General features: G+C 60.6%; 110 protein-coding genes, 1 pseudogene, 2 CRISPR repeat arrays and 2 riboswitches (2 of these 115 running past the window's edge). Of the genes and pseudogenes, 96 read left to right on the forward strand and 15 right to left on the reverse strand.

The window, feature by feature from the left end; all coding sequences use genetic code 11:
- From MITSMUL_RS09910 to thiC, 5 genes are all read left to right on the forward strand, one after another.
- On the forward strand, positions 1-656 hold the 3' portion of the coding sequence (locus MITSMUL_RS09910; RefSeq protein WP_005842301.1) for a radical SAM family protein. 595 nt of this gene lie to the left of the window's left edge; only the last 656 of its 1,251 coding nucleotides appear in the window; its start codon lies off the left edge, out of view; its stop codon occupies positions 654-656.
- A gap of 164 nt (positions 657-820) precedes the next feature.
- The gene (locus MITSMUL_RS09915; RefSeq protein WP_040636211.1) at positions 821-2,284 is read left to right on the forward strand and encodes a DUF438 domain-containing protein; all 1,464 of its coding nucleotides are present in this window, start codon (positions 821-823) and stop codon (positions 2,282-2,284) included.
- A gap of 142 nt (positions 2,285-2,426) precedes the next feature.
- Entirely contained in the window at positions 2,427-2,873 is a 447-nt protein-coding gene (locus tag MITSMUL_RS09920; protein WP_040636212.1) for an Hsp20 family protein, read from the forward strand.
- 30 nt (positions 2,874-2,903) lie between these two features.
- Positions 2,904-3,884 (forward strand): phenylacetate--CoA ligase family protein, encoded by a 981-nt coding sequence (locus tag MITSMUL_RS09925; RefSeq protein WP_040636213.1) that lies wholly within the window; start codon positions 2,904-2,906, stop codon positions 3,882-3,884.
- A 102-nt stretch (positions 3,885-3,986) separates the two neighbouring features.
- Positions 3,987-4,081: riboswitch (TPP riboswitch) on the forward strand.
- Between the two features lie 48 nt (positions 4,082-4,129).
- Positions 4,130-5,437, forward strand: a complete 1,308-nt coding sequence (gene thiC / locus MITSMUL_RS09930; protein WP_005842309.1) for a phosphomethylpyrimidine synthase ThiC — start codon at positions 4,130-4,132, stop codon at positions 5,435-5,437.
- A gap of 70 nt (positions 5,438-5,507) precedes the next feature.
- Here the strand turns inward: thiC and MITSMUL_RS09935 are convergent, their stop codons facing one another.
- Positions 5,508-6,590 (reverse strand): M48 family metallopeptidase, encoded by a 1,083-nt coding sequence (locus tag MITSMUL_RS09935; RefSeq protein WP_147653004.1) that lies wholly within the window; start codon positions 6,588-6,590, stop codon positions 5,508-5,510.
- A gap of 209 nt (positions 6,591-6,799) precedes the next feature.
- On the opposite strand from MITSMUL_RS09935, the gene MITSMUL_RS09940 reads away from it, so the two are divergent.
- On the forward strand, positions 6,800-7,249 hold the full coding sequence (locus MITSMUL_RS09940; RefSeq protein ID WP_005842313.1) for a CBS domain-containing protein: 450 nt from the start codon (positions 6,800-6,802) through the stop codon (positions 7,247-7,249).
- 118 nt (positions 7,250-7,367) lie between these two features.
- Here MITSMUL_RS09940 and MITSMUL_RS09945 read toward each other — a convergent pair whose 3' ends face one another.
- Positions 7,368-7,694, reverse strand: a complete 327-nt coding sequence (locus tag MITSMUL_RS09945) for a hypothetical protein (RefSeq protein WP_005842315.1) — start codon at positions 7,692-7,694, stop codon at positions 7,368-7,370.
- Positions 7,695-7,911: 217 nt separating this feature from the next.
- Here MITSMUL_RS09945 and rny point away from each other — a divergent pair, with 217 nt between their 5' ends.
- From rny to MITSMUL_RS10095, 30 genes are all read left to right on the forward strand, one after another.
- Positions 7,912-9,456, forward strand: a complete 1,545-nt coding sequence (rny, locus tag MITSMUL_RS09950) for a ribonuclease Y (RefSeq protein WP_005842317.1) — start codon at positions 7,912-7,914, stop codon at positions 9,454-9,456.
- Between the two features lie 66 nt (positions 9,457-9,522).
- The gene (locus tag MITSMUL_RS09955) at positions 9,523-10,068 is read left to right on the forward strand and encodes a hypothetical protein (protein WP_005842318.1); all 546 of its coding nucleotides are present in this window, start codon (positions 9,523-9,525) and stop codon (positions 10,066-10,068) included.
- Between the two features lie 33 nt (positions 10,069-10,101).
- A complete protein-coding gene (locus tag MITSMUL_RS09960) occupies positions 10,102-10,887 on the forward strand; it encodes a TIGR00282 family metallophosphoesterase (protein WP_187115564.1) in 786 nt (261 codons plus the stop codon).
- 157 nt (positions 10,888-11,044) lie between these two features.
- Positions 11,045-11,305: a stage V sporulation protein S gene (locus MITSMUL_RS09965; protein WP_036377856.1), complete on the forward strand. Its 261-nt coding sequence runs from the start codon at positions 11,045-11,047 to the stop codon at positions 11,303-11,305.
- A gap of 57 nt (positions 11,306-11,362) precedes the next feature.
- A complete protein-coding gene (locus MITSMUL_RS09970) occupies positions 11,363-12,193 on the forward strand; it encodes a PHP domain-containing protein (protein ID WP_040636214.1) in 831 nt (276 codons plus the stop codon).
- Positions 12,194-12,229: 36 nt separating this feature from the next.
- Positions 12,230-13,063 carry an Asp23/Gls24 family envelope stress response protein gene (locus MITSMUL_RS09975; protein ID WP_005842324.1) on the forward strand — a complete coding sequence of 278 codons (834 nt, stop codon included), beginning with the start codon at positions 12,230-12,232 and terminating at the stop codon, positions 13,061-13,063.
- A gap of 54 nt (positions 13,064-13,117) precedes the next feature.
- The gene (ftsH, locus tag MITSMUL_RS09980; protein ID WP_005842325.1) at positions 13,118-15,172 is read left to right on the forward strand and encodes an ATP-dependent zinc metalloprotease FtsH; all 2,055 of its coding nucleotides are present in this window, start codon (positions 13,118-13,120) and stop codon (positions 15,170-15,172) included.
- Positions 15,173-15,449: 277 nt separating this feature from the next.
- The gene (gene pheS, locus MITSMUL_RS09985; protein ID WP_005842326.1) at positions 15,450-16,478 is read left to right on the forward strand and encodes a phenylalanine--tRNA ligase subunit alpha; all 1,029 of its coding nucleotides are present in this window, start codon (positions 15,450-15,452) and stop codon (positions 16,476-16,478) included.
- Between the two features lie 15 nt (positions 16,479-16,493).
- Positions 16,494-18,929, forward strand: a complete 2,436-nt coding sequence (gene pheT / locus MITSMUL_RS09990; RefSeq protein WP_005842328.1) for a phenylalanine--tRNA ligase subunit beta — start codon at positions 16,494-16,496, stop codon at positions 18,927-18,929.
- 45 nt (positions 18,930-18,974) lie between these two features.
- The gene (locus MITSMUL_RS09995) at positions 18,975-19,235 is read left to right on the forward strand and encodes a cell division protein ZapA (RefSeq protein WP_005842329.1); all 261 of its coding nucleotides are present in this window, start codon (positions 18,975-18,977) and stop codon (positions 19,233-19,235) included.
- A gap of 178 nt (positions 19,236-19,413) precedes the next feature.
- Complete coding sequence (locus tag MITSMUL_RS10000; protein WP_040636216.1) at positions 19,414-20,058, forward strand: TetR/AcrR family transcriptional regulator; 645 nt, start codon at positions 19,414-19,416, stop codon at positions 20,056-20,058.
- 115 nt (positions 20,059-20,173) lie between these two features.
- Positions 20,174-21,208, forward strand: a complete 1,035-nt coding sequence (locus tag MITSMUL_RS10005; RefSeq protein WP_244944596.1) for an HlyD family secretion protein — start codon at positions 20,174-20,176, stop codon at positions 21,206-21,208.
- Complete coding sequence (locus MITSMUL_RS10010) at positions 21,205-22,386, forward strand: ABC transporter permease (RefSeq protein ID WP_005842334.1); 1,182 nt, start codon at positions 21,205-21,207, stop codon at positions 22,384-22,386. The genes MITSMUL_RS10005 and MITSMUL_RS10010 overlap by 4 nt, the downstream gene beginning before the upstream one ends.
- Entirely contained in the window at positions 22,383-23,552 is a 1,170-nt protein-coding gene (locus MITSMUL_RS10015; protein ID WP_005842335.1) for an ABC transporter permease, read from the forward strand. Before MITSMUL_RS10010 ends, MITSMUL_RS10015 begins: the two co-directional genes overlap by 4 nt.
- Before the next feature lie 148 nt (positions 23,553-23,700).
- Positions 23,701-24,534, forward strand: coding sequence for an acyloxyacyl hydrolase (locus MITSMUL_RS10020; RefSeq protein ID WP_005842337.1), 834 nt, complete (start codon positions 23,701-23,703; stop codon positions 24,532-24,534).
- A gap of 239 nt (positions 24,535-24,773) precedes the next feature.
- Positions 24,774-25,202 (forward strand): competence type IV pilus major pilin ComGC, encoded by a 429-nt coding sequence (locus MITSMUL_RS10025; RefSeq protein WP_050751675.1) that lies wholly within the window; start codon positions 24,774-24,776, stop codon positions 25,200-25,202.
- A gap of 3 nt (positions 25,203-25,205) precedes the next feature.
- Positions 25,206-25,754 carry a prepilin peptidase gene (locus MITSMUL_RS10030; protein ID WP_005842340.1) on the forward strand — a complete coding sequence of 183 codons (549 nt, stop codon included), beginning with the start codon at positions 25,206-25,208 and terminating at the stop codon, positions 25,752-25,754.
- Positions 25,751-26,245 carry a hypothetical protein gene (locus MITSMUL_RS12175; RefSeq protein ID WP_005842342.1) on the forward strand — a complete coding sequence of 165 codons (495 nt, stop codon included), beginning with the start codon at positions 25,751-25,753 and terminating at the stop codon, positions 26,243-26,245. The genes MITSMUL_RS10030 and MITSMUL_RS12175 overlap by 4 nt, the downstream gene beginning before the upstream one ends.
- Positions 26,246-26,260: 15 nt before the next feature.
- Positions 26,261-26,671, forward strand: a complete 411-nt coding sequence (locus MITSMUL_RS10040; RefSeq protein WP_040636217.1) for a type II secretion system protein — start codon at positions 26,261-26,263, stop codon at positions 26,669-26,671.
- Entirely contained in the window at positions 26,658-27,176 is a 519-nt protein-coding gene (locus MITSMUL_RS10045) for a hypothetical protein (protein ID WP_005842346.1), read from the forward strand. The genes MITSMUL_RS10040 and MITSMUL_RS10045 overlap by 14 nt, the downstream gene beginning before the upstream one ends.
- A 50-nt stretch (positions 27,177-27,226) precedes the next feature.
- Entirely contained in the window at positions 27,227-27,643 is a 417-nt protein-coding gene (locus tag MITSMUL_RS10050) for a pilus assembly PilX N-terminal domain-containing protein (RefSeq protein WP_005842347.1), read from the forward strand.
- Positions 27,644-27,656: 13 nt separating this feature from the next.
- Positions 27,657-28,859 carry a PilN domain-containing protein gene (locus MITSMUL_RS10055; protein WP_156779541.1) on the forward strand — a complete coding sequence of 401 codons (1,203 nt, stop codon included), beginning with the start codon at positions 27,657-27,659 and terminating at the stop codon, positions 28,857-28,859.
- A gap of 34 nt (positions 28,860-28,893) precedes the next feature.
- Positions 28,894-29,529 (forward strand): type IV pilus inner membrane component PilO, encoded by a 636-nt coding sequence (locus MITSMUL_RS10060; protein WP_005842352.1) that lies wholly within the window; start codon positions 28,894-28,896, stop codon positions 29,527-29,529.
- 95 nt (positions 29,530-29,624) lie between these two features.
- Complete coding sequence (gene aroC / locus MITSMUL_RS10065) at positions 29,625-30,782, forward strand: chorismate synthase (protein ID WP_005842353.1); 1,158 nt, start codon at positions 29,625-29,627, stop codon at positions 30,780-30,782.
- A 4-nt stretch (positions 30,783-30,786) separates the two neighbouring features.
- Positions 30,787-31,317: a shikimate kinase gene (locus MITSMUL_RS10070; protein WP_005842355.1), complete on the forward strand. Its 531-nt coding sequence runs from the start codon at positions 30,787-30,789 to the stop codon at positions 31,315-31,317.
- Positions 31,310-32,398: a 3-dehydroquinate synthase gene (gene aroB / locus MITSMUL_RS10075; RefSeq protein ID WP_005842356.1), complete on the forward strand. Its 1,089-nt coding sequence runs from the start codon at positions 31,310-31,312 to the stop codon at positions 32,396-32,398. Before MITSMUL_RS10070 ends, aroB begins: the two co-directional genes overlap by 8 nt.
- A 135-nt stretch (positions 32,399-32,533) precedes the next feature.
- The gene (gene rplS / locus MITSMUL_RS10080; RefSeq protein WP_005842358.1) at positions 32,534-32,875 is read left to right on the forward strand and encodes a 50S ribosomal protein L19; all 342 of its coding nucleotides are present in this window, start codon (positions 32,534-32,536) and stop codon (positions 32,873-32,875) included.
- A gap of 71 nt (positions 32,876-32,946) precedes the next feature.
- The gene (gene lepB / locus MITSMUL_RS10085; RefSeq protein WP_005842360.1) at positions 32,947-33,468 is read left to right on the forward strand and encodes a signal peptidase I; all 522 of its coding nucleotides are present in this window, start codon (positions 32,947-32,949) and stop codon (positions 33,466-33,468) included.
- A gap of 15 nt (positions 33,469-33,483) precedes the next feature.
- A complete protein-coding gene (locus tag MITSMUL_RS10090; RefSeq protein ID WP_040636221.1) occupies positions 33,484-34,239 on the forward strand; it encodes an exodeoxyribonuclease III in 756 nt (251 codons plus the stop codon).
- Positions 34,236-34,742, forward strand: a complete 507-nt coding sequence (locus MITSMUL_RS10095) for an NUDIX hydrolase (protein ID WP_005842364.1) — start codon at positions 34,236-34,238, stop codon at positions 34,740-34,742. Before MITSMUL_RS10090 ends, MITSMUL_RS10095 begins: the two co-directional genes overlap by 4 nt.
- A 536-nt stretch (positions 34,743-35,278) precedes the next feature.
- On the opposite strand, the gene MITSMUL_RS10105 is transcribed toward MITSMUL_RS10095, so the two are convergent.
- Entirely contained in the window at positions 35,279-37,291 is a 2,013-nt protein-coding gene (locus tag MITSMUL_RS10105) for a molybdopterin-dependent oxidoreductase (protein WP_040636223.1), read from the reverse strand.
- Positions 37,292-37,456: 165 nt separating this feature from the next.
- On the opposite strand from MITSMUL_RS10105, the gene MITSMUL_RS10110 reads away from it, so the two are divergent.
- From MITSMUL_RS10110 to MITSMUL_RS10125, 4 genes are all read left to right on the forward strand, one after another.
- A complete protein-coding gene (locus tag MITSMUL_RS10110) occupies positions 37,457-38,620 on the forward strand; it encodes an ABC transporter permease (RefSeq protein ID WP_050751676.1) in 1,164 nt (387 codons plus the stop codon).
- Positions 38,617-39,765 (forward strand): ABC transporter permease, encoded by a 1,149-nt coding sequence (locus tag MITSMUL_RS10115; RefSeq protein WP_005842372.1) that lies wholly within the window; start codon positions 38,617-38,619, stop codon positions 39,763-39,765. The genes MITSMUL_RS10110 and MITSMUL_RS10115 overlap by 4 nt, the downstream gene beginning before the upstream one ends.
- Positions 39,766-39,792: 27 nt before the next feature.
- Positions 39,793-40,479, forward strand: coding sequence for a TetR/AcrR family transcriptional regulator (locus tag MITSMUL_RS12180; protein WP_005842373.1), 687 nt, complete (start codon positions 39,793-39,795; stop codon positions 40,477-40,479).
- A 112-nt stretch (positions 40,480-40,591) separates the two neighbouring features.
- Entirely contained in the window at positions 40,592-42,217 is a 1,626-nt protein-coding gene (locus MITSMUL_RS10125; RefSeq protein WP_005842374.1) for a peptide chain release factor 3, read from the forward strand.
- Between the two features lie 75 nt (positions 42,218-42,292).
- Here MITSMUL_RS10125 and MITSMUL_RS10130 read toward each other — a convergent pair whose 3' ends face one another.
- From MITSMUL_RS10130 to MITSMUL_RS10140, 3 genes are all read right to left on the reverse strand, one after another.
- Positions 42,293-42,736, reverse strand: coding sequence for a MarR family winged helix-turn-helix transcriptional regulator (locus tag MITSMUL_RS10130; protein ID WP_005842375.1), 444 nt, complete (start codon positions 42,734-42,736; stop codon positions 42,293-42,295).
- 3 nt (positions 42,737-42,739) lie between these two features.
- Positions 42,740-43,927: an MFS transporter gene (locus MITSMUL_RS10135; protein WP_005842376.1), complete on the reverse strand. Its 1,188-nt coding sequence runs from the start codon at positions 43,925-43,927 to the stop codon at positions 42,740-42,742.
- 162 nt (positions 43,928-44,089) lie between these two features.
- Positions 44,090-44,857 (reverse strand): DUF4931 domain-containing protein, encoded by a 768-nt coding sequence (locus MITSMUL_RS10140; protein ID WP_005842377.1) that lies wholly within the window; start codon positions 44,855-44,857, stop codon positions 44,090-44,092.
- Between the two features lie 228 nt (positions 44,858-45,085).
- Between MITSMUL_RS10140 and MITSMUL_RS10145 the strand changes: the two genes are divergently transcribed.
- A complete protein-coding gene (locus tag MITSMUL_RS10145; RefSeq protein ID WP_050751677.1) occupies positions 45,086-46,768 on the forward strand; it encodes a putative polysaccharide biosynthesis protein in 1,683 nt (560 codons plus the stop codon).
- A 34-nt stretch (positions 46,769-46,802) separates the two neighbouring features.
- Positions 46,803-47,681 (forward strand): diacylglycerol/lipid kinase family protein, encoded by an 879-nt coding sequence (locus MITSMUL_RS10150; RefSeq protein WP_005842381.1) that lies wholly within the window; start codon positions 46,803-46,805, stop codon positions 47,679-47,681.
- Positions 47,682-48,312: 631 nt separating this feature from the next.
- Here MITSMUL_RS10150 and MITSMUL_RS10155 read toward each other — a convergent pair.
- Together MITSMUL_RS10155 and MITSMUL_RS10160 are read right to left on the reverse strand one after the other, a co-directional pair.
- Positions 48,313-49,560, reverse strand: coding sequence for an ATP-binding protein (locus tag MITSMUL_RS10155; RefSeq protein WP_005842383.1), 1,248 nt, complete (start codon positions 49,558-49,560; stop codon positions 48,313-48,315).
- Between the two features lie 108 nt (positions 49,561-49,668).
- A complete protein-coding gene (locus MITSMUL_RS10160) occupies positions 49,669-50,928 on the reverse strand; it encodes a tRNA(Met) cytidine acetate ligase (RefSeq protein WP_005842384.1) in 1,260 nt (419 codons plus the stop codon).
- Positions 50,929-51,708: 780 nt separating this feature from the next.
- Here MITSMUL_RS10160 and mnmA point away from each other — a divergent pair.
- The 18 genes from mnmA to MITSMUL_RS10245 all read left to right on the forward strand — a co-directional run bounded on the left by mnmA (position 51,709) and on the right by MITSMUL_RS10245 (position 74,030).
- Positions 51,709-52,809 (forward strand): tRNA 2-thiouridine(34) synthase MnmA, encoded by a 1,101-nt coding sequence (mnmA, locus tag MITSMUL_RS10165; RefSeq protein ID WP_005842386.1) that lies wholly within the window; start codon positions 51,709-51,711, stop codon positions 52,807-52,809.
- Positions 52,806-53,816: an NYN domain-containing protein gene (locus MITSMUL_RS10170; RefSeq protein WP_005842387.1), complete on the forward strand. Its 1,011-nt coding sequence runs from the start codon at positions 52,806-52,808 to the stop codon at positions 53,814-53,816. Before mnmA ends, MITSMUL_RS10170 begins: the two co-directional genes overlap by 4 nt.
- 48 nt (positions 53,817-53,864) lie before the next feature.
- Entirely contained in the window at positions 53,865-54,311 is a 447-nt protein-coding gene (locus MITSMUL_RS10175; RefSeq protein ID WP_005842388.1) for a DUF3783 domain-containing protein, read from the forward strand.
- The gene (locus tag MITSMUL_RS10180) at positions 54,304-55,266 is read left to right on the forward strand and encodes a hypothetical protein (protein ID WP_005842389.1); all 963 of its coding nucleotides are present in this window, start codon (positions 54,304-54,306) and stop codon (positions 55,264-55,266) included. The genes MITSMUL_RS10175 and MITSMUL_RS10180 overlap by 8 nt, the downstream gene beginning before the upstream one ends.
- Positions 55,267-55,331: 65 nt before the next feature.
- A complete protein-coding gene (locus MITSMUL_RS10185) occupies positions 55,332-56,288 on the forward strand; it encodes an ABC transporter substrate-binding protein (RefSeq protein ID WP_005842391.1) in 957 nt (318 codons plus the stop codon).
- Between the two features lie 19 nt (positions 56,289-56,307).
- Positions 56,308-57,117, forward strand: coding sequence for an ABC transporter ATP-binding protein (locus MITSMUL_RS10190; protein WP_244944597.1), 810 nt, complete (start codon positions 56,308-56,310; stop codon positions 57,115-57,117).
- Positions 57,114-57,863: an ABC transporter permease gene (locus MITSMUL_RS10195; RefSeq protein ID WP_005842395.1), complete on the forward strand. Its 750-nt coding sequence runs from the start codon at positions 57,114-57,116 to the stop codon at positions 57,861-57,863. The genes MITSMUL_RS10190 and MITSMUL_RS10195 overlap by 4 nt, the downstream gene beginning before the upstream one ends.
- Before the next feature lie 10 nt (positions 57,864-57,873).
- Positions 57,874-59,547, forward strand: a complete 1,674-nt coding sequence (locus tag MITSMUL_RS10200) for a hypothetical protein (protein WP_147653008.1) — start codon at positions 57,874-57,876, stop codon at positions 59,545-59,547.
- 182 nt (positions 59,548-59,729) lie between these two features.
- Complete coding sequence (locus tag MITSMUL_RS10205) at positions 59,730-61,616, forward strand: glutamine synthetase (RefSeq protein WP_005842399.1); 1,887 nt, start codon at positions 59,730-59,732, stop codon at positions 61,614-61,616.
- A gap of 157 nt (positions 61,617-61,773) precedes the next feature.
- Positions 61,774-62,775 carry a type I-F CRISPR-associated endonuclease Cas1f gene (gene cas1f / locus MITSMUL_RS10210; protein WP_005842403.1) on the forward strand — a complete coding sequence of 334 codons (1,002 nt, stop codon included), beginning with the start codon at positions 61,774-61,776 and terminating at the stop codon, positions 62,773-62,775.
- Positions 62,747-63,223 (forward strand): hypothetical protein, encoded by a 477-nt coding sequence (locus MITSMUL_RS12565; RefSeq protein WP_005842405.1) that lies wholly within the window; start codon positions 62,747-62,749, stop codon positions 63,221-63,223. The genes cas1f and MITSMUL_RS12565 overlap by 29 nt, the downstream gene beginning before the upstream one ends.
- Positions 63,166-66,102, forward strand: coding sequence for a type I-F CRISPR-associated helicase Cas3f (cas3f, locus tag MITSMUL_RS10215; RefSeq protein WP_084778611.1), 2,937 nt, complete (start codon positions 63,166-63,168; stop codon positions 66,100-66,102). The genes MITSMUL_RS12565 and cas3f overlap by 58 nt, the downstream gene beginning before the upstream one ends.
- 205 nt (positions 66,103-66,307) lie before the next feature.
- On the forward strand, positions 66,308-67,513 hold the full coding sequence (locus MITSMUL_RS10220) for a type I-F CRISPR-associated protein Csy1 (RefSeq protein WP_005842408.1): 1,206 nt from the start codon (positions 66,308-66,310) through the stop codon (positions 67,511-67,513).
- A complete protein-coding gene (gene csy2, locus MITSMUL_RS10225) occupies positions 67,510-68,466 on the forward strand; it encodes a type I-F CRISPR-associated protein Csy2 (protein WP_005842409.1) in 957 nt (318 codons plus the stop codon). Before MITSMUL_RS10220 ends, csy2 begins: the two co-directional genes overlap by 4 nt.
- 2 nt (positions 68,467-68,468) lie before the next feature.
- Entirely contained in the window at positions 68,469-69,491 is a 1,023-nt protein-coding gene (csy3, locus tag MITSMUL_RS10230) for a type I-F CRISPR-associated protein Csy3 (protein ID WP_005842410.1), read from the forward strand.
- On the forward strand, positions 69,488-70,087 hold the full coding sequence (gene cas6f / locus MITSMUL_RS12190) for a type I-F CRISPR-associated endoribonuclease Cas6/Csy4 (RefSeq protein WP_005842411.1): 600 nt from the start codon (positions 69,488-69,490) through the stop codon (positions 70,085-70,087). The genes csy3 and cas6f overlap by 4 nt, the downstream gene beginning before the upstream one ends.
- A gap of 129 nt (positions 70,088-70,216) precedes the next feature.
- Positions 70,217-72,771: a CRISPR direct-repeat array (repeat unit 28 nt; unit sequence CTTATCTGCCGCATAGGCAGCTTAGAAA).
- Positions 72,772-72,886: 115 nt separating this feature from the next.
- The gene (locus tag MITSMUL_RS12985) at positions 72,887-73,429 is read left to right on the forward strand and encodes a helix-turn-helix domain-containing protein (RefSeq protein ID WP_005842421.1); all 543 of its coding nucleotides are present in this window, start codon (positions 72,887-72,889) and stop codon (positions 73,427-73,429) included.
- Positions 73,350-74,030 (forward strand): IS630 family transposase, encoded by a 681-nt coding sequence (locus MITSMUL_RS10245; RefSeq protein ID WP_169627174.1) that lies wholly within the window; start codon positions 73,350-73,352, stop codon positions 74,028-74,030. The genes MITSMUL_RS12985 and MITSMUL_RS10245 overlap by 80 nt, the downstream gene beginning before the upstream one ends.
- A gap of 43 nt (positions 74,031-74,073) precedes the next feature.
- Positions 74,074-74,581: direct repeats of the CRISPR family, unit length 28 nt; unit sequence GTTATCTGCCGTATAGGCAGCTTAGAAA.
- Between the two features lie 183 nt (positions 74,582-74,764).
- On the opposite strand, the pseudogene MITSMUL_RS12420 reads toward MITSMUL_RS10245, so the two are convergent.
- The 3 genes and pseudogenes from MITSMUL_RS12420 to MITSMUL_RS10255 all read right to left on the reverse strand — a co-directional run.
- Positions 74,765-74,857: pseudogene (locus MITSMUL_RS12420) on the reverse strand (transposase domain-containing protein); the annotation flags it as partial.
- A gap of 209 nt (positions 74,858-75,066) precedes the next feature.
- Positions 75,067-75,960 carry a fructosamine kinase family protein gene (locus tag MITSMUL_RS10250; RefSeq protein ID WP_005842428.1) on the reverse strand — a complete coding sequence of 298 codons (894 nt, stop codon included), beginning with the start codon at positions 75,958-75,960 and terminating at the stop codon, positions 75,067-75,069.
- Between the two features lie 84 nt (positions 75,961-76,044).
- A complete protein-coding gene (locus MITSMUL_RS10255) occupies positions 76,045-76,290 on the reverse strand; it encodes a hypothetical protein (RefSeq protein ID WP_147653012.1) in 246 nt (81 codons plus the stop codon).
- A gap of 188 nt (positions 76,291-76,478) precedes the next feature.
- Here MITSMUL_RS10255 and MITSMUL_RS10260 point away from each other — a divergent pair, with 188 nt between their 5' ends.
- The 9 genes from MITSMUL_RS10260 to MITSMUL_RS10300 all read left to right on the forward strand — a co-directional run bounded on the left by MITSMUL_RS10260 (position 76,479) and on the right by MITSMUL_RS10300 (position 84,814).
- Positions 76,479-76,979 carry a hypothetical protein gene (locus MITSMUL_RS10260; protein WP_040636228.1) on the forward strand — a complete coding sequence of 167 codons (501 nt, stop codon included), beginning with the start codon at positions 76,479-76,481 and terminating at the stop codon, positions 76,977-76,979.
- A 186-nt stretch (positions 76,980-77,165) separates the two neighbouring features.
- A complete protein-coding gene (locus MITSMUL_RS10265) occupies positions 77,166-77,681 on the forward strand; it encodes a biotin transporter BioY (protein ID WP_244944598.1) in 516 nt (171 codons plus the stop codon).
- Positions 77,678-78,823, forward strand: a complete 1,146-nt coding sequence (locus MITSMUL_RS10270) for a thiolase family protein (RefSeq protein ID WP_005842438.1) — start codon at positions 77,678-77,680, stop codon at positions 78,821-78,823. Before MITSMUL_RS10265 ends, MITSMUL_RS10270 begins: the two co-directional genes overlap by 4 nt.
- A gap of 39 nt (positions 78,824-78,862) precedes the next feature.
- Positions 78,863-80,374: an AMP-binding protein gene (locus MITSMUL_RS12195; RefSeq protein WP_050751678.1), complete on the forward strand. Its 1,512-nt coding sequence runs from the start codon at positions 78,863-78,865 to the stop codon at positions 80,372-80,374.
- A gap of 211 nt (positions 80,375-80,585) precedes the next feature.
- Complete coding sequence (gene thrS / locus MITSMUL_RS10280; RefSeq protein WP_005842442.1) at positions 80,586-82,505, forward strand: threonine--tRNA ligase; 1,920 nt, start codon at positions 80,586-80,588, stop codon at positions 82,503-82,505.
- Between the two features lie 227 nt (positions 82,506-82,732).
- The gene (gene infC / locus MITSMUL_RS10285) at positions 82,733-83,311 is read left to right on the forward strand and encodes a translation initiation factor IF-3 (RefSeq protein ID WP_040636232.1); all 579 of its coding nucleotides are present in this window, start codon (positions 82,733-82,735) and stop codon (positions 83,309-83,311) included.
- Positions 83,298-83,495 carry a 50S ribosomal protein L35 gene (gene rpmI / locus MITSMUL_RS10290; RefSeq protein ID WP_005842446.1) on the forward strand — a complete coding sequence of 66 codons (198 nt, stop codon included), beginning with the start codon at positions 83,298-83,300 and terminating at the stop codon, positions 83,493-83,495. The genes infC and rpmI overlap by 14 nt, the downstream gene beginning before the upstream one ends.
- Before the next feature lie 41 nt (positions 83,496-83,536).
- Entirely contained in the window at positions 83,537-83,890 is a 354-nt protein-coding gene (gene rplT, locus MITSMUL_RS10295; RefSeq protein ID WP_005842448.1) for a 50S ribosomal protein L20, read from the forward strand.
- Between the two features lie 108 nt (positions 83,891-83,998).
- Positions 83,999-84,814, forward strand: a complete 816-nt coding sequence (locus tag MITSMUL_RS10300) for a TrmH family RNA methyltransferase (protein WP_005842450.1) — start codon at positions 83,999-84,001, stop codon at positions 84,812-84,814.
- Between the two features lie 13 nt (positions 84,815-84,827).
- Here the strand turns inward: MITSMUL_RS10300 and MITSMUL_RS10305 are convergent, their stop codons facing one another.
- Positions 84,828-85,571 (reverse strand): thiamine diphosphokinase, encoded by a 744-nt coding sequence (locus tag MITSMUL_RS10305; RefSeq protein ID WP_005842454.1) that lies wholly within the window; start codon positions 85,569-85,571, stop codon positions 84,828-84,830.
- Between the two features lie 157 nt (positions 85,572-85,728).
- Here MITSMUL_RS10305 and MITSMUL_RS10310 point away from each other — a divergent pair, with 157 nt between their 5' ends.
- The 21 genes from MITSMUL_RS10310 (at position 85,729) to metK (ending at position 104,589) form a co-directional block, all read left to right on the forward strand.
- Complete coding sequence (locus tag MITSMUL_RS10310) at positions 85,729-86,403, forward strand: metal-dependent hydrolase (RefSeq protein WP_005842455.1); 675 nt, start codon at positions 85,729-85,731, stop codon at positions 86,401-86,403.
- Positions 86,403-87,389 carry a tRNA (adenosine(37)-N6)-dimethylallyltransferase MiaA gene (gene miaA, locus MITSMUL_RS10315; protein WP_005842457.1) on the forward strand — a complete coding sequence of 329 codons (987 nt, stop codon included), beginning with the start codon at positions 86,403-86,405 and terminating at the stop codon, positions 87,387-87,389. The genes MITSMUL_RS10310 and miaA overlap by 1 nt, the downstream gene beginning before the upstream one ends.
- A gap of 122 nt (positions 87,390-87,511) precedes the next feature.
- Positions 87,512-87,772: an RNA chaperone Hfq gene (gene hfq / locus MITSMUL_RS10320; RefSeq protein ID WP_005842459.1), complete on the forward strand. Its 261-nt coding sequence runs from the start codon at positions 87,512-87,514 to the stop codon at positions 87,770-87,772.
- 111 nt (positions 87,773-87,883) lie between these two features.
- Positions 87,884-88,336: a dUTP diphosphatase gene (dut, locus tag MITSMUL_RS10325; RefSeq protein WP_040636234.1), complete on the forward strand. Its 453-nt coding sequence runs from the start codon at positions 87,884-87,886 to the stop codon at positions 88,334-88,336.
- A gap of 6 nt (positions 88,337-88,342) precedes the next feature.
- Positions 88,343-89,731 carry a replication-associated recombination protein A gene (locus MITSMUL_RS10330; RefSeq protein ID WP_005842463.1) on the forward strand — a complete coding sequence of 463 codons (1,389 nt, stop codon included), beginning with the start codon at positions 88,343-88,345 and terminating at the stop codon, positions 89,729-89,731.
- Between the two features lie 87 nt (positions 89,732-89,818).
- Positions 89,819-90,271, forward strand: coding sequence for an RrF2 family transcriptional regulator (locus MITSMUL_RS10335; protein ID WP_040636235.1), 453 nt, complete (start codon positions 89,819-89,821; stop codon positions 90,269-90,271).
- On the forward strand, positions 90,268-91,413 hold the full coding sequence (locus tag MITSMUL_RS10340) for a cysteine desulfurase family protein (RefSeq protein ID WP_005842467.1): 1,146 nt from the start codon (positions 90,268-90,270) through the stop codon (positions 91,411-91,413). The genes MITSMUL_RS10335 and MITSMUL_RS10340 overlap by 4 nt, the downstream gene beginning before the upstream one ends.
- A gap of 102 nt (positions 91,414-91,515) precedes the next feature.
- Positions 91,516-92,451 carry a helix-turn-helix domain-containing protein gene (locus MITSMUL_RS12900; RefSeq protein ID WP_005842469.1) on the forward strand — a complete coding sequence of 312 codons (936 nt, stop codon included), beginning with the start codon at positions 91,516-91,518 and terminating at the stop codon, positions 92,449-92,451.
- Positions 92,451-94,274 (forward strand): YgiQ family radical SAM protein, encoded by a 1,824-nt coding sequence (locus MITSMUL_RS10355; protein ID WP_005842471.1) that lies wholly within the window; start codon positions 92,451-92,453, stop codon positions 94,272-94,274. Before MITSMUL_RS12900 ends, MITSMUL_RS10355 begins: the two co-directional genes overlap by 1 nt.
- Before the next feature lie 2 nt (positions 94,275-94,276).
- Positions 94,277-94,789: a transcriptional regulator NrdR gene (gene nrdR / locus MITSMUL_RS10360; protein WP_050751680.1), complete on the forward strand. Its 513-nt coding sequence runs from the start codon at positions 94,277-94,279 to the stop codon at positions 94,787-94,789.
- Positions 94,790-94,805: 16 nt separating this feature from the next.
- On the forward strand, positions 94,806-96,530 hold the full coding sequence (locus MITSMUL_RS10365) for a TIGR03960 family B12-binding radical SAM protein (protein ID WP_005842475.1): 1,725 nt from the start codon (positions 94,806-94,808) through the stop codon (positions 96,528-96,530).
- 33 nt (positions 96,531-96,563) lie between these two features.
- The gene (pgeF, locus tag MITSMUL_RS10370; RefSeq protein WP_005842476.1) at positions 96,564-97,397 is read left to right on the forward strand and encodes a peptidoglycan editing factor PgeF; all 834 of its coding nucleotides are present in this window, start codon (positions 96,564-96,566) and stop codon (positions 97,395-97,397) included.
- A 67-nt stretch (positions 97,398-97,464) separates the two neighbouring features.
- Positions 97,465-98,157, forward strand: coding sequence for a YggS family pyridoxal phosphate-dependent enzyme (locus tag MITSMUL_RS10375; RefSeq protein ID WP_005842477.1), 693 nt, complete (start codon positions 97,465-97,467; stop codon positions 98,155-98,157).
- A 33-nt stretch (positions 98,158-98,190) separates the two neighbouring features.
- A complete protein-coding gene (locus MITSMUL_RS10380) occupies positions 98,191-98,706 on the forward strand; it encodes a cell division protein SepF (protein ID WP_005842478.1) in 516 nt (171 codons plus the stop codon).
- 36 nt (positions 98,707-98,742) lie between these two features.
- Positions 98,743-99,552, forward strand: coding sequence for a pyrroline-5-carboxylate reductase (proC, locus tag MITSMUL_RS10385; RefSeq protein WP_005842479.1), 810 nt, complete (start codon positions 98,743-98,745; stop codon positions 99,550-99,552).
- A gap of 11 nt (positions 99,553-99,563) precedes the next feature.
- Positions 99,564-100,358: a YlmH family RNA-binding protein gene (locus MITSMUL_RS10390; protein WP_005842480.1), complete on the forward strand. Its 795-nt coding sequence runs from the start codon at positions 99,564-99,566 to the stop codon at positions 100,356-100,358.
- A gap of 95 nt (positions 100,359-100,453) precedes the next feature.
- A complete protein-coding gene (locus tag MITSMUL_RS10395; RefSeq protein ID WP_040636240.1) occupies positions 100,454-101,050 on the forward strand; it encodes a DivIVA domain-containing protein in 597 nt (198 codons plus the stop codon).
- An 8-nt stretch (positions 101,051-101,058) separates the two neighbouring features.
- A complete protein-coding gene (gene lspA / locus MITSMUL_RS10400) occupies positions 101,059-101,499 on the forward strand; it encodes a signal peptidase II (RefSeq protein ID WP_005842482.1) in 441 nt (146 codons plus the stop codon).
- Positions 101,500-101,532: 33 nt separating this feature from the next.
- Positions 101,533-102,459 (forward strand): RluA family pseudouridine synthase, encoded by a 927-nt coding sequence (locus MITSMUL_RS10405; RefSeq protein ID WP_005842483.1) that lies wholly within the window; start codon positions 101,533-101,535, stop codon positions 102,457-102,459.
- 60 nt (positions 102,460-102,519) lie between these two features.
- Complete coding sequence (pyrR, locus tag MITSMUL_RS10410) at positions 102,520-103,083, forward strand: bifunctional pyr operon transcriptional regulator/uracil phosphoribosyltransferase PyrR (protein ID WP_005842484.1); 564 nt, start codon at positions 102,520-102,522, stop codon at positions 103,081-103,083.
- 72 nt (positions 103,084-103,155) lie between these two features.
- Positions 103,156-103,259, forward strand: a riboswitch (SAM riboswitch).
- Between the two features lie 154 nt (positions 103,260-103,413).
- The gene (gene metK, locus MITSMUL_RS10415; protein WP_005842485.1) at positions 103,414-104,589 is read left to right on the forward strand and encodes a methionine adenosyltransferase; all 1,176 of its coding nucleotides are present in this window, start codon (positions 103,414-103,416) and stop codon (positions 104,587-104,589) included.
- An 89-nt stretch (positions 104,590-104,678) separates the two neighbouring features.
- Here the strand turns inward: metK and MITSMUL_RS10420 are convergent, their stop codons facing one another.
- Positions 104,679-105,857 (reverse strand): MFS transporter, encoded by a 1,179-nt coding sequence (locus MITSMUL_RS10420; protein WP_040636242.1) that lies wholly within the window; start codon positions 105,855-105,857, stop codon positions 104,679-104,681.
- A 153-nt stretch (positions 105,858-106,010) separates the two neighbouring features.
- Between MITSMUL_RS10420 and MITSMUL_RS10425 the strand changes: the two genes are divergently transcribed.
- Positions 106,011-106,667, forward strand: coding sequence for a response regulator transcription factor (locus tag MITSMUL_RS10425; protein ID WP_050751681.1), 657 nt, complete (start codon positions 106,011-106,013; stop codon positions 106,665-106,667).
- Positions 106,668-106,712: 45 nt separating this feature from the next.
- Here MITSMUL_RS10425 and MITSMUL_RS10430 read toward each other — a convergent pair whose 3' ends face one another.
- Positions 106,713-107,912 carry a hypothetical protein gene (locus MITSMUL_RS10430; RefSeq protein WP_005842490.1) on the reverse strand — a complete coding sequence of 400 codons (1,200 nt, stop codon included), beginning with the start codon at positions 107,910-107,912 and terminating at the stop codon, positions 106,713-106,715.
- An 82-nt stretch (positions 107,913-107,994) separates the two neighbouring features.
- Positions 107,995-108,765: a hypothetical protein gene (locus MITSMUL_RS10435; RefSeq protein ID WP_005842492.1), complete on the reverse strand. Its 771-nt coding sequence runs from the start codon at positions 108,763-108,765 to the stop codon at positions 107,995-107,997.
- A gap of 43 nt (positions 108,766-108,808) precedes the next feature.
- On the opposite strand from MITSMUL_RS10435, the gene MITSMUL_RS10440 reads away from it, so the two are divergent.
- The 5 genes from MITSMUL_RS10440 to MITSMUL_RS10460 form a co-directional block, all read left to right on the forward strand.
- Entirely contained in the window at positions 108,809-109,597 is a 789-nt protein-coding gene (locus tag MITSMUL_RS10440) for a hypothetical protein (RefSeq protein ID WP_005842494.1), read from the forward strand.
- Positions 109,597-110,988, forward strand: a complete 1,392-nt coding sequence (locus MITSMUL_RS12205; protein ID WP_050751682.1) for a sensor histidine kinase — start codon at positions 109,597-109,599, stop codon at positions 110,986-110,988. The genes MITSMUL_RS10440 and MITSMUL_RS12205 overlap by 1 nt, the downstream gene beginning before the upstream one ends.
- 137 nt (positions 110,989-111,125) lie before the next feature.
- Positions 111,126-111,929 (forward strand): TPM domain-containing protein, encoded by an 804-nt coding sequence (locus MITSMUL_RS10450; RefSeq protein ID WP_248614839.1) that lies wholly within the window; start codon positions 111,126-111,128, stop codon positions 111,927-111,929.
- A 93-nt stretch (positions 111,930-112,022) separates the two neighbouring features.
- Entirely contained in the window at positions 112,023-112,574 is a 552-nt protein-coding gene (locus MITSMUL_RS10455; protein WP_005842500.1) for a LemA family protein, read from the forward strand.
- 46 nt (positions 112,575-112,620) lie between these two features.
- Positions 112,621-113,932: the 5' portion of an SPFH domain-containing protein gene (locus MITSMUL_RS10460; RefSeq protein ID WP_005842502.1), read on the forward strand. The gene runs 50 nt beyond the window's last position; 1,312 of the gene's 1,362 nt are visible here — the first part of the coding sequence; the start codon lies at positions 112,621-112,623; the stop codon falls past the right edge of the window.

Genomic DNA, 113,932 nt, shown 5'->3' on the forward strand with positions numbered 1-113,932 from the left:
CGCTGCAGCCGGCCGAGTGCTGCCCCTCGCCGCAGGAGCGCATCAAGTTCCGCCCGACGCCTCAGGAAATCGCTGAGGTCGGCATCTACCACCTCTCGGTCGCACCGGACGGCATCGTGAGCTTCGGCCAGGGCTGCGAGGGCGAGCCATCGCTCGCGGCCGACAACATCGCCGCGGGCATCCAGCTCATCCGCGCGAAGACGAAGAAGGGCCAGATCAACATGAACTCCAACGCGGGCTGGACTGAGGGCATCAAGAAAATCGTCGATGCCGGCCTCGACTCGCTGCGCGTCTCCATCATCAGCGCGCGCGATGAGGCCTACGATGCCTACTACCGCGCGAGCTACCACCTCGATGACGTCAAGGCGTCCATCCGCTACGCGCTCGACCACGGCGTCTACGTCTCGCTGAACCTGCTCTACTTCCCGGGCTTCAACGACCGCGAGGAAGAGCTCGCGGCATGGCAGGCGTTCTTCCGCGATCTGCCCGTGCAGATGATCCAGGTGCGCAACCTCAACATCGACCCCGACGCCTTCCTCGACATCATGCCGGAGCCGCAGGGCAAGATTCTCGGCACGCGCCACTTCATCGCCGCACTGCACGAGGAGTTCCCGCAGCTCGTCATCGGCAGCTTCAGCCACTACGTCGAATCATGAGCATCACAGCTGTGTGACAAATCTATGTAACAAATGGTACGACAAAGATGGGCCCGCTGTACTATACTAGTCTCATCGAAAGACGAAAAAGATAAACGATAAGAGATAGAAGGCAAGTGCCGGCCATTCAGGGTCTGCTGTATGCCATACAAGGAGCAATGACGATGAAAAAACTGGACCTCAAGAAAAGCGTGGCGGAGCTCGTCCGCGAATACCCGGAACTCAAGGAGATACTGGCAGAACTCGGCTTCAAGGACATCATGAAGCCGGCGGCCCTGCAGCTCATGGGCCGCATCATGACGCTGCCGCGCGGTGCCGTCGTCAAGGGCATCCCGATGGAGAAAATCCGCGCGACGCTCGAGGCGAAGGGCTTCACGCTGACGGGCGCAGAGCAGCAGGCGCGCCAGGCCATGCTGCGCGAGTACATCGCGCGCCTCAACGGCGGCGAATCGCTCGAGACGGTGCGTGCCGACTTTGTGCGCCACTTCGAGGACGTCAAGGCTGAGGAGATCGCCGAGGCGGAGCAGGACCTCATCAAGGGTGGCGTGCCGCTCAAGGATGTCCAGCGCCTCTGCGACGTCCATTCTGCTTTGTTCCACGACTGCTCGGAGAGCGAGAGCAAGGAGCAGGAAGCGCTGCGCAAGACGGCAGAGAAGACGCACGCCGCCGCTGCCGCAGCCGCCCTGCTGACGACCGATGACCTGCCCGAGGGCCATCCGCTTAGCCTGCTGCGCCTCGAGAACGACGCGCTCGTCCGCCATCTCGACGCCATCCACCACGAGATGGTCGGCGCGGGCGATGTCGCGAAGCTCACGGGCCTCATCGCGGGCCTCAATGCCGTGCGCTCGCACTACGCCAAGAAAGAGGAGCTCCTGATGCCGATGCTCTACGACTACGGCGTCACGGGTCCCTCGCAGGTCATGTGGGGCGTCGACGATGAGATCAAGCGCGAGCTCGGCGTCATCACGAAGGCGCTCAAGGAGGACAGCGAGAGCTACCCGCTCTACAAGGGCCGCATCGAGCCGCTCTGCACGCGCATCCGCGAGATGGTCTTCAAGGAAGACCGCATCCTCTTCCCGCTCTCCCTGCGCTACCTGACGCAGGAGCAGTGGTTCATGGTCTACCGCGACCTCTTCGAGATGGGCATGGCCTTCGTCGATGCTGAGACGATGCCGCGCTGGCCCGAGGGCGAGGCCTGGATGAAGGAACAGTCGGCCAAAGACCTCAAGCCGGAGCTCCTCGAGGGCAAGGTCAAGCTGCCGACGGGCGAGCTCACGCTGAAGGAGCTACAGGGCATCTTGAAGCTCCTCGACGTCGACATCACCTTCATCGACAAGGATGACATCCTGCGCTACTTCCTCAACGAGGGCAAGATCTTCTCGCGCCCGCTCTCCGCGCTCGGCCGCGAGGTCTACAACTGCCACCCGCCCGAGATCATCCCGGTCGTGCGCCAGCTCTTGCTCGACTTCAAGGCGAAGAAGCGCACGCACATGGAAATCTACCGCCGCATCATGGGCCGCCCCGTCGGCGTGCGCTACGCGGCCGTCTACGATGCGGATGGCGAGTACATGGGCGCCGTCGAATTCGTCCAGGACTACCAGAAGGCGCTCGACAAGTTCCAGAAGTGATCGCAGCCGCATAAACGCATAAAACATAAAAGAAAGTCAGCTTCTCGCGATGGAGAAGCTGACTTTTCTTGTAATTTTCACACATTTCCATTATAATAAGAGTAAATCCACTTGTTGGTAAATGTATCTGGAGGCGATTATGATGATCAGACCGATTCCCTTCAATATCCGTGAGAATGCTGAGCGGGGCCGCGAGGTCCTCGAGAAGGCACTCGACTTTGTCGCAGACCAGCCCTGCAATCCGCTCGGACGCGTCAGCGGCGCGTTCTCGTCGTTCCGCGTCGATGTCATCGACACGCCGGACCGCTACGAGATCTTCGCCGAGCTGCCGGGCTTCCACAAGGAGCAGATCACGGTCTCGTACGACGATGCGACGGGCTACCTGACGATCAAGGCGGAGCGCCCGGACCCGGACATGGACGTCAAGTTCATCTGCCGCGAGCGCCGCACAGGCACCTTTGAGCGCACATTCGAGATCGACGGCATCGTCAAGGACGAGGTCACCGTCTCGTTTGACGAGGGAGTGCTCCACATCGTCCTGCCGAAAGAGCCGGCGGAGACGAACAAGACCGTCTTCGATATCCAGTGAGATTCCTGATATTTCCGAGGAGAGATATTTTTGTTTGCCAATCCATCGATGGAACAGATTGCGCCGGCAAGGCTCCGGGGAGTCCAGCAGGAGCGCCTGCCGAAGGCCCTGCGCTGGGCAGCCGAGAAGTGCGCGCACTACCGCGAGTCGTTCGCGGCGCGCGGCCTGACCGGCAATGCGCTCAAGGAGCTGAAAGCGGCCGAAGACCTGCAGGCGCTGCCGCTCTTGCGGCCGGAGGAAATGGCTGGCCAGCGCGCCTTTGACTTCCTGACGATGCCGCTCTCGAGCCTGCTGCGCATCTCGTGCATGAAGGCAGTGGGCGGCGAGGGGGAATTCGTCCACTTCGCGACGAACGGCGACATCGCCCACAACATCGAGCAGGTGACGCGGAGCCTCGTGGCCTGCGGCCTGCACAATGCGACGCTCGCAGCCGTGCTCGGCGACGGCGCCGACAGCCGCCTCATGGATGTCCACTACGCGCTCGAGTTCATCGGCGCAGCCACCATGATGCTAGGCTCCGAGGCCAAAAGCTGGCCTGAGCAGCTCGCCGTCGTGACGCCGGAGACGCTCATCGGCACGCCGGAGCGTATCCTCGCGCTCGATGACGCTCTGTTAGAGCACGGCAGCGGCCTCAGCAAACTGCCGCTCGCGCGCATCCTCTGCCTGCACACGGCCGTGCCGGCGGCAAGTACCGTCGCCTCGCTCAACGCGATGACCTCGGCCAAGGTCTACCACATGCTGGCCTTGCCGGAACTCGGCACGGCCGCGCCGTTCTTGCCCTGCGAGCCGGGGGAGCTCACATTCCACCTGCAAGAGGATTACGTCTTAGGTGAGCTTGTCGACCCTGTCACGCTGGAGCCGACGGAGTCTGCAGGCAAGCTCGTCTTGACGACGCTTGCAGCAGAGGCCATGCCACTCGTGCGGCTGCGCACGGGGCTCCTCGTCGAACCCATTCCCGCGCCCTGCGCCTGCGGCCGCACGCTGCGCCGCTTCCGCGTCGTGCTCGAGTAAGGCACCACAGTTTGTGATGCTCTGGCAATTCTTGGCAATATTTTGCCATGTTGGTTGCAAGATATGGCACAATCTGCTAGAATAAGAAAGAACTGAATAAAAACGATTCACTAGGGGAGCCGTTGGCTGAGAGGAGTATTCCGACCCTTGGAACCTGTTGGGTTAAGACCTGCGTAGGGAAGTGACAGAGCATATCTTGCCGTCCGGTACGCCGGACGGCTTTTGTTTTTCAGGAGGTATATTTCATGGCGACACAAATGCAGCAGGCCCGTGAGGGCCGCATCACCGATGCGATGAAGATCGTAGCAGAGGAGGAGCGTATCCCCGTTGAGACCATCCGCGAGCGCGTGGCAAACGGCACGATTGCCATCTGCGCCAACATCAACCACAAGAACCTGCGCCCGCGCGGCGTCGGCGAGGGCCTGCGCGTCAAGGTCAATGCAAACATCGGCACGTCGAGCACGTTCCCGGACATCGAGCCGGAGCTCGAGAAGCTCGACGAGGCCGTGCGCTGCGGTGCCGATGCCGTCATGGACCTCTCGACGGGCAACAACATCGACGTCTCGCGCCAGCGCATCATCGAGCATTCGCCGATCATGGTCGGCACGGTGCCGCTCTATCAGGCGACGGTGCGCTCCATCCGCGAGCATGGCGCCGTCGTCGAGATGACGGATGACGACATCCTCGAGACGATCGAGCAGCAGGCAAAAGACGGCGCGGACTTCATGACGCTGCACTGTGGCGTCACGCGCAGTGCCATCGAGCGCATGCGCCGCCAGGGCCGCGTCATGGACATCGTGAGCCGTGGCGGCTCCTTCATCGCGGGCTGGATGCTGCACAACGAGATGGAGAACCCGCTCTACGAGCACTATGACGACATCCTCGACATCTGCGAGAAGTACGATGTGACCATCAGCCTCGGCGACGGCATGCGCCCCGGCTGCACGGCCGACGCGACGGACCGCGGCCAGCTCACGGAGCTCATCACGCTCGGCGAGCTCGTGGACCGCGCCTGGAAGCGCGGCGTCCAGGTCATGGTCGAGGGACCGGGCCACGTGCCGTACGACCAGATCGAGGCGAACATGAAGCTCGAGAAGCGCCTCTGCCGCCACGCGCCGTTCTACGTGCTCGGACCGCTCGTCACGGATATCGCGCCGGGCTACGACCACATCACGGCAGCCATCGGCGGCACGCTCGCCGCCGTCTCCGGCGCGGACTTCCTCTGCTACGTCACGCCGGCCGAGCATCTGGCCCTGCCGACGATCGAGGATGTCCATACGGGCGTCATCACGAGCCGCATCGCCGCCCATGCCGCCGACCTCGTGCGCGGCGTACCGGGCGCACGCGAGTGGGACCTCGAGATGGCCAAGGCGCGCAAAGTCCTCGACTGGAACCGCCAGATGGAACTCGCCATCGACCCGGACCTCGCCAAGAAAAAGCGCGGCGCCCGCAACCCAGCCGACGAAGGCGCCTGCTCCATGTGCGGCGACTACTGCGCCGTCGAGATCATCAACAAGTACTTCCATAAAGAGAATTGCCCGTGCCAGGACTGATATGTCTGCCGCACGCGCGTAAAAAAGCTACTGTCCGCATCGACGGGCAGCAGCTTTTTGGTTGCGCATGTTATTTGATTTTGTTGAGGCGGTCGGCGAGCTTCTGGGCCGACTCGTCGTCGTAGGTGCAGGTCATGATGGGCTGGGCGCCGAGCATGACCGTCTTGCCGTCGACATAAGCTGCCTCTTTGTTATGGCCGTTGTGGTAGGCCGCCGCGAGGTTGCCGACGACGAAGTAGGAGCGCTCTGCCGCCGACATGTCGCCAGCCGCTGCCGGCGTGACGAAGTTCTTGCCGTTGACCGAGACCGTGCCGTCCTTGACCGTCACGTGCTTGTTGCTGTACTCATAGAGCTTCTTGACGTACGTGTCGCGGCGGTCGCCGTCCGACGGATGGTCGGAGAAGAACTGCTGCATCGAGTTTTCCTGGCCCTTGGACTTGTCCATGACGCGCTGCCAGACCGCGGCACAAGCGCCCGGGTTGTAATTGGAATGCGTGATGTACTCAAACGCCAGCGCATCCGCCTCGCGCTCCATCGGCTTCGTGATGTTGCGGTTGTTGATGATCCCCGCCACGATCGCACCGAGGTCTGTGCCCGTCGCCGCGCCGAGAATCGACATATTGAGGCTGCGCCGCGCCCCCTTGGCCGGATGGTCTTTCTGGCCGTGGGCCATCTCATGCCCGAGCACGACGGCGATTTCATCGTCGTTTGTCAGGATGCTGAAGAGGCCCGTGTTGATGCTCATATTATGGCCAATCGTGCAGAAGGCGTTGAAGCTCTGGTCCTGATTGATGAAGTAGTTGTAGGGCTTGTCGTAGATCGTCGGGTCGACCGCACCAATCGCCGCCGTCAGGTTCGCCATGATGGTGTCGATCTTCCTGTTGTAGTAGGCGTCATTGTTGACGCCGTACTGCTTCTTCATCTCTTCGAAGAACTCCTGACGGCCCTCTTCGGAGTCGTTGTACTTCTTGAGGAATGCCGTGAGCTGTGCGTGCGCAGCTACACCCTGGATGCCCGCACCGATGATGCTGCCCCAGCCAAACTCCGCATGTGCGACCGGAGCCGGTGCGAGCCCGTATGCTCCGGGAATCATGATCATGCCCGCTGCGAGGACGGTGACGATTCGTTTCTGCAAGGATTTCTTGATTTCCATGATGCTCATCCTTCCACTTTGTCGTATTCAGACTATCCTGCTTCCATTATAGGAATAACAGCAGCAAAAAACAAGATGACAGCAGCAGGAGGAGCCTTTCGTTGGCAGAAAATTTTGCGCTAGGCAGGGGAATCGTCGAAAGATAGCGAATCCTTTAGCAAAGGGGTGTTCCCCGCAATCTGCAAGGAATCAGAAATGAGGTGTTTCATATGCTGGTGAAGGATATCATGACGAAGGATGTTGTTACGGTCAAGAAGGATGCGTCCATCCGCGAGATCGCGCAGACGATCGTGGACCGCGATGTCTCGGGGCTGCCGGTCGTCGACGATGACGGCACGGTCTGCGGCATCGTCAGCGAGGGCGATCTCGTGCGCAAGGAGTTCGCGCCGGAGCTGCCGGACGAGCTCTGCATCCTCGGCGCGGTCATCTACTACTCGGGCCTGCGCGAGTATCAGGATGCCTTTCGCAAGATTGCGGCCATCTCGGCGGAGCAGCTCATGACGAAGAAGCTCATCTCCGTCAAGCCGGACGACGACGTCAGCAAGGTGGCGAAGATCCTCTACGAGAAGCACATCAAGCGCGTGCCCGTGCTCGACGATGAGAAGCACCTGCTCGGCATCGTCAGCCGCCGCGACATCGTCAAGATGATGCTCGCGTGATGCGCGGTGAGAGGCATGACGGACATTGTAGCTGTGGTTTGCCTATGATAGGGCAGGCTGCCGCCATGTGTCCGAGATACGAAGGAGAGCCGTTTCTCTTGCGGGAGACGGCTCTCTTTCATTTCTGGTTCGTTTCTTTTTCCTTCGTCTTCGGCTTGCCCGTGCGGCTGGAGAAGAGGTAGACGAGGATGGTCAGCACGATGCCGAGCAAGCCGTAGGGCCAGCCCTTCTCGATGAATGCATAGACGGTGGCGCCGAGGCAGAAGAGCACGGCGAAGAACGTCTGTTTTGCATTCTCGCGGCGGTAGCGGAAGGTCTCGTAGTCGATGCCGACTTCCTTCTCGAAGCAGGCCGAGCAGATGATCTCCTTCTTGCCGTCCTTGCCCTGATGCACAAGGGCCTCCTTCTCGCTGAGCGCGCGCCCGCAGATTGAGCAGTGGAACATGATATCCCTCTTTTCGTGGATTTGTCGCCTGATTTCTCAGAACCGTTGACATAGTCTATTATAAGGCCACTGTGCCAATTTTGCCACAGGGAAATCTTCCTTCTGGAACCTCTAGGATTCCTTGACACTAAAGGAAAAAATCAGTAGAATAGTAAGGTATAGTTTATGTCAAGACTACCGATATAAATATGCATGAAAGCAAAAAACGAAAAGGGGGGTGAATATTATCGTTACAATAATATTAGCGGTAATAGTAGCGGCATTCGTCGGTGCTGGCATCGGCTACGTCATGCGCAAGCGCACGGCGGAGTCGCAGATCGGCTCGGCGGAAGCGGAAGCAAAACGAATTGTAGATGATGCAGCCCAGCGTGGCGAGACGAAGAAGAAAGAAGCCCTGCTCGAGGCGAAGGAAGACATCCATCGCCTGCGCCAGGAACTCGACCGTGAGACGAAGGAGCGCCGTTCGGAGCTCCAGCGCCAGGAGCGGCGCGTCGTGCAGAAAGAGGAGAACCTCGACCGCAAGCTCGATTCCATCGAGAAGCGTGAGGAATCCCTCTCGCGCAAGGAAGCGCGTCTCGACAAGAGCCAGGCTGCGGTCAATGAGATGCACGAGCAGCAGAAGGCTGAGCTCGAGCGCATCTCGGGCCTGACCGCAGAAGAGGCCCGCACGACACTCATGGCTGAGGCGGAGGAAGAACTCAAGCACGAGAAGGCCATGAAGATCAAGGAGTACGAGCAGCAGACGAAGGACGAGGCGGACAAGAAGGCCCGCGAGATTCTCTCGACGGCCATCCAGCGCTGCGCGGCTGACCATGTCGCGGAGACGACGGTCTCGGTCGTCGCACTGCCGAACGACGAGATGAAGGGCCGTATCATCGGCCGTGAGGGCCGCAACATCCGCACGCTCGAGACGCTGACGGGCATCGACCTCATCATCGACGACACGCCGGAGGCCGTCATCCTGTCGGGCTTCGACCCGGTGCGCCGCGAGATCGCGCGCATCGCACTCGAGAAGCTCATCCAGGATGGCCGCATCCATCCGGCGCGCATCGAGGAGATGGTCGAGAAGGCGAAGCGCGAAGTCGACCAGCGCATCAAGGAAGCTGGCGAACAGGCGACGTTCGAGACGGGTGTCCACGGACTCCATCCGGAGCTCATCCGACTGCTCGGCCGCCTGCGCTACCGCACGAGCTACGGCCAGAACGTGCTCAATCATTCCATCGAGGTCGCGCACCTCGCCGGTGTCATGGCAGCCGAGCTCGGCTGTGATGTCATGCTCGCGAAGCGCGGCGGCCTGCTCCACGATATCGGCAAGGCCATCGACCACGAGGTCGAGGGGTCGCATACGACCATCGGCGCCGATATCGCCCGCAAGTATCGTGAGTCGAAAGACGTCATCAACGCGATCCTCTCGCATCACGGTGATGTCGAAGCGACGAGCGTCGAGTCGGTCCTCGTCTCGGCAGCAGATGCTGTCTCGGCGGCACGGCCGGGCGCGCGCCGCGAGAGTCTTGAGTCGTATCTCAAGCGCCTGAAGAGCCTCGAAGAGATTGCCGAATCCTTCGACGGCGTTGAGCGCTGCTTTGCCATCCAGGCAGGCCGCGAGATCCGCGTCATGGTCAAGCCCGACAAGGTTGACGATGCGGAGGCCGCAGCACTCGCCCATAACATTGTCAAGAAAATCGAAGACGAGCTCGAGTACCCGGGTCAGATCAAGGCCACGGTCATCCGCGAGACGCGCGTCGTCGATTATGCAAAATAAACGGTTCTGCTGTACTGAGGGTGCGGGCTTTGTCCCGGACCCTCAGTCTGTTAAGAGGGTACTATCATGTTTGGTTTCCAGTCAAAGCGCAGCAAAGAGGAGGAGAAGGCGGGCATCCAGTTCCTGGCTTCGATGCTCGTCTGCTACCCCGAGATCAGCTCTCTGTCGTACGACCCGCGCCGCTCGACGCTGACGTTCGAGTTCATTGTGCGCGGCGATTACCCCGCGGCTAAGCTCGACGCGTTCGCGCGCCTGCTCTCGGAGAGCATCGAGACGTACCACGTGGTGGTCGCCGACGAAGAGGTCGGCGCCAACATCTGGGTCGAGGAAGTCTCCGTCGAGAAGAAGACGGTCATGTTCCACGTCGAGCGCGATGTCATGACGCTTGAGCGCGACGAGCTCACATTGATCGCGCGGCTCTTCACGGAGCACTTCGGCAAGGCGCTGCTCGTCGACGAGCACTCGCTGCAGAAGCTCGAGGAGGATTTCGCGACGGTGCAGAGCGACCTGCTCGACCAGATGCTCGACCAGGTCCAGCGCCAGGAATTCCGCTTCCGCATGCACATGGTCGGCCTGCGCGAGAACGACCGCGTCGTCGTCTACAACCGCTGATGCGCTGATAAAGAGATAGAAAGAAGGATAAACTTGAAAGTCATGCTGGTAGGGGATGTCATCGGCCGCTCGGGCCGACGGGCATTCTGCAAGATTACGCCAAGACTCCGCAAGGAGAAGGATATCGATGTCGTCATCGTCAACGGGGAGAACTCCGCGGGCGGCAAGGGCTTCACGCGCAAGTCGCTCGACGAGCTCTACCGTGGCGGCGCGGACATCGTCACCTCGGGCAACCACGTCTGGGATAAGCGCGATGTGCTCGAGTTCATCGATCAGGAGCCGTTCCTGATCCGCCCGGCGAACTACCCGGAGGGCACGCCGGGCAAGGGCTGGTGCAGCTATCCATTCAAGGCGAAGAACATCGGCGTCATGAACCTCTCGGGCCGCGCCTTCATGCCGCCGCTCGACTGCCCGTTCCAGAAGGTCGAGGAGCTCCTGCACGAGATGCGGGATGAGTGCGACATCGTCTTCCTCGACTTCCATGCCGAGACGACGTCGGAGAAGACGGCGATGGGCTATTACCTCGACGGTCGCGTCAACGGCGTCGTCGGCACGCACACGCACGTGCAGACGGCTGACGAGCGCCTGCTGCCGCACGGCACGGCCTACATCACGGACCTCGGCATGGTCGGCCCGCGCGACTCCGTGCTCGGCGTCAAGACGGACCTCATCCTCGAGCGCTTCACGACGGCCATGCCCGTGCGCTTCGACGTCGCCGACGGTCCCTGCGTCTACTCGGCCGTCGTCGTCACAATCGACGATGCGACGAACGAGACGCGCGCCATCGAGCGCCTGCTGCTGCAGGAAGACGAGCTCTGAGCGAGCAAACATGCTTTTGAGAAAATGAAGCCGAAAAGCAGGAATTCCATGCAGGGCGACGAATAGTAACACTAGTGATAATTTAGATAGCTCAGATAGCAGCATGAATAGCGCTTACGTATTCCAGCATTAGGTGGACAAGGAGGTCGTGCTCATCATGGAAGTCTTGAAAGTTTCTGCGAAATCGAATCCGAATTCTGTCGCCGGCGCTCTGGCCGGCGTGATCCGCGAGAATGGCAGTGCGGAGATGCAGGCCATCGGGGCCGGCGCGCTCAATCAGGCCGTCAAGGCCGTCGCGATTGCCCGCGGCTTCGTCGCGCCGCACGGCGTCGATCTCATCTGCATCCCTGCCTTTACCGACATCAAGATCGATGGGGAAGAGCGCACGGCAATCAAGCTCATTGTGGAGCCGCGCTGAGCCCATCGTTCAGGCGATATTCAGGCGATTCAGGTACGATTTAGGAGTGAAATCAGGATGCCAAGTGATCTGCATATGCACACGACGTACTCAGACGGCAAGCTGACGCCCGAGGAACTCGTGGCAAAGGCGAAGGAGGCCGGCCTCTCGTACATGGCCATCACGGACCATGATACGGTGGAGGGGATCAGCCATCTCTACGAGAATGGCCTGTATCCGGCCAGGGGGATCCACATCATCCCGGGCATTGAGTTCAGTGCGCACCACCCGACGCGGGAAATCCACATCTTGGGGTACAACATCGATATCTACTACGGCGAGCTCGTCGACAAGCTCAACGATGTCACGGAGGCGCGCTGGACGCGCTTCAGCGAGATGGTCGAGAAGCTCCAGAATCTCGGCTACGAGATCAGCGAGACGGAGGTGCTGACGATCGCGGGCGCGAGCCGCTCCATCAGCCGCTCGCACATCGGCCGCGTGCTCGTCAAGAAGGGCTACTTCCCGACGGTCCGCGATGCGTTCGAGGCGATGCTCATGAAGGGCAAGCCCGCCTATGTGCCGCACTACCATCTCGAGGTCGAGGACATCATCGCCCTGATCAAGGCGGCCGGCGGCACGCCCGTGCTCGCGCACCCGAAGCTCATCGGCGACGATCGGATCGTCGAGGACCTCTGCTGCCGCGGCATCGAGGGCCTCGAGGTCTTCTACCCGCAGCACGATGCCGAGGATACAGCGCGCTATCTCGAGATGGCGAAGCGCTACAACCTGCTCGTGACGGGCGGGTCCGACTTCCACGGCTTCGCGACGCGCTACCCACAGGCACTTGGCGTTTTCACCATCGACGACTGCTGGGCGGAGAAGCTCTACCGTCCAACACAGAAACTCTGAAAGCACGAGAGCACGCTGAAAGCAAGGAGAGAATAGATGGATGTCATTGCCTTAGTCGGTCCGAGCGGGACCGGGAAAAGCCACCGCGCGCTGATTGTCGCGCACAAGAACGGTGCCGATGCCATCATCGACGATGGCATCCTCATCAAGGATGGCAAAATCTTGGCGGGTCATTCGGCCAAGAAGGAGCAGAGCAAGATCATGGCCGTCCGGCGGGCCATCTTCATCCTGCCGGGCCATGCTGAGGAGGTGCGCAAGGCAATCGAGAAATCGCAGCCGCACCGCATCCTGATCCTCGGCACGTCGGAGAACATGGTCCAGAAGATCACGAGGGCGCTGCACCTGCCGCCCATCGCGAAGATCATCCGCATCGAGGACATCGCGACGCGGTCGGAGATGGAGAAGGCGCGTTTCTACCGCGTCAAGCAGGGCAAGCACATCATCCCTGTGCCGACGATCGAGCTCAAGCCGCATTTCTCCGGCTACCTCATCGACCCGCTGCAGTCGTTCTTCAAGCGCTCGTCGACAAGGCGCCGCCGCCTCGGCGAGAAGTCCATCGTGCGGCCGGTCTTCAGCTATTACGGCAAGCTCGTCATCGACGACTCGGCCATCAAGGGCATCGTGCGCCACGTCATCCTCAATGAGGGCCCGTTCAGCAAGGTCAGCGACATCGAGGTCAAGCACCTCTTCGCCGGTGACGAGGACCAGGGCCTGCGCATCTCCTGCAATGTGGTGCTGACGTATGGCAACCACATCCCGACGCTTCTGAAGCAGGCACAGGAGAAAGTCACGAGCCATGTCGAGTTCATGACGGGCATGATCGTCCACGAGGTGGACATCGTCGTCAAGACACTTTATGTACGAGCATGATTGTGCCCCCGCGCGAGGCTGCGGGGGCTTTTTCGCTATCCGGAGGTGAACCCTATGAAAGAAGTCAAATCGCCAAAGAAGCCGATGGCCTTTTACTATATCGTCGTGCTGGCGCTCATCCTGCTGTTCAATGAGATGGCAAGGCCTTACATGGAGCAGGCACAGATCGTGCCGGTCGACTACAGCACGTTCATGCAGTCCATCGACGACAAGACGGTCGACCACGTGGAGATCCAGTCGAACCAGATCCTCTACACGGTCAAGGACGACCACAAGAAGTACAAGACGGGCATCATGAATGACCCGACGCTCGCGCAGCGCTTGATGGAGTCGGGCGCGACCTTCACGCAGGACATCAAGGAGGAGACCTCGCCGCTCATGAGCTTCTTCCTCGCCTGGATCCTGCCGCTCTTGATCTTCTTCGCCATCGGCCAGTACATGAGCCGCAAGATTATGGACCGGGCGGGCGGCAACTCGATGATGTTCGGCGGCTCGGGCAATCAGGCGAAGATCTACGTGCCGTCGTCGGAGGGCATCCACTTCAGCGATGTGGCCGGCGAGGATGAGGCCAAGGAGAACCTCTCTGAGATTGTCGACTATCTGCACAATCCCTCAAAGTACACGAGCATCGGCGCCTCGATGCCGAAGGGCGTGCTGCTCGTCGGCCCGCCGGGCACCGGCAAGACGATGCTCGCGAAGGCCGTCGCCGGTGAGGCCAATGTGCCGTTCTTCTCGATTGCCGGCTCGGAATTCGTCGAGATGTTCGTCGGCATGGGTGCCTCGAAGGTCCGCGACCTCTTCAAGCAGGCGAAAGAGAAGGCGCCGTGCATCGTCTTCATCGATGAGATCGATGCGATCGGCCAGAAGCGCACGGGCGCGGCCATGGGCAACGACGAGCGCGAACAGACGCTCAACCAGCTGCTGACCGAGATGGACGGCTTCGAGGGCAATACGGGCGTCATCATCCTCGCGGCGACGAACCGCCCGGATTCTCTCGACCCGGCGCTCCTGCGCCCGGGCCGCTTTGACCGCCGCGTGCCGGTCGAGCTGCCGGACCTCAAGGGCCGCGAGGACATCCTCAAGGTCCACGCCAAGAAGGTCCGCCTCGCGGACGACGTCAACTTCCACACGATCGCGCGCATGGCGGCCGGCGCCTCGGGCGCTGAGCTCGCCAACATCATCAACGAGGGCGCGCTGCGCGCCGTGCGCTCGGGCCGCAGCGAGGTGACGGAGGCCGACCTCGAGGAGAGCATCGAAGTCGTCATCGCCGGCTACCAGAAGAAGAACGCCATCCTCTCGGATGCCGAGAAGCGCACGGTCGCCTACCACGAGATCGGCCATGCGCTCGTCGCGGCGCTGCAGTCGCACTCCGCGCCGGTCCAGAAGATCACGATCATCCCGCGCACGTCGGGCGCGCTCGGCTACACGATGCAGGTCGAGCAGCAGGATAAGTACATCCTCTCGCGCGAAGAGCTCGAGAACAAGATCGCGACGTTCACGGCCGGCCGTGCCGCCGAGGAGGTCAAGTTCGGCCTCGTCAGCACGGGCGCCTCGAACGATATCGAGCAGGCGACGAAGCTCGCGCGCGCGATGATCACGCGCTACGGCATGAGTGACGAGTTCGACATGGTCGCGATGGAGACGGTCAACAACCGCTACCTCGGCGGCGACACGAGCCTGACCTGCTCGGCGGCCACGCAGCAGCAAATCGACAAGAAGGTCGTCGAGCTCGTGCGCAAGCAGCACGAGAAGGCCATCGCCCTCTTGAAGGCCCATATGGACAAGCTCGACGCGCTCGCCTCCTACCTCTACGAGAAGGAGACCATCACGGGCGACGAGTTCATGAAGATCCTCGAGGGCGACAAGAGCGAGACGCAGGAAGTCGAGTCGGCCGAGCAGAAACTGCTCGCCGACGAGGAGAAGGACGCCAAAGCCGATGCCGAGAAGGCAAAGGAGCTCGCGTTCCTCTCGGAGCCTTCCGCGTCTTCAAAGCCTGCAGCGTCTTCGGAAGCCAAGGAAGCCAAGACTGAAACTGCAGCACCCGTGGCAGCGGATGTTCAGGGAAAGGGCGAGAGCTCCTCAGAACAGCCGCAGCCGCCGCAGAGCTGACCCTGTCATTTGCTTTTTCGTTGTCGTTGTGTTATATTTAGATATCATGACGATGATGAAGAAGAGTAGCCTGAGGCTGCATCGGCAGGGAGTCCCGCCTGGACTGGGAGCGGGATGGTGCAAGCAGGTGAATGTTCGCTTCGGAGTCTCCGCAGGAAATGGCGGACGCAGGGCTGCGTTAGAGCCAAACGAAGCTACAAATCAGGGTGGTACCGCGAATCCTACCTTCGCCCCTCGTTTTCGGGGGCGGAGGTTTTTTATTTTCTAGGAGGTCAGTATGGAGGACAAGATTGAACAGCTGAAGGCACAGGCTGCCGAGGCAATCAAGAACGCTGCAGGGAATCTCTCGGAGCTCGACGATATCCGCGTCAAGTTCCTCGGCAAGAAGGGCGAGTTCACGACCATCTTGCGCGGCATGGGAGCGCTGGCAAAGGAAGACCGGCCGAAGGTCGGCAAGATCGTCAACGAGGCGAAGGCGGAGATCGCTGCTCTCATCCAGCAGAAGAATGAGGAGCTCAAGGCGCGCGAGATGCAGGCACGCCTCGAGCGCGAGAAGATCGACGTCACGCTGCCGGGCCGCCAGCAGCCGCTCGGCCATCTGCACCCGCTGACGCTGACGCTCGAGCGCATCAAGGACATCTTCTTCCGCATGGGCTTCTCCGTCGAGGAAGGCCCGGAGATCGAGAAGGACTACTACAACTTCGAGGCACTCAATCTGCCGAAGGACCATCCGGCCCGCGACATGCAGGACTCGTTCTACATCACGGAGGACATCCTCATGCGCTCGCAGACCTCGCCGGTACAGGCGCGCACGATGCAGAAGAATGAGCCGAACGCGCCAATCCGCATGATCGCGCCGGGCCGCGTCTATCGCCGCGATGAGTACGATGCGACGCACTCGCCGATGTTCACGCAGGTCGAGGGCCTCGTCATCGACGAGGGCATCACGTTTGCCGACCTCAAGGGCACGCTCGAGCTCTTCCTGCGCCAGATCTTCAGCGAGGACGTCAAGGTCCGCCTGCGCCCGAGCTTCTTCCCGTTCACGGAGCCGTCGACGGAGGTCGATATCTCCTGCGTCATGTGCCACGGCAAGGGCTGCAAGGTCTGCAAGGGCACGGGCTGGCTCGAGATCCTCGGCGCTGGCATGGTCCATCCGCATGTGCTGGAGATGAGCGGCTACGACCCGAAGAAGGTCTCGGGCTTCGCCTTCGGCATGGGCGTGGAGCGCATCGCGATGCTCTCGTACGGCGTCGACGATCTGCGCCTGTTCTACGACAACGACATGCGCTTCCTGCGCCAGTTCTGAGAGAGGAGATTGACAATGCAAGTTTCCATTAAGTGGTTGAAGGACTATATTGATTTTGACTGGTCGGCAGAGGAGCTGGCTGACCGCTTCACGATGGCTGGCGTGCCGGTCGAGAACGTCATCCGCGCGGACGAGGGCCTCGACAAGGTCGTCACGGGCCGCATCGAGAGGCTCGAGAAACACCCGGACTCGGATCACCTCCAGATCTGCCAGATGAACGTCGGCGAGAAGGAGCTCATCCAGATCATCACGGGCGCACAGAATGTGGCTGAGGGCCAGGTCGTGCCGGTCGCGATGGTCGGCGCGCATCTGCCGAACGGCCTCCACATCAAGAAGGGCAAGCTGCGCGGCCTGCCGTCGAACGGCATGCTCTGCTCGGCCGGTGAGCTCCACCTCGACCTCACGAAGCTGACGGAGGAGGAGAAGGACGGCATCTACATCCTGCCGGCGGACACGCCGGTCGGCGTGCCGGCCAAGGACGTGCTCGGCCTCGACGACGTCGTGCTCGAGTTCGAGCTCACGGCGAACCGCGGCGACTGCTTCAGCGTCCTCGGCCTCGTGCGCGAGATCGCGGTGCTGACGGGCAACAAGCCGAAGTGGCCGGCCATCGCCTGCAACGAGGACGATGCGGCCAAGGCTGCCGACATGATCTCCATCGGCATCGAGGCGCGCGACCTCTGCGACCGCTTCAGCACGCGCGTCATCAAGAACGTCAAGATTGGCCCGTCGCCTGAGTGGATGCAGCAGCGCCTCGAGGGTGCCGGCATCCGCGCCATCAACAACGTCGTCGACGTGACGAACTTCGTCATGATCGAGCTCGGCCAGCCGATGCACGCCTACGACTACGATGAGATCACGGGCCACACGCTGACGGCCCGCCTCGCTAAAGAGGGCGAGAACCTCCACACGCTCGACGACAGCTCGCGCCTCGCGAAGGGCACGGAGCTCGTCATCGCCGATGCCGAGCATCCGGCCGGCCTCGCGGGTATCATGGGCGGCCTCGAGACCGAGGTCACGGAGAAGACGACGACGGTCGTGCTCGAAGCCGCTTCGTTCAACGGCCCGAGCATCCGCCGCACGGCGCGCGCCTGCGGCCTGCACTCGGAGGCCTCGGGCCGCTTCGAGCGCGGCGTCGACGTGACGAACACGCCGCGCGCGCTCGATCGCGCCTGCCAACTGCTGCAGGACATGGGCGCCTGCACGGTCACGCAGGGCATCGTCGACTGCTATCCGGAGCCGAAGCAGCCGGTGACGATCGACTACACGACGGACGAGATCAACCGCCGCCTCGGCACGGAGATCCCGGGCGAGGAGATGGTCAAGATCCTCACGGAGCTCGGCTTCACGGTCGAGGCGAAGGGCGAGGAAACCTACCATGTCACCGTGCCGTCGTGGCGCAATGACTGCACCTACATGGAGGACCTCTCGGAGGAAGTCGCGCGCATCTACGGCTTCGACAAGATCGCGAGCACGACGCCGTTTGGCCGCATGGTCCAGGGTAAGCAGAGCGCGAAGCAGAACTTTGTCGATAAGATCAAGCACACGCTCGCAAGCCTCGGCATGACGGAGGAGCTCTCGTTCGCCTTCACGAGCACGGACCTCTTCGACAAGCTGCTCGTGCCGGCTGACTCGCCGCTCCGCCAGGCCATCCCCATCCTCAATCCGCTGACGGATGAGGCGCCGCTCGTCCGCACGTGCCTCTTGACCTCCATCATGGAGAACGCCGTGCGCAACTTCTCGCGCAAGAACAACGACATCAAGCTCTTCGACGTCGCGCCGGTATTCCTGCCGCACGCGCTGCCGCTGACGGAGCTGCCGGAGGAGCGCCTGATGGTCGCCGGTCTCATCACGGGTCGCCGCGAGGAAGTCGGCTGGAACCAGGGAAATGAGATGGTCGACTTCTTCGACATGAAGGGCATCGTCGAGGAGCTCTTCCGCGTGCTCGGCATCTCGAAGTACACGGTCGAGGCCGGCGAGCACTTCGCCATGCACCCGGGCAAGACGGCGCTCTTCAAGAAGGGCCGCGAGGTCATCGCCGCCGTCGGCGAGCTTCACCCGCAGGCTGCCGTGAACTTCGGCATCAAGCAGAAGGTCTACCTCTTCGAGATGGACCTCGAGGTGCTCATGAAGTACACGGGCAAGAGCTTCCACTTCGAGTCGCTGCCGAAGTACCCGGCGACGGCGCGCGACCTCGCCATCGTCGTCGATGAGAGCGTCGCCTCGGCTGACATCGAGCGCGTCATCGCGAAGAACGGCGGCAAGCACTTCAAGGGTGTCACGCTGTTCGACGTCTACACGGGCGAGCACGTCGCGAAGGGCAAGAAGAGCCTGGCCTTCAACCTGCAGTTCCAGTCGAAGGACAAGACGCTGACGGATGATGAGGCCGATGCAGCCTTTAAGAACATCCTCCAGGCTGTCGAGAAGCACTTTGATGCCGAGCTTCGCGCCTGAGTCATTTTGAGGCATTGTTGAGAGAGTAGGACGGAGGTGCATCAGATGGCTGATGTGGACCCAAAGGCGCCTCAGCGCGTCGTCGTCGAGATTTTCGGCGAGAGCTATCCGCTGCGGACGGATGACCCCGCGCGCCTCAAGAAGCTGGCGGCCGGCGTGGATCACCTGATGAAGAAGATGGCGGGCAGCGTCAAGAGCTTTGACGGCACGAAGATTGCCGTGCTCACAGCGTTGCAGCTCGCCGATGAATACGACAAGCTCAAGCAGGACTACGACGAGCTCGTCGAGCTGCTGGACGAGAAATAACATCGAGCATAACGGCTCTGCCAAGAGGCCGCCCCACGAGAGGGCGGCCTTTTTGTGTGCGCATCTTGGACATCAGAGTGATTTTCTCTTGACGTTAGAAAGCCTTTTCCGTATAATTAAATTGTAAATAAAAGAGTTGAACATGTTCAACTTAAAAAGAATCAGGGGGAAATATGAGATGAAACAACACACACAGGAAATCCGGCAGCGCGTGCTGGAAAGTGCCAAGGAACTGCTGATCGAGCAGGGATACAAGAAGACGACGATCCGCGGCATCGTGGAGCGGTCGGGCGTATTGACGGGCAGCATCTACTACTTCTTCAAGAACAAGGAAGCCATCTTCGCGGAGATGCTCGAGTCCATCATCCACCAGTGCATCGAGAAGATTGACACGTGCTGTGAGGGGGAGACAGCCGCGTTCAAGTTCGCCGTGCTCTGCGAGGTGGAGCTCAAGAAGATGCAGGACGACCCGCGCATCCGCGAGATCTACTTCGAGTGCTACCGCTCGCCGGTCATCTTCGAGAAGTTCGTCGACCTGTTCGCCTCGTTTGCCAAGCGGCTGTTCGGCACGCGCTTCACGGATGAGGAGTACCGCCAGAAGAACCTGCTGATCAAGGGCGCGATGGGCGCGAGCATCACGGCGCTCTACTTCGAGCACGAGATGGACGACGAGCGGACGCGCGCGGAGGTCATCCGCGGCACGCTGCGCCTTATGAGCGTCCCAGAAGAAGAGATCCGGGCGACGATGGACCGCATGCGCGGCCGTGAGGAGCTCTGGCAGCACATCGCACAGGAACTCGTCGAGATGCCGCTGGCCATCTGAGCCGGCGCAGCAAGAAAGCGCGGCGCCATGCGCATGCGCCCAAATCATGGGCTGACGCATGCCATTATTTGAACATGTTCAAATAATAAGGGATAAACAAATTGAGGTGAGGAACATGAGAAACGAGAAGATGATGAGGATAGGGAAATGGGAGCGCATCTTGGCGCTCTGCCTGGCCGTGCTGATGACGCTGCTCATCTGCACGGGATGCGGCAGGACGGCCGATGCCGACAAGACGACATGGGGCCGCGCGGATGCGAAGGAGATCGACGTCAACTCAAAGATCGCGGGGCGCGTCGTCGCGCTCTACGTCAAGGAGGGCGATACGGTCAAGGAAGGGCAGGTCATCGCGCGCATCGACAAGCGCAGCCTCGAGGCCCAGAAGGCTGAGGCTGAGGCCAGCATCCGCGCCCTGCGCGCCCAGCAGGCACAGGCGTTCGTGACGACGAACATGGAGTCGGGCACGACTTCGTCGGCCGTCTCGCAGGCGCAGGCCACGGCGGACAAGGCGCGGGCTGACCTCGCGCTCTCGCAGGCCGACCACGACCGCTATGCGGAACTCCTCGCGCAGGGCGCCGTCTCGCGTCAGACGTTCGACCAGTACGACACGAAGTACCAGACGGCGCAGGCCACCTACGCGCAGGCGCAGGCGGCGGTCAACCAGGCACAGGCCGGCACGCTGCAGACGGACGCTTCGCGGGCCAATGAGCAGGCGATGGCGATGAAGCTGGAGCAGGCGGAGGCCACGCTGCAGAACATCGAGGTATCACTCGACGAGACGGAGATCCGCGCGCCGTTCGACGGCGTCATCACGGAGAAGTACATCGAGGAAGGCTCGATGATCTCGAACGGCACGCCGCTCGTCGCGGTGCAGGACCCGACGGACAACTGGGTCGACATCAAGGTGCCGGAGACGGAGCTCTCGAAGTACGCCGTCGGCCAGCAGGTGAAGCTCATCGGCCGCGATGACAAGACGGAGGTCACGGGCACCATCACGGATATCAGCAAGAAAGCGGAATTCGCGACCCAGCGCGCGACGAGCGAGCGCGGCGATGAGACGGATATCGTCAGCTTCAATGTCAAGGTACAGGTCGACTCCGAAGTCCTGCGCCCGGGCATGCGCTTCCGCCTGGCCGGTAATGCGTCATGACACGGCTGCTCGCGGCGCTGCGCACGATCTATGAAGTCGCGGCCGATGAGTTCTGGTACCTCGTGAAGGGCAGGCCGCCCGTGGCGCTCGTGCCCTTCATCGTGCCGCTCGGCTTTGCCGTGCTCTTCGGCTTCGTCTATCAGGAGAACGTCGTCAACCACATCCCGATGGTCGTCTGGGACGAGGACCAGTCGGCGACGAGCCGCTCGCTCATTCAGGCCTACACGGATGCGGACCGCTTCGACTTCGTCGCGCAGGTCGACACAGAGGAGGAGATGCTCGATGCCATCCATGCGGGCGAGGCGCGCGTGGCTCTGTCCATCCCGAAGGATTTCGACAAGGAGCTCAAGTCGGGGCAGGGCACGGACTTCATGCTGATGGTCGACTCGTCGAACAACATGTTCGGCAATGCGGCCATCAGCGCCTCGCAGGAAGTCAGCCGCTCGTTCTCCGTGGCGGCGGGCCAGCAGCTGCTCGAAAGCCAGGGCCTGCTGCCGGATGACGCCATCGTATCCGTCTATCCCGTGCGCATGGGCGTGCGCATCCTAGGCAACCCGGCCAACGGCTACGCGTCCTTTATGCTCTCGGGCCTCATGATGAACGGCCTGCAGATCGGCATCATGCTCTCGCTCGCGCCTGCGCTCGTCACGGAGCTCTTCCGCCGCCGCTTCGCCGATCGGAATGCCTTCCTGATCCTGCTCGGCAAGAGTCTGCCGTACTGGTGCTTTGCGCTCACAGCCTATGTGCTCGCGCTCCTCGTCGTCATCTACGGCTTTGCCGTGCCGATGCGCGGCAACTGGGCGGAGGCCGTGCTTTTAGGCGCTGCCTTCATCTTCTTCGTCAGCAGCGTCCTGCACGTCTTCTCGGCCTGCTGCCCGACGCGCGTGCTCTCACTGCAGGCCCCGATGGTCTACATCATGCCGGGGCTGCTCTACAGCGGTCTCTCGTGGCCGAACTTCGACATGAGTGACATCGCTTCAATGCTCGGCATGCTGATGCCGATGACGTACGGCGGCGACACGCTGCGCGACATCCTGCTGAGCGGCACGGCGCCCGCGCTCTACAAGAACTGCCTGGTCATGCTCTTGGGCGGCCTCGGCCGCCAGCTCGTGGCCTCGCTGCTCTTCTACCTGCGGCGCAAGCATCACTTCTGGACCGGAGAGGAGGGGTCCGCATGAAGGATCTGCTCTTGGCCATCCGGCGTGAATTCCTCATGGCCCTGCACGACCCGCGCCGCCTCGTCTTCCTGTTCGGCGCGGCCGTGGCCTACCTCATCGTCTTCGGCCTGCTCTACGTGCCGAACATCGTCAAGGACGTGCCGTGCGTCGTCTACGATGCGGAGGACTCGCATTTCTCGCGCGAGCTCGTCCGCGACATCGAGAGCAGCGACAGCATGCGCGCCGTCCTCTTCGTCGACAGCGAGGAGGATATGCGCGAGGCACTGCGCCAGAAGCAGGCGTATGCGGCCATCGAGATCCCGGCGGACTTCTCGCGCAAGGTCAAGACGGGGCAGAGCGCCGAGGTGCTCTACATGGCCAACGGCGCAAACATCATCCTGACGAACATCACGAGTTCGGCCATGCAGGACATCCTCGCGGACTTCTCGGACCGCTTCGCCGCAGAGCGCACGGCCCTGCGCACGGGCGGCGATGAGGAGCTCCTGCAGAACATGATCTCGCCGGTCCACGCGCATCTGCGCGTGCTCTACAACACGACGCAGGGCTACATGTTCTTCTTCCTGCTCGGCCTCGCGATGGTCGCGTTCCAGCAGGGCATCCTCTTCGCCGTCGGCGCGGCGATCTGCGGCGAGTACGAGCAGTTGCGCGCGGGCGCGGGCGACTGGCAGGGGGCCTCCTGGCTGCTGCTCGTCGCCAAGCTCGTGCTCTACTTCGCGCTCGCCATGCTCTCGTACCTGCTCGTCACCGTGCTCGTGCAGTACGTCTTCGCGATACCGCTGAAGGCGCCTCTTGGCACACTGCTCGGTTTGGCCGCTGCCTTTATCGTCGCGGCGATGAGCTTTGGCATCTTCGCCTCGGCCATCTTCCCGTGTGAGATGGAGTTCGTGCGGGCCATCATCATGTACCCGGTGCCGGCGTTCATCCTGTCAGGCTACACCTGGCCGCAGGAGTCGATGCCGGCCTGGCTGCAGAGAGTCGCCGAGGCGTTCCCGCTCTCGTGGTTCTCGAACACCGTGCGCGAGCTCTTCCTCGCGGGCCATTCGCCGCGCCTTGCCGGCGACTATCAGGCGTTCGCTGTGCTCACGGCCGTCTTCCTGAGCCTCGGCGCCATGCTCTTCTGCTGGCGCATGCGGCGCTACCGGCGCGCGGCCGACGCTGAGCGCTGAAGAGCCGAAGAATCGAGAGAAGAATTGAGAGGTGGTCGCATCTGTGATAGAATAAGGAAAGATTCAAGATCCACAGAACGTAGTGAGACGCAAGGACTGCGGACCGCTCGAAGGTAGCAGGGATTTCAGAAAAGGATGGCGCATCATCATGGCTAAGAAACACGATACACACGATACAGTACATGCCGCACAGAAGCAACAGAAGCAATCGGACGCGTCGAAGTGGAGCCGGACGCTGCTCGCTCTGCCGATAGCGGCACTCGGCCTGCTCACCTGGCAGACGACGGCTATGGCCGCTGCGCCTGTGGCTGCCGCGGCAAGCCAGACGGCAGAGAGCGCAGGGCAGGCGACGCAGCAGGAGGCAGGCAAGGCAGAGGCACAGCAGCCGCAGGGACTCCATGTCGAGCCGGTCAAGGCAGCTGAGACAGAGACCGCCAAGGCGCCGTCCGCAAAGACTGTGCCGACGGCGGCGGAGCCCGCGGCCAAGAAAGCAGAGAAGCGCAAGAACATCGAGGTGCAGCTCGAGTACCTCGAGGGCCGCTTCTTCGCGAAGCGCGATGTCGATCTCTACAACGTGCATGTCTACCGCCAGTACAAGGAGCTCGGCGCGCTCTCGCTGCATTACGGCCTGACGTTCGAGCGCGCGACGGGCAGCACGACGGAGGACGACATCTGGCGTGATGCCGAGGCCGTCGGCTTCGGCCCGTCCTACATGATGCGCTGGACGAAGCACATCTCGGGCAAGCTCGACGGCTCCATTGACGGCTCAGGCAGCCTGCTCGCCTACAACCACGCCCATCCGGGCAACGGCCGCGCCTACGGCTTCCTCTGGCGCATCGGCCCGCGTCTCACGTATCATTACACCGACCGCGACGCGCTGAGCCTCGCCTACCTCTTCCACCATTCGTCGAATGGCATGAGCACCCACAACCCGGGCTACAACGGCGTTGGCTTCTCACTGGGCTTCACGCATTGGTATTGATGGACGCAAGAGCGCCCTCTCATGGAATTATCCTTCCAGAGAGGGCGCTCTTTTTTAAGAATTCTTATTTAGAATAATAAAAATATTTTAAAGATTGGCAGGATTTAAGAGGGTGCACGGAGAAACTAATAAACATCCGCTGGATGTGGACAGATTGGATTGAGATACGGAAGACATGTAAACCGTATCGGCTCCGGAACGCGGGGCCAAGTTCTTTGATTCGAGAGGAGGATTCTTTCATGCAGACTCGACAGAATGAAGCAGGTTTCACCTTGATTGGCATGCTGATTGCCGTGGGCATCGTGGCAATCCTCGCATTGATTGCCGTACCGAAATTCACTTCTGCCATCGCCTCGGCCAATACGGCCAGGATACAATCCGACTTGTCTACACTGAATACAGCGATTGCCGTCTATGAGATCGATAATGGAAAAGCGCCGGAGAAGATTGCGGATCTGAAGGATTATCTGCAGTCCACGGATATCAAGCCGCCGACGGGGCAATGTTATGTGAATGGCGAATCCGTGAAGCTCGAAGCGGCTGCGTATACGATCGATAAGGATAACAGGCGGGCACTCTGCAATGGCAATGCCATCGGTGCGTTCACCAAAGAGAAGAAGACTGCAGAGGAAACACCCCCAAAACCGGAATCGGGTAATGGTGGCTGAGCCATGGTTGGCTATCTGCCCTTGCGGGCGCGCATCATCATCGTGCTGCTGCTCGTCCTGATGCTTTTTGGCCTGTCAATGGCTGACCTGGACCATCTCGAACTCGTCCGGGGTGGCCTGTTTTGCGTGCTCCTGCTCGTCATGGCGGTCATCGACTTCCGGACGGGGCTGCTGCCGGACAAGGGCAATCTCTACCTGGCAGGACTCGGCCTCATGATGGCCGGGCTCACGGGGGAGGCACAGGACGCACTTCTCGGCGCGCTGCTCGGCGCGGCCTTGCTCTTTGCCCTGCGCACGCTGTCGCGCGGCGGCATCGGGCTCGGCGACGTCAAGTATGCGGCGGCCTTCGGCATCTGGCTCGGCTGGCAGGGGACACTTTTGGCGCTCGCGCTGTCCTTTGCGCTCGGCGCGTGTCTGGCGCTCGTGCTGCTCGGCACGGGGCGGCTGGGCCGCCGGGACCGGCTGGCCTTCGGGCCGTTCCTGTCGGCGGGAGCGTACCTCAGTTACATCAGCGGTGCGGCTTTCTGGTCGGCCTATGAGGTGCTGCTATGAAAGAGCAAGGTTCGCTGCTCTTGGAGGTCATCGTCGCCTGCGCTGTCCTCGCAGTCCTTTCTATGGCGGCTCTGCCATGTGCGCTGGCAATCTACCGTGAGGCGGCTCTGGAGTACGAGATGCAGTGCCTCTTGAGTGACATCCGCTATGTGCGCGAGATCTCGCGCACGACGCAGGTCTGGCCCAAGAGCATGAAGGGCAAGGCAGAGCAGCAGCTGCCGTCGTGGCGTCAGGCGCAGATGCGCTTCCGCCGCACGGGCTACACGATGCTGGCGGGCTCGGCCCGGCAGGGGAGCCACGATTTTCTGCCGGGCATCGAGCTCAAGGGGCGCTTCGTGACGGGGGACATGGATGGCCCTGCGTTGGCGTTTGGCGACGAGGGCATCTTGATGACACCGTGCACGATGGTGCTCTTCTGGACGGAGGCGCCACAGTCGTTGCGCAGGATCATCCTGAGTGCGGGCGGCCGTGCGCGTGTGGAGAGGCGGTGATAGGAGGGAATGGCGATGAAAGACGGTGAGAAGGGGTTCCTGCTGCTCGAGACGCTCGTGCTCGCGGCGGTGCTCGTCCTGATGGCGAGCGCCCTGCTGCTCTACCGCCAAGGGCTGCGCATGGAGGCGCAGACCCGCTTCGAGGCGGCGGCCACGTTTCTTGCGGAGTCGGAGTTCGCGTATCTTGAGTACCGGGCTGCTTCGGGGACACTGGCAGAAGGGGCATCCGTGCGGCAGGAGCACGTGGCTTTCTCACCGGAAGCATCGGATGTTTCCGGAGGTGGCGACTTCCTGCTCCGCACGGACATCCAGCGGATGGAGCAGGCAGGCGCTTACCGAGCGGCTGTGACCGTCGCGTGGCAGCACGGCGGGCGGCAGCATCAGCAAGTGTATCAGAGGAGGGTAGGGGTATATGAAGGGCAGTAGAGAAGCGGGCACCGTCCTGCTCGACATGCTCGTCTCCCTGCCCGTTCTCGTCTTCCTTCTGGCAGCGATGGGGGCCATGGTGGTCATGGTCTTCCGCGCTGCCTTTTTCCTCATCGCGGACAGCGAGCTGCATCAGGAGGTCCAGATGGCCATGCGCCAGGTGGCCGACGAGGCGCGGATCTCGTACCGGGTGCGCAGCCAGCGCCACAATGGCAGGCCGAGCATCATCTTCTATCAGTACTGCTCGCCGGATGAGTCGCTTACTGGCACGTTCCAAGTGCAGTACTGGGTTCATCGTGTGAACAAGGTGGACAAGCTCGTCTGGCGCGATGCGACGTGGCCGCTGACGGGCAACAATTCGCTAGCGGGCGTCGATATCACGGAATTCTCGTGTACAGAGCTCGCGCCGCGGCTGCAAGAGATACGGCTGACGGGCAGGAGCAAGGTGACGGGGCACAGCTACACGCTCGCGGTCGCGGTCTACGGCCCGGAGCGCAGTGACTGATGTGGCGGAAGCGATAGAAGCGATGGAAGCGACTGAGGGGAGGTCTGGGAATGGAGCGGGAACGAGGCTCGGCCGCTGTCTGGGCCATGCTCTTGACGGTGGTCGTCATGATGCTCGGCACGGCGGTCTGCTACACGGCTTATAGCAGCCGGAAGATGACGGCTTCGTACGAGCACGAGGTGAACCTGCGCCTCGCGGCGGAAGAGACGTTGCAGGAGGCGGTGAGGCGCGCTGTGGCGGATCCTGCGCTGCTGGCGGACGGCGCGACCCTCGTGGCGCCGCACGAGGTCCAGAGCGAGAAAGGCGTGCTCATCGTGCAGGCCGTTGTGGCAGAGAAGCGGGGCTCGTACTGGGTCGTCGCTGTGGCACGCGAACAGGAGCGCGATGATTGGCAGCGCCACAAGATCGCGCGGGGACTCTTGGAACGGAAAGGGGATGCTTATGTCTGGAAGGGAAGGAGCCGCTGAAGCGCAAGGCCGGTTGCTGGAAAGCCTCAGCAAGCTGCGCCAGAGATTTGAGCAGAGATGGAGTGGCGGACTCATGGGCGGCAGCTGGCTCTGGGAGGAGCGCAGGCGCGTCATCGGTATAGTCCATATCCCATCGGAGAGGGGAGACGGGAAGGTCCTCTTCGCCGAGCTGCTCGCGGAGCATGGCACGCTGGTGCTCGTGCGCACGGCGGTGGAGCGGTTGGACGGCGGCCTGACGCTTGCAGAGGCGGCCGCGATGCGCGCGCAGCGCGAGGGCTGGTACGAGCTCGACTTTGCCGTCTGCCTGCCCGCGGAGCAGGTCTGCTTCTACGAGACGGAGCTGCCGCCCCATATGGAGGCGGCAGAGTGGCGCGAAGCGGCGCATTGGGAGCTCGACGCGCGGCTGACGGATGAGGGGCTTGAGGCTGATGCGTATGCGATGGCCTGCCAGCGCGAGGGTGCGGGCCGCGTCGTGCTCGCCGCAGCGGAGCGGGATTTGCTTGCAAGGCTGGCCGAGGATTTCCGCGAGCAGGGGCTCTCGCTGCGCGGCATCACGGCCCTGCCGCCGGGGACAGCGGCGGCGATGACAGCTTCATGGGACGGGCAGGGCCTGGTGCTCACGGAGGCGCAGCGCGCGTTCATGCCGGCCATCGCGGCAGCGAAGTCCGTCCTTCAAGAAGATGGCTTGCGGCTCTGGGGCAGTGCAGTGCAGGGGCGCCGGCTGCGCTGCCGCCGGCTGGCCGCGCTCTGCTGCACCGTGACGTTTTTCGTGCTGTTTGCCACGGCGTTCTTTGACATGCGCGCCTATCTCGAGGCGAAGCGCGATTACCAGCAGGAAGAGCAGGCATTCCTCGTGCTGCAGCGCGAGGAGAAGGTCATGCAGCTGACGGGGCGGCTCCAGCAGAAGATCCGCGCGCGCGATGCCAAGGCCGCCGCCGTCATGGGAGCGGCCGTGCCGTGGTACAGCGTGATGGTCCACCTCGGGCGGCCGGAGCTCCAGACGGAAGGCGTCTGGCTCAGGTCCATCCTGCTGCGCTCCGACAAGAAGGTGGAGCTCTGCGGCGCGGCGCTCAGTTACGCCGCGCTCTCCGCTTTCCTGCAGTCCTTCGAGGCGGACCGCGCCTTCTTCCCACAGGGGCCCGTGCTTGAGGCGTCGGAGGAAGGGAAGGATGCGGAAAAGAACAGCATTGCCTTCCGCATCAGCGTCGGCATCTAGTCTGTGATGGATTGACGGAGAGGAGGATGAGCGGATGAAAGGGATCCGGGCGAGATTGGAGCGGATGGGGCTAGGCAGTGGGGATACGCGCTTCCTCGCGGCCAGCATCGCCGTTTGCCTCATCGCGCTGCTAGCGTACGGCGCGCTCGTGCACCTGCCGCTGCGCGCGGAGCAGGCGGCGTACGAGAAAAAGGCGGTTGAGCTGCGTACTCGCCTGGCCGCCGTCATGAATTTCAAGAATGTGCACGGCGACCTCGCCGCCTACGAGAAGGAGCTCTCGGACCGCGAGGGGCGCGCCGAGCGCATGCTGCCGCGGGAGCTCGGGCAGGGAGCCTTCCTGCAGGATTTGCAGCACAAGGCGCTGCAGAGCCAGGTGAAGCTCCAGAAGGTCGCGCCGGCTGAGGCGCGCTCGGTGGACGGCGTACAGGAGATGCCCGTCGCCATCGCCTGCAGCGGCTCGTATTTTTCGGTGCTCGACTTCCTGCGCCGCCTGCAGCAGTCGGAGCGGCTGCTCGCCATCCATGAGACGCGCATCGAGCAACAAGTGCAGGGCAAGGACGGCATGCTGCAGTGCCAGCTCGTCGTCACGGCTTACGCCTGGTCACAGGATGAAGCAAAGGGCAGGGCGGACGGCGAGGCAGCAGAAGAGACGGTTGCTTCTCTTGAATGAGGACAGGTATCCATTGAAATAAGACCTTGATTTATAGGCGCGTATCCTTTACACTGTAATCAATATTGTTTTTGAAATACGTGAGGTGTTTGGATATGAGTGAATTGCGTTTTATGACTGCGGGCGAGTCCCATGGCCCGTGCCTGACGGCTATCCTCGAGGGACTGCCGGCCGGCCTCAAACTGGACCTCGAGTCCATCAATAAAGACCTGGCGCGCCGTCAGCAGGGCTACGGCCGCGGCGGCCGCATGAAGATCGAGAAGGACAAGGTCAATGTCCTCTCGGGCGTGCGCTTCAATGAGACGATCGGCGGGCCCATCACGCTGCAGGTCGTCAACCGCGACTTCCAGAACTGGGGCGAGCGCATGGCGGCCTTCGGCGAGCCCGCGGGCGAGAAGGTCACGGCGGCGCGCCCGGGCCATGCGGACTTCACGGGCATCCGCAAGTACGACCGCACGGACGTCCGCGACATCCTCGAGCGCTCGAGTGCGCGCGAGACGACGATGCGCGTGGCCGTCGGCGCCGTCTGCAAGGAATTCCTCAAGGCGCTCGGCATCACGGTCGTCTCGCAGGTCACCTGCATCGGTGGCGTCAAGGTCGACCCGGCGAAGGTCGACCGCGCGAAGCTTGGCACGGACATCTCGGATCTCAACTGCTACGACGCAGAGGCCGAGGCGCAGATGAAGGAAAAGATCAAGGCGGCGCGCAAAGAGGGTGATACTCTTGGCGGCATCTTCGAGGTCACGGTGCGAGGCCTGCCGGCAGGCCTCGGCAGCCACATCCAGTGGGACCGCCGCCTCGACGGCAAGCTCGCCGGCGCCTTGATGTCCATCCAGGCCATCAAGGGCGTGGAAATCGGCGCGGGTTTCGATTGCGCCATCCTGCCGGGCAGCCAGATCCACGACGAGATGTTCCTCGACGAGGCGGGCAAGGTCTACCGCAGGACGAATCGCGCAGGTGGCCTCGAGGGCGGCATGACGAATGGTGAGGAGCTCGTCGTCAAGGCGGCGATGAAGCCGATCCCGACGCTGATGCAGCCACTGCACTCCGTCGACATCGCGAGCCATGAGGAAGTGCTGGCCTGTAAGGAACGCAGCGACACGTGTGCCGTCTCGGCGGCCTCCGTCGTCGGCGAGGCCATGACGGCCTTCGTCATCGCGCAGGCCATCTGCGACAAGTTTGGCTCGGATGCGATGGTCGACCTCAAGGCCGCACTTGCTGCCTACAAGGCACGCATCGGGAAGGAATGGTGATCCGATGAAGAACATCGTGCTGATCGGCTTCATGGGCACGGGCAAGACGAGCACGGGCCGCGTGCTCGCGCAGAAGCTCGGCGCGGCCTTCCTCGACCTCGACCAGGAGATCGAGGCAGAAGAGGGCATGGCCATTCCCGCCATCTTCGCGCAGAAGGGCGAGCCGTACTTCCGCGCTGCGGAGCACCGCATGGTCGAGCGCGTCGCCGCGCGGCAGAATGCCGTCATCTCGACGGGCGGCGGCACGGTCAAGGACCCTGCCAATGTCGCTCTCCTGAGGCAGAGCGGCGTCATCGTCTGCCTGACGGCTGACGTCGATACCATCCTCATGCGCACGGCCAGTAAGGGCGAGCGCCCCGTCCTCGACAAAGAAGATAAGGGCGACCGCCGCCGCGCCGTCGAGACGCTCATCGAGGAGCGCCGCCCGCTCTACCGCCAGGCGGACTTCTCGGTCGATACGAGCAGGCTCTCGCCGCTGCAGGTCGTCGAGGAAATCCTTCATTATCTGAAAACAAGAGGTGTCGTTCATGCGTAAGGTACGCGTCGCTCTCGGAGAAGAGAGTTATGATATTCTGATTGGCTACGGTCTTGAGAAAGAGCTCCAGTCGTTTGTGCAGGGGGCGGGCTTCTCGAAGCAGGCCATGCTCGTGACGGACAGCAATGTCGGGCCGCTCTACGGCGAGAAGGTCCGTGCCATCCTCGAGGCGGGCGGCCTCCACGTGACCGTCGTGACAATCCCGGCAGGCGAGAGCTCCAAGTGCCTCTCTGTCGCCGAGAAGCTCTACACGCGGGCCATCGAGCTCGGCCTCGACCGCAAGTCGCCAATCTTCGCGCTCGGCGGCGGTGTCGTCGGCGACCTCGCGGGCTTCATCGCGGCGACGTACATGCGCGGCGTGCCGTTCGTGCAGCTGCCAACGAGCCTACTCGCTCAGGTCGACTCGAGCGTCGGCGGCAAGGTGGCCGTCAACCACGCGCTCGGCAAGAACCTCATCGGCGCGTTCTACCAGCCCAAGGGCGTCTTCATGGACCTCTCCATGATGGAATCGCTGCCGAAGCGCGAGATCGCGACGGGGCTCGGCGAGATCATCAAGTACGGCATCATCTACGATGCGGACTTCTTCGCCTACCTCGAGCAGCATGCGGACGCGGTGCTCGCACTCGAACGCGAGGCTGCTGTCCACATGATCGCGCGCTCGTGCGAGATCAAGGCGGCCGTCGTCAGTAAGGACGAGAAGGAGAGCGGCCTGCGCCGCATCCTGAACTTCGGCCACACGATGGCGCATGCCATCGAGAAGGAGACGGGCTACATCCGCTACAACCACGGCGAGGCCGTCGCCATCGGCATGATCGGCGCGGCTGACATCAGCGCGCGCCTCGGCATGGTCTCGGCGGACGATGTTGCGCGCGTCGAGGCGCTTGTCGCGCGCATGCAGCTGCCGACCAAGGCCGAGGGCTGCACGGTCGATGCGATGTACCGCGACATCTTCCACGACAAGAAGACCATCAACGGCAAGGTCAACTGGGTGCTCATGCAGGGCATCGGCAAGGTGACCTGCCGCAACGACGTGCCTGAGGACATCGTGCGCGAGGCGATGGCCGCGCGCATCGGCAAGTGAGACGGCGATTCAAGAAAAATTTTGCAGGGGCGGTTGAAACCGCCCTTTTTTTATGGTATGCTATCTAGGTATATGGACGGTCCTCTGAGTGAGCATCGGGCTTGCCATGAACGTCTGCCATCAAGGAGGAAAAAAATGAATATCATCGAAACGTTGGAAAAAGAACAGCTCCGCTCGGATATCCCGGAGTTCGCACCTGGTGACACGGTCCGCGTCCATGCAAAGATCGTCGAGGGTTCCCGCGAGCGTATCCAGATGTTCGAAGGCGTCGTCATCGGCCGTCAGGGCACGGGCGTCCGCGAGACGTTCACGGTTCGCCGCATCTCGTACGGCATCGGCGTCGAGCGCATGTTCCCGGTACATTCCCCGCGCATCGAGAAGATCGACGTTCTCCGCAAGGGTATTGTCCGTCGTGCAAAACTCTATTATCTGCGCAACCTTACGGGTAAAGCTGCTCGTATCAAAGAGAAACGCTAATCGGCGTACGGTAGGGACTGCTTTTGGCAGTCCCTATTTTGTTTGTAGAAAGGATTACAGGAGGAACCTTCATGAGTTCATTAGGAGAAGAGGCAAAAGACTGGGTCATATCGATTGTCATTGCAATCGTGCTGGCCTTCATCATCCGTCAGTTCGTCGTCGAGCTCTACATCGTCGACGGCCCGTCGATGCGCCCAACCTTGCAGTCGCAGGAGCGCCTCGTCGTCAATAAGTTCATTTACGACTTCCGCGCGCCGGAGAAGGGCGAGATCCTCGTCTTCCAGTATCCGCGCGATACGAGCCGCGACTTCATCAAGCGCGTCATCGCGACGCCGGGCGACACGATCGAGATCAAGGGCGGCCGCGTCTTCGTCAACGACCAGATGCTCACGGAGGACTACATCCTCGAGCCGACGCGCAGTGAGTACCCGAAGGCGACGGTGCCTGAGGGCACGGTCTTCGTCATGGGCGATAACCGCAACAACTCGGAGGACAGCCGCTTCGCCGATGTCGGCTTCGTGCCGTACAAGCTCATCAAGGGCAAGGCTGTGCTCGTCTTCTGGCCGTTCAGCGCCTTCAAGACGCTGCCGTGATGAGGAGGGATGGCGATGAAGTGCATTTCCTGGAATGTCAACGGCCTTCGGGCCTGCCTCAAGAAGGGCTTCATGGAGTCGTTCGTGAAGCTCGATGCGGATGTCTTCGCGCTGCAGGAGACGAAGATGCAGCCGGAGCAGGCCATCCTTGACCTGCCGGGCTACCGCCAGTACTGGAACAGCGCGGAGCGCAAGGGCTACTCGGGCACGGCGGTCTTCTCGCGCATCGAGCCGCTTGCGGTCACGTACGGGCTCGGCATCGAGGAGCACGACCACGAGGGCCGCGTGATCACCTTGGAGTTTCCCGACTGCTACTTCGTGACGGTCTACACGCCGAACTCGAAGCGCGGCCTCGAGCGCCTCGCTTACCGCATGGAGTGGGAGGATGCGTTCCGCGCGTACCTCGTGGCTTTGGACGCGAAGAAGCCGGTCATCGTCTGCGGCGACCTCAATGTCGCGCACACGGAGATCGACCTCAAGAATCCGAAGACGAATCACCACAATGCGGGCTTCACGGATGAGGAGCGCGGCAAGTTCACGGAGCTCCTTGATGCGGGCTTCATCGATACGTTCCGCGCGCTCTATCCGGACCGCACGGGCATCTACACGTGGTGGTCGTACCTGCGCAAGGCGCGCGATACGAATGCGGGCTGGCGCATCGACTACTTCGTGACGTCGGCGCGGCTGCGCGAGAAGATCGCGGATGCGACGATTCACAATGAGGTCTTTGGCAGTGACCACTGCCCGGTCGGACTGGAGCTCAGGCTATGACGGCGGCGCAGGTGAAAGGCCACAAGAAGACGAATCTGACGACGCTCTGCTACATCGAGCAGGACGGCAAGTACCTGATGATGCATCGGGTCAAGAAGGCGCACGACATCAACCACGACAAGTGGATCGGGGTCGGCGGCCACTTTGAGCCGGATGAGACGCCGGAGGAATGTCTCCTGCGCGAGGTGCGGGAGGAGACGGGCCTCGTGCTCGACTCGTTCCGGCTGCGCGGCATCATCACGTTTATGTCGGACAAGTGGCAGACGGAGTACATGTTCCTCTACACGGCGGATGCGTTTCACGGGGAGCTCGTCGGGCGCGACGGGTGCCGCGAGGGCACGCTCGAGTGGGTGGCGAAGGATGCGGTCTACGAGCTGCCCATCTGGGAAGGGGATAAGATCTTCTTCCGGCTGATGGAGAAGCAAGAGGCGGTGTTTTCACTGAAGCTCCGGTATGTCGGGGATACGCTCGTCGAGAAGGCGCTGGATGGGAAGGCGTTCTGAGCTGGCGGAAGTACGATGGATTCGTGCGATAAAATGAGATAGGAAAACCCGGTACGAGGTGGGCTCGTGCCGGGTTTTTGTTTACATCGTATGGGGAAAGCGCAGATTGCGGGGAGCGCACATCGTGGATGGGGCGGGGGCACCTGTTCCGGCTTCGCCGCTCCGCTGAATGAGCCCTATGGCTGGTTTGGTGATGGAGGCGGGTTCGCCGCCTGCCGCGGCGTTCTGACATTGTGGTGCTATGCTGGGGAGCGGGAGGGCTCAGCCCTGCGGGCGGTCGCTGCGCGGCTCCAGGCGGAACAGGTGCCCCCGCCCAGAGTTACGTTTGTGGATGTGAAGGCGGCGGAGGCGGCTGCGCCTGTCCGCCGGAGATTTGCGGGATGGGCGGAGGCGGCTGCGCCTGTCCGCCGTTGGGGCGTGCAGCTCGGCGGGGGGTGGCAATGTGAGCTTGGGTAGACGCGGCGGAGGCGGCTTTGCCTGTCTGTCCGCCGGGAGTTTGCGGGATGGGCGAAATCGGCTGCGCCTCTTCGCCGGGGTCAGGCTTTCTCGATGTCGATGCTGACGTCGTAGAAGGTGCTGCCGCCGTCTTTGTCGGTGAGGCGCATGGAGGTCAGGCGGTTGGTGTTGCCGTCTTTGGTGTAGGCCTGCCACCAGACGCCTTCGGTGACAAGGGTGCCGCGGTTGACGCGATCGGAGAGCTTCAGGGTGAAGTGGGCGTGGCCGCGCTGGTTGCGGGCGCGGACGGGGTCGCCGTCGTGGAGGCCGCGCGCGGCGGCGTCTTCGGGATGGATGAGCAGGGTCATGATGTTGCTGTTGGTAAGCTCGTCGCGCTCGTTGAAGGAGCTGTCGAGAATGCGCATGTCGGGGGCGTTGATGAGGTGGAAGGGCTCGCTATCTTTGTGGGGCGGCAGGTAGTCGGGCAGGGGAGGCTGGCAGCGGGGATTTTTGATCTCGATCTTGCCGGAATGGGGGGCGAAGTGGAGCTTGTAGTCTTCGGGCAGGGGCAGGTCGACGGGGAGGCAGTCTCTTAGCTTTTGGAGTGCTTCGCTACTGAGGGGGAAGGGCCAGGCTTTCTTGGTACTGGCGATGAGGGCTTCGACGAGGTCTTCTTCGGTCTGATCGAAGATGGGGTCTGTGAGGTGCATGGCTTTGGCGAGCAGCCGGGCGGTCTGCCAGTTGCTCTTGCTTTCGCCGACGGGCGGGATGACGGCTCTGGCGCGCTGGATGGTGTAGTGGCCGTAGGAGTAGTAGAGGTCTTCGCTCTCGAGGGAGGTGGTGGCGGGCAGGACGATGTCGGCGTAGCGGGTGGTGTCTGTGAGGAAGCGTTCGTGGACGACGGTGAAGAGGTCTTCGCGCTGGAGGCCGCGCAGGACCTGGTTCTGGTCGGGGGCGGTGCAGGCGGGATTGGAGGAGTAGATGTAGAGCGCCTTGACGGGAGGTGTCAGATTGGTGTCGTTGAGCGCGCGGCCGAGCTCGCACATGTTGATGTGGCGAACGCCTCTCTGCTCGAGGTCGGGGCGGCGGATGATGTTCTTGTCGAAGGCGTGGCTGCCGGAGGCGGAGGTCAGGAGGCCGCCGCCTTTCTTGGCGTAGGCGCCGACGAAGGCGGGCAGGCAGGTGATGAGGCGCGAGGTCATGGCGCCGTTGACGTAGCGGGACTGGCCGCTGCCGAGGCGGATGAAGGGGGCGCGGGCGCTGCCGTAGGCATGGGCGAAGGCGCGGATATCCGCGGCGGGGACGCCGGTGATGGCTGCGGCGGCCTCGGGGGTGTAATGCGGCAGGACCTTTTGCTCGAGTTCGTCAGCTCCCTGTACGTACTCCTTGAGGAAGGCGCGGTCGGCGAGGCCGTCGCGCACAAGCACGTGGAGGATGGCGAGCGCAAGCGCACCGTCGGTGCCGGGGCGCGGGCAGAGGAAGGCGTCGGCGTAGTCGGCGGTCTTCGTGCGGTAGGTGTCGATGCAGTAGACCTTGGCGCCCCTCTTGCGAGCCATCTCGATGTCGTGGCGGAAGTGGATGTCGGTCGCGAGCATGCTGATGCTCCAGAGGACGATCATATCGCTATGCTGGGCTTCCTGCGGGGCGGTCGGCAGCGTCGCGCCCATGACGTCGCGATAGCCACGGCTCTTGGCAGGCGCGCAGATGGTGCGGTCGAGGCTCGTGGCGCCGAGCGCGTAGAAGAGGGCGTGGCCGGCGCTGTAGCCAATCGTGCCCATCGTGCCGGCGTAGGAGTAGGGCAGGATGGCCTCGGCGCCGTAGTCACGGATGATGGACTGCCAGCGCCCCGCAATCTCTTCGATGGCTTCATCCCAGCCGATGGGGATAAAGCGCCCTTCACCCTTCTGGCCGATGCGCCTTAGCGGCGTCATGATGCGCTTTGGCGAGTGGACCGTGCGCTCATAGTGGGCCATCTTCGGGCAGAGCGTGCCGCGCGTGAAGGCGTGTTCGGGGTCGCCCGCGACACAGACGGCCTTGCCGTCCTCGACGGTGATGAGCAGCCCGCAGCAGTCGGGGCAGTCGTAGGGACAGACGGATCGTTTGATGGATTTCATGATAGTACCTCGATGGATTTCAGTTCGTTCTCCATTCATTATAATATGCGGTGGCCGCGTTTCCAAGATGCGCGGCCTCTTTTTGTTTTTCTTGACAGGTGCGCGCTTTATGCTAGAATGTATTTTAGAATACATTCTAAAATACATTCTAGGAGGGTGATCCCTGTGCTGCAAGAAATACGGGCCGTCCTGCACGGCCGCGTCCTCGCGCATGTGCCGCTCATCGTGGTGGTCTTTTTCGTGCCGGTCTTCTACACGCTGCTGTTCGGTGCGGTCTACGTCCAGAACAGTGTCACGCACATCCCACTCGTCATCCTTGACGAGGATCAGACGAATATGTCGAGGACGCTCGTGCGCCTCTACAGTGATTCGCAGAAATTCACCATCGTGAAGCAGACGCAGACATCTGAGGAGATGGAGGCGGTCCTGCACGAGGGCCGCGCCGTGGCTGCTCTGGCCATCCCGCGGGACTTCCAGAAGGACATCCGCATGGGCGATCAGCCCTCAGTCGGCTTCATGGTCCGCTCGGCGAACAACGTCTTCGGCAATGTGGCCATGCTGGAATCCTGGGAGATCAACCGCAACTTCTCCGTCGCGGTCGGGAAGAAGCTGATCGAGGGGCTCAACATGCTTCCCGATGCGGCACTCGCGGGCGTCTACCCCGTGCAGATCGGCGTGCGCGTGCTCGGCAACCCGACGGGCGGCTTCCCGGATTTCATCCTGACGGGGCTCAGCGCGAACGGGACGCAGATTGCCCTGATGATCACGCTGACGCCATTGCTGCACCTGCTGATGAAGCGGCGGCGCTGGGAGGCGGGGCAGGGCCTCCGGGTGTTCCTAGCCTTTGTCCTCGCCTTCCTGATCATGGCCCTCGGCGCGCTGCTGCTCTCGCTCTTCCTGGCTGAGTGCGTCTACGCGGTGCCCATGCGCGGCAGCTGGCTGGCGCTGACGGCGCTCTCCGCGTCGTTCCTGGTCTTCGTCATCGGCGTGCTCTGCCTGTTCTCCGTGCTGAGCCCGGACCCCGTGATGGCGGCGCAGCTGCCGCTCTTCTACATCATGCCGAGCATCCTCTACAGCGGCATCACCTGGCCGCAGCAGTCGATGAGCGCCGGGGCGGCTTTCTATGCGGACCTCATGCCGATGCGCTACTTCGCCGGACCGCTGCGCTCGCTGATGCTCTACGGTGAGACGCCGGCACTCGGCAGCACTTGCGGGCAGATGCTCTTCTACGGCATCATCTGCCTGCTCATCGCCGGGGCATTCTTCATCTGGCGCTGGCGCCGCTACTGGCGGCAGCAGCCTGCAATGGAAGCGGGGCGGGCATCATGAGACTGTTTCGCTTGCTTCTCCATGAGGCGCATTACTGCCTGCGCGACCCGCGCCGCTTCATCTTACTGTTCCTGGCCTCGATGATCTACATGTTCATCTTCGGCGTGCTCTACGACCCCGGCATGGTCAAGTCCATCCCGACGGTCAGCTTTAACGAAGATGGATCGCGCCTCGGCCGCCACTACCTGCAGCAGCTCGAGGACAATGATTCGTATGGGACCATCGAAGATGTGGCGTCCTTAGAGGATTTGCAGCAGTCGCTGTTGAATCATAGAGCATATATCGGTGTGATGATTCCCCGCCGCTTTGCAGAGGACGCGAAGCAGGGCCGGCAGACGTCGGTGCTGTTCCTCATCGATGGTCAGAATCTCGTGACGACGAGCATCGCGGCGCGTGACGGCGAGACCGTCACCGAGAAGTTCTCCAACCGCCTGGCTGCGCAGCAGCTTGCCTTGCGGCTCGGCGTGGACGAGACGTACCTCCTGCACAAGATCGAGCCGATGCACACGACGCTGCGCGTCCTGGGCAATCCGACACAGGACTACAGCTGGTTCTTCCTGATCGGTCTCGCGACGGCCGCGTTCCAGCAGGGCCTGTTCTTCGCGGCAGCGGCCACGCTGTTCCAGAAGGAGACGCCTGCCATCGAGTTGCTGCCGCTCGGCGTGCGCATCGCGGCGAAAGTGCTCTTCGTCTACCTGATGGCGCTCGTCTCGTTTGGCCTGATGCTGACGGTCATGCACGAGGTGCTGGAACTGCCGCTGAAGGCGGGCACGTTCGAGCTCTTCGGCATCGGCGCGGCCTTCTCGCTGGCCGTCGTCGGCCTCGGCTTCTTAGCGGCAGGCCTCTTCCCGACGGAGCTCTCCTTCGTCTGCGTCTCCCTGATCTACCCGGTCATGGGCTTCGTGCTGTCGGGCTACACGTGGCCTTCGCTGGCCATGCCGCGCGCCATCCAGCTCTTTGCCGACATCTTCCCGCAGACCTGGTTCATGAACACGTTCCGGGACCTCTTGCTCATCGGCGGCACCTATCAGCTGCAAGAGCATCTACTCGTGCTGCTGCTCATGGGCGCCGTCCTGCTGCCGGCTGCCTGCTGGTCGGCCCGCCGGCGCCTGCGCAAGATCCGCAGGGAATCATCGCTCGCATGACCATGAAATCATGAGGGGGCTTTCACTTTGCTCAAGAATCATTCGGAAGAGGTCCGCCAGCGCATCCTGGAGACAGCCAAGGACCTGTTCCTGAGCGACGGCTACAAGAAGACGACCATCGCCAAGATCGTGTCGGTGTCCGGCGTCAGCTCGGGCAGCATCTACCACTGGTACAAGAATAAGCAGGAGATCTTCGAGGAAATCGTGCAGGAGCTCATGCAGGAGGCGCAGCGGCTCATCGAGCGGGACATGGCGGGCCGCCCGCCGGCCTGCCGCTATGCGGCGCTCCTGGAGATGGAGCTGCAGGCCATCGAGCACAATCCCATCATCCGTGAGATCTTCTGCGTGGCACTCGGGTCGGGCGAGATGTTCCTGCCGCTCGTCCGGCGCCACACGGAGTACGTGGCCCGCCTGTTCGGCGACCGGCTCACGGTGGAGGAGTGCCGCGCGCGCATCCTTTTCATCCATGCGGCCATGAACGGCTACCTCTTTGCGTTCCAGCAGGAGCGCGAGGCACAGCGCACGGCGCTGCGCCAGTTCTTCCTGAGCACGAGCCTCATGATCCTGGGGCTATCGAAGGCGGAGCAACGTGCCTGCGTGCGCGAGATCGAGGCGGCGCGTGAAAAATGGCAGGCGAAGGGCCGCCAGCTGCTCGCACAGCTGACATTCCTTGCTGAAGATGCGGATGACGAGAAGGGGCCGGACGAACCGTGAAGAATCCGCCGCTTTCCGTCTTGGGGATTGCGGGAAGCGGAGCTCCTATGATAGAATGGTAAGCAGTGTAACTTGACATGCATCATTCACATATACTGGGAGGAAAAGGATTTTGTCAGCTTTAAGCGAAGAACTCGATAAGGAAATCAAGAAGCGCCGCACGTTTGCGATCATCTCGCACCCGGATGCCGGTAAGACGACGCTGACGGAGAAGCTGCTGCTCTACGGCGGTGCCATCCATCTCGCGGGCTCCATCAAGTCGCGCAAGACGCAGCGCCATGCGGTGTCGGACTGGATGGAGATCGAGAAGCAGCGCGGTATCTCGGTCACGTCGTCGGTGCTGCAGTTCGACTATGATGGCTGCCGCATCAACATCCTCGACACGCCGGGCCATCAGGACTTCTCGGAGGACACCTACCGCACGCTCATGGCCGTCGACAGCGCCGTCATGGTCATCGACGTCGCGAAGGGCGTCGAGGCGCAGACGAAGAAGCTCTTCAAGGTCTGCAAGCAGCGCGGCATCCCCATCTTCACGTTCGTTAACAAGCTCGACCACTACGGCAAGCTGCCAATCGACCTCATGGACGAGATCGAGAACGTGCTCGGCATCCGCTCGTACCCGATGAACTGGCCAATCGGCCAGGATGGCCAGTACATGGGCGTCTACGACCGCCGCAACGACAAGGTGCTGCTCTTCGCGGCCGACACGACGCACGGCCAGCAGGCGCGCATCGCGGACGTCTACGAGCCGGACGACCCGGCCGTCATCGAGCGCGTGGGCGAGGAGACGTGGCAGGCGCTCAAGGACGACATCGAGCTCCTCGACGAGGCCGGTGAGGAATTCGACATGGAGAAGGTCAACTCCGGTGAGCTCACGCCGATGTTCTTCGGCTCGGCCATGACGAACTTCGGCGTGCAGGACTTCCTCGAGGGCTACATCCGCATGGCGCCGACGCCGCAGCCGCGCATGTCGAGCGACGGCCTCATCGCGCCGGACGACGAGAAGTTCTCGGGCTTCGTCTTCAAGATCCAGGCCAACATGAACCCGGCGCACCGCGACCGCCTGGCCTTCATCCGCATCTGCTCGGGCAAGTTCGAGCGCAACATGAGCGTCTGGCACGAGCGCTCCGGCAAGATCATCAAGCTCGCGCAGCCGCAGCAGTTCCTCGCTCAGGATCGCCAGATCATCGACACGGCGTACCCCGGCGACATCGTCGGCCTCTTTGACCCGGGCATCTTCGGCATCGGCGACACGATCTGCGACGAGAGCCACAAGTTCAAGTACGCCGACTTCCCGGTCTTCCCGCCTGAGAAGTTCGCGCGCGTGCAGGCGAAGGACACGATGAAGCGCAAGCAGTTCGTCAAGGGCATCGAGCAGCTCACGCAGGAGGGCGCCATCCAGCTCTTCCAGCAGGCAGGCGCTGGCATGGAATCCTACATCGTCGGCACGGTCGGCACGCTGCAGTTCGAGGTGCTCGAGTACCGCCTCAAGAACGAGTACAACGTTGACATCACGATGAACATGCAGCCGTACGAAGTCGCGCGCTGGCTCGCCTTCAAGGACGGCAGCGAGGTCACGCCGGCCTCCCTCAGGGGCGCGGACCGCGGCATGTTCGTCTACGACCGCAAGGGCAACCCCGTGCTGCTCGTCAGCAACGAGTGGGCGCTCGGCTGGATCATGGACAACAACCCGGACCTCATCCTCAACCACGTGCCGTTTGACCGCAAAGAAGCTTGAGCCGCAGCTCTTCTTGCAATAGAAAACCCCAGACAGGGCGACAGCCTTGTCTGGGGTTTCTTTTATCTGGGTAGGTCAATCTGAGGACAGGTTTTCCTGGATCTGCAGCATCACATTCTGGAGGTCCTGCAGCGCTTCTGGTGGAAGGTCCTGCAGTGCCTTGCGGCGATGCTCAGCCACGGCGGCGGATAAGTCGCGGTGGGCTTGGGCGCCCTTTTCCGTGAGCTCGATGAATTTGCCGCGTGCATTGGGATGGGAGACGCGCGTGATCAGGCCTTTCTTCTCCATCTTCGTCAAGGTCTTGGAGATGGCCGCGGGCTCTACGCCGAGATACTGGCTCAGTGCGGTCTGCGCGCAGTCCTGACGATGATGGATCAGGTTCAGGATGGTCCATTCGGAGCCGTAGATGCCGGTGGCAGCGATCTTCTGGTTCAGGGTCTTGGAGAACAGGCGCATCGTCTGGTAGAGCTGATGGATCAGGCGGTCGCTGTCGCTCTCCTGCCAGTTTGTCTTGTCCATGATTTACTCCTCTGCTTCTTCTGGCTGGCGCACCTGGCGGGACAGGCGATGTGCCAGCAGGCCGAATAACACGAAGGCGGCCATGATGACGAGGACGTAGCGGTACATGGCGATGTAGCCGACCGTGCCAGCCAGGCTGCCGAGGGCGACGATGCCGGTGCTCGTGCCGATGTCGAGCATGTTGTAGAAGGTGGCGCTGGCGGCGCTGCGGCGGTCGGCCCGGACGACATTGAGCATCCAGGTCATGAGGGCTGGCAGCAGGAGGCCAGCACCGAGGCCGTAGAAGACGGAGGCGGTGAGCAGCACGGGCAGGCTGCCGGCTGCGAGAATCAGGGCAAGGGCCATGCAATAGAGCAGGGCGCCGGGAATCACGACGGCAAAGGCGCCGTAGCGGTCGAGGAGGCGACCGCCGAACGGGCGGGAGAGGAAGATGAAGAAGGTTCCCACAATGAAGAACAGGCCAGCGCTGCTGATGCCGGCCTCTGAGGCCATCATCGCGATGAACGTGTTGACACTGCCGTAAGCGGCGCCGAAGAGGATGGTCAGGATGGCGGGGATGCCAGTCCCTGCCTCATAGAGGCGGTTGCGGAAGGAGAGGTGCACGGCCGGCACGGGGAGTGCCGGCTCTCTCTCGGCTGTGCGGTCCTGGCGGGCGGCAAAAAACGCTGCGAGCGTCGCGATGCCAGAGGTGATGAACAGGGCCCAGGGGCTGATGTCGGAGAGGAGCATCAGCCCAAATGCCGGGGCCAGGGCCATCGCGATCGTGCTGCCCAGGCCGAAGTAGCCGATGCCCTCACCGCGGCGCGAGGCGGGGATGACGTCAGCGACCAGGGCTGCGGCGAAGGTCGTGCTGAGCCCGAAGCCAAAGCCGTGGATGACGCGGGCTACGACGATGGCACCGATGGAATCCAGCAGTGCGTATCCCGCCGTTGCCAGCAACGAGAGGAGAAGGCCGGCGTAGAGGCAGGTCTTCTTGCCGAAGGCACGCACGCCGGTGTCGGTGAACAGGCGGATGAAGATGGCAGAATACCCAAAGATGCCGGCGATCAAGCCAATCTCTGAGCCAGATGCGCCCAAGCTTGCCACGTAGATGGGCAGCGTCGGGAGCAGGATATGGAATCCGACAAACAGCAGGCCATTTGCTGTCGTCAGTGCAAGGAAATCTCGGGACCAAAGTGTTTCTTTTGTCATGAAAACGACCACTCCTTTTGATATGAATATTAACTAGTTAATTTTGAGTTGCGTCTGCTATTATAACGCACCGCAATCACTTTTGTCAAAAGGTGGTCGCCCTAAGTCGCAGTCGGACAGTCCGATCATCAGGAACTCGGCAGTTCGGAAGGGTTCCGCCATTCAGAAGTAGCGCTCCTGTATGGCGTGGATGGCTTCATCGAGGCTGCTCGGGCGGAAGTGGATGCCGTAGCCGACGAAGATCGGCGGCGTGGCGAAGCGCGGCAGCAGCTTGACGGCGATGCGGCCGCCGAGGTCGTAGAAGAAGATGTTGTAGCTCTGCGTCTGGCTGCCGAAGTGGTGCGTGAGGAAGTCGACGATGATCTGGATGAAGTCAGCCGTTGTATCGATGGCGGCCGGCGTCAGGTCCTCAGGCGGCAGGATATTGAACTCCCAGAAGCCGATGCGCGGCACGTCGGAGACGTTGAGCGTGACGCCGTCTTGCTCGTGGATGACGGGGCCCTCGAACTCCTCGGGGCGGCAGAGCAGCTCCTTCTTGACGTGCGGCAGGCCGATGAGCTGCATGTGCGGATGGCGGATGGTGCCGCCGGAGAGCGGGCCGTAGTTCTTGAAGAAGAGCACGGCCTCGTAGCGGCCGCTCTCCTTGAGCCGCTGCCACATGCGCAGGCCGAAGCGGATGAGTGCGTGCATGTGCTCCTTCGTATAGGAGGGCATGTCGCTGTGACATTCGCGCCCCTCGATGAGCACGAACTGGTCGGCGCCTTCGATGACGTTGTACTTGTTGCGCAGGAAGACCATGTCTCCCTCGGTCTCGATGACGCCAGTCAGGTGCTCGCGGTCGCAGAACGGGCACGACTCTTCTTTGTGGCGGATGGTTTCGGGTTTCTGGCGGGCTGCGCTGACGTCGAAGCCCATGAGATTGATGTCCATGCTGACTTCCTTCCTGTCTTCGTATATTTGTCAAGAAATTACTGGATTGATTCGCCCAATAATGATATAATCTCAATGTTGAGTACCATTATAGCGGTATACTGGTATTTTTGCAATTTGCGAGAGGCGGGGGAACCTGCCTTTCTTCTTTCCCGAAATTCCTGATTCCAGCAAATTCTATGCACGTAGGCGGTGTTTTCCATTAGCAAGCAAGATGTAGAGGCAAATGTGCAGGCGGCACAGCAGCCTCAAGAAGCCCAAGGCTCCAACAAGTCCTCGGACGAGGGCAAGAAGTCAAGCAAGGGAGAGTCCTTCCTCAAGGGCACGTTCATCCTGACGATTGCCGGCTTTGTCGTCAAGGTCATCGGCTCCCTCAACTGGATCTTCGTGTCGCGTATCCTCGGCGGTGAAGGTATCGGCCTCTACCAGATGGCCTTCCCAATCTATTTCTTCGCGATGACGGTCTCACAGGCCGGTGTGCCGGTGGCCATCTCCATCATCACGGCGGAGCGCGTGGCGCTCAAGGACATCTACGGCGCGAAGCGCGTCTTCCGCATCTCGATGGGGCTCATGCTCGTCACGGGCCTTCTGTTCTCGGTGCTGACGTACTTCGCGGCGGACTGGCTCATCGAGTGGCACTTCATCCGCGATGCGCGCGCGTACCTCTCGATGGTCGTGCTCGCGCCGACGGTCTTCTTTGTCACGCTGCTCGCGGCCTCGCGCGGCTACCTGCAGGGCTGGCAGCGCATGACGCCGACAGCGGTCTCGCAGATCGTGGAGCAGATTTTCCGCGTCATCACGATGATTCTCTTGGCGCAGCTCTTCCTGCCCTGGGGCCTCGAGTACGCGTCGGCCGGTGCCTCGCTCGGCGCCTTTGCCGGTGCGGTCACGGGCCTCATCGTGCTCGTCTACTACCACTGGAAGCTCGACCGCGACATCGAGCGCGACTACGGCCATGACATCAAGCCACTGCCGGGCACGGAGCATGAACCGGTGCTCAAGATCATGCGCCGTATCTTCATGCTGTCGCTGCCGGTCTCGGCGGCGAGCATCATGCTGCCGGTCGTCTCGAACCTCGACCTCATGATCGTGCCGCAACGCCTCGAAGTCGCGGGCTACAGCGTCAATGAGGCGACGGAGCTCTTCGGCTACCTGACGGGCATGGCGGTGCCGCTCGTCAACCTCTCGTGCATCATCACGGCCTCGATGGCCATGAGCATCGTGCCGGCCATCTCGGAGGCGCGGGCGCTGCGCGACATGAAGCGCGTCTACAACCAGACGGCGGCCTCGGTGCGCATCTCGAACTTCGTCTGCTTCCCAGCCTTCGTCATCGTCTTCGTGCTCGCGACGCCGATCTCGTCACTCATTTACAATGCGCCGGGCGCTGGCCCAGCGGTCATGATCTCGGCCTTCAGCATCGTGCTGCTCGGCCTGCATCAGGTCTCGACGGGCATCCTGCAGGGCCTCGGTCATCCGACCATCCCGATGGTCAACATGATCCTCGCGGCGGCGGCCAAGGTCATCCTGAACTGGGAACTCACGGCACTGCCGTGGCTCGGCATCATGGGTGCGGCCTGGGCGACGGCGGCGGACATGGGTGTCGCGGCCATCATCAACCTGTTCTTCATCTACAAGTTCATCGGTTACCGCATGGAGATTCCGCAGCTCCTCAAAACGCTGTTTGCTGCGGCGGTCATGGCGGTCGCGGTCTACTTCTTCTATGACTGGACGATGGCCTGGTGGAACATCGGCGCCATCTCGACGTTCGGCGCAGTCTTCTTCGGCTGCTTCGTCTACATCGCGACCATGTTGCTCGTCGGCGGCCTGCTCGAGGACGACCTCGCACGGATGCCGATGATCGGCCGCATCGGCATCCGCATCCTGCGCCGCATCGGCGTGTTCAAATCGTGATATGTGATATGGTATAAAATAGGGGGAACATACTTTGAAGAAGCTCGTGCTCTTCTACAATCCTGTTTCGGGGCATGCTGCCTTCAAGAACAAGCTCGACTGGATCGTCGAGGCGTTCCAGCGCCGCGGCATCCTCGTCGTCTTCTACCGCACGCGCCGGGAGGGCAATGAGGCCTTTATCCCATTCGTGCGCGAGGTGAATCCCGACGGCCTGCTTGTCGCGGGCGGCGACGGCACGGTCCACGAGATCGTCAATCTCATGATGAAGGGCAATCTCGACCTGCCGCTCGGCATCATCGGCAGCGGCACGTCGAACGACTTCGCGACGTACCTCGGCGTCAACACGGACCTTGAGGCGTATCTCGACACGATCGCCTCGGGCCGCACGCGCCGCGTGGACCTCGGCCTCATGGACGGCACGTATTTCATCAATGTTGCGAGTGGTGGCGCGATGGCCTGCATCGCGCACGAGGTCAATGCGCGCATCAAGAATTCGCTCGGCAAGATGGCCTACTACCTCAAGGGAATCGGGGACCTGCCGAAGTTCCGCTACTTCCCGCTCAAGATCGAGGCGGATGGCGCGCATTACGAGCTCGAGACGTTCCTGTTCGTCATCATCAACAGCCCGGTCGTGGGCAGCATGAAGAACGTGGCGAATGGGGTGGCGGTCGACGACGGCAAGCTCGACCTGCTGTCAATCGGCAAGTGCAGCATCCCGAAGCTCATGAGCATCACGGCGGACCTCATCGCGGGCAAGCCCGTGTCGGAGCGCGAGGACGTGCTGCACGTGCAGGCGAAGCACTTCCACATTGAGTCGGGGATACCCGTCGAGAGCGACATCGACGGAGAGTGCGGGCCGATGCTGCCGCTGACGATCGAGACCGTGCCGAGGGCAGTGGCGATTTACTGCTGAAAATTACACAAAGAGAAAGAGATAGAAAAGGGCTGCGCATCAGTTGCAATAGATGTGCAGTCTTTTTTCAATGTGCAGGGGAGGAGGGATCCCCTTCGGCTTCGGCGTTCGGCTAAATGGGGCCTATGCTTGCTTGCTGGAATCTAGCGGATTCGCCGCTTGCCGCGGCGTTCTTACATTGGATGGTCTAGGTAGGTCTTACTTGGGCCCCAGCCCTGCGGGCAATCGCTTCGCTTCTGCAGGCGAAGGATATCCCCACGCCCTGAGGTACAGAGTGTAAAGGAGAGCGCAGCAAGTGTGTGTGCGGGGCGGGGAAATGCCCTAAGGTACAAATTGGCAGTGAGTGCGCAGCGTTCTCTTCTGAGGTATGAAGTGAGGGGGATGCCTCCAAGTAGGTATGAACTAGGCTGGGGACATGTATTTCGCCTGCAGGGCTGGAGCGATCGCCCGAAGGGCTGAGCTCTCGCTCAGTATAGGCATAGAAAAAGGATGTCAGAACGCCGCGGCAGGCGGCGAGGTGACATCCTTGCTGATCGTATCATAGGGCTCATTCAGCGGAAGACCGAAGCCGAAATACATGTCCCCGGCCCTTCCGCGATGTAAACCCACTCATCGTGCGAATCATAAATCATCATTCGTCGTGATCGTCGAGCTGGCCGAGGTAGTGGGCGACGAATTGCTGGGCGGTGCGGCCGCTGCGGCCGCTGTGGGTCATTTCCCAGCGCACGCCGGCGATGCGCAGTTCTTCTGGCGTGAGCTGGATGCCTTCTTTGCGCAGCATGTGGTCGATGATGGCGAGGTATTCTTTCTGGTCGGGGGCGTAGTACTGGATGATCAGGCCGAAGCGGTCGGAGAGGGAGATGGTCTCGTTCATGCTGTCGTCGCGGTAGACGTCGTCCTGGCTCTCGCTGCGGTCGCGCCAACTCTCGCGGATGAGATGGCGGCGGTTGGAGGTGGCGTAGATGAGGACGTTCTCGGGGCGCGATTCGACGCCGCCTTCGATGGCGGACTTGAGGTACTTGTACTCGGCGTCGGACTCCTCGAAGGAGAGGTCGTCGAGGAAGATGATGAAGCGCTTGCTGGCGAAGTAGCGCAGGGCGTCCATGATGTCGGGCAGGTGGCTGAGCTGCGGTTTGGTGAGCTGCAGGATGCGCAGGCCGCGGCTGTAGTAGACGTTGGCGAGGGCCTTGACGGCGGAGGACTTGCCAGTGCCGCGGGCGCCGACGAGCAGGACGTTGTTGGCGGGCTTGCGCTGGACGAAGGCCTCGGTGTTGTCGATCAGCTGCTCTTTCTGGTGAGCATAGCCGATGATGTCATCCATCTCCATGGCCTCGAAGTGGCGGATGCCGATGAGGCGCTGGAGCTTGGCATCCCAGCGGAAGGCCTTGAAGGAGGCGATGTCACCGTAGCCGAAGCTCTGGTAGTAGCGCAGCAGGGCCGCGGCGAAGTCTTCGGCGGTGCTGGTGCCCTTGAGCAGGTTCTCGAGCGCGTCGGATGCTTCGGTCTGGAGCGGCATGGTCGGCTTGTAATCGTCGAGCAGCGGCAGGTCGAGGTAGAGGCTCGCGGGCTCGGTCAGGAAGGGCAGGAGCAGCGTGAGGTCGTGCAGGAAAGCCTGCTTGAGGCTCGCGCCGACGGGGCTGTCGTGCATCTCGATGGTCTGGGCAGCGAGGTTGGGGTTGTGGACGAGCCGGTAGATGAGGTAGCTGCGCAGCAGGCTGCCGTGCAGGCCGACGTCCTCGGCCGTCTCGATGATCTTCGCGGCGCACGGGCCAATCTGGCACTTGTCGCCATCGAGCACGGCCATCAGCGACTGGACGGCCGGGTCATCGAGAAGGCTGCGGCAGATCAGCAGCTTGTGCAGGTTCGGGTATTCAGACATGAAATCATCCTCCTATGGAATAGACATGTGAGAAAACATGTTGACTTTGCGAGATAATCATTATATTATACTCTACATTCGAATACTTGTAAACCTGTAAAGAAGAAATCAGGTATCGGGGATATTCCTGATGAAATGCGGGGACGTGATGAAGTCGGTCTGATGCAAGGCTGCAGGTGGTGCACTGTCCGGCAGTGAGAGGGCGCGCAGCTCAGTGGCGCGCGTGTCGAGGGCGAGCATCGCCTGCAGCGGTGTCAGGTCGCCTTCGAGCCGCTCGCGGGAGTTCAGTGCGGTGCTGACCTTGGTGATGAGGGGCAAGGTGCTGCGCTCCTTGACTGTGTGCAGCAATTCGCGGCCCACTTCGTCAAAGGCGAGCACGCGCGCATAGAGGGGGCCCGTCTCTGCGGCCTCGCGGGCGGCGCGCTCGCCCGTGCCGAGCAGCAGGTGCGGGACGATGCGGCTGATGCGGCTCGCGGGGTAGCGGCTCGTGACCATCCCCGCGATGAGCTCCTGCAGCGTCTGGCTCTGCCGGCTCTTGACGAGCAGCCGGTTCGCAAGGCCTTCCTGCAGGCCGAAGATGGCTTCAAGCTCGCGGCCCTGCATCGTCAGCATCCGCGCGAGCAGCGGGCGGAAGAGGCGCTCGGTCGAGGCAATCTCTGCGGGAAAAGCCGCGCGAATGGCAGCGTACGTCGCCTCGGGCAGGGAGTTCCTGAGCGAGGCAAAGTCGGGCTGCGCTTTCGCGAGCTCTCCGCGGATGGCCGAGGCGCTCGCCAAGGGGCCGAGCGAGGCTTCGTGATAGCCCGCACCGCGCCGCTCAATGAGCAGCGGCTCGATGCCCTGCGCATAGCCGCGAATCGCGCGCAGGTACTCGATGGCGAGAATGTTGTTGGGCTGGTGCAGGAGGTCTGATGCAAGGCCGCTCGCCTCCAGCAGGATGGCGGTCAGTGCCTTGGCGTACGAAGCGCCCGCACGCAGCGCCTCGTGGAGCGCCGCCTGCGTCTTTGGCGCGTCGATGGCGCGTGCGGCCTCCATGAGCGGCGCGAGGTCCGGACTCTCCGCGCCGAAAGCGAGCGTGTCGACGCAGCCGAGCCCCTGCAGCAGGCGCACGCCGCCGCGCGCGAAGTCCTGCGCACTGCGGCAGGCAAAGAGGAAGGGCAGTTCCAAGACAAGCTGACAGCCGCCGCGCACCGCAAGATCCGCGCGCCGCCACTTGTCGAGAACGGCCGCCTCCCCGCGCTGCGTGAAGCTGCCACTCATCACCGCGACGATGGCCACATCGTCATGAAAGCGCTCGCGGATGGCCCGGAGCTGGTAGGCGTGGCCCTGATGAAACGGATTGTATTCGGCGATGACGCCAACGACATGCATGAGGGAGGACTCCTTTCGGGTTGAGATAGACTAGATACAGTGTGCAGGGGCAGGGAGGGGGCCTTTCCGGTTTCGTCACTCCGTTAAATGGGACGCATGTGTTGTTCGCCTCCCCAATGCTCATTCGCCGCCTGCCGCGGCGTTCTGACATCTCGATGCAAGATGATATGCGACGCGTCCCATCCCGTTGGGCAATCACTCCGTTCCTGCAAGCGGAAGGGCCCCTCCTTGCCTAGCAGCGCTGGCAAAACGAGCGCTTTGAAGCTCGGGGCGTGCGGCGCATGGACTCAGGGCGGGGGAATGTGTTTCGCCTGCAGGAGCGGAGCGACCGCCCGCAGGGCTGGCCCCCGCGGAATCGTGGCGAGAAAGGTGGATGTGAGAACGACGCGGCAGGCGGCGAGGTGCCTTGGCCCATTTTTCTGCCATGGGGGCCATTTTAGCGGAGCGACGAAGCCGAAACATGTTCCCCCGGCCATTGCATATTGCATCGAGCATCCACGAATCTGATGATGCAAACTTAGCGGAGTGACGAAGCCGGAACATATCCCCCCGCTCCCCTTGTTGATGTATCGAGTCTCCACGAATCGATGGTGCGAATCCCCTCTCTTTCAGTCTAGCAGAACACTCGTCCCGCGTCCAATTGTTTGGGCTTTTCTCGCGGATATGGTATACTAAGAGATACGGGCAGTCATCGGGCTGTCTTTTTCATAGAATGAAATCAACGGAAATCGGCCTGGCCGATATATAGATACGTGAAACAAGAAAGGATACGATAACGGAATGACAAAAAAGAAAGTAGTCGTCGCGATGAGCGGCGGCGTGGACAGCTCTCTTACGGCGGCACTGCTCAAGGAGCAGGGCTATGAGGCCATCGGTGTGACGATGCGCCTGTCGGAGGAGAGCCGTGATTTTGACGAGAACGACCGCGGCTGCTGCAGCCTCAGCAGTGTCGACGATGCGCGCCGCGTGGCGGAGATCATCGGCATCCCGCATTACACCATGAACTTCAAGGAGATGTTCCAGGAAAAAGTCATCGACTACTTCCTCGCGGACTACGCGAAAGGCTGGACGCCGAATCCCTGCATCGCCTGCAACCGCTACGTCAAGTTCGAGGGGCTCCTGCAGAAGGCCATGGAACTCGGCGCGGATTACGTCGCGACGGGCCACTATGCGCGCATCGCGCAGGACGAGTCGGGCCGCTATGTGCTCAAGAAGGGCATCGACACCCACAAGGACCAGTCGTATGCGCTCTACCACCTCAACCAGCAGTCGCTCGCGCACTTCCTGATGCCGCTCGGCGACTACACGAAGGTGGAGACGCGCGAGATGGCGGAGCGCTACAAGCTGCCCGTCGCCCACAAGCCGGACAGCCAGGAGATCTGCTTCGTGCCGCACGATGACTACAAGGCCTACCTGCGCGCGAAGAATCCCTCCTGCCTGCATCCAGGCGATATCGTCGACAAGGAGGGCCATGTGCTCGGCCATCACGAGGGCGTGCCGCTCTACACGATCGGCCAGCGCAAAGGCCTCGGCATCGCGCATCCGGAGCCGCTCTACGTCGTGGACCTCGACATGGCACATAACCGCGTCGTCGTCGGCGGGGCCGGAGATGTCTTCTCGGACGGCCTTATCGCGGGCGACCTCAACTGGATTGCCATCGATGCACTCGAGGCGCCCATCGAGGTCACGGCAAAGGTTCGCTACGGCCGCCGTGAGGGCCGCGCGCATGTCGAGCCGCTCGCGGGCGGCAAGGTCCGCGTGCATTTTGCGGAGCCGCAGCGCGCGGTGACGCCGGGCCAGTCGGTCGTCTTCTACGCGGGCGACACGGTCGTCGGCGGCGGCATCATCGAGAAAGCGATTCGGAAGGAGGCGGCGGAATGACACTCGAATCCAGCAATACGACAGTCGGCATCCTCTACGACATCGAGAACGCGCCGTTTGAGATGCTCAACTACACGCTCGGCAAGGCACGGCGCTTCCAGCCGTGCCGCACGATCGTGATCTCGGACTGGGAGGAGCGCCCGGAGCAGAAGCGCTGGGAGAAGCTCCTGCGCCGCCCGGGCTTCACGTTCCGCCAGATCAGCAGGACCTTCCTCGGCAAGAACTCCCTGGACTCGGCCCTCTACGATTCGGCGAAACTGCTCTACGAGGAGGGCGTGCGCCGCTACTTCATCATCACGACGGATTCGGACTTCGTGCGCATCGCGCAGATGCTCAACTCGAAGGAGAAGTCCTATATCATCGGCGTCGGCACGAAGCAGGCGAGTGAGACCCTGCGCAATGCCTACGATGAATTCATCGTTTACCCAGCGGAGGAGAAAGAGACCGTGAGAAAGAAACACACGCGCAAGAATGCAGAGACGGCCGAGAAGGCCGAAGAAGCGCTCGAGAAGGCCGAGCCGAAAGCGAATAAGAAAGCCGAGCCGAAGAAAGACGTGAAGTCCAAGAAGGCCAAGGCAAATAAAGCCGAAAAGAATGAGAAGGAGAAGCCGGTGAAGGCCGAGAAGCAGGAAAAGGCGGCCAAAGCCACGAAAGCTGCGAAGACCGCGAAAGCCGCGAAGACGGTAAAGGCGGCCAAGACAGCGAACGACGAGCAGGCTGCGGCAAACGCGGCGGCCAAGAATGCCAAGAGCAAAGCTGCACCGCAGGCTGCTGCGGCAGAGAAGCCCGAGCAGGCATCCCATGTCAATCCTGCAGCTGCGGCACCGTCGGCAGCTCCTGCCGCCAAGTCGGAGCACAAGGCAAAGGCGGCCGCGCTGCCAGAGGGCACGTTTGCCGTGCGCCTGCCGAAGACCTTGCGCAAGCAGCTCGAGGCGCGCATGCAGGAAGAAGAAGTCACGATGGATGAGCTGATCACGTATCTCCTGATGCGCGGTCTCTCCCACTGACCGATGATGCTTGACTGATTGGATGATTGATGGAAAGGATATATACAAATGAAACGAGAAGAACTAGTCCTGTTCTACCAATTCCGCGATGACGAGAAGCTCGCCCTGGCGCAGAAGACGCTGCACCGCCTCGGCATCCACACGAAGGTGCTGCCAGAGGAGGCATGGCGCGAGAAAATCGGCTACCTGCTGGGCCTCAAGGGCTTCCGCGCGGCGAATCCCGAGGACTATGAGGACGACCCGTTCGTCTTCCCGCACGAGGTCATGGTCCTGCAGCACATCCGCAACAAGCGCCTCGACGCCGTGCTCAAGGCGCTCAAGGACGCGGGCGTGCCGCCTGTCCACTACAAGTCGGTCGTCACGCCGTTCAACACGCTCTGGACGCTGCGCCGCCTCTGCGAGACGATGCAGAAGGAGCACGCCGCGATGATCGAGATGGAAGAGGCAAAAGAGAAGAAGGACAAGAAGAACGAGGCTTCAGAAGGCAATGAGTGACGAAACGCGCACAGAAGCAACAGAAGCAATTCCAGCACAGGCAGATGCCGCAAAAGAGGCAAAAGTTGCAGATGCTGCAAGCGATGCGAAGGCGATAAAAGGCAAAACGGACGCGCAGGCTGCTCTCGATGAGACGGCGCGCCTCGACAACACGCAGGAGCTGCCGCCGCTGCCGGACGACCTGCAGGGAAAGCCTGAGGCGCCGATAAAGCAGCCCTTCCCGCAGGCAGGAGATGAGGCGCCCATAAGCGATGTGCGCGAGCTGACGCCGGACAAGGCCCTGCAACAGCGGGCCAAGCAGCAGGCAGAGGCGCGCAAGAAGCAGCAGAGCTGGTTCCTGCGCCACAAGAAGGCCTTGCTCCTAGGTGCCGGCTTCCTTATCGCCGTCTTCATCGGCTTTGCGCTGGCGGGCTACCGCCAGGACCAGGCGGACCTGCAGAACAACGAGCGCCAGCATCAGGAACAGCAGATGCAGGAGCGCGCTCAGAAGCTTGACGCACAGGAGAGCGACCTGCAGAAGCAGCGCCGGGACCTCGAGGCCAAGAAGAAGGCACTCGAGGAGCAGCAGCGCGACCTCGAGCGCCAGCAGGGCCGCATCGAGGGGCGCAGCCAGGCCATGCAGGAGAGCGTCGATGGTGAGTCGGGCTTCCAGAAGATCCTCGACAAGGTGACGGGCCAGGCGGAGAAGAAGCAGCAGGCCGCCGAGGCGAATCGCCAGCAGGGCGCTGACGCCGCCGCATCGGCCGCCAGCGTGCAGCAGTCCATCAACGATGCCCAGTCGATGCTCGACGATGTCCAGCAGAAGCTCGACGATGTGCAGGCCATGAAGAATGAGGCCGGCAAGGTCAAGGACAAGGCGGCGAGTACGTACGAAGAGAACAAAGACACGATCGACACCGTGCTCTCCTATGCCAAGGAGGGCGCCACGATGCTCGGCAACCTGCTGTTCCAATGACAGGCGACAGGCTGACCGACATGCGATGCAGTGCTATAGATATAAGGGGAAAGGTGAAGTAGAAGATGAAGTTCTGGAAACAATTGTGCTGCCTCGGTCTGGCAGCCGTCGCCATGCTCTCGGTCGCGGGCTGCGGAGGCAGCTCCCCGGAGAGCTCGAGCTCGGGCAAGATGCAGAAACTCTCCATCGGCCTGATGCCGGATACCGACTCCCTGCCGTTCCTGATTGCAGAGGAGAAGGGCTATTTCGCGGATGAAGGGCTCGAGGTCGACCTCAAGCAGTTCAAGAGCGCGATGGATCGCGACTCGGCGCTGCAGAGCGGCAACCTCGACGGTGCGGTCTCCGATATGCTCGCCGCAGCTTTTGCGAAGGATGGCGGCTTTGATGTCAAGGTCACCTCGGCGACAGACGGCAGTTACAAGCTTGTCGCGGGCAAGACGGAAGGTGCTGTGGACGTCAAGGGCCTGCAGGGCAAGGACGTCAGCGTCTCGCGCAACACGATCATCGAGTACGTGACGGATGAGATCCTTGCGAAGGACGGCCTCAAGGGTGAGGACATCAACAAGGTCATCATCCCGCAGATCCCGACGCGCCTCGAGATGCTGCAGAACGGCAAGCTCGCTGCGGCGACGCTGCCGGAGCCGATGGCCAGCATCGCCATCCACAACGGTGCGCACCTCGTCAAGAGTTCCGATGACCTCGGCATCAATCCGGGCATCATCCTCTTCACGGACAAGGCCGCCAAGGACAAGCAGAAAGAGATCCAGGCGATGTACCGCGCCTACAACCGTGCCGTCGACTACCTCAACACGGCACCGCGCGAGGACTACATCGACTTTGTTATCGAGAAGGCCGGCTTCCCCGCAGCAGCCAAGGAGGCTCTGAAGCTGCCGACCTACCACAAGGCAGCCCTGCCGAAGGAGCAGGATGTGACGGATTGCATCAAGTGGCTCAATGCCAAAGATCTGGTAAAGGAGACGTACGGGTATGATGACCTCGTCATCAATCTGCTCGGCGAATGAATTGAAGATGGATACTGACATGATGGACACGATAGCCTTCCAGCACCTGACGGTCCGCTATAGGGCCGCAGGCCGCGCCGATGCAGCTGCCGTCGCCGATGTCAGCCTGACCGTTCCGCGAGGAACGGTTTGTGCTATCATCGGCCCTTCCGGCTGCGGCAAGTCGACGCTCTTAAAAGCGGTGGCAGGCCTCGTGCAGCCAACCAGCGGCTGCGTGACGATCGCGGGGGAGAAGGCTGACCCGAAGAAATCGTGCATCGGCTTCATGCCGCAGAACTACGGCTTGCTGCCGTGGCAGACGGTGCGCGAGAACATCGTACTCGGCTGCCGCATCCGCCACACCTGGCATAAGGGCAGGGCCGAGGATGAGGCAAGGCTGCTGCACTTCATGGAGGCCCTGCACATCCGAGGCCTCGCAGACCGCTACCCGCATGAATTAAGCGGCGGCCAGCAGCAGCGCGTGAGCCTCGCGCGCGCCTTCCTGCTGCAGCCGGACATCCTGCTGATGGACGAGCCGTTCTCGGCGCTCGACGCCATCACGCGCGAGGAGATGCAGGACGTCTTCCTCGGGCTCTGGCACGAGCAGCACACGACGACGCTGCTCGTCACGCACTACGTCGAGGAGGCGCTCTATCTCGGCCAGAAGATCGTGCTGATGGCCGCTAATCCTGGCCGCATCGCGCGCGTCTTCGACAACCCGCTCAGCGGCTCCCGCGAGCAGCGCAGCAGCCAGGCGTTCTTCGAGATGAGCCGTACACTGCGCGAGGAGATACGGACCTTGCGCATGCAAGATGAAACCGATGAGCAAAGAGAGGAGGAGAGGCGATGAAGGGCATCCAACACACGCTGCTCTCTTACGCAGCCGCCGCCGTCTTCCTGCTCGCGCTCTGGTGGGCCATCGCGCTGCTGCTCGCGCTGCCCATCGTGCCGACGCCCGACAAGGTGCTCGTGCGGCTCGCACACATCTTCTCGCGCGACATCTTCGCACATGCAGCATGGAGCCTCTGGCGCATCGCGGCGGGACTCGGCCTGGCCGTCTGCGTCGGCTATCCGCTTGGCGTCCTCATGGGCTACTTCCGGCGGGCCGATCGCTATCTCTCGCCTGTCGTCTACCTGACGTACCCCATCCCGAAGATCGCACTCCTGCCGATCCTCATGCTGCTCGCCGGCGTCGGCGAGCTCTCGAAGATCCTCATGATCTTCCTGATCATCGTCTTCCAGGTCATCGTGGCCGTGCGCGACGCCATCCGCACGCTGCCGGAGGAGCGGTATGCGCCGCTCTATTCGCTCGGCGCGTCGTTTGCGCAGGTCTTCCGCTTTGTCATCCTGCCCGCATCCTTGCCGAAATTCATCACAGCCGTGCGCGTCGCGATGGCGACGGCCGTATCCGTGCTGTTCTTCACTGAGACGTTCGGCACGCAGTACGGCATGGGCTACTACATCATGGACGCCTGGCTGCGCGTCAACTACCTCGAGATGTATGCGGGCATCCTCGTCCTCAGCGCCATGGGCCTCCTGCTCTTCGGCCTCATCGACGTCTTTGAGCGCGCGGCCTGTCGCTGGCAGCGGAAGTGAGGCGACGACCGTGAAGAAACTCTTTGCCCTCGTGCTTCTTGCCCTGCTTTTGGGCGCGGGCTGGGCGGGCTACCATGCGCCAGACCTTCTGCCGCAGGCCCAGCGGCTCGCCGACGACCTCCTGAGCCATTTCGAGCACGACGACGGCGCCATCCACGTCGAGGGCAGTGGTGCGGCGCTCGCCGATGTCCAGAAGGCCGCCGCGGCTTTCGATGGCCTGACGCAGGAAAAGCTCGGCGTCACACGCCGCCACTCCGTCCGCGTCTACGTGGCCGCCTCCGATGCGGACTACCGCCGCATCCTGCGGGAGGAATTCTCGCTCTCCGACGAGGAGGCCGGGCAGGTGGCCGCCATCTCGGGCGGCTGGTCGGGCGGCAGCCTGCACGTCACGGCTGTCAACGCGAAGGCCGGCGTCATGGACAGCCACAGCGACCGCTATGCGACGACGGCGCACGAGCTCTTCCACCAGCTCCAGTACGAGATGAGCCACGGGCGCGATACCGACAAGACGGCGCTGTTCTGGCTCGAGGAAGGCTCTGCCGACTACGTCGGCGCCATGATGGCCGAGAAGCTCGGCGCCCGCACGCTCGCGCGCTGGCAGCAGGGCGTGCTCGACGATCTCTTGGGCGCGCCGCATCCGGCAAGGCCCGACCAGCTCATCCACCTCGAGTTCGAGGAGCGCAAGGCCATCATGGCCAAAGAGTACCACGCCTACGCCATGGCCGACATGATGACCGTGCAGCTGCTCGAGCGTTTCCCCAAGGCGCAGCGCGGCCAGAAGCTCGCCGCTTACTTTGAGGCGCTCGGCGAAGGGATGACAGGGGAGGAGGCCTTTGCGCAAACCTTTGGCCTGACGCTCGACGACTTCCTGCAGGAGTTCGCCTCGTGGTGGCAGAAGCAGAAGAGTCAGCCAGCCAGCATCCAGATCGATGCGCGCGAGGGCATCACCGAGGGGCAGGCCGACTTCTACGCCGCGCAGGCCAGCGCCGTCCAGCAGCTGCTCGCGCGCCGCTTCGGCCAGACCTTGCACGGCAGCTACACGCTCGTGCTCGCGAATGGCAAGGACGACCTCGCGCGGGCCGTCAGCGACTACTCCGACATGACGCCCGCCGAGGCGAAGAAGACGGTCGGCGAGAGCCTCTGGCTCGAGAACGGCAGCACGCTCTTCCTCGACACGGCGGCACTCGACTCCGAGCGCCAGCAGATCTTCAGCATGGGCGTCATGCTCACGCGCGTCATGGAAGCGCAGGCCATGGGCGGCACCGAGAAGGAAGTCGCCTGGCTCGCGCGCGGTGCAGCCTACCTTATCGGCACCCTGCGCCTCGAAGAAGAGGGCCTCGGCAGCCTCGCCGACTACCGCCGCACCTGGTACAGCGTGCTGCAGGAGAAGGGCAGCTTCCCCGATGCCGCCAGCCTGACCACGCCGCAGGCCTACGAGCAGGCCTGCGCTTCCTTCGGCGATGAATCGTGCTCGATCGTCGCCGAGCTCGCCGCCGACGACCTCTTCGCGCGCCGCGGCTGGGGCAGTTTCACCAAGTGGATGCGCGCCGCAAACCTCGCCGACGGCGATGGCGAGAAGGCCTTCCAGAGCGTCTACGGGACGAGCCCCAACGCCTATGCTTCCTCAGCGTCCGCGCGCCTGCTGCGTGAGATGAACAGCGAAAGCAGCATGTATACACGATGAGCCCCTTTACAAATGAAAAAGACTATGATAACATAAGAGTCGTTCAAGCGAGTGCGCTTGTACGAGACGAATAGTCATATGGCAATGGCGCCATGCAGAGGTGATACTTCCGATTCGTATGATCCGGATGTTTTTTCTGCGTGGCTTTTTTGTTGCTCAATTTTTAAAAGGGTGGTATAAACATGGACGAGTTACTTTATGTGATTCCTGCAAACTCCGAAAAAGAAGAAATCCTGAACACGCTCAAAGCACATCCCGAGATCAAGTTCGTTTCGCTGGTCGGCATCGACATGGCCGGTAACGATACGGATGAGAAGATCCCGATGCGCATCTTCCTCAAGGATATCGATGAGTTCTATGCTGGCACGGCTGTCCAGACAGATGGTTCCTCCGTCGTGCTGACGGGCATTGCCACCCTGAACAACGCAAAAGTCGATATGCCGGTCGATCCTTCCGTCAACTGGTTCGTCGACTACAATATGGAGAACTACGATGAGGAGACGGGCAAGCCGATTGGCACGCTGCGCATCCCGTCCTTCCTGATCCACGAGGGCAAGCGCGTCGATTCGCGTGCCGTCCTCGCTGACACGCTCGCTTACGTCAAGAAAGAGCTGCTGGCTCTCTTCAAGGCACATCCGCAGATCTCCGGCATCGAGAGCGTCAACGGCACGGACGTCACGGACATCCAGTTCACCTCCGCTACGGAGCTCGAGTTCTGGGTCAAGACGCCGCTTGAAGATGCTGCCATCGAAGAGATGTCCGCTTCGCAGGTCCTGCAGGAGCAGTACTGGGAGCGCACGCACGGCATCGTCCGCACGGCCATGGAGCAGTGCCTGCTCGTGCTCGACAAATACGGCTTCAAGGTCGAGATGGGCCACAAGGAAGTCGGCGGTCTCAAAGCACAGATCGATGAGAGTGGCCGCATGACGCACGTCTGCGAGCAGCTCGAGATCGACTGGCGCTTCGCCGATGCCCTGCAAGCTGCCGACAACGAGCTCTTCGTCCGCACGATCGTCCGCGAAGTCTTCCGCGGCATGGGCCTCGAAGTCAACTTCAAGGCAAAACCGATGATTGGCCTGGCTGGCAACGGCGAGCACACGCACATCGGCATGGCTGCCATCACGAAAGACGGCAAGCTCCACAACCTCTTCACGGCTGACGACCAGAAGAAAGACTTCATGAGCGCCATCGGCTACGGCTCCCTCATGGGCCTGCTCAAGAACTACGAGGTCATCAACCCGTTCGTCTCCGCTACGAACGATTCCCTCAACCGCCTCAAGCCGGGCTTCGAGGCTCCGGTCTGCGTCGTCACGTCCCTCGGCCATACGCCGGAGATCCCGTCGCGTAACCGCACGATCCTCGCCGGCCTGATCCGCGACCTCAGCAACCCGTACGCAACGCGCTTCGAGTTGCGCGCCTGCAACCCGTACACGAACACGTACCTCGTCCTCGCAGCCATCTACTCGGCTTGCCTCGACGGCGTCAAGGCCTGCGCCACGCACACGACGGCAGAGTGCCTCGCCGAGATCTCTAAGGATGCCGGCGAAGAGGGCTTCTACCTTGAGAAAGACCGCGCATACCGCAGCGAAGACGATGTCTTCGAAGACTACACGGAAGAAGAGCGCACGCGCCTCTTCGGTGCTCCACCGGCTACGGTCTGGGAGAACATGCAGAACTTCGAGAACTACCCGGCTAAGCTCGCCGTCATCACGGCTGGCGGCGCCCTGCGCGACCAGATCATCGAGGCCTTCCGTGCCGGTGCCCTGACCCGTTGGAAGACGGAGCTCATCGCCCGCATCATCCCGGAGAACCGCGACATCGTCCGCGCCGCCAAGGAAGCCAAGGCCGACTTCGTCACCGACCTCGATTCCTACAACTGGAACAAGATCAACGGCATCCGCAGCTACCTCGCCAAGGACAGCATCGACGAGAAGTCCCTCTTCACGCTCCTCATCAACGCCCTCAACGAAGGCGACTACGCAACCGCATCCGGCCTGCAGGTCGAGATGTACGACAAAGTCGAAGAGCTCAAGAGCCTCTACGACTCCTATGTCAAGAACATGATCTGATTGCCCAAAGCAATCTAACAATAAAAAGGCACCGCTTCGGCGATGCCTTTTTTTGTATAGGAAGGAATCCAATGATAACTTGTCGAATTAATATATAGATTCTGTAAGATATTGTGATTGACGGACTGTATGCTATCGTGAAGGTGGTATTGTGACGATGACGAAATCAGAGATTGAAGCATCAAACCTGAAAGTCATTCTGCATTCCAAGAGAGCAAACATCTACTATCTGGAAAAGTGTCGGGTCATGCAGAAGGACGGGCGTGTTCTTTATCTGACAGAGGGCAAGCGAGAGAATCAGTATTGGAATATCCCGATTGCCAATACGACGGTGCTGCTATTAGGGACGGGCACCTCCATCACACAGGCTGCCATGCGCATGCTGGCTATGGCTGGTGTCATGGTCGGTTTCTGTGGCAATGGTGGGACGCCGTTGCTTTCCGGCGTGGAAATCGAATGGCTCAACCCTCAGAGCGAATACCGGCCAACGGAATACGTGCAGGGGTGGCTCTCGTTCTGGTTTCAGGCAGACAAACGCTTAGCGGCGGCGAAGGAGTTCCAGTTGAAGCGTTGCCAGTTTATCGAGCAAGTCTGGCAGAAGGACCGGGATTTGCAGAGCTGGGGCTTCTATGCAGACGATGATGATATCGAGTCTGCCATGCATCGCTTCCGCCAAGTTATCCAGCAGGCTGTGGATATCAAACAGTTGCTGGCAGGTGAGGCAATCTTCACAAAGGCGCTTTACAAGTATGCGAGTGGCCATGTCAATATGCCGGATTTTGTTCGCCTTCATGATGCTCCCGCAGGTGATAAGGCCAATATCTTCTTGAATCACGGCAATTATCTCGCCTATGGCTTAGCTGCCGTCACACTGTGGGTGCTGGGAATACCGCATGGTTTCGCCGTCATGCACGGGAAGACACGGCGCGGTGCTCTGGTCTTTGATGTTGCGGACCTTGTGAAAGATGCGATTGTCTTGCCAGGCGCATTTATTTGTGCAGAAGATGATTTACGCGATCAGGAATTCCGTTCGTACTGCCTGCAGAAATTCACAGAGCACAAAGTGCTGGATTTCTTGTTTGAAGAGGTAAAGCGTGTGAGCCAACTATGGGGGAAGGAGGGCCCTTATCATGATGGTACTGTTTACCAGTCGCAGTGAGAAAAAAGCCCTATTGACGGTTCGCCGCATTCTGGACCAATTTGCAGATCGCATCGGCAATGACACATGGCAGACCATCATGACGCAGGAGGGGGTACAAGAGGTCAAGACCCTCCTGCGCAGGAATGCGACGAAAAGCACGGCAGTGTCCTGCCGCTGGATCCGCTCGCGCAATCGCAGCGAGCTTCTCTGGGTGGTGGGGAACCGCGACAAATTCAATGAGGACGGCATGGTGCCAGTCAATACAACGAGGAAGAACATCCTGCATAAAGAATGGGAAGGGGGTTGGCCATATCTTACCTTGATCAAGGCATTGGTAGCAGTAGCAGCCCTTTTCCATGACTGGGGCAAATCATCGGACCACTTTCAAAAAAGTTACGGTCGTCGTCGATGGAAAAAGACCCCTATCGCCACGAATGGGTTTCCTGCCAGATGCTGGCAGCTATAGCGAAAATCAGTGGTGACACAGAGGATGATGACGCGTGGATACGTCTTTTTATGGATGGCAAGCTGAAGAAGACAGCTTTGAAAAAGGAAATGAAAGACAGAGGCAGTCAGGCAGATGCATTACCGGATATGCCACCCATCATGCGCCTGATTGCTTGGCTTATCCTATCGCACCATCGCCTGCCTGTAACGCGGAATGAGATGGAGTACAAGCTCTGTGCAATGGAACCACTGCTGTCTTTGGAGGCACTCTTCCCGATGGTTAAAAGCGACTGGGGCTATGAAGGTGTTATCCCTGCCGCGAAGAATCCCTGCTTTGCGTTTTCGAGAGGATTCCTGCTGGATGATGACGACTGGAGTAAGTCTGTCAAAAAATGGCTGGCGCGCCTGCTTCGGGAAAAAGCGCAGTTACAGCAGCTCTGTGCGGAGTCTAGTCAGGCCATGAGGCCGCTTCTTCTGTATGCGCGGGAAGCACTGATGCTGGCTGACCATTTCGTATCTTCGCAGAAGTGTCAGACGGATATACCGACAGAGGAGCAGAAGAAAGTTTTATATGCGAATACAGAGGGGGATAATCTCTGCGATACACTGTCTTCCCACCTGACCAAGGTAGCGGCTCAAGCCGTCAATATCGCACACCAGCTCCCGCTCTTTACAAATGCGATGGATGTAACGGACACAGTACGCTTCAAACCGGCAAAAGCGCCCTATCAGTGGCAGGATAAAGCAGTCCGTGAAGTCCAGGCAGCAAAGCAAGAGGGGGAGGAGCAGGCTTGGTTCGTCATGAACATGGCAAGCACAGGCTGCGGCAAGACGACAGCCAATGCTAAATTGATGCAGTCATTGTCGCCAGATGGCAAGTCTATGCGCTACACATTGGCCTTAGGACTCCGTTCTCTGACTCTCCAGACTGGCAGTGAATATCAAGAGCGCATGCATCTGACGAAGGATGAATTAGCTATCGTCATCGGTTCCTCAGCTGTTGAAGAACTGTATCGTCAGGAGAAACAGTCCGACTCGGCAGATTTAGAAGAGAAGGGTTCTCCTTGCGAGATAGGCGGTTCAGGAGAAGAGGAACTCTTGGAAGATATGCTTTCCTTTGAGGATAATTTCACGCATGAGCAGTTGAAGTATCTGGATATTTATCTCGATGGGCGCAGAAACCCGCAGGCAAAGAAAAATGGCGCATTTCTGTTCAAGCCGGTTTTGGTTGCGACTATCGATCAGATTATCCGTGCGACAGAGGTGACACGTGGAGGCAAGGGCCTGCTGCCGTTCCTGCGGATGATGTCAGCGGATCTCGTCATCGATGAAGTAGATGATTTCTCGCCGGAGGATTTGACAGCAGTTGCCCGACTGGTCCACTTAGCTGGCCTGCTTGGACGCAACGTAGTCTTATCTTCTGCCACGATTCCGCCAGACTTGGCCTACGGTTTTTATCAAGCTTATCAGGACGGCCTGTGCTGCTATAATGCATTCTCAGACCGGACGAAAACGCTAACGGCTGTCTGGGTAGATGAATTCCGTTCTGAATCTGCAACCATACCGCTGCAGCAGCCGAATCAGTACAGGCTTGCCCATGAGAGTTTTGTCGAGAAGCGCGTCAAGAAATTACAGGCGCAGGTCGTGAAGCGGAAAGCGGTCTTGATTCCGTGCCAGCCTCAGACGACGAAAGAACAGTCATGGCAGTCGTATGTTGCAGCGATAAAGCAAGCCGCCCTGCAGCTGCATGGGAATCACCATGTCGTTGATGAGAAAACAAACAAGGAAGTTTCATTTGGACTCGTGCGATTTGCCAACATTGACCCGTGTGTCAATATGGCTCTTGCCCTGCTGTCTGCTGAATGGCCAGAGGATACGGCAGTCTTCGTCATGTGCTATCACAGCCGTCAAGTTCTGCTGCTGCGTCATGAACAAGAAGCGTATCTCGACCATGTCCTGCGCCGCAAGCAGGAACTCGGCGCACAGGTAGCCTTCCAAGATGCCATCCTTCGCCGCCATTTAGACTATAGTCAGGCGAAACGGTGCATTTTCTTGGTCGTGGCTACTCCGGTGGAGGAGATCGGCCGTGACCATGACTTTGATTGGGCAATCATCGAGCCATCCTCGTATCGCTCAATCATACAGCTGGCCGGTCGCGTTTATCGCCATCGTCCATGCTTGCAGGATATAGAGGCTCCGAATATCGGCGTCATGCAGTTTAACTGGCGAGGAATGGTAAATCCCGGACAGAGGGCTGTCTTTTGCAGGCCGGGGTTCGAGAAAGCTTCGCGATATCTACTGCAGAGCCATGATATGAAGGACTTGGTGCCTGATGATAACTGGGCGCATATCGATGCGATTCCTCGCGTGAAGGTCCCGAGGCCACTTCGGCCGCAGTCGAGATTGATTGATTTAGAGCACAAGAGATTGGCGGATTGGCGCAATCTCGATGATAAATCTCCGGATGAAGTGGGCGGCTGGCAGCAGACTTGCTGGTGGATGACGGGTTTGCCGCAGTACCTGCGTCCATTCCGCGCAGGCATTCAAGATCAGGACCTGTGCTATCGCTATGATGCGGAGCAGGGGGCACTGGGCTTCTATAAAAGAGATAAGGGCGAATATATACCATATGGGGATATGTGCAATCTGAGACTATACCCTGAGGAGAAGATGGCCCCTTACAGAGAGCGGTTTTGGCTGCCGCGGTCCTATATGGCGTCTCTTCAAGCACAAGCTGCCAGAAGGCCATATTCCGATGCGGACGAAGGAGAAGTCCTGCAGCGCATATCCGAGCGGTATGGTCAGCTGAGCCTTTCCGGCTATGAAGATGGAGCGAGAGTGTGCTGGTATGATGACCAGCTCGGAGCGTTCCATACCTTGATGAATGAAAGAAAGTGATAGTCAGTTGAATTGGTTTCTGTTATAATGAAGCCAGTAGGATCTGCCGCATAGGCAGCTTAGCAAATATTTGAATCCTGAGGAACTATTATCTGCCGTGTAGGCAGCTCATGCAAGTTTCTTTGGGATTATATATATAAAACCATATTTGAATCTTGAGGAATAATAGAGATTATGATATAATAAGAGCAAAGGAGGGAAGATTATGGGATCGATAGCAACTTACATCGCTGATAAAGCGGCGAAAAAGAAACAAACCCCGTCTGAGTGGCTAGAGGGTAATTGGAAGAACTTTGACCGATATTGGGTGAGTTCGCATATCGGCCGGTACACACATCCGGATGCAGCCGTCCATTTGCATGATGATAGTAGCCCTACAGGTAAAGGTTACTTGACGACAGCTGATACGGCAGTACAGCAAGATATTTTTGTAGATGGTGGGTCTGCCTTCATGACGATTGCGTCATTCTTGGTCTCACGGTTTTCACAGAAAGAAACCATAGCGGAACAGAAAGATGACCTTGAGGCCAAAACAGCTTGGCAATATTTTCGTGAGGATTCGCCTTTTATTCGTCGCGAAATAGAATCGCTAGGAATCAAATATGAACCATTACGAGAGAAAATTTTGCGTATTCAGATATCAAAGATTCCAGAGGAAAGTGATGAACGCCTGAAACAAGTGTATTTCCCTATACCTGATCATGACGGAGAATATCATCTGCTCAGTATCTTACCGCCGAGTGTTCTGATGCTTGAACTTACAAATCGGATTAGAATGGCATTTCAAGTGCAGAGAAAGTGCCAGGATAAAAAGTCAGAATGTTATGGTGGTTCATATAAGTTTTTTTCTGATTTGACTAATGTCCGCTTTGGAGGAGCAAATGTACAGAATGTGAGCACGCGAAATTCTTCATTAGGGATACAGGTTTTACCGTCATTGCCACCCTGCCTGACTAGTCGAAAAATAAAGATGCCTAAAAGGAACTTTTTCTTTGACTCACTTTACTGGCGTAACTTCATCAAAATGCTGTTCCATCTTGATGCGCTGCTTCGAGACCAGCGCCATAATCTTGAGATACGTGAGCGCCGTGAGAATATCATACTGGATTTTGTCGAGCCTATTCTATATGAAGCAAACCGATTGCAGACACTCCCTGCTGGTTGGAGTAAGGATACGGAACTGACGGAAGAACAGGCAGTCTGGCTGGATGCAGCTTATTCCAACCAGCGACAGGATGATACAGATTGGATTTGGCCGGTTTGTATGGATTTTGCCCGCTGGCTCGTGAATGCCTATGGGTGGTTCTGTCGCATTGAGAAGCGGAAAGAGATTTCGCTTTCGGATGCAGAGCTGCACTCTTTTGCATCGACAATGGAAGATGTCTTGAAGGAGGAGGTGAGAGAAGGATGAGCAAAATCAAGACGTATTTGCTGTTGCGTCAAGTCAAGATTCACAATGCGAATGCCTTCAGCAGTCCGCTCACGATTGGTTTTCCTGCCATGACAGCGTGGTTGGGGGCCATGCATGCATTGGAGAGAAAGCTCCGGCGCAATGAGGCGCTGTCTAGTATTCGCCTGAAGAAACTGGCGGTGTCCTGCCATGACTTTAATTTGCAGACCTATAAAGGTCCGGGCGACTATGTGAACTCCGTCATCATCACTTCAAATCCGCTGCGGAAAAAGGGAGCTTCTTTTGAACGGCCTCCATTTATCGAGGAAGCAAGAATTCATCTGACGGTATCGCTTCTTATCGAAGTGGACGGGCTATCGTCGAGCAACTACTCAATTTTCAATGAGAAGACAACAAAAGTCTTGAATGGGATGAAGATTGCAGGCGGAGATATCCTCGCTTTTTCGCCAATCGATGATCCTATAAAGTCAACTTCGACACGCGGGTCAAGAATCCTCTTAGTAGATGAGGATTCCGAGAAAGATGTGCGTCGAGCAATCCGCAGTCTTATGCCGGGGTATGTCCTGATCGAGCGTCGTCAGTTGCTGAAACAAAGGCAGGAGAAATTGGAGGCGCAGGACACCTTGCAGGCGTTGCTGGATTTGCTGGCTTTGCATTATGAACACGATGACGAGCATGATACATGGCATCTGCAACCACGCCAAGAACAGGGATGGCTGGTACCAATCGTCACTGGCTTCAAAGGATTGACGCCGCTAGGACATGTGGCGAATCAGCGCGATGCGAGCACATTGCATCGCTTTGCCGAACCGGTGCTGACACTCGGTGAGTTCAAGATGCCGCATCATTTTCAAGATATCGATCAAATGATGTGGCAATATCAGTATGATGAGAATAAAGACTTATATGTCTGTGTAAATGAGAAGATAGAGTTAAATGAAGGAGAGGATTAATCATGGCAAAGTCAAACACGAAGGGGTTAGCAACGGTATTGTCTTTTGAGAAAAAAATTGTTCTTTCGGATGGTTTGATGTACGGGACAACATGGGAGGAGCGTCAGGCAGAGGCGACTGCCTTGCCATTGCACGAGAAATCCGTCCGAGGCACGATCTCCAATCGCCTGAAGCAAGCAGTGGCAAACGATCCTGCAAAGCTCAACGCAGAAGTCGAAAAGCCGAATCTGCAGACGGTTGATGCGGCATCACTATCGATGGATCAGGATACCTTGAAGGTCACGTTCACGATGAAGGTCTTGCGGGGAGCAGCTGTTCCAGCGGCCTGCAATAATGCAGAGCACAAGGCAAAGATTTTGGAGATGGGCAATCGTTACGTTGAACAATACGGCTTCGGGGAATTGGCTAAACGGTATGCACTGAACCTTGCCAATGCGCGTTTCCTTTGGCGGAATCGCGTTGGTGCAGAAGAATTGGAAGTGCAGGTCAAGGCTAATGATAAGCAGTGGCTGTTCCATTCGTATGATTATTCTCTGCAGGATTTTGATCATAGCGACGAAATGGTCGATACATTAGCTGAGCAGATTGAATCGGCACTATCTGGCAAGATTCCATATCTTCTGTTGGAAGTTACGGCTTTTGCCAAGATTGGTAGAGGGCAGGACGTCTATCCGAGTGAAGAGCTCATCTTGGATAAAGGAAAAGGTAAGAAGAGCAAAGTCTTGTATGAAGTGGATGGTACGGCGGCAATGCATTCGCAGAAGCTCAGCAATGCAATCCGCACGATTGATACTTGGTATGAAGAATATGGCACGGATACGGGGGTAGGTCCAATCGCTGTAGAACCCTATGGTGCCGTAACAAATCTTGGTAAGGCCTTCCGCACACCGAAGGCAAAGAGTGATTTCTATACGCTCTTTGATAAGTATTCCCTTGGTGACGACTTTGAAAGCCCGGAGGCTGCGCATTATGTAATGGCCGTCCTAATCCGCGGCGGCGTCTTCGGTGCAAGCGCAAAAGAATGAAAGGGATGAAGGATATGTGGTTCTACCAAGATGTTATATTGAAGCCGACAGAAGACATCACAACCTCGTTCCTTTGGTCCAGAGTCTACCGCCAAATCCATTTGGCATTGGCCAGTAGCAAAGACGAGCAGGGCATGATTCGATGCGGTGTAGCATTTCCCGAGTATTCCGATGCAACGCCGACACTCGGCCGTACACTCCGTTTGCTTGCTCCAGAAGAATCTGATTTGCAGCATTTGAATCTGATTGATGCATTAAAGCATTTCACGCCAGATTACGTGAAAATCAAAAGCATCCGTCCTGTCCCTGTCAGATCATGCAAAGGCTTTGTGACGTACAGACGCTATCAGCCAGAGGCGACCGCCGCGCAGAAAGCCAGGCGCTATGCAAAACGACACAATATGTCAATAAAAGAAGCCCAGAAGCTTTTCCCAACGCCTGTAAATGAGACTCACTATCCGTATATCCAGCTGGAAAGCATGACCAATCACCATCGTTTCAGCTTGTTCATTCAGAAGAAGGAAGCGGATGAACATCCCTATGAAGGCTTTTCAGCATACGGATTCAGTAAGAGATCATCTGTTCCCGACTTTTGACCAAAGTTTTCGCCGTATGTCAGAACCCTATGTAAATCAAGGGCTTTGACAAGAGCACAAAATTTTGGTTAAATGAGAGTAGCTAGCGAGAACCAAAGCAGGACAAGGATAGTTGCACAGAGATTTACTCTTATCTGCCGCATAGGCAGCTTAGAAATGCCACTCGTATCATTCATTATGGTTATCATACTTATCTGCCGCATAGGCAGCTTAGAAATGCGTGACGCAAAGCAAGCATGGCAAAGCCGTCTTATCTGCCGCATAGGCAGCTTAGAAATGTCACGCGTCATGACCTTGACGGCGCTGAGGCTTATCTGCCGCATAGGCAGCTTAGAAAGTTAAGGATGTTGTACGTCCCCTTTACCGGATCTTATCTGCCGCATAGGCAGCTTAGAAAAGATGCAAGATAGGCACCCAAGGTATACCCTTCTTATCTGCCGCATAGGCAGCTTAGAAATTGACCTCTGGGTAGAGCGGGATAAAAATCTCCTTATCTGCCGCATAGGCAGCTTAGAAAAGCGTATCGTTACAGGTAGACTACCGGAAGACCTTATCTGCCGCATAGGCAGCTTAGAAAATGTCCATGCAGATGCACCACCACGAGCCCCACTTATCTGCCGCATAGGCAGCTTAGAAAACTGCCCGTCTTTGACGGTTCCCATAATCATTCTTATCTGCCGCATAGGCAGCTTAGAAAATATTCTTTTGCCGTCTCGGCGCTGGCGGCAGCTTATCTGCCGCATAGGCAGCTTAGAAAAGCCGCTCTCAGTCTTGCTCTGCTCTTTGATGCTTATCTGCCGCATAGGCAGCTTAGAAATGCGCAAGAAGTACGAGCGGCAGGTGAACAAACTTATCTGCCGCATAGGCAGCTTAGAAATTTTCATGCTTGCGCTTCGCCTCGGCCTCTCGCTTATCTGCCGCATAGGCAGCTTAGAAAAAAGAAAGCGGCTACGCTTATCAGCAGGAATCCCTTATCTGCCGCATAGGCAGCTTAGAAAGCCATCTGAAATGCCGATATGCTTCCAAGGATCTTATCTGCCGCATAGGCAGCTTAGAAAGCGAAAATCCGCAAGCTGCAGTCTGAAGGTGCCTTATCTGCCGCATAGGCAGCTTAGAAAGTAACAGCGAATCTTACACAATGGAGTTCGTACTTATCTGCCGCATAGGCAGCTTAGAAAAGCTTAAAGGTGATCCACCAATCACCAGCCTCACTTATCTGCCGCATAGGCAGCTTAGAAATTATCTTACCAGCAATCGCGTCCGCTCTCTTGCTTATCTGCCGCATAGGCAGCTTAGAAAGTGAGGAGGTGACAAGTATGGATGCAAGAGACCTTATCTGCCGCATAGGCAGCTTAGAAATGCTACTGGGCAACAATGACGCCCAGAAGAACCTTATCTGCCGCATAGGCAGCTTAGAAAAGAACTTCGAGTGGTATGTCGATTATCTTCTGCTTATCTGCCGCATAGGCAGCTTAGAAATTGCGGGACTCGGCTGGCATCCGGACATGGATCTTATCTGCCGCATAGGCAGCTTAGAAATGCTGGCCCTGTCGGTAGAGTCGTGCATTGGCCTTATCTGCCGCATAGGCAGCTTAGAAAATCTGCAGCAACTTATTGCTGAGTGCAGCCGCCTTATCTGCCGCATAGGCAGCTTAGAAATGTAATGACCAGGACGGGTCCCGCAGTGGGCACTTATCTGCCGCATAGGCAGCTTAGAAAAATCGTCACCCCGTAGATAGCGCAGAGCTTTTCCTTATCTGCCGCATAGGCAGCTTAGAAAGCGCGTCGGTTGTGCTGCCACATCCGTGCGACCTTATCTGCCGCATAGGCAGCTTAGAAATGCCAGACTTATTAAGCGGAGAGGTTGAAGATCTTATCTGCCGCATAGGCAGCTTAGAAAAGATGCAGCGGCAAGGTTCATGACACCTTCGACTTATCTGCCGCATAGGCAGCTTAGAAATGTTTGATTCGTGGCCTGCATGTGCAGCGGCGGCTTATCTGCCGCATAGGCAGCTTAGAAATAGCATAAAGCGGAGATGCAGGTTCGAGCCCTCTTATCTGCCGCATAGGCAGCTTAGAAAAGCGGTTTGAGGGCTTCGGCAAATTTATCCGCCTTATCTGCCGCATAGGCAGCTTAGAAAGAGCTCCGTCTCTCGTTCTTTGAGCTCTTCGACTTATCTGCCGCATAGGCAGCTTAGAAATCCTGTATAGATCCTGTCAATCCTCTATCTCAACTTATCTGCCGCATAGGCAGCTTAGAAAACCGATTGCCAACAACTACAAGCCAGAGGTGGCTTATCTGCCGCATAGGCAGCTTAGAAACAGTACGTTCTCAAGAAAGTCGAGGAGGACTACCTTATCTGCCGCATAGGCAGCTTAGAAATGACGGCAATAACTCTGGCGCTGTCGGGTAGGCTTATCTGCCGCATAGGCAGCTTAGAAATCGGTCATCTCGCTGTAGGCCGTGACCTTAGCCTTATCTGCCGCATAGGCAGCTTAGAAAGTGAGCGTTGCAATAACGAGATATTGTCATGCGTTATCTGCCGTATAGGCAGCTTAGAAATGACAATCGTACTAAAAGCGTACTAATTGACATGTTATCTGCCGTATAGGCAGCTTAGAAAAAGCACTACAAGTCGGCGGATGAAGTGCCAGGGTTATCTGCCGTATAGGCAGCTTAGAAATGTGCGGTGAAGCCGTCTGCGATGTAGTGCAGGACCTCTTCCATATCTACATCATCTGTCCCTTTCTGGTATAATAGGCATATAGACATAGTCACCAGCATGGAGGCGTTGTATCATGAGTGGACACAGCCGAAAGTACAAGATCATGTTGACGAACGAGGAACGCAATCATCTGAAAGCGGTCTTGCGCTCGAGCAAGACGTGCAACACCATCAAGAAGCGCTGCCAGATTTTGCTGGCACTGGACTGCAACACGAATCCTGACAGCACGTATCGCAACTGTGCGTATTACCTCGGCGTGTCGTTGAAGATGGTCTGCAATATCGTCAAGCTTTACTGCGAGAGCGGGCTTCAGCGCACGCTGGTCTTGAATCGCAATGTGAATTCGGACAATGCCACGCGCAAGATTGACGGTGCCATGGAGGCCAGGATCATTGCCATGGCCTGTGGCACCCCGCCTGAAGGATATGCCAGATGGACCATTAAGCTCCTCACAGAACACGCGAGAGTCGAGCTCGGCCTCACTGCTGGTGAAGAAGCCGTTCGGCGGATGCTAAAAAAACACATTGCGCCCTCACTTGAAAGGCTACTGGTGCATTCCCAAGAAACAGGATGCCGATTTTGTCGCCTGCATGGAAGACATCATCGACGTGTATGAGCGTCCTTATGCACGCAAGCGGCCGGTAGTCTGTCTGGATGAGAAGCCCTTACAGCTCCTCGGCGAAGTCCGTGAGCCGCTTCTTATGCGCCCCGGTGCTGTCGAGAAGATTGATGCAGAGTACAAGCGCAATGGAACCTGCAGCATTTTTGCCATTGTAGAGCCGCTTACGGGGCACCAGCATATCTCGGTGCGGGAGCGGCGGACCGCTCTGGACTGGGCTGAAGAAATCCGATATCTATGTGATGTCATGTACCCACGTGCCGAACGGATTGTCCTGGTCATGGATAATCTGAACACACATACGCTCGGCTCACTTTACAAACGGTTCAAGCCAGATGAGGCCCGCCGACTGGCGGAGCGTTTGGAAATACACCATACGCCGAAGCATGGCAGCTGGTTGAACATGGCCGAGATCGAGCTGAATGTATTGACCAGGCAATGCCTCAACCGACGAATCGAAAGCCTTGCCAAGTTGCAACGTGAAGTCCGTGCGTGGGAAAATAAGCGGAACAAGAAGCCGACACCGATTCATTGGCTGTTCACTAAGGAAAAAGCCAGAGTCAAGCTGGTATCTTTGTATCCTGATTTAACCAGATGACTAATTGCTATATATATGGAAGAGGTTCTACAGTAGTTGTTCTGTTATCTGCCGTATAGGCAGCTTAGAAAAGCGCAATTCGAAGCTGGGTAAGAAGGCTGACGTTATCTGCCGTATAGGTAGCTTAGAAATTGATGTCACACTTCACGAACCTCGAGGAGTCGTTATCTGCCGTATAGGCAGCTTAGAAAGTGTCAAGATTATCCCAGGTCTGTTCCCGTACGTTATCTGCCGCATAGGCAGCTTAGAAATGCTGCAGGTCATAGTTGCTTGGCCGGTCCTGGTTATCTGCCGCATAGGCAGCTTAGAAATTATTGAATGCACGATTCAGCAGCTTCTTTTCGTTATCTGCCGTATAGGCAGCTTAGAAAGCCTTGAGCAGCTGGCAGAGGAGAAGGAAGGTGTTATCTGCCGTATAGGCAGCTTAGAAAAGTGGGAGGGCTTGGAACGACGAACGGTTCCAGTTATCTGCCGTATAGGCAGCTTAGAAAGTCTCATCCGCCGCCGTAAAGCGCGCAAACGACTTATCTGCCGCATAGGCAGCTTAGAAAGTGGCGGTAGCAAACATGATTGCACGCCACAACTTATCTGCCGCATAGATGGGTAAATCCTAAATTGTCCAGTGTATGATTCGCCAGTTTGATGGCCAACTTGGAGATGTGCATCCCAAAAGCTCCATTACATGAGCAGTGAAGCTTTGATGGTTTATTTTTATTTTTCTGGATGGTCTCGCTCTATGATAGGAAGCCGATGCGCTGGATGTCGGCGTTCGGCAAATACTCAAAGAGGTGCTTGAGGTACTGAAATGGGTTTAAGCCGTTGGTCCTGGCTGTCTTGACGACATAGAAAAATAGCCAGCTCCGTCAGTATACTGGATATACCGGCGGAGCTGGCTGCCCTTTCTCTGCGAAAGGGGGATGCAAATAGTTGAAAAGCCGTTGTTTTTAACTGTAAATTGAAGGAGCAACCGGCGATACGACCCGCCGGTTTTCCTATGCTTTGATTGTATCATAAGAGACATGCGCTTGCAAGCGAATCAGGCGTAGTGGCGCAGGATGCGGGTGACGGCGGTGTGGTAGGCGTTGCCGAAGAGGTGAAGGTGGTTGAGCAGGGGGTAGAGGTTGTAGAGGTCGCGGCGCTCGGGGTAGCCGGGGTCCAGGGGGCAGGCTTCTTGGTAGGCATCATAGAATTCGCCCGTGAAGCCGCCGAAGAGCTCGGTCTTGGCGATGTCGACTTCGCGGAAGCCGACACTCACGGACGGGTCGATGAAGACGGGGGAGCCGTCTGGTCCTGTCATGACGTTGCCGCACCAGAGGTCGCCGTGGAGCAGGGACGGGAAGTCGGGTTCGATGAGGCGGTCTTCCAGATGTGCGAGTAGCTGCTCGGCTAAGCGTTTCTCCTCTGACGAGAAATACGACCAACAGAGCTTGAGGAATGGCTGCAGGCGCTGCGTGCGGAAGAAGTCAACCCAGCTGTCGGATGGGCGATTATGCTGGCGCGTGGAGCCGGCGTAGTTGTCCTGCATGAAGCCGAAGCGGTGCCCGCAAGTGAAGGCAGTTGGATCCGAATGGTGGAGCTTGGCGAGCTCATAGCCGAGCTGCTGCCAATAGTCGCGGCTTTTCCGGGCGCTCTTCACGTAGCTCAGCAGCAGGTAGTTGCGACCGCAGCCGAGTACCTCGGGTACGGGCAGGCCGGCTTGCCTCAGTGCGGCGAGGCCGGAGGCTTCTGCCGTGAAGAAGTCGGCTGCAACGTTTGCATGTACTTTGAGGAAGAGGTCGCGGCCATCTTGCAATACAAGGTGATAGGCTTCGTTGATGTCGCCGCCTCCCACGGGAGCCTGTGCCACAATGCGTGCGTCTGGTCCGTAGAGGTGTTTCAGCTGATTGGCAAGACCGCTGGGGAGTGAGATATTTTCCTTTTGACCGTACATTATAATACGCCTCCTGATTCGATTGCTCCTGATTCGATTGTGTGATCATGTACTGGTAGCTGTACATGATCTATTATAATCCTATCAGGGCGTGCGCTCCAGGAGCTTGATCTCGGCGTCCTGGTATGCCTGATAGATAGCTTTGATGAACTGATGCTTGAGGATGTCCTGTGGCAGCTGTGTGTAGCGATTGATCAGGTACGTGATGATGCGGAAAACGTAGTGCAGCAAGATGATGCCGATGATCTGGCAGATGATGAAGACGGCGAGGTGGACATGCGGCCCGCCGTACTGGATTTCGTAGGCCAGACTGTCGAGGGATAAGGGCATGACGGTCATCCTTTCTATGGAGATGAAGAATAAAAGAATATGTGAGAGCAATCTTGCTGTGTACAATTGCAAGACATTCTAAGGCATCTGGATTAGAACTTCCCTAGGGGAAAAGGGAATTTTGAGCAAGGCGCCTTTCTTTTCGAAGTGCCATGCGCTAGAATGAGATGCAGAAAGGGGGAGTGCCTATGTTCCGTGATCTGGCACGCATGACGGCATCCTTGAAGGGGCCGCGTTACGAGGGGGCGTTGATTGCCAAGGCGGTATGGGAGCGTGAGCATGATGCAGGGGCCGGCATGCGCATCCTGCGCGATCACCACGGCTTGCTGGAAGTCATGGCCTTTGACGATTCGGGGCGGCTGACGCTCACGATGCTCTTGGGGCGTCCGGCACCGTCGCGGCCATCTGGACGGCTGGTACGGAGCAGGAGCCTTAAGCTGCTCGTGGATGGTGCGCCGACTCCTGCGCATCTTTCGCTCTGTTTCTCGGCGGAGTCGGTCCACGCATTCGTGCAGTCCGTTGGCGATACGAATGCGCTCCATGCGGGGCCAAAGCCGCTTGTGCCGGGGCTGGCCATCCTCGAAGCTGCGCTGCAGGGCATCGCGCCGGTGCGCCGTGCGGAGCTGCGCTTCTGCGGCGCATCCTTTGCCGGAGAGACGATCGAGCTGTCCGTGCAGCAGCGCCTGTAAGTGCTGTATGTATTATCCGTGTCCTGCTCTGTGCTATACGTCAACCAAGCAAGTGGACGATGTTGACAATAAAATGCGCTTATCCTATAATAAGGGGCATGTACAGCACAGAGAAATCAGAAATCTAGGAAACGGGGTAATACTATGGATTCGCGAATGTCGGCTTCTTCAATCACAGCAAGGGATATGACCAAGATAGCGCTCTGCGTGGCGTTCTGCTGCGTGACGGCGTATATCTCCTTTCCGCTGCCGTTCACGCCGGGCATGGTCACAGCGCTGACGCTGGCGCTCGGCGTCACGGCCTTCGTGCTGCCGCCGAAGCAGACGTTCCTGGCGCTCTTCCTCTACGTCCTGCTCGGCTGCATCGGCCTGCCGGTCTTTGTTGGCGGCACGGCCGGCTTCGGCAAGCTGTTCGGCCCGACGGGCGGCTACATCTTTGCCTGGCTTGTCGTCTATCCGATCATCAGCGCGCTCAAGGGGGCGAGACCGAACTTCAAGCGCTATGCGCTCGTCGACATCGTCATCGGTATCCCGCTGACGTATGTCGGCGGCCTGATCTCGATGATGCTCATCATGGACGTCAGCCTCGAGGCGGCACTTGTCATGGCGGTGCTGCCCTACATCCCGGGCGATATCATCAAATGCCTGATGGCTGCTTTCCTCGGCGTCAAGGTCAACGAAGCACTGGCACATAATCGATGAGAGACGTATTCATCGCGGCGGGGCTGCGCACGCCCATCGCGCATCGCGGCGGGGCACTCGCGCATGTTCTGCCGGAGGAACTCGGCGCGCGCGTCATCCGCGCCTTGCTGCGGCGTCTTGGGCTCGGGGGCGTGGAGCTGTCCGGCGTGCTCGCGGGCAATGCGGTGGGCACGGGCGGCAACATCGCGCGGCTCATGGCCCTGCGGGCGGGGCTGCCAGAAGAGGTGCCGTCCTGCACGGTCGACATGCAGTGCGCCTCTGCGGCGGCGGCCATCTCGCTGGCGGCGGCGAAGATCGCGAGCGGTCAGGGAGAATGCTTCCTGGCCGGCGGCATGGAGAGCGCCTCGCTGCAGCCCTTGCGGGTCTACGATGCGCGCGACCCGCGCCGCACACTCGTGCCGGACGGTGTCTATCGCACGGCGCAGTTCTCGCCTGGCGAACTGGCGGAGGATGCCATGCTGCGCGGGGCGGAGCGCGTCATGCAGCAGGAGGAGGTGACGCGCGCGGAGCTCGACGCGGCTGTGCTGCGCAGCCATCGCCTGGCGGTCGCGGCCTGGCGGGAAGGCCTGCTCGGTGATGTCGTCCTGCCGCTGCCGGAGTGCGCACGAGATACGGGCATCCGCCCGCATCTCACGCAGCGTTTGCTCGACCGGCTGCCGCCGCACTTTGGCCCGGGGACGCTGCTCAATGCGGGCAATGCCTGTGCGATTCACGACGGCGCGGCGTTCCTGCTGCTCGTCAGCGGCACGTTCCTGCGCCGCCAAAGGTGGAAGCCACTGGCCCGTCTGGTGGCGGCGGCCTCGCGCGGCGGCAAGCCGCAGGAGAGCCCGCGCGGCGCCATGCGCACGGCGGATTTCCTGCTCGCGCAGCAGGGGCTCCGCTACGGAGATTTGGCGGCAATCGAGTTCAACGAGGCGTTTGCCGTCATCGATGTGCTGTTCGCGCGGGCGCACGGCGATTATCTGGATCGCTACAACCGCCTCGGCGGGGCGCTGGCCTACGGCCATCCGTACGGCGCATCCGGTGCTGTCCTGGCCCTGCACTTGCTGCAATCGCTGCGACAGTCGGGCGGCGGCCTGGGGCTGCTCTCCATCGCTGGTGCCGGCGGCATGGGCGAGGCAATCTTGCTGGAATGTTGCTGAGCAGAGAGATAGAAGAGGAGTGGAGTCAGGATGAATAGGATGGAACAGGGAGCAGTCGAGTGTGAGAAGGCCAATCTGCGCGACTATGCGGCGCTGCTCTATTGGCAGGCGCAGCGCCGGCCACAGAAGCAGGCCCTGATCGTGGATGAGCGCGCGTTCACCTATGCGGAGCTCTGGCGGCGCGTCGCGGGCATGGCGGCCATGGCCATGGCGCTCGGCGTCCGCGGCGATGTTCTCGTGGCGGCCGATACGTTTGTCGACCAGCTCACGGCTTTTCTCGCGCTGCAGGCCGTGCGTGTGCGCCCTATCCTGCTGCATCATGGCCTTTCTGCAGAGGAGGTGCAGTCCATCTTGAAAGAGAACGGGCTGCAGGGCATCTGGCACTGCTCGCGCGAAGGCGCGCCTTTCTTCGGGCCGTCGGGGCTCGCGGAGCGGATGCACGAGGAGCCGGACGTCCTCGGCGTGCTGAGCTCGGGCTCGACGGGCACGCCGAAGGTCCTCTACCGCACGTACCGGAGCTGGGCGGGCTTCTTCCCCGTGCAGGATGAGGTCTTCCATGTCTGTGAGTCGACCGTCCTGTTCCTGCAGGGCAGCCTGAGCTTCACCGGCAATACGAATACGCTGCTCTCGGTGCTCTATGAGGGCGGTACGGTCGTGACGAGCGCCTTGCTGCGCTGCCATCTCTGGGAGGCTTTGCTGCGCCGCCATGCGGTGGACTGCATCTACCTCGTGCCGTCGAAGCTGCAGCTCTTGGGGCAGGTGCTGAAGGAGTCAGTCGCTACCGTGCGGACCATCTTCACGGGCTCGCAGCTCTTGACGCCATCGATGTTGCGCAGGCTCAAGGCGGTATTCCCGCAGGCAGAGATCTTGCTCTACTACGGGGCCAGCGAGCTCAACTACATCACCTATGCCATCTGCGATGACCCCGATCGCGACAGCCGCAACCTCGGCCGGCCGTTCCCGGGCATTGCGGTCGAGATTGGCGCGGACGGCCTGATCTACGTCACGACGCCGTACCACATCAGCGGTGTCACCATGCCGTTCTCGGTCAAGGACACGGGCACAATCAATGTGTGCGGCGAGCTGATCTTCGGCGGCCGGCGCGCGGCGTGGATCAACAAGGGAGGGTTCAAGATTAGCACGCTGCGCCTCGAGCTCCTACTCAAGGCCGTGCCGGGCGTCGAGAATGCCGCCGTGCTGCCTGTGCACGAGGAATGCCGCGGCGACGGGGCGGCCGCCTTCCTCGTCGCGGCGCGCGGGGCCTCTCCTGCGGACATCCGCCGCGCCGTGCGCCGCTCGCTTCTGCCTGTAGAGGTGCCGGATCGCATCGTCTTCCTGCCCGCGCTGCCGCTCAACGACCGCGGCAAGGTCGACCGCCATCAGCTCGAGCGCGCACTGGAGCAGGCACGGAGCCATGAAAAAAGAAAAATGCAGAATGGGTTGACAAGGGCTGGAGAGGCTCATATAATAAAGCCATCGACACAAGCGACAAGCGATGCGAAAGACATGGCTGCGGAGGATACCTCTTACAGAGAGGAGCACGATGGCTGAGAGTGCTTCATGAGTGTACCGGAGCTACCCCTTTCAAGCTTCCCTGCTGAACGCTGAGTAAGCGGGGACGGAGCACATTCTCCGTTATCAAATGCTGAGTGGCTGCTCTGCCTATGGGAGAGCGGCAATCAGGGTGGAACCACGATGCAAGAGCTTCGTCCCTCATAGGGACGGAGCTTTTTTATTTTCCTAGATTCAAGGAGGGCATATCATGTTAAAGATCACCATGAAAGACGGTGCAGTGCGCGAGGCAGAAGCCGGCATCAGCATCCAGGATTTCGTGAAACAGGTAAGCAACAGCCTGGCCAAGAAGGTGTTGGCTGCTAAGGTGGACGGCGAGACGAAGGACCTCACGACCGTCCTCGATAAAGACTGCAAGGTCGAGTTCCTGACGTTCGACGATGAGGACGGCCGCTGGGCCCTGCGCCACACGGCCTCCCATATCCTCGCACAGGCCGTCAAGCGCCTCTACAAGGCCGCGAATGTGCGCCTGGCCATCGGACCGGCCATCGACAATGGCTTCTACTATGACTTCGACATCGACCGCCAGCTGACGGAAGCCGACCTTGCGGACATCGAGAAAGAGATGAAGAAGATCGTCAAGGAGAACCTCAAGCTCGAGCGCAAGGAAGTCAGCCGCGAAGAGGCCCTGCAGTTCTTCGAGGAGAAGGGCGAGACCTACAAGGTCGAGCTCATCAACGACCTGCCGGAAGGCGAGAAGATCACGATGTACACGCAGGGCGAGTTCACGGACCTCTGCGCTGGCCCGCACGTCGTCTCGACGGGCAAGGTCAAGGCTCTGAAGCTCATGAGCATCGCTGGTGCTTACTGGCGCGGCGATGAGCACAACAAGATGCTGCAGCGCATCTACGGCACGGCCTTCGAGAAGCAGGCAGACCTCGATGCCTACCTCCACATGCTCGAGGAGGCCAAGAAGCGCGACCACCGCAAGCTCGGCAAGCAGCTCGACCTCTTCAGCCTGCACGAGGAAGGCCCGGGCTTCCCGTTCTTCCATCCGAACGGCATGATTGTCCGCAACGAGCTCATTAACTACTGGCGCGATGTCCATCGCCGTTATGGCTACCAGGAGATCAAGACGCCGATCATCCTGAACCGCCAGCTCTGGGAGACGTCCGGCCACTGGGATCACTACAAAGAGAACATGTATTTCACGAAGATCGACGGTGAAGACTACGCCATCAAGCCGATGAACTGCCCGGGCGGCATGCTCGTCTACAACTCCAAGCAGCATAGCTACCGCGACCTGCCGCTGCGCCTCGGCGAGCTCGGCCTCGTCCATCGCCACGAGAAGTCCGGCGAGCTCCACGGCCTGTTCCGCGTCCGCAACTTCACGCAGGACGATGCGCATCTCTTCGTCACGCCGGATCAGGTCGAGCAGGAGATCCAGCACACGATCGACCTCTTCGATGAAGTCTACAACACGTTCGGCCTGACGTACGTCGCCGAGCTCTCGACGCGCCCGGATGATTCCATGGGCACGGATGAGGACTGGGAACTCGCGACGAACGGTCTGCGCAAGGCTCTCGAGCACCGCGGCCTCGACTACATCGTCAATGAGGGCGACGGCGCGTTCTACGGCCCGAAGATCGACTTCCACCTCAAGGATTCAATCGGCCGTACGTGGCAGTGCGGTACGATCCAGTACGACATGCAGATGCCGGAGAAGTTCAACCTGACGTACGTCGGCGAGGATGGCGAGAAGCATCGCCCGATCATGCTGCACCGCGTCGTCTACGGTTCCATCGAGCGCTTCATCGGCATCCTCATCGAGAACTACGCCGGCGCTTTCCCGACCTGGCTCGCTCCGGTGCAGGCACGCATCCTGCCGATCACGGACAAGCAGGCGGACTATGCGTATGAGCTGCGCAAGAAGATGTTCGACCTCGGCCTGCGCATCGAAGTTGATGACCGCAGCGAGAAGATCGGCAAGAAGATCCGCGAGAGCCAGATGCTCAAGACGCCGTACTCCCTCGTTGTCGGCGACCAGGAGATGGCAGATGGCACGGTCGCTGTCCGCAAGTACGGCGAGCAGCAGAGCGAGACGATGAAGGTCGAAGACTTCATCGCCTACCTGCAGGAGCAGATTGCGACGAAGGCAAAGAAATTCTGATTCGCTTGCAGAAAATGAAAGATGAGGGTTGACACGGTATCTGTGCTGTGTTATACTCATCGAGTACGCAACAAGAAGGAGCCACCGCTTCTCACCTGATGATGAACAGTCAGCCGGGTTTATAGTATGAATTGATGGAGGTGGCTTTGTGCCGCCTCCTTTTTGTTTCTCTATTATAAGGTTGCAGACGTGATAACGTATCAGGATTATCAGGAGGTGTTTCCACTATTAGCAGGGAATCGTTAAGAATCAACGAACAGATCCACATCCGCGAAGTTCGCGTGACGAGCGCCACGGGTGAGCAGCTCGGTATCATGCCGACGCGCGAAGCACTGCGCATGGCAGAGGAGCAGCATCTCGACCTTGTCGAGGTTGCGCCGAAGGCGAAGCCGCCGGTTTGCCGCATCATGGATTTTGGCAAGTACCGCTATGAACAGCAGAAACGGGAGAAGGAAGCCAAGAAGAAGCAGAAGGTCATCAACATCAAAGAGGTCAAACTTCGCCCGAACATTGAGCAGCATGACTTCGATGTCAAGCTGAAGAACGCACTTCGCTTTGTCGAGGAAGGGAACAAGGTCAAGGTCACGATCATGTTCCGCGGCCGTGAGCTTTCGCATCCGGAGCTCGGCAAGGAAGTTCTCTCGCGTGTGGCTGCCGCCCTTGGAGATGCTGTCTCCATCGAGCGCAACGCCAAACTTGAGGGTAAGAATATGACGATGATCGTTGCACCGAAGGTACAGAAGTCATCGAAAAAGAAGTCGCAGAAGACGCAGACTAAGGGAGGAAATAGCAATGCCGAAAATTAAGACTCGCAGAGCTGCCGCAAAACGCTTTACTGTAACGGGCAGCGGTGAATTCAAACGCAACAAGGCTTTCAAGAGCCACATCCTGGAGAAGAAGTCTCCGAAACGCAAGCGCAACCTGCGCAAGGCTACGCTCGTAGCTGGCGCTGATTTTGGCCGCGTCAAGAACATGCTCCCGAACGGCTAATCCGCGGGACAATCGATATAGATATTTAGGAGGATAAGAACATGCCAAGAGTAAAAGTCGGCGTGACTGCACATAGACGTCATAAGAAGATCCTGAAGCTCGCGAAGGGCTACAAGGGTTCCAAGAGCAAACAGTTCAAGAAAGCAAACGAGACCGTCATGAAGGCGCTCTATTACGCGCGTCGTGACCGCCGTGCGAAGAAGGGCAACTTCCGTCGCCTCTGGATCGCTCGTATCAATGCTGCTGCACGTACGAACGGTATCTCCTACAGCAAGCTCATCAATGGCCTGACGAAGGCTGGCGTTGAAGTCAACCGCAAGATGCTGGCTGACCTCGCCATCTCCGATGAGAAGGCATTTGCTCAGCTCGTAGCTGTTGCAAAAGAGAATCAGTAATTCATGAATTCTTGATTCTATAGCCCGACGGGCGGCACGAAGGTGCTCCCGCCGGGCTTTTCGTTTAAGCGTTTTCAGTATTTCAGTAGTTCAGATAGGGGAGGACCTATGCTCATCGACAGTGCATCCAACAAGAAGATCAAGCTCATGGAGAGCCTGCGCCTGCGCAAGCACCGCGCGAAGGAAGGGCTGTTCCGCATCGAGGGCGTGCGCCTCTCAGAGATGGTGGCAGCGTCGGGCTGGGCTATCCGCTTCGGCCTCTATACAGCAGAGCTCGTGGAGAAGGAGCGCGGCAGGGCCCTCGTCGAAGCGCTGCAGGCAAAGTGTCCGCTCTACGAGATTGGTGCGGCGCTAGCTAAGAAGGTCGCCGCGACGGATACGCCGCAGGGCATCTTCCTCGTCGCGGAGCAGCAGAAGAAGAGCCTGCCACAGATGGCAGAACATCTGCAGCAGGCTGCGGCAAGAAAACCGCTGCTCGTCGTGCTCGACGGCGTGCAGGATCCCGGCAATGCGGGCACGATCATCCGCACGGCCGATGCGGTCGGCGCCGACGGCGTCATCCTGACGAAGGGCTCGGTCGATGTCTTCAGCGACAAGACTGTGCGCGCGACGATGGGCTCGCTCTTTCACCTGCCCGTCGTGACGGATGTCAGCGCGGAAGAAGTCGCCACCTTTGCGCAGGCGGCGGGCTGCCAGCTCTTGGCGACGGCGCTCGACGAACAGGCGAAGCCGCACTTCGCCGTGGACTTTGGCAAGGGCTCGCTGATCGCGTTCGGCAATGAGGGGGGCGGCGTCTCAGAGGAATTACTCGCGGCGGCAGAAAAGGTCTACATCCCGATGTACGGCGAAGCGGAGTCCCTGAATGTCGGCGTGTCGTCTGCTGTCGTGCTCTACGAGGCCGTGCGCCAGCGCCATTTTGCCTGAGGCGGTTGCTTGTTCACTCGCGCCAGACGAAGTAGAGGCCGAGCAGGCCGCTTGCGAGGGAAAGGGTCAGCGATGTGCTGCCCGGCTCGAGCACGTTGCTGATGGCGCGCATATTGCGCGCTTCCAGCGTGGCATCTGTGAGCGGCCAGTGCGTGCCTGTGAGATTGACGCCTTCGCAGCGCGGCGCGAGGGGCAGCAGGGAGATGGCCTTTGGCGCCTTGGCGGGCCGACAGCTTAGCGTTTCGCCGCCGCGCACGAAGGCAAGGGATTCGCGCTCGTCGGCAAGCAGGCAGGGCAGCGGCGCGAAGGCGCAGCTCGTCACGGTTGAGAGCGCGTGGTCGAAGCGTCCGCCGAATGCTCCTGTGACGATAGCGGCGGGGAAGCCAGCCTCGCGGGCGAGCTTCAGCGCTAGCTGCGTGTCCGTGTCGTCTTTCTCGACGGGGAACTGCTCAATCGGGATGTGCTGCTCTTTGGCGAGCTGCCAGGCGGCGGGCGCAGCGCTGTCGCCGTCGCCGATCAGGCGCTGCGGCCGGATGCCGGCGGCGAGGCAGGCGTCGAGCCCGTGGTCGACGGCCCAGACTTCGCGGCCCTTCGCTGCTTCGCGGAGCCACGCTGCTTCAGGCGCGCGGCCGCCGACGACGAGCAGGCAGGCATCTTGGAAACAGGCGAGCGGCCCCTGCAGGCGCAGCTGCGGCAGCTGCAGGCAGCCCGCCTTGGCCTGAGCATGCGCCGTGCACAGACCAGCTTCCTTTGGCATGGATCGGTTCGTGGATATGCTCATGGTAAGACCTCGATTTCATCAGACTTGTATGCTATAATCATTGTAATCAATATAAGCATAGCATGCCCGCAAGGCGCGGGCAAGATAATGCATATGATGCTAGACATTAGACGATTGAAAGGAGTTGGAACGGATGCTCACGTTTACCTACTACAGTCATTCCTGTTTCCTGCTGGATGACGGGACCTACAAGGTGCTCTTTGACCCATTCCTGACGGGCAACCCGAAGGCCGCCATCGCGGCTGCGGATGTGGAATGCGACTACATCCTCGTCAGCCATGCGCACGGCGATCACCTCGGCGATGCGCCGGAGATCGCGGCGCGCACGGGAGCGGCAATCGTCGCGATCCCTGAGGTGCTGGCGCTCTGCGAGGAGCGCGCGCCGGGGCTCAAGCAGTACCCGATGAACCTCGGCGGTTCGCTGACGCTGCCGTTCGGCAAGGTCCGCATGACGCTCGCACAGCACAGTTCGGGCGTCGCGGGCGGCGTGGCCTGCGGCTTCGTCGTCTACATGGGCGGTAAGGTCGTCTACTTTGCCGGTGATACGGCGCTGTTCCGCGACATGGAGCTCATCGGTCAGAAGAATCCGCTCGACTACGCCTTGCTGCCGATCGGCGACAACTACACGATGGGCCTCGAGGATGCCGCGCTCGCCGCACAGCTTCTCAATGTGCGCCACGTCATCCCCATTCACTACAACACGTGGCCCATCATCAATCAGGACGTGCGCCACTATAAGGAGATCACGGAGGCGATGTCGCGCGCAGAAGTCCACATCGTCGAGCCGGGCGGGAAACGGGTGCTCTGATGGAGCCTGTGTCACCCGCATCATCCGCAAGGGCGAGGCGCGAGAAGCTCATCGTCATCCTCGGGCCGACGGCTTCGGGCAAGACAGCGCTCTCCGTCGAGCTCGCAAAGGCGCTCCAGACGGAAATCCTGTCCGGTGACTCGATGCTCGTCTACCGCGGCTTCGACATCGGCGCGGCCAAGCCGACCGAGGCGGAGCGGCAGGGCGTCGCGCATCACCTCATCGACATCTGCAATCCCGATGAGCCCTACAGCGTGCCGCTTTTCCAGCAGCAGGCCAAGGCCATCATCCACCGCCTCAATGCGCAGGGCAGGGTGCCCATCCTCGCCGGCGGCACGGGCCTTTACATCAAGGCCCTGCTCGAGGATTATCAGTTCAATGAGACGGGGGAGCACGCGGCCTTCCGCCAGCAGATGAAGGATCTTGCCGCGCGTGAAGGCCTTGAGGCGGTCGCGGCCCTGCTCCGGCAGGAGGACCCCGTGGCGGCGGCTTCTGTCGACCTCAAGAACCCGCGGCGCGTGATCCGCGCGCTCGAAGTCGCGCACTTCGGCGAGACCATCTCGCGCACGAAGACCTTCGACGAGACGGCCGAAGACATGCAGGCGTGTCTCTACTACGATGCCTTCGTCATCGGCCTGCGCTGGCCGCGCGAAGCGCTCTACGCGCGCATCAACGAGCGTGTCGACCTCATGATGGCGGCGGGCCTCGAGCAGGAGGTGCGTGGCCTGCTCGCGAGCGGCGTCACGCGCGAGATGCCCGCGATGAAGGGCATCGGCTACAAGGAAATGGCGGCCTATCTTGCTGGTGAGATCACGCGCGAGGAAGCCGTGGAGGCCATCAAGGTGGGCACGCGCCATTTCGCCAAGCGCCAGCTGACCTGGTACCGCAAGATGCCCTACATCCACTGGTATGAGCCGGAAAGTCAGACGCAGTCTGAACTTTTGCGCATGATTTTGACGGATATGGCAGGATTTTTGCAAGAATGAGCGAATTAAGATAAAAGATGAGCAATCATCTGGCGGACTGCTGTGCGCTTTGCTGGCAGCCCAACTGGATCCATTTTCTTGGGTCCAGCGAGAAATTGAGAACAGGAGAAAGGTGGAGTTTTATGCCGAATAAGGTGATCAATCTGCAGGACAGTTTCCTCAATCAGGTCCGCAAGGAGAATGTTCCCGTGACCATCCATCTGGTCAATGGTTTCCAGATCAAGGGCAGTGTGCGCGGTTTTGATAATTTCACGGTCGTGCTCGATGTCATGGGCAAGCAACAGATGGTCTACAAGCATGCCATCTCGACTATCACGCCGGCACATCCGATTGCAGGGACGTTTGGCGCCGATCATCCGGATAAGAAATCGGAGAATGCCTGAAACACCATGATTCTTGAAGGTCCTTCCACGTCTGATGGGAAGGGCCTTTTATCATCTGGCAGGCGTGCCATATCAATATAGATTAGATCGATCAGCGAAAGGATGAATGAGATGAAGACGAGGGGATTCGAGATTGTATCGAAGTATCAGGGTCGCGGCATCGAGCTGCCGCAGCGCAAGACGGCGGCAAGTGCCGGCTACGACCTGCAGGCAGCGCGCACGGTCGTCATCGAGCCGGGGCAGATGGCAATGGTGCCGACGGGACTCAAGGCGTACATGCAGAGCGATGAGGTGCTGGCCATCCACATCCGCTCGAGCCTCGCCATCAAGCGCGGCCTCATGCTCGCCAATCACGTTGGCATTGTCGATGCGGATTACTATAATAATGAAGCGAACGAGGGCCACATCTTCATCGCGCTCTGGAACCGCGGCAAGGAACCCGTGGAGATCGAGGGCGGCGAGCGCATCGCGCAGGGCATCTTCCTGAAGTACCTGACGGCCGACGGCGATATGGCCGGCGAGGGCGAAGTGCGCCGGGGCGGCTTCGGTTCGACGGGACGGTGACGGCGCATGGACAACGATAACGATAGCCTGGACCTCTTTGCTGAGCCGCCCGCGGACCCGCGCCGCAAAAGCGGCGGCAATCAGGTGGGAATCACTGCGGGCAGCGGCGCCATGCGGACGTTTGAGCCGCTCGCGCGCCGCATGCGTCCGCGCAATTTCGACGAGTTCGTCGGCCAGCAGGAGGCGGTCGGGCGCGGCCACTTCCTGCGCCGCATGATCGAGATGGACCAGATCCCGTCCATCATCTTCTACGGGCCGCCGGGCACGGGCAAGACGACGCTCGCGCAGATGATTGCCGCGATGACGGACAGCGCGTTTGAGAAGCTCAATGCGGTCTCGGCGGGCATCAGCGACCTGCGGCGCATCGTCAAGGAGGCGGATGAGGCGCGCCGCTACTACCAGCGCCGCACAATCGTCTTCATCGACGAGATCCACCGCTTCAACAAGAGCCAGCAGGATGTACTGCTGCCCTACGTCGAGGATGGCCGGCTCATCCTCATCGGCGCGACGACGGAGAATCCCTTCTTCGAGGTCAACCATGCCTTGCTCTCGCGCGTGCGCATCGTGCGGCTCTACCAGCTGACGGATGCGCAGCTCGTCGAGGTCCTGCGCCGGGCGCTCAAGGATGAGGAGCGCGGCCTTGGCGGCCAGCACGTCGAGGTGCCGGACGAGGTGCTGCTGGCGATGGCGCAGATTGCGGGCGGCGATGCCCGCATGGCGCTCAATCTGCTCGAGGGAGCGGCGGCGATGCTGCCGACGACGGGCGGCACGGTCACCTTGGACATGCTCGAGGAAATCACGGGCGAGCGCGTGCAGCGCTATGACAAGACGGGCGACAACCACTACGATACGGCTTCTGCCTTCATCAAGAGCATGCGCGGCAGCGACCCCGACGCGGCGCTTCACTACCTCGCGCGCATGCTCGCGGCCGGCGAGGACGTCAAGTTCATCGCGCGGCGCATCGTCATCTGCGCGTCGGAGGATGTCGGCAATGCCGACCCGATGGCACTGCCGCTCGCGATGGCAGCGGCTGAGGCCGTGCAGTTCGTCGGCATGCCGGAGGCGCGCATCACGCTCGCGCAGGCCGTGACCTACATCGCCTCGGCGCCGAAGAGCAACGCGGCCTACCTCGGCATCGACGCGGCGCTCAAGGACGTGCGGACGAAGGACTGCGGCACGGTGCCGAAGCACCTGCGCGACGCGCACTACAAGGGGGCGGCGGCGCTCGGTCACGGACAGTCGTACCGTTATCCGCATGATTACCCCAATCACTTCGAAGCACAGGACTACCTGCCCGACAAGATCCGCACGGCGCATTACTACGAGCCGACGGACATCGGCCGCGAGAAAGTGCTGCACGACTACCTCAGGAAGTGCTGGCCCGAGCGCTTTTGACAGCAGGGGGTATTTCTGCTATATTGTCATATATAAATCCTAGGGATTCACTCGGGATTCCGTTTCATTCTAGATATGAGGTGCATCATGAAGATATCGACGAAAGGAAGATACAGTGTGACGGCGCTCTACGAGCTCGCACTCCGCTACGGTGAGGGCGCTGTGTCCCTGAAGAGCATCGCGACGAGCCAGGGACTTTCGGAGAATTATCTCGAACAGCTCATGGCGCCGCTGCGCCGGGCCGGCATCGTCAAGAGCGTGCGCGGCGCGCAGGGCGGCTACATGCTCGCGCGCGACCCGAAGGAGATCACGATTGGCGAGATCATCACGACGGTCGAGGGGCCGATCGCGCTTGTCGACTGCCTGCTGACGAGTGCCGAGTCGGCGGAGCAGCCGTGCGACCGTGCCTGCGCCTGTGTGACGCGCGGCGTCTGGGAGAAGGTCTGCGACAGCATCAGCAACGTCCTCAACCACATCACGCTCTACGACCTCTGCACCGATCATCCAGAACAGGCAAAGAAGGTGGGGTGCGCGCGATGAAGCCGGTCTACCTCGATTACGCGGCGACGACGCCCGTCGATGCGCGCGTCGTCCAGAAGATGCTGCCGTACTTCTGCGAGCAGTTCGGCAATCCCTCGAGCCTCTACGCCGCCGGCCGCGCGGCGCGTCAGTCCGTAAGCCAGGCGCGGCGCCAGCTCGCCGCTCTACTCGATGCTGAGCCGGATGAACTCTTCTTCACGAGCGGCGGCAGCGAGAGCGACAACTGGGTCATCCGCTCGCTGGCGGAGGAGGCCCTGCGCCATGGCGGCGGCCACATCATCACGACGAAGGTCGAGCACCATGCCGTGCTGCATGCCTGCGAGGCACTGCCGCAGGGCATCGAGGTGACGTACCTCGATGTCGACGCAGAGGGCCGCGTCCGGCCCGAGCAGGTCAAGGAGGCCCTGCGGCCTGACACCTTCCTCGTCACCGTGATGACGGCCAACAACGAGGTCGGCACCATCGAGCCAATCGCCGCGATCGGTGCGCTCTGCCGCGCGCGCGGCGTCTTCTTCCATACGGACGCCGTGCAGGCCGTCGGCCACATCCCCGTCTCGGTCAAGGACTGGCAGGTCGATGCGCTCTCGCTCTCTGGGCATAAGCTCTACGGCCCCAAGGGCGTCGGTGCACTCTACCTGCGCCGCGGCCACAAGCTCGCGCCGCTGATCTATGGCGGCGCACAAGAGCGCGGCCTGCGGGCCGGCACGGAGAACACGGCGGGCATCGTCGGGCTAGGCTTTGCGGCCGCCATCGCAGAGGCGGAGCTTCACGAGGAGAGCGGCCGCCTGCAGGCGCTGCGCGACCACCTCTTCGCCTTGCTCCAAGAGATCTCGGGCGTGCAGCTCAACGGCGCGCAGGACAATCGGCTGCCGGGCAACCTCAATGTCGCCATCGAGGGCGTCGACCAAGAGACGCTGCTCATCCGGTTCGACCTCATGGGCTTTGCCGTCTCCGCGGGCAGCGCCTGCAGTGCGGGATCGCTTGAGCCATCGCACGTCCTGACGGCGATGGGGCAGACGCCCGAGCAGGCGGCGCAGGCCATCCGCGTGACGCTCGGGCGCTTCACGACGGAAGAGGAGGTCGAAGCCTTCGCCAAGGCCCTCGGCCAGGCCGTCCACGATATCCGCAGGCAGGCAGTCTGATGCTTGCCTGTGTTTTTTGTCAACATAAATTTGTTTTCAGAAAAACAATCATGTATAATGAGATGAGGTGCTCAAAGCACATCATTTCAAGGAGGAATCACGATGTTAGGAGATACACTGCGCGAGGCGCGGGAAAAACAAGGTCTGACCTACAAGGATATCGAGAAGGGCACGAGCATCCGTGCTCTCTACATTGAATACATCGAGAAGGGCGAGTACGACGAGCTGCCGGGCGACGTCTACACGAAGGGCTTCATCCGCAGCTATGCGAACTTCCTGAAGCTCGACGCCAATGCGCTCGTGCAAGCATTCACGGCAGAGCGCCACAAGGGCGCAGCTCCTGCTGCACAGCAGAAGCCGTCTGCCCCGAAGGCCGCTCCGGTGAAGCCGCAGGCAAAGAAGCCGGCGGCAAAGCCTGTCGAGAAAGTCGAGAACGTTGCGAAAGCTGAAAAGGCTGAGAAGGTCGAGAAGACTGCTTCGGAGCAGCCGGCCGCTCCAAAGCAGGAAGCTGCGCCGCGCAAGGCACCGGTCCAGCCGAAGGCGACTGCCGTAAAGCCGCAGCCGAAACAGCAGCCGAAGAAGGCGCCAGCCAGCAAGCCAGCCGCACCGCGCTTCACGGCGCAGGACTTCAACGAGCCGAAGCGCTCGAATGGCAAGCTCATCGCCATCGTGGCCATCGTGCTCGTCGTGCTCGCCGGCGCCGTCTATGCGCTCTCGGGAAGCGACGACAGCGCCAAGAAGCCGGCCACGCAGCAGACGCAGCAGGTCGAGGCACCGGCACCGAAGACGTATGACGGCGTCGAGGTCACGGCGACCTTCACGGCCGACTGCTGGCTCGAGGTCAAGGCCGATGGCAAGACCGTCTATGAAGGCACGCTCAAGAAGGGCGACAGCCAGACCTGGAAGGGCACGGACAAGGTCACGGTCCGCGTGGGCGATGCCGGCGCGGTGTCGTTCTCGGTCAACGGCAAGGACCTCGGCACGGCCGGCAAGACGGGCCAGGTTGCCAATAAGACCTTCACGAAGGACGGCAACTGATGAAAGGCTTCTTACCGATCTGCCGGCGTGACATGGAGGAGCGCGGCTGGCACGAGCTCGACTTCGTCTTCATCTCGGGCGATGCCTACGTCGACCATCCGAGCTTCGGCCCGGCCATCATCTGCCGCTTGCTCGAGAAGCACGGCTACAAGGTCGGCATCATCCCGCAGCCGGACTGGCACAGTACGAAGGACTTCGACCGCCTCGGCAAGCCGCGGCTCGGCTTCCTCGTCTCGGCAGGCAACATGGATTCGCTGCTCAACAAGTTCACGGCGGCCAAGAAGGTCCGCCATGAGGACGCGTATTCGCCGGGCGGCCAGGCCGGCCACCGGCCGGAACGCGCGACGATCGTCTACTGCAACCGCCTGCGCGAGCTCTATCCCGATGTGCCGATCATCATCGGCGGCATCGAGGCGAGCCTGCGGCGCATGGCGCATTACGATTACTGGTCGAATGCCATCCGCCGCTCCATCCTCGTCGACAGCCAGGCCGACCTCTTGATCTACGGCATGGGCGAGCGCGCCATCCTCGAGATTGCCGCTGACCTGCAGCAGGGCGTCGAGGTTGCGAACATCCAGGACGTCCACGGCACCTGCTATCGCGTGCCCAACAAGGATTACGCCTGGGACTACATCGAGCTGCCTTCCTTCGAGGCCGTCCGCAAGGACAAGAAGACCTTTGCGGAGGCGTTCAAGATCGAGTACCTCGAGCAGGACCCGATCCGCGGCAGGAAGCTCCTGCAGCAGAACGACGAGTGGTGTGTCGTGCAGAACCCGCCGGCCATGCCGCTCTCGGAGGAGCAGATGGATGAGGTCTACGGGCTGCCCTACATGCGCACGTACCATCCCATCTACGAGAAGGCGGGCGGCGTGCCGGCCATCAAGGAAGTCCAGTTCAGCCTCGTCTCGCAGCGCGGCTGCTTCGGCGGCTGCAACTTCTGCGCGATCATCTCGCATGAGGGGCGCATCATCCAGCGCCGCAGCCATGCGTCGCTCATCCGCGAGGCGAAGATCTTGACGCATATGAAGGGCTTCAAGGGCTACATCCACGATGTCGGCGGCCCGACGGCCAATTTCCGCCGCACGTCGTGTGACGGTCAGCTCAAGCGCGGCACCTGCCGCGGCAAGCCGTGCCTCTCGCCGGAGCCGTGCAAGCTGCTCGTGGCTGACCACAGCGACTACATCAAGCTGCTGCGCGAGCTGCGCAGCCTGCCGGGCGTCAAGAAGGTCTTCGTGCGCTCCGGCATCCGCTTCGACTACCTCCTGCTCGCCAAGGACGACTTCCTCTACGAGCTTTGCAAGTATCACGTCAGCGGCCAGCTCAAGATTGCGCCGGAGCACATCTCGGACCGCGTGACGCGCCTCATGGGCAAGTCGAACTGCGCTGTCTACCTGCGCTTCGTCGAGAAATTCCGCCGCATGAACGAGCGCCTCGGCAAGAAGCAGTACCTCGTGCCGTACTTCATGTCGAGCCATCCGGGCTCAGAGCTCAGCGACGCCGTCGAGCTCGCGGAGTTCATCCGCGACATGGGCTACCATCCGCAGCAGGTGCAGGACTTCATCCCGACGCCGGGCACGCTGTCGACCTGCATGTGGTACACGGGGATAGACCCGATGACGGGCGAGAAGGTCTACTCGGCCAAGAGCTATGAAGAGAAGAGAATGCAGCGGGCACTCATGCAGTACTGGCTGCCGAAGAATCATGAGATCGTTCGGAAAGCCCTGCACCTTGCCCATCGCGAGGACCTCATCGGCTTCGGGCCGAAGTGCCTCGTGCGCCCGCGCAGAGAGACGAGGCCGGCAAAACCGGCAAAGAAGGTGTAAGTATGCGATGTCCTTATTGTAAACACGAAGACAGCCGCGTCATCGACTCGCGCGCGACGGATGACGGCATGACAATCCGCCGGCGCCGCGAGTGCAATGCCTGCGGCAAGCGCTTCACGACGTATGAAGTCGTCGAGAAGCTCCCGCTCATGGTCATCAAGCACGATGGCCGCCGCGAGGTCTTTAAGCGCGACAAGATCCTCAACGGCATCATACGGTCGTGTGACAAGCGAGATATCTCCATGGAGCGCATCCTGAATCTCGTCAACGAGATCGAGCGCGATATCCGCAACACGATGGACCGCGAGATCTCCTCGCAGGACATTGGCCGGCTCGTCATGGAGCATCTCAAGGACTTCGACGACGTCGCCTACATCCGCTTTGCCTCGGTCTACCGCAAGTTCGCCGACATCTCGAGCTTCCTCGAGGAGCTGCAGAACATGCAGCAGCGCAAGCAGCGCGCGCAGCAGGAGAGCTATAAAGACACGGAAAAGGCGGACAAGCCGGACAAATGAGTGGAGGAATCTGGATTTGGATTGGGAATTGAAACAGGAGCTCAAGAAGCAGCTGAAGGAGGAGCAGGGGTACTACATCTATCCCGTGGGCACGAGGACGCGCTTTGCCCTCGTCTATCCCAATTCTTACTTCGTCGGCATGTCGAATCTCGGCTTCCACATCATCTACGACCTGTTGAACAAGCGCAGCGACACGGCCTGTGAGCGCGTCTTCCTGCCGGAGCGCACGAAGATTGAGCGCTATGTGAATACGCGCACGCCGATCATGAGCATGGAGACGCAGTCGCCGCTCTACGACTTCGACTTGCTGGGCTTTGCCGTCTCGTTCGAGATGGACTACTTCAACATCCTGCAGCTCCTCTCGATGGGCAAGGTCAAGGCAAAGGCCGCTGAGCGCGGCGAGCGCGATCCCATCCTCGTCGCGGGCGGCCCGTGCCCGACGTTCAACCCCGAGCCGCTCGCCGCCATCTTCGATGCCTTCATCATCGGCGAGGGCGAGGTCATCATGCCCGCGCTGATGGACGCCTACCAAGCGGCCAAGCGCGAGGGGCTCCCGCGCAACGAGCTGCTGCAGAAGCTCGCGGAGGTGCCGGGCGTCTACGTGCCCTCGCTCTACGAGCATTGTTACGATGACGAGGGGCATCTGACGGCCATCGAGCCGCTTTCTGGCGCGCCGGCGGCCGTCTCGCGCCAGTGGGTGCACGACCTCGACGCGTATCCGGCGCACACGGTCGTCGTCACGGACAATACGGAGTTCAACTTCTACCTCATCGAGACGGCACGCGGCTGCGGCCGCCACTGCCGCTTCTGCATGGCGGGCTATTGCTTCCGCAAGCCGCGCAACCGGTCGCTTTCTGTCATCAACGAAGAGGTGCAGGAGGCGCTCAAGTACCGCAAGCGCATCGGCCTCATGGGCGCCGCAATCTCCGACTATCCGGAGATCGACGCGCTCTGCAAGGACATCCTCGGCGAGGGCCTCTCGATGTCCGTCGCCTCGTTCCGCGCCGACTCGGTGACGAAGGAGCTCGTCGACTCGCTGGCAGAGTCGGGACTCAAGACCCTGACGATGGCGCCGGAGGCCGGCAGCGACCGCATGCGCGCCGTCATCAACAAGGGCATCGAGGAACATCACCTGTTCCACTCGATGGATCTCGGCCTCTCGGCCGGCATCCGCAATTTCCGGCTCTACATCATGGTCGGGCTGCCATTCGAGGAAGAGGAGGACATCGACGCCATCATCGACCTAGCTGAGCGGCTCAAAGACTACATGGAAGCGCGCGGCAGCAAGGGCACGCTGACGCTCTCCGTCAATCCCTTCATCCCGAAGCCGTTCACGCCGTTCCAGTGGGAGCCGATGGCGGACCGCAAGACCGTAGAGAAGCGCCTGAAGCGCCTCGAGAAGACGCTGCGCCGGCGCAAGCACGTCGTCGTCAACATCGAGTCGCCCAAAGAGGCCTACATCCAGGGCGTGCTCTCGCGCGGCGACCGCCGCGTCGGCGAGGCGCTCATGCGCGCGCATGAGCTCGGCGGCAGCAAGGCCTTCAAGCGCGCGCTGAAAGAGCTGCGCCTGGACCCTGCGTTCTATCTCTACCGCAAGCGGCCAGAGTCGGAACTCTTCCCGTGGGAGCGTCTCGACATGGGCTTCAAGAAGTCGTACCTTTATGAAGAACTCAAGCGGGCGGAGGCACTGAAGCCGACAATCCCGTGCTTTGAGGGCTGCCACCGCTGCGGTGTCTGCTGATTCTTTGCGTTTCTTGCTCTTGGAGGTGTTTCGATGAGCTTTTCTCTGATTGAGATCGATCCAGTCTATCATGTCTACAGCGGCCAGTTCTCCTCATTCCCGGAGGAGATTGCCGTTCATGGCCTCTCGTGCCGCAGGGGCGGCGTGAGTGAAGCGCCCTGGGCGTCGCTCGACCTCGGGCTCCACGTCGGGGATGACCCCGCGGCCGTCATCGCGAACCGCCGCCGCTACCTCGCGGCCCTCGGGCTCGACGCTTCGCAGCTCGTGACGCCGGAGCAGGTGCACGGCGAGGCCATCGCGCGCGTCGGCAGCAGGGAGGCTGGCCGCGGCGCACTCTTGTACGCGGATTCCATCGCGCAGACGGACGCCCTGATCACGGATGAGCCGGGCCTGCCGCTGCTGCTCTGCTTTGCGGACTGCACGCCCATCCTGTTCCTCGACCCGGTCCACCGCGCGGTGGGCATCGCGCACGGCGGCTGGAAGGGCACGGTGCGCCGCATCGCTGCCAAGACCGTCCTGCGCATGCAACAGGAGTTCGGCACGCGGCCGGAGGAGCTGCTCGCCGCCATCGGGCCTTCCATCGGTCCGTGCTGCTATGAGGTCGGCCCTGAGGTCGAGCGGCAGTTCAAGGAAGCGTTCCCGGGCCATGAAGCCGAGCTCTTCTCGCATCCCGACGAAGAGGGCGGCACGCACCTGAGCCTCTGGGCGGCCAACCGCCTGCAGTTCGAGGAGGCCGGCGTCCTGCCGGAGCACATCGACGAGGCGCGTTGCTGCACCGCCTGCCATCACGAGGACTTCTTCTCCTATCGCGCAGACGGCGGCAGGACGGGGCGCCTCGGGGCCGTCATCGCCCTGCGCCCCGCCTGAGACAGCAGGCAGCCTTTCATCATTCCACGCTATCATTTTTCATATCCACAAAAACGGGGGAAGTCTCATGATTGCAGAAAATCTCCATCAAGTTGAACAGCATATAAAAGAAGCCATGGCGCGCCGCACGCGCGTGCCGAAGGATGCGCCCGTGAAGCTCGTCGCCGTCACGAAGAACCACGATGTCGAGGCCATGCGCGAGGCCATCGATGCCGGTGCCACTGACATCGGCGAGAACCGCATCCAGGAGGCCAAGAGCAAATTCGATATCCTCGACCGCGATGTCACCTGGCATCTCATCGGCCACCTGCAGACCAACAAGGCGAAGCAGGCCGTCAAGTACTTCAGCCTGATCCACTCCGTCGATTCGGAGCACCTCGCGCGCGCCCTCGACAAGGAGGCGGGCAAGATCGGCAAGTGCCAGGACGTCCTCGTGCAGGTCAACCTCGCGAAGGAGGACAGCAAGTCGGGCATCTACAAGGAGGACCTGCGTCCGCTCCTCGACCTCGTCGATGCGCTGCCAAACCTCCGCCTGCGCGGCCTCATGTGCATCGCGCCGAACTACGCGGACGTCGAAGCGTGCCGCCCGCTGTTCCACGAGATGTATGAAATTTTCCAGCAGGTAAAGGAGATTCCCTTCAAGACCGCGAATATATCCTATTTATCGATGGGTATGACACACGATTACCAGATCGCGGTAGAGGAAGGGGCCAACATCGTCCGCGTGGGGACGGCCATCTTCGGCCCGCGTCAGTACTAGGGGCAACATAAGAGATTTTGAGGGGTGTTTCAGATGAATGTGATCGATAAGATTTGTGGCAAGTTCGGCATCTCGGACCCGGATGAGGACGAGAAGCTGGCCTTGGCCGAAGAAGAAGAGAGGGAACGCGAGCGCAACCAGAGGCGCGCCGCAGAGCAGAAGGAGGAAGAAGCGTTGGGGAACAATCGAGATCATCAGGAGAAAGAGACGAGCAATGTAGTCAATCTTCATTCTGGTGCATCGGTCCGCGAGAATGTCGTAGCCGCACAGATGAAAGTCATCATCATCGAGCCGAAGACGTTTGACGACGCGCAGCAGGTCGCGAACAACCTGCGCGAGCGCAAGCCGGTCGTCATCAATTTCGAGCACACGGATGCGGAGTCGGCCAAGCGCATCATCGACTTCATCAGCGGCACGACGTATGCCCTGAACGGTGAGATCAAGAAGGTCGGCCACAACGTCTTCCTCTGCGCGCCGAGCAACGTCAACGTGACGTACACGGAAGAGGAGCGCAAGGTGTCGGCAGAGATGCCCTGGCTCAAGAAGTAAGCAGGGATTTTTATCAGGGATATAGGGGGCTTTTCTATGAGCATGGATTTGCGCGTCGGCTTCATCGGCGGCGGTGCGATGGCAGAGGCCATCGTCGCCGGCATCGTGCAGGGCACGGTCAGCCCGTCGGACATCTACGTATCTGACCACAAGGAAGCGCGCTGCCAGCAGCTCGCTGAGCAGTACGGCATCCACGCGAGCGTCGGCGCAGACTCGTTTATCGGTAATGTCGACGTCCTCTTCCTCGCGGTCAAGCCGCAGGTCGCGGACAAGGCCATCGCCGAAGTCAGGGACAAGGTCGGCAGCAAGACGCTGATTCTCTCCATCGTCGCGGGCCTGACGCTCGATGTGCTCGAGGCGTCATTTGCCGAGCAGCCCGTCGTGCGCATCATGCCGAACACGCCGCTCTCCGTCGGCGCCGGCATGTCGGCCTTCGCCTGCGGCACGCGTGCGGGCCGGACTGAGGCGGCCGTCGTTTCCGAGCTGCTGTCGGCAGCAGGACGGGCCGTCGAAGTCGCAGAGTCGGCGATGGATGCCGTGACGGGCCTCTCGGGCAGCGGCCCGGCGTACGTCTTCCTGCTCATCGACGCGCTGTCGGACGGCGGCGTGGCGGCGGGACTCAAGCGCGATGCGGCGACGCTCTTGGCGGCGCAGACCGTCTACGGCGCCGCCAAGATGGTGCTCGAGACAGGCAAGCATCCCGATGTCCTGCGCGACCAGGTCACGAGCCCGGCCGGCACGACGATTGCCGGCGTGCGCGTGCTCGAGAATCGCGGCCTGCGCGGCGCGCTGATTGATGCGGTACTCGCTGCGACCGAGAAGTCCAGGGAATTAGGAAAGAAGTAAGAGAAGCAGATATGGCAAGTGAACAGAAAGAAAAACTCATACGGTTCTACAAGGGCACGGAAGGCGAGGAGACGGTCGTCAAGCTCGTCGACCTCGCAGAGGCCGTGCAGCGCAGCCAGAAATTCCGCCTGAGCGGCTTCCTCGACCCGTACGGGCAGGAGATCGCCGAGACGGTGGCGGCCAACTACCCGGGGCTGCGCGTCGATTTCGGCGGCGGCTATCAGGGTGCTGAGCGGGCGCGCGCGATGTACATCCACGAGGATTTCGCGGGCACGCCCTCTGGCTTTGACATCGCCTGCCTCAAGGCTTCGTGGAACGGCCAGTTCGCGCGCCTGAGCCACCGCGATGTACTCGGCGCCCTGATGGGGCTCGGCATCGAGCGCGATCGCCTCGGTGACCTTCTGGTGACGGCCGACTCCGTGCGCATCCTCTGCGACAGCAAGATGGCGGAGTACCTGCTCCAGAATCTCACGAAGATCGGCGCCGTCGGCGTCAGCTGTGAGATGGCCGATCTCGCGGGCATCGCGCCGCGCGAGGAACGCTGCAAGGAAATCCGCGCGACTGTCGCCTCGCTGCGCATCGACTCGATCGCCGCCTCGGGCTTCGGCTCGTCGCGGAGTCGCGCGGCCGCCGACATCGCTGCCGACAAGATGAAGCTCAACTGGCAGCCCGTCAAGAGCGCCTCGCAGACGGTCAAAGAGGGCGACATCATCTCGATGCGCGGCCGCGGCCGCCTCGAGGTCGCCGAGGTGCGCGGCCAGACGAAGAAGGGCCGCACCGTCGTCGTGCTCAAGCGCTATATCTGATTGCGCGCGATGCCCGGCTACTTGACCCGCATGAGAATTATCATGAGAATCGCATAGACTCATAAACAGACTCACATAGATGGGAGATCTTGATTTTGCTTACACCACTCGATATCCACAACAAAGAATTCAAGCGCAGCTTCCGCGGCTACAACGAAGATGAGATCGATGACTTCCTCGACCAGGTCGTCAACGACTACGAGAAACTCTTCCGCGAGAACGACAACCTCAAGGAAGAGCTCTCCCGCATGAAGAAGGACAATGCGCAGTACCAGAAGCTCGAGAACAACCTCAAGGAGACGCTGCTGATCGCGCAGAAGACGGCCAACGAGGTCACGGACACGGCCAAGCAGCACGCCGAGAACCTGCGTGAGAGCACGGCCAAGGAGTGCCAGAACATGCGCCGCGACGCCGAGATCTCGGCGCGCCAGATGGTCGAGGCTGCTGACCATCAGGTCAAGTCGGCTACGGTCGAGTACTGCCGCCTCGTCGAGGCCAAGTCGCAGTTCCTCTACCAGATCAAGGCCGCGCTCGAGTCGGAGCTCGCCGTGCTCCACGATGCCATCGACCGCCTGCCGCGCCAGCAGAGCGCTGAGCCGCAGCAGGAGGCGAAGGCCGAGGCACCTGCCGCACAGGATGCTGCACCGCAGCAGGGCGCTGCCGCAGCAGATGGCGCCGTGCAGAAAGGCTGAGACGACGCATGGCGCTTGCATTATTTGCCCTGATCCTCGCCGTCGACCAGCTGACGAAGTACGCCATCAGCACCGTCTTCCTGCCGGGGGAGAGCCTGCCCGTCGTGCCGCACATCTTCCACATCACCTATGTGCTGAACCCGGGCGCTGCCTTTGGCATGCTGCCACAGGCGCGTTGGTTCTTCATCCTCGCGGCAGCGGCGCTGATCCTCGCCTTTCTTGCCTATCACAGGCGGCTCAAGAAGGAGCCCGCCGCGTTCTACTACGGCTGCGTCGCCATGCTCGCGGGCGCCGTGGGCAACCTCGTCGACCGCATCCGCCAGGGCCTCGTCATCGACTTCTTCGATTTCCGCATCTGGCCGGTCTTCAATGTGGCCGACATCGCGATCGTGCTCGGCGTCGCGGGCATGATCTTTGCCATATTGTTCCGCATGAATGAGCGTGAATGATAAAACGATGCGGAAAGGAATGGATGAGTGAATATGTCAGATTCTACGAAAGTGTATACAGCAGACCAGGACGGCGAGCGCCTCGACCGCTTCCTCACGCGCATGGAGCCCACGCTCTCGCGCGCGCATGTCCAGAAGGTCATCGCGGAGGGGCAGGCGCTCGTCAGTGGCCGCGTGCGCAAGGCGAACTACAAGCTGCAGGCGGGGGAGAAAGTCACCTTCCATCTGCCCGAGGCGAAGCCCGTCGAGATCCTGCCGGAGGATATCCCGCTCGACATCCTCTATGAGGACAGCGACATCATCGTCATCAACAAGGCGCGCGGCATGGTCGTGCATCCGGCCACGGGCATCTACACGGGGACGCTCGTCAACGCACTGCTCTACCACTGCAAGGACCTCTCCGGCATCAACGGCGAGATCCGCCCGGGCATCGTCCACCGCCTCGATAAGGACACCTCGGGCGTCATGGTCGCCGCCAAGAACGATGCGGCGCATCTCGACCTCGCGGAGCAGATCCGCACGAAGGCGGCGCACCGCATCTACCGGGCTATCGTCTGCGGCAACATCCGCGAGGAGGCCGGTGTCATCAAGGGAGACATCGGCCGTCACCCGACGGACCGCAAGAAGATGGCCATCGTCCATGAGCATGGCAAGCCGGCCGTCACGCATTTCCGCGTGCTCGAGCGCTTCGGCGCCTACACGCTCGTTGAGTGCCGACTGGAGACGGGGCGCACGCATCAGATCCGCGTGCACATGGCGAGCATCGGGCATCCCGTCCTCGGCGACCCTAAGTACGGGCCGCGCAAGGCCTGCCCGTTTGCCATCAAGGGCCAGGCGCTGCACTCTCTGCAGCTAACCCTGACCCATCCGCGCACGCGCGAGGTCATGACCTTCACGGCGCCGCTGCCAGAGGACATGGAGAAGATACTCAAGGCACTGCGCGCCAAATTCCAGCGCTGACAGCCGATAATCGATAACCGACAACTGATGGAAGTTTGATTTATTTTGGGAGGGATTTCTATGCCAGTATTGACCGATAAGACCGTCATCATGGATTCCGAGGGGATCCGCCGCGCCCTCACGCGCATCTCGCATGAGATTGTCGAGCGCAACAAGGGCGTGGACAACATCGTCATTGTGGGCATCCGCACGCGCGGCGTGCCGATTGCGGAGCGCATCGCTGCCAATATCGAGCATATCGAGGGCAAGAAGCCGCCGGTCGGCGTCCTCGACATCACGCTCTACCGCGATGACCTCTCGTCCCTCTCGTATCAGCCAATCGTCCATCAGACGGAGCTGCCTGTCGACATCACGGACAAGACCATCGTGCTCGTCGACGACGTGCTCTACACGGGCCGCACGATCCGCGCGGCTCTCGATGCCATCATCGATATGGGGCGCCCAAAGGCCATCCAGCTGGCTGTGCTCGTCGACCGCGGCCACCGCGAGCTGCCAATCCGCGCGGACTTCGTCGGCAAGAACGTGCCGACGTCCTCGCATGAGGTCGTCAGCGTGCAGCTCAGCACGATCGACCAGGCCGAGAAGGTCGTCATCCGCGAATTCCGCGACGAGAAAGAAAAATGAATCCGCTTCATTTTTCTCTTGACATGCGCTATGCAGATGCGGTATGATGAATATATCAAGCAGAATAGTGAACTCACATCCAGAGCGGCGGAGGGACTGGCCCGATGAAACCGCGGCAACCATTGACTTCGTCAAAACGGTGCCAATTCCTTTAGGTCCGGCCTATAAGATGAGAGTGCGATAAAGAGCTCTCTTTTTATAGAGAGCTCCTTTTTATGCAGGAAAAAGGGAAGGGCTGCGAGCTCGTGAGTCCGACTTGAAATGGAGTAGACTCGTAAAATTACGTATGGTTTGAATGAAAAGGAGGTTTCTCTTTTGAGCAAGAAACGCATGTTATTCACCTCGGAATCGGTCACGGAAGGTCATCCGGATAAGATGGCCGACCAGATCTCGGACAGCATCCTCGATGCCATCCTCGCACAGGACCCGAACGGCCGCGTGGCCTGCGAGACGCTCGTGACGACGGGCCAGGTCCACGTCGTCGGCGAGGTCTCGACGAACTGCTACGTCGATATCCCGAAGATCATTCGCGAGACGGTGCGCGAGATCGGCTACACGCGTGCCAAGTACGGCTTTGATGCCGACACCTGCGGCATCCTCGTCTCGCTCGACGAGCAGTCGCCGGACATCGCGCAGGGCGTCGACAAGGCGCTCGAGGCGCGCGAGGGCGACATGGATGTCGAAGACGCCATCGGCGCAGGCGACCAGGGCATGATGTTCGGCTATGCGACGAACGAGACGGAAGAGTACATGCCGCTGACCATCGCGCTTGCACACCGCCTTGCACGCCGCCTCGCAGAGGTCCGCAAGGACGGCACGCTTTCGTACCTGCGCCCGGACGGCAAGACGCAGGTCACGGTGCTCTACGAAGATGGCAAGCCGGTTGCTGTCGACACGATCGTCATCTCGACGCAGCACGATGAAGATGTGGAGCTCGCCAAGATCCGCAAAGACCTCATCGAGCACGTCATCAAGGCCGTCGTCCCGGCTGAGCTGCTGACGGACGAGACGAAGATTTTCGTCAATCCGACGGGCAAGTTTGTCATCGGCGGCCCGCAGGGCGATTCGGGCCTGACGGGCCGCAAGATCATCGTCGACACGTACGGCGGCTGGGCACGCCATGGCGGCGGTGCATTCTCGGGCAAAGACCCCACGAAGGTCGACCGCAGCGCAGCCTATGCAGCGCGCTACGTCGCCAAGAACATCGTCGCTGCCGGCCTTGCTGACCGCTGCGAGATCCAGCTGGCCTACGCCATCGGCGTCGCCCATCCGGTCTCCATCATGGTCGACACCTTCGGCACCAACAAGGTCGACGAGGACACGATCGAGGCGCTCGTCAAGAAGCACTTCGACCTGCGCCCGGCCGGCATCATCAAGATGCTCGACCTGCGCCGCCCCATCTACAAGCAGACCGCAGCTTACGGCCACTTCGGCCGCACCGACGTCGACCTGCCGTGGGAGCATACGGACAAGGCAGCCGTCCTGCGCGAGGAAGCTGGCCTCTGAGCCAACAGGCCATACCCATCTGGACAATCGAAAAGCCGTTTCTCTTTGTGAGAAACGGCTTTTTTGCATGCTTGGGCTGTAATCTGTGCTCAGCTGGTCTGTTTCTTGGCGGGCAGCAGGAAGGTGGCGCCGGCGCAGATGGCGGCGATGAGGACGAGCAGGCCCATGACGGCGGTGAGGCCGTAGGTGTCGGCGTAGTGGCCGAGGGCGGGGGCGATGATGCCGCCGATGCTCATCGAGATGCCGAGCGTGACGCCGGAGGCGAAGCCGATGTTCTTGGCGAGGTATTCCTGGCCGAGGACGACGAATGAGGAGTACGGCGCGAGCATGGCAACGCTCATCGGCAGCAGCATGGCGTAGACGGCGTAGATGCTGTGGGAGAAGACGGCGATGGCGAGGAACGGGACGAGCAGGACGCTGCCGAGCCGCAGTGTCCTGCGGTAGCCGTGGCGGTCGGCGAACCAGCCGCCGAAGAGCGTGGCGGCGACGCCCGCGATGCTGATGATGGAGAGCGTCATCGAGCCGATGGCCTCGCTCGAGCCGAGCACCTGGATGCAGAAGAGCGGCAGGAAGCTCGAGATGCCAGTGAAGACCGTCGAGCGGAAGAGGATGACGAAGAAGAGGCGGCCGAAGGCATGCCAGTCATTCATCGCGGCGGGGCTGCTGCTCGTCTGTTTGGCGCTGGCCGCCTCGGCCGCTGCACTCGCATTGGCCTCGATGGCGCGCCGCAGATGCGGGATGGCGAGGAGCAGCAGGAGGCTCATGCAGGCAGCGGTAATGCCGTAGAATGCGAGGCCGTGCATGCCGAACGTCGTGACGAGGAAGACGGCGAGCAGCGGGCCGAAGCCGAAACCACCGTTGCCGCCGACGCTGAAGATGCTCATGCCCTTGCCGCGCGCGCCCTGCGAGACGCCATTGACGCAGCGGGCGGCCTCCGGATGGAAGATGGAGGTCGCGATGCCCATGACCGTGACCGCAGCGAAGATCAGCCAGTAGTCGGAGACGAAGCCCGTGATGGCCAGCGAGGTGCCGGCAAAGAAGACGCCGACGGCCATGAACCACTGGCGCGAGCCCTTGTCGGCCAGATAGCCAAAAAGCGGCTGGATGACGGAGCTCAGGAACGAAGAAGCAAACATCAGGCCCGCGATGGCCGTGTAGTCCATGCCGTAGAAGCTTACGAAGAACGGCAGCAGCGCCGGCAGCGAACCGGTGTTGATGTCGTTGCTCAGATGCGCCGCAGCGAGCAGGTAGAGGTATTTCTTATTCAGAGAATCAAGTCCTTTCGTGGTAGTGTCGTTTTATTATACCATACATCTGCGAAACTACATTTTGTAAAGTGCGTTTTAGGTGCAATGTGTGCTTCTTTCCGAGGCAGCTCTATGATACAATAGAGAAAACACGATGAAATGGGAGGGAGCGCGATGATTGATATCCTGCTCGTGGATGACCAGAAAATCCTTTTGGAGGGACTCAGGAAGATCTTTGAACCGGCGCCGGACATTGCTGTCTGTGCGACCTGTGCTTTGGCGGAGCTGGCGGAGGAGGCGTGCCTGCGCTACCGGCCGGACCTCGTGCTCATGGACATCTGCATGGAGAGCCGCACGAGCGGCATCCGCATCTGCCGCCGGCTCAAAGAGCGCTTTCCGGCGATCCGCGTCGTCATGATGACGGGCATGTCGGAGCTCGCCTTTGTCGGCTGGGCGAAGGACGCCGGCGCGGACAGCTTCATCTACAAGGAAGCGTCAGGGGAGGCGTTCCTCGACTGCATACGGCGGACGATGGCGGGCGAGCACGTATTCCCCGTCATCCGCGGTCGGGATACGTTCGGTGCGGCGGAGGCCAGCCTGACGGAGCGCGAGCTCGAGATCCTGCAGCTCATCTGCCAGAGCCTCTCGCGCGAGGAGATCGCGGCGCGGCTGGGCATCGCGAAGCGCACGGTCAATTTCCACATCACCAACATGCTCGAGAAGACGGGCCACAAGAGCATCGTCGGCCTCGCCGTGGAGGCGGCCGAGAAGGGCCTGACAAGCATGGAGACACAGAACGAATGCGAACGCGACGACACCGCCATGCCCTGATGTACCGAGTGTACCTAAAACGCACTTTTGGCGCTGCGTCATGCGTCAGAAGTAGGCGGTGATGCTCGTGCCGAGGATGTACTCGTGCATGCGGCGCAGCAGGGGGCTCTCGCGCCGGTTCTCGAGGCGGAAGCCCTCGACGGCGCAGACGAGGCCCGGCGTGATGACGTAGTCGGTGCGGGCACCCCAGCCGCGGAAGCCCTCGCGCCGGAAGAAGCCGGTGTCGGCGTCCATCGTCGGGTAGAGGACGGAGGCGGAGGGCTGGTCGTAGTAGCGGAGCCAGCTCGCGAAGCTGCCGGCCTTCCGCTCGTCCAGCTCGCCGTACTGTACGAGCGCGACGAAGCCGCCCTTGCGCTCTCGATAGGCGTCGGCATAATGGCGCCCGTCTGCTTGCAGCAGCTCGAGCCCGAGCTGCCATTTCGATGTGGGATGGTACTTGGCCGCAAGCGAGGCGATGCGCTGCCGGTCAAAGCCCTGGCCGATGCGGCCCGTTGGCAGGCCGAGTGTGCGGAGTCTTGGCTCGCTTGCTGGCAGGTCCTGGCGCTGGCGGAAATCGAGATAGACGGCACTGGCATCGAGCTTGCCGAGCGCTTTCTTCCAGAGCACGGAGATGCCGTCTTTCTGTTCATCTGGTTCGCCTGTCGTGCGGCCGACGAAGACGGTCAGGCTGCCCTGTGGCCGGTCGGTATCGCCCGTGCGGAAGCGCAGGCCGTCGATGCGCTTGTCGATGATGCTGCCGTCCATGAGGTAGTAGTTGAAGCGGCCGACTTCGATCTTCGTGTGGGGGTTCTCGTGCTGCAGGTAGAGGCGCGAGAGCGTCAGGTGCTTGTTGCGCGACTCATCCTTGCTGTCGCGCTTGTCCTCGAGCATCGTGCGGATGCTCGTATTGGCGCTCGTCTCGATGAAGGAGAAGAGGCGCAGGCGGCGCTCGGCGCGGAAGACGGCTTGGTCGGTGCGGCGCAGCGTGCCGGTCCGCATGTCCGGCACGCTTGCGTGGAAGCGACCCTTGCCGTAGAGGAAGCGGTAGTCGCCGTGCAGTGTGAGCCGCGGATAGGAGTGCCTCGCATCGGCCTTCTCTAGACTGTCGATGATCTCGGCTTCTTGTTCCATTTCGGAAGCTGCGTCTGGTTTCACGGATCTTGCGGAATCCTGCTGTACTTTGGCGGCAGTGGCGGGGATGGGGGCTGCAGCGAGCAGGGCCAGGCATCCCGCGAGGATGCGCGCCCGCTTTGTCGTCGCAATCATGGTGATCTCCTTTATTCTTTGGTCCTTGGTTGTGTGTCGACTATGGTGTGGTACCTGTTCAAATCATTTTATTATCATTCTATCATGTATTACAGCGAAAGAAAATCGTTGAGAAGCTGGGACCATCAGGAAGGGGAGTGTGTGCATGGAAATGACGTGGCTGCGCCATCTTGCCTATGCCTTCATGCCGGCCGTGACGCTGCTCTGGGGCGAAGCGCTGCGGGCGCGCTTCCTGTACCGCGGCGCGCGCCGGGCCGTCCGCCTGCTCGTCGCTGCGCTGCTCGCCTGGCAGTCCGTGCGCCTGCTGAAGTACATGTTCGAGCCTGTACCGGATGCGGGCGATGGCCTGATCAATGCATTCTGGTATCTCTACTACGTCTTCCGGGCGGCCCTGCCCGTCGCCCTGCTCTGGATCGCGCACGTGGCGGACCGCGATGCCGTCGCGCGCAGGATGCCGCCGCATCTTTTGGCGCTGCTGCTTTTGAACCTCGTGCTGGCTGCCGCCATCCTGACGAACGACTGGCATGAGCAAGTCTTCTCGTTCCCACAAGAACGCGAGGGCGGCGAATGGGAGGAGAAACTGGAGTGGGGCGCTTACGCTTACTGGGTCATCTGGTTCCTCGAGGTCTTTGCGGCGCTCGCCATCCTCTGGGTCAAGGCCGGCCTGCAGAAGATCTGGCGCCTGCAGATGGTCCTGCCCGTCGCCCTCTGCGGCCTGTTCCTCGCGTACTCCATCTTCTACAATTTTCTGCCCCTCGTGCGCATCGACGTCACCTTCACGACGACGGGCTTCTTCCTGCTGCTGCTCGAACTCTGCCTGCAGACGGGCCTCATGCCGTCGAACGACGAGCACGAATCGTTCTTCCGCGAGGCATCGCCCGGCCTCATGCTGTTCGATGAAAAGGGGCCGGGCGTGCCTCGTCTCGAAGGCGGTGCCCGGCGGGGAAGCGGAGCGGAAGGACTACCGCATTTCCAAGATGAAGGTGCCGGGCGGCGGCACGCTCGTCTGGTACGAGGACATGCATCTGCTGCGCGAGCGGCAGCGCATCCTCGCACAGGCAAACCGGGCGCTGGCGCGCAGGCGCCGCTATCTGGAGCGCGAGGCACCAAAGCGGCGCGAGCGGGCGGCACAGATGATGCAGGACCGCCTGCGCGAGGAGGTCGAATCGCTGCTCAAGGGCCTCCGTCCGTACTTCCGCGAGTTTCGCGAGGAAATCCTGAAGACGGAGGGAGAGGCGCAGAAGCATGCGGTCCACAAGCTCAACCTGCTCGCGACGTACACGAAGAAGCGCTGCGTACTCTTCCTCAAGAGCGAGGAGAGCGGCCGCATCGCGCTCGACGACTTCGAGATGGCCTCGTCGGAGATCTGCTCGGCGCTGCGCGCGTTCCGCCTGCATGCGGCTATCGACTGGAAGATGCCGGATGAGATGCCGGCGCAGACGGCTCTGCTGGCCTTCGAAGCGCTGACGACCTTCCTCGCGGAGGCGGCGCGCAGCCGGGCGGCGGAGGACATCTACGTGACGATGGCCGAGGCGCGCGTGATCTTTCTCGTCGAGCAGCAGGGCGCGTGGCTGGTGCGCTGGCAGGCGCTCTGGCACGAAGGCCATGCGGCGAGCCAAGTCGCCGTCAAGGACCTTGGCTATGCCGTGTCGGTCGACTGCAGCCTGACGGAGGAGGTGAAATGATGAGCGGATACACGGCGATGCTCTGCCTGCTGCCCGCCTTCCTCGCGGCCATCACCTCTGCCTTTGGCCTGCGCGCGGCCTATGTGCGCAGCTCTAGGGCAGTCTCGGTCTGGAGCGAGGGCGTGTCCGTGCTGCTGAGCTCGGATCTATTGCTGAGTTGCTTCAAGCTGCGCGAGTGGGCCGCAGGCCATGAGGATGCACTGTTCTTCCTCTATGCGCACATCGTGCTGCTCGCCGCTGCCACGTGCCTGATCCTGCTGAGCCTCTACCAGCTGCGGTCAGATGCCGTCACGAAGCGCGGCCTGCTGCGCGCCAGCCTGCTGCTCGCGGCCGTGCTGCTAGACTTCGGCGCCGCAGGTCTCCCGTGGGGCATCGCGCTGGCGGCACTCTTCCTGGTGCTGCGCGCAGGCCTTACCTGGCACCACGCGCGGCCCGCTGTGCGCGAGTGGGTCCGCGAGGGCCTCGACACCCTGCCGGAGGGCATTCTCTTAGCGCATGGCGATGGCCGCATCGTCCTGGCGAACCTCCGCATGCTCGACTTCATGGAGGGGACGGTCGGCGGCCACAGCCGCGACGCCGAAGCGTTCTGGCAGAGACTCCGGGAGATGGCTCAGCAGGGGGAACGGCACGTCTTTGACGAGGCGCAGGGGACGCTGCTCTTCCGCTTCCGGCACAGCGCCTGGCTCTTGCGGCGCAAGGCCATGCCGGGCCGTGCGGAGCGCGGCAGCTTCGAGATCACGGCCTCGGACGTGACGGAGCTCGGCGCCATCACGCGGGAGCTCGAGGCGAAGAACGCCGTACTCGCCGCGCAGGCCGAGGAGACGAAGCGCCTGCTGCAGGCGGCTGTCGAGCAGGAGCGCCTCAAGACGCTCGAGAAGGTGCGCGTCCGCGTGCACGACATCATGGGCAGCCGCATCAGCATGCTGCAGCGCCTGCTTACTGCACCGGAGCCTCTAGAGGCGGCCAAACTCGTGCCCACGGTCGACATGGTGCTCGAGGAGATCTGGCTCGAGGAGGAATCGCCGCAGGAACTCCTGCAGGACCTCGTCCGGGCGTACGAAGCCTTCGGCGTGACGGTTCGACTCACGGGCAAGCTTCCCGAGCGGCGCACGGTGGCGCTCGCTTTCGTAGAGGTCCTGCGCGAGGCGGCGACGAATGCCATCTGCCACGGCCATGCCGACGTCATCGAGGTGAAGGTGGGCGAGGCGGGCATCCGCATCGCCGACAACGGCTGCGGTGCGCCGCCGACCTTCCACCCGGGCGGCGGCCTCTCGGCCATCATCCGGCGCGCCAAGTCGCTCGACGCGCGCCTGACGATTGCGCCACAGCCGTCGTTCTCCCTCGCGCTCACCATGCCAGCGCCAGGCCGTGCGTCGGAGCCTGCGCCCTGAATCCCTGCTGCACTTCAAGAAGCTGCTTCTGGCAGCTTCTTTTTTTGTGCTTACCTGTCATTTTGTACAGTACGGTGGGCACATCCCGTGCCGTATACTGGAAGAGAAGGGAGATGAGAACGATGGACAAACGAAGCGTGTTGGACAGACGCTGCTATGTGGTTGGTATCTTCTGGTTGCTGCTCATCGCATTGGCATCGGTCGTGCTGGCGGCACCGGCCGTCCTGCCGAAGCCGTCCTCGCTGGCGTACAGCGTCGATACGGCCGGGATGATAACGGCGGAGGACGCGGCCAAGATCGCTGAGATGGGCAGAGGGCTCGATGCGGCGACGGGCGCTCAGGTTGTCGTCGTGACCATCCCCTCTCTTGATGGTGCTTCCATCGAGGAATACGCGACGACATTGTTCCGCAATTGGGGCATCGGCAATGCCGAGCAGAACAACGGTGTGCTGCTGCTCATCGCCAAGGAGGACCGCAAGTTCCGCATCGAGGTCGGCTATGGCCTAGAGGGCGCCATCACCGATGGCTATGCGGGCTCCGTGCTCGACGGCATGAAAGCGGACTTCAAGAGTGAGAACTACTCCGAAGCCATTGTCACGGCCTATGCAAAACTCACGCAGAAGGCGTATGAAGAGTACGGTGCTGAAATCCCCGAGAATGTCAAGGATGTGGCGGAAGAACCATTCTGGGGCGTCTTACTCGGCGCGGCTATCTTCTTCGGCCTCATCGCGCTGCTCGTCTACGCGGTCTGGGGCACACTGAAGGGCATCCTGCATGTCCTGTCGTCGGGGCGTCTCTTCCAGGACTCGGTTGGCAGTGCGGGCGGGGGATCGTCGGGCGACGACGAGAGCGGGCGCTATCGCTCCGGTGGCTCGGGCGGTTCTGGCGGCTCCTTTGGCGGCGGCCGCAGCGGCGGCGGTGGTGCCTCGGATGGCTGGTAAAGCGGCAGAGTCCGCAGAGAATACAGGATCGCAACAGCAAAGAGGCGTCCGGTTGGACGTCAGGAAATCAGGAAGCTAGGAAGGAGGATATATATGAAAGGTGGAACGATTTTAGTCGGCCTGTTCCTCATCTTCTGCCTGTTCCTCGGGTATCAGTACAACGCGGTGAAGAGCGCGCGGCTCAATGTCGATGCGGCTTACGGTCAGGTGGAGAACCAGATGCAGCGTCGGGCTGACCTCATCCCGAATCTCGTCAACACGGTCAAGGGATACATGAAGCATGAAGAAGCTCAGATCAAGGCCGTCACGGATGCGCGCGCAAGGCTCATGAATGCCGGCTCGCCGGAAGAGCTCGGCGCAGCCGATGCGGAACTCACAGGTGCGCTCGGCAAGCTCATTGCCATCTCAGAGAATTATCCGGACCTCAAGGCAAACACGCAGTTCACAGAGCTCATGCGCGAGATCAGCGGCACGGAGAACCGCATCGCCGTCGCGCGCATGGACTACAATGAGGCAATCCGTTTCTACAACATCAAGATACAGACATTCCCGGGAACGTTCTTCGCCGACATGATGGGCATGCGGCCGCTTCCGCAGTTCCGGGCGGAGGAGAAGGCGAAGGAAGTTCCGCAGGTCGCATTCTGAGCCGTTGTTCTGAGTCGTTCTGAATGGTTAGAAAAGGAGGATCATCATGGGTCTTATCAAGGCAGCAATGGGCGCGGCAGATGGCGTCATGGCCGATCAGTGGAAAGAATTCCTCTACTGTGACAGCCTCGACAAGGACACGCTGGCCGCAAAGGGACAGAAGCGCACGAGTTCGCGGGGCAGGACCTCCAACACCTCGGGCGAGGACAATATCATCACGAAGGGGTCGGTCATCGTCGTCAATGAGGGCCAGTGCATGATGATCGTCGAGCAGGGCAAGGTCGTCGAGATCTGCGCCGAGCCGGGCGAGTACATCTACGACAGCTCGACGGAGCCGACCGTCTTTGGCGGCGACCTGGCAAGTGATCTCAAGGCCGTCTTCCGCAATATGGGCAAGCGCTTCACATTTGGCGGCGATGCGCCGAAGGATCAGCGCGTCTACTACTTCAACACGAAGGAAATCATGGGCAACAAGTACGGCACGCCGCAGTCCATCCAGTTTGAGACGATGATCGGACCGTACATGCTGAACGTCAACATCCGCTGTTTCGGCGAATACAGCTACCGCATCGCGAATCCCATCCTGTTCTACACGAACGTCTGCAGCAACATCGACACGGTCTACGAGCGCTCGGAGATCGACTCGCAGCTCAAGAGTGAGCTGCTGACGGCCCTGCAGCCGGCCTTCGGGCGCATCGCGGCCAAGGGCATCCGCTATACGCAGCTCATCAACTACACGAAGGGCATCCGCAATGAGCTCAGCGAGGAACTCTCGGAGGACTGGGGCAAGAAGCGCGGCATTGAGATCGTCTCGTTCGGCGTCTCGTCGGTTAAGGCCGAGGAAGAAGATGAGCGCCGCATCAAGGAGATCCAGGACAGTGCGATCATGAGCAATCCCGATATGCGCGCCGGGCGTCTGGCGACGGCGACGGCCGATGCGATGCGCACGGCGGCCGGCAATGAGGCCGGCATGGGCGGTGCCTTCGGCTTCATGGGCATGGGCATGGCCGGGCAGATGGGAGCCGGTGCGATGGGCGCTTTTGGCCAAGGGCCCGCACCGCAGGGCAATCCCTTGGCGCCACCGGCACAGCAGCCACCGGCACCTCAGCAGGCAGCGCCGCCCGCGCCGCAGTCTGGTTGGACCTGCTCGTGCGGTCACGCGGGCAATGCGGGCAAGTTCTGCGAGGAGTGCGGCAAGCCGCAGCCAAAGCCTGCCTCTGATGGCTGGACCTGCAGCTGTGGCACGGTCAACAAGGGCAAGTTCTGCATGGAGTGCGGCGCGAAGAAGCCGGCGGACGAGCCGCTCTACCGCTGCGACAAGTGCGGCTGGGAGCCGAAGGACCCGAAGCATCCGCCGA

This window comes from Mitsuokella multacida DSM 20544 (genome assembly GCF_000155955.1).
Classification (GTDB): domain Bacteria; phylum Bacillota; class Negativicutes; order Selenomonadales; family Selenomonadaceae; genus Mitsuokella; species Mitsuokella multacida.

Excerpts from the sequence above, each read along its gene's own strand:
- rpmI (WP_005842446.1), top strand. The coding sequence starts at position 83,298 with ATGCCGAAAATTAAGACTCGCAGAGCTGCCGCAAAACGCTTTACTGTA.
- metK (WP_005842485.1), top strand. The coding sequence starts at position 103,414 with ATGTTATTCACCTCGGAATCGGTCACGGAAGGTCATCCGGATAAGATG.
- MITSMUL_RS10020 (WP_005842337.1), top strand. The coding sequence starts at position 23,701 with ATGGCTAAGAAACACGATACACACGATACAGTACATGCCGCACAGAAG.
- MITSMUL_RS12205 (WP_050751682.1), top strand. The coding sequence starts at position 109,597 with ATGAGCGGATACACGGCGATGCTCTGCCTGCTGCCCGCCTTCCTCGCG.
- MITSMUL_RS09995 (WP_005842329.1), top strand. The coding sequence starts at position 18,975 with ATGGCTGATGTGGACCCAAAGGCGCCTCAGCGCGTCGTCGTCGAGATT.
- MITSMUL_RS10040 (WP_040636217.1), top strand. The coding sequence starts at position 26,261 with ATGAAAGACGGTGAGAAGGGGTTCCTGCTGCTCGAGACGCTCGTGCTC.
- MITSMUL_RS10135 (WP_005842376.1), bottom strand. The coding sequence starts at position 43,927 with ATGACAAAAGAAACACTTTGGTCCCGAGATTTCCTTGCACTGACGACA.
- miaA (WP_005842457.1), top strand. The coding sequence starts at position 86,403 with ATGGAGCCTGTGTCACCCGCATCATCCGCAAGGGCGAGGCGCGAGAAG.
- MITSMUL_RS09915 (WP_040636211.1), top strand. The coding sequence starts at position 821 with ATGAAAAAACTGGACCTCAAGAAAAGCGTGGCGGAGCTCGTCCGCGAA.
- MITSMUL_RS10375 (WP_005842477.1), top strand. The coding sequence starts at position 97,465 with ATGATTGCAGAAAATCTCCATCAAGTTGAACAGCATATAAAAGAAGCC.
- MITSMUL_RS10180 (WP_005842389.1), top strand. The coding sequence starts at position 54,304 with ATGAGTGACGAAACGCGCACAGAAGCAACAGAAGCAATTCCAGCACAG.
- MITSMUL_RS10070 (WP_005842355.1), top strand. The coding sequence starts at position 30,787 with ATGAAGAACATCGTGCTGATCGGCTTCATGGGCACGGGCAAGACGAGC.
- MITSMUL_RS10340 (WP_005842467.1), top strand. The coding sequence starts at position 90,268 with ATGAAGCCGGTCTACCTCGATTACGCGGCGACGACGCCCGTCGATGCG.
- proC (WP_005842479.1), top strand. The coding sequence starts at position 98,743 with ATGAGCATGGATTTGCGCGTCGGCTTCATCGGCGGCGGTGCGATGGCA.
- MITSMUL_RS09940 (WP_005842313.1), top strand. The coding sequence starts at position 6,800 with ATGCTGGTGAAGGATATCATGACGAAGGATGTTGTTACGGTCAAGAAG.
- MITSMUL_RS10090 (WP_040636221.1), top strand. The coding sequence starts at position 33,484 with ATGAAGTGCATTTCCTGGAATGTCAACGGCCTTCGGGCCTGCCTCAAG.
- MITSMUL_RS10195 (WP_005842395.1), top strand. The coding sequence starts at position 57,114 with ATGAAGGGCATCCAACACACGCTGCTCTCTTACGCAGCCGCCGCCGTC.
- cas1f (WP_005842403.1), top strand. The coding sequence starts at position 61,774 with ATGACGAAATCAGAGATTGAAGCATCAAACCTGAAAGTCATTCTGCAT.
- MITSMUL_RS10455 (WP_005842500.1), top strand. The coding sequence starts at position 112,023 with ATGAAAGGTGGAACGATTTTAGTCGGCCTGTTCCTCATCTTCTGCCTG.
- nrdR (WP_050751680.1), top strand. The coding sequence starts at position 94,277 with ATGCGATGTCCTTATTGTAAACACGAAGACAGCCGCGTCATCGACTCG.
- MITSMUL_RS10005 (WP_244944596.1), top strand. The coding sequence starts at position 20,174 with ATGAGAAACGAGAAGATGATGAGGATAGGGAAATGGGAGCGCATCTTG.
- MITSMUL_RS10185 (WP_005842391.1), top strand. The coding sequence starts at position 55,332 with ATGAAGTTCTGGAAACAATTGTGCTGCCTCGGTCTGGCAGCCGTCGCC.
- MITSMUL_RS10305 (WP_005842454.1), bottom strand. The coding sequence starts at position 85,571 with ATGCCAAAGGAAGCTGGTCTGTGCACGGCGCATGCTCAGGCCAAGGCG.
- MITSMUL_RS10105 (WP_040636223.1), bottom strand. The coding sequence starts at position 37,291 with ATGAAATCCATCAAACGATCCGTCTGTCCCTACGACTGCCCCGACTGC.
- MITSMUL_RS12900 (WP_005842469.1), top strand. The coding sequence starts at position 91,516 with ATGTTAGGAGATACACTGCGCGAGGCGCGGGAAAAACAAGGTCTGACC.
- MITSMUL_RS10030 (WP_005842340.1), top strand. The coding sequence starts at position 25,206 with ATGGTTGGCTATCTGCCCTTGCGGGCGCGCATCATCATCGTGCTGCTG.
- MITSMUL_RS10335 (WP_040636235.1), top strand. The coding sequence starts at position 89,819 with ATGAAGATATCGACGAAAGGAAGATACAGTGTGACGGCGCTCTACGAG.
- MITSMUL_RS10425 (WP_050751681.1), top strand. The coding sequence starts at position 106,011 with ATGATTGATATCCTGCTCGTGGATGACCAGAAAATCCTTTTGGAGGGA.
- MITSMUL_RS10260 (WP_040636228.1), top strand. The coding sequence starts at position 76,479 with ATGTTCCGTGATCTGGCACGCATGACGGCATCCTTGAAGGGGCCGCGT.
- lepB (WP_005842360.1), top strand. The coding sequence starts at position 32,947 with ATGAGTTCATTAGGAGAAGAGGCAAAAGACTGGGTCATATCGATTGTC.
- MITSMUL_RS09920 (WP_040636212.1), top strand. The coding sequence starts at position 2,427 with ATGATCAGACCGATTCCCTTCAATATCCGTGAGAATGCTGAGCGGGGC.
- MITSMUL_RS10405 (WP_005842483.1), top strand. The coding sequence starts at position 101,533 with ATGTCAGATTCTACGAAAGTGTATACAGCAGACCAGGACGGCGAGCGC.
- MITSMUL_RS12175 (WP_005842342.1), top strand. The coding sequence starts at position 25,751 with ATGAAAGAGCAAGGTTCGCTGCTCTTGGAGGTCATCGTCGCCTGCGCT.
- aroC (WP_005842353.1), top strand. The coding sequence starts at position 29,625 with ATGAGTGAATTGCGTTTTATGACTGCGGGCGAGTCCCATGGCCCGTGC.
- MITSMUL_RS10130 (WP_005842375.1), bottom strand. The coding sequence starts at position 42,736 with ATGGACAAGACAAACTGGCAGGAGAGCGACAGCGACCGCCTGATCCAT.
- MITSMUL_RS09955 (WP_005842318.1), top strand. The coding sequence starts at position 9,523 with ATGTTTGGTTTCCAGTCAAAGCGCAGCAAAGAGGAGGAGAAGGCGGGC.
- MITSMUL_RS09935 (WP_147653004.1), bottom strand. The coding sequence starts at position 6,590 with ATGGAAATCAAGAAATCCTTGCAGAAACGAATCGTCACCGTCCTCGCA.
- MITSMUL_RS10330 (WP_005842463.1), top strand. The coding sequence starts at position 88,343 with ATGGACAACGATAACGATAGCCTGGACCTCTTTGCTGAGCCGCCCGCG.
- rplT (WP_005842448.1), top strand. The coding sequence starts at position 83,537 with ATGCCAAGAGTAAAAGTCGGCGTGACTGCACATAGACGTCATAAGAAG.
- MITSMUL_RS09970 (WP_040636214.1), top strand. The coding sequence starts at position 11,363 with ATGCCAAGTGATCTGCATATGCACACGACGTACTCAGACGGCAAGCTG.
- MITSMUL_RS10025 (WP_050751675.1), top strand. The coding sequence starts at position 24,774 with ATGCAGACTCGACAGAATGAAGCAGGTTTCACCTTGATTGGCATGCTG.
- MITSMUL_RS10190 (WP_244944597.1), top strand. The coding sequence starts at position 56,308 with ATGATGGACACGATAGCCTTCCAGCACCTGACGGTCCGCTATAGGGCC.
- MITSMUL_RS10265 (WP_244944598.1), top strand. The coding sequence starts at position 77,166 with ATGACCAAGATAGCGCTCTGCGTGGCGTTCTGCTGCGTGACGGCGTAT.
- cas3f (WP_084778611.1), top strand. The coding sequence starts at position 63,166 with ATGGAAAAAGACCCCTATCGCCACGAATGGGTTTCCTGCCAGATGCTG.
- MITSMUL_RS12985 (WP_005842421.1), top strand. The coding sequence starts at position 72,887 with ATGAGTGGACACAGCCGAAAGTACAAGATCATGTTGACGAACGAGGAA.
- pgeF (WP_005842476.1), top strand. The coding sequence starts at position 96,564 with ATGAGCTTTTCTCTGATTGAGATCGATCCAGTCTATCATGTCTACAGC.
- pheS (WP_005842326.1), top strand. The coding sequence starts at position 15,450 with ATGGAGGACAAGATTGAACAGCTGAAGGCACAGGCTGCCGAGGCAATC.
- pheT (WP_005842328.1), top strand. The coding sequence starts at position 16,494 with ATGCAAGTTTCCATTAAGTGGTTGAAGGACTATATTGATTTTGACTGG.
- MITSMUL_RS12195 (WP_050751678.1), top strand. The coding sequence starts at position 78,863 with ATGGAACAGGGAGCAGTCGAGTGTGAGAAGGCCAATCTGCGCGACTAT.
- MITSMUL_RS10440 (WP_005842494.1), top strand. The coding sequence starts at position 108,809 with ATGAAAAGGGGCCGGGCGTGCCTCGTCTCGAAGGCGGTGCCCGGCGGG.
- MITSMUL_RS10390 (WP_005842480.1), top strand. The coding sequence starts at position 99,564 with ATGGCAAGTGAACAGAAAGAAAAACTCATACGGTTCTACAAGGGCACG.
- MITSMUL_RS10015 (WP_005842335.1), top strand. The coding sequence starts at position 22,383 with ATGAAGGATCTGCTCTTGGCCATCCGGCGTGAATTCCTCATGGCCCTG.
- MITSMUL_RS10430 (WP_005842490.1), bottom strand. The coding sequence starts at position 107,912 with ATGATTGCGACGACAAAGCGGGCGCGCATCCTCGCGGGATGCCTGGCC.
- MITSMUL_RS10140 (WP_005842377.1), bottom strand. The coding sequence starts at position 44,857 with ATGGACATCAATCTCATGGGCTTCGACGTCAGCGCAGCCCGCCAGAAA.
- MITSMUL_RS10010 (WP_005842334.1), top strand. The coding sequence starts at position 21,205 with ATGACACGGCTGCTCGCGGCGCTGCGCACGATCTATGAAGTCGCGGCC.
- MITSMUL_RS10000 (WP_040636216.1), top strand. The coding sequence starts at position 19,414 with ATGAAACAACACACACAGGAAATCCGGCAGCGCGTGCTGGAAAGTGCC.
- MITSMUL_RS10300 (WP_005842450.1), top strand. The coding sequence starts at position 83,999 with ATGCTCATCGACAGTGCATCCAACAAGAAGATCAAGCTCATGGAGAGC.
- MITSMUL_RS12565 (WP_005842405.1), top strand. The coding sequence starts at position 62,747 with ATGATGGTACTGTTTACCAGTCGCAGTGAGAAAAAAGCCCTATTGACG.
- thiC (WP_005842309.1), top strand. The coding sequence starts at position 4,130 with ATGGCGACACAAATGCAGCAGGCCCGTGAGGGCCGCATCACCGATGCG.
- MITSMUL_RS10045 (WP_005842346.1), top strand. The coding sequence starts at position 26,658 with ATGAAGGGCAGTAGAGAAGCGGGCACCGTCCTGCTCGACATGCTCGTC.
- MITSMUL_RS10160 (WP_005842384.1), bottom strand. The coding sequence starts at position 50,928 with ATGCATGTCGTTGGCGTCATCGCCGAATACAATCCGTTTCATCAGGGC.
- MITSMUL_RS10175 (WP_005842388.1), top strand. The coding sequence starts at position 53,865 with ATGAAACGAGAAGAACTAGTCCTGTTCTACCAATTCCGCGATGACGAG.
- MITSMUL_RS10310 (WP_005842455.1), top strand. The coding sequence starts at position 85,729 with ATGCTCACGTTTACCTACTACAGTCATTCCTGTTTCCTGCTGGATGAC.
- MITSMUL_RS10155 (WP_005842383.1), bottom strand. The coding sequence starts at position 49,560 with ATGTCTGAATACCCGAACCTGCACAAGCTGCTGATCTGCCGCAGCCTT.
- MITSMUL_RS10270 (WP_005842438.1), top strand. The coding sequence starts at position 77,678 with ATGAGAGACGTATTCATCGCGGCGGGGCTGCGCACGCCCATCGCGCAT.
- dut (WP_040636234.1), top strand. The coding sequence starts at position 87,884 with ATGAAGACGAGGGGATTCGAGATTGTATCGAAGTATCAGGGTCGCGGC.
- MITSMUL_RS10050 (WP_005842347.1), top strand. The coding sequence starts at position 27,227 with ATGGAGCGGGAACGAGGCTCGGCCGCTGTCTGGGCCATGCTCTTGACG.
- MITSMUL_RS10220 (WP_005842408.1), top strand. The coding sequence starts at position 66,308 with ATGGGATCGATAGCAACTTACATCGCTGATAAAGCGGCGAAAAAGAAA.
- ftsH (WP_005842325.1), top strand. The coding sequence starts at position 13,118 with ATGAAAGAAGTCAAATCGCCAAAGAAGCCGATGGCCTTTTACTATATC.
- MITSMUL_RS10205 (WP_005842399.1), top strand. The coding sequence starts at position 59,730 with ATGGACGAGTTACTTTATGTGATTCCTGCAAACTCCGAAAAAGAAGAA.
- MITSMUL_RS10060 (WP_005842352.1), top strand. The coding sequence starts at position 28,894 with ATGAAAGGGATCCGGGCGAGATTGGAGCGGATGGGGCTAGGCAGTGGG.
- thrS (WP_005842442.1), top strand. The coding sequence starts at position 80,586 with ATGTTAAAGATCACCATGAAAGACGGTGCAGTGCGCGAGGCAGAAGCC.
- csy3 (WP_005842410.1), top strand. The coding sequence starts at position 68,469 with ATGGCAAAGTCAAACACGAAGGGGTTAGCAACGGTATTGTCTTTTGAG.
- MITSMUL_RS10255 (WP_147653012.1), bottom strand. The coding sequence starts at position 76,290 with ATGCCCTTATCCCTCGACAGTCTGGCCTACGAAATCCAGTACGGCGGG.
- pyrR (WP_005842484.1), top strand. The coding sequence starts at position 102,520 with ATGCCAGTATTGACCGATAAGACCGTCATCATGGATTCCGAGGGGATC.
- MITSMUL_RS10250 (WP_005842428.1), bottom strand. The coding sequence starts at position 75,960 with ATGTACGGTCAAAAGGAAAATATCTCACTCCCCAGCGGTCTTGCCAAT.
- csy2 (WP_005842409.1), top strand. The coding sequence starts at position 67,510 with ATGAGCAAAATCAAGACGTATTTGCTGTTGCGTCAAGTCAAGATTCAC.
- MITSMUL_RS10380 (WP_005842478.1), top strand. The coding sequence starts at position 98,191 with ATGAATGTGATCGATAAGATTTGTGGCAAGTTCGGCATCTCGGACCCG.
- MITSMUL_RS10170 (WP_005842387.1), top strand. The coding sequence starts at position 52,806 with ATGACACTCGAATCCAGCAATACGACAGTCGGCATCCTCTACGACATC.
- MITSMUL_RS09975 (WP_005842324.1), top strand. The coding sequence starts at position 12,230 with ATGGATGTCATTGCCTTAGTCGGTCCGAGCGGGACCGGGAAAAGCCAC.
- cas6f (WP_005842411.1), top strand. The coding sequence starts at position 69,488 with ATGAAAGGGATGAAGGATATGTGGTTCTACCAAGATGTTATATTGAAG.
- mnmA (WP_005842386.1), top strand. The coding sequence starts at position 51,709 with ATGACAAAAAAGAAAGTAGTCGTCGCGATGAGCGGCGGCGTGGACAGC.
- MITSMUL_RS10355 (WP_005842471.1), top strand. The coding sequence starts at position 92,451 with ATGAAAGGCTTCTTACCGATCTGCCGGCGTGACATGGAGGAGCGCGGC.
- aroB (WP_005842356.1), top strand. The coding sequence starts at position 31,310 with ATGCGTAAGGTACGCGTCGCTCTCGGAGAAGAGAGTTATGATATTCTG.
- hfq (WP_005842459.1), top strand. The coding sequence starts at position 87,512 with ATGCCGAATAAGGTGATCAATCTGCAGGACAGTTTCCTCAATCAGGTC.
- MITSMUL_RS10115 (WP_005842372.1), top strand. The coding sequence starts at position 38,617 with ATGAGACTGTTTCGCTTGCTTCTCCATGAGGCGCATTACTGCCTGCGC.
- MITSMUL_RS09965 (WP_036377856.1), top strand. The coding sequence starts at position 11,045 with ATGGAAGTCTTGAAAGTTTCTGCGAAATCGAATCCGAATTCTGTCGCC.
- lspA (WP_005842482.1), top strand. The coding sequence starts at position 101,059 with ATGGCGCTTGCATTATTTGCCCTGATCCTCGCCGTCGACCAGCTGACG.
- MITSMUL_RS09945 (WP_005842315.1), bottom strand. The coding sequence starts at position 7,694 with ATGTTCCACTGCTCAATCTGCGGGCGCGCGCTCAGCGAGAAGGAGGCC.
- MITSMUL_RS10095 (WP_005842364.1), top strand. The coding sequence starts at position 34,236 with ATGACGGCGGCGCAGGTGAAAGGCCACAAGAAGACGAATCTGACGACG.
- rplS (WP_005842358.1), top strand. The coding sequence starts at position 32,534 with ATGAATATCATCGAAACGTTGGAAAAAGAACAGCTCCGCTCGGATATC.